The 112180-nt window shown below is 69.1% G+C and carries 113 protein-coding genes, 1 tRNA gene, 1 other RNA gene and 1 pseudogene (1 of these 116 cut by a window edge); 56 read left to right on the top strand and 60 right to left on the bottom strand.

Translation table 11 applies throughout. The annotated features are described in order from the left end of the window. Positions 1–887, top strand: the final stretch of a protein-coding gene (locus BW41_RS06900) for a fatty acyl-AMP ligase (RefSeq protein ID WP_037533261.1). The gene continues 889 nt to the left of window position 1, outside the view; only the last 887 of its 1776 coding nucleotides appear in the window; the start codon falls outside the window, past its left edge; the stop codon is at positions 885–887. Between the two features lie 371 nt (positions 888–1258). Then, complete coding sequence (locus BW41_RS06895; protein ID WP_051583316.1) at positions 1259–3601, top strand: putative bifunctional diguanylate cyclase/phosphodiesterase; 2343 nt, start codon at positions 1259–1261, stop codon at positions 3599–3601. A 4-nt stretch (positions 3602–3605) separates the two neighbouring features. Here the strand turns inward: BW41_RS06895 and BW41_RS06890 are convergent, their stop codons facing one another. The 6 genes from BW41_RS06890 to BW41_RS06865 are packed head-to-tail and all read right to left on the bottom strand — an operon-like array spanning position 3606 to position 8780. Continuing rightward, positions 3606–3950, bottom strand: coding sequence for a DUF3140 domain-containing protein (locus tag BW41_RS06890; RefSeq protein WP_037532830.1), 345 nt, complete (start codon positions 3948–3950; stop codon positions 3606–3608). 59 nt (positions 3951–4009) lie between these two features. Beyond that, positions 4010–5389, bottom strand: a complete 1380-nt coding sequence (locus tag BW41_RS06885; protein WP_037532828.1) for a hypothetical protein — start codon at positions 5387–5389, stop codon at positions 4010–4012. A 7-nt stretch (positions 5390–5396) separates the two neighbouring features. Further along, the gene (gene lpdA / locus BW41_RS06880; protein WP_037532826.1) at positions 5397–6791 is read right to left on the bottom strand and encodes a dihydrolipoyl dehydrogenase; all 1395 of its coding nucleotides are present in this window, start codon (positions 6789–6791) and stop codon (positions 5397–5399) included. 27 nt (positions 6792–6818) lie between these two features. Beyond that, positions 6819–7166 carry an acyl-CoA thioesterase gene (locus BW41_RS06875; RefSeq protein ID WP_051583333.1) on the bottom strand — a complete coding sequence of 116 codons (348 nt, stop codon included), beginning with the start codon at positions 7164–7166 and terminating at the stop codon, positions 6819–6821. Positions 7167–7207: 41 nt separating this feature from the next. Beyond that, positions 7208–7408 (bottom strand): hypothetical protein, encoded by a 201-nt coding sequence (locus BW41_RS06870; protein WP_037532819.1) that lies wholly within the window; start codon positions 7406–7408, stop codon positions 7208–7210. Positions 7409–7415: 7 nt separating this feature from the next. Further along, positions 7416–8780 (bottom strand): pyruvate dehydrogenase complex dihydrolipoamide acetyltransferase, encoded by a 1365-nt coding sequence (locus BW41_RS06865; protein ID WP_037532816.1) that lies wholly within the window; start codon positions 8778–8780, stop codon positions 7416–7418. Between the two features lie 111 nt (positions 8781–8891). On the opposite strand from BW41_RS06865, the gene BW41_RS06860 reads away from it, so the two are divergent. Both BW41_RS06860 and BW41_RS06855 read left to right on the top strand, forming a co-directional pair. After that, positions 8892–9347: a universal stress protein gene (locus BW41_RS06860; protein ID WP_037533255.1), complete on the top strand. Its 456-nt coding sequence runs from the start codon at positions 8892–8894 to the stop codon at positions 9345–9347. 49 nt (positions 9348–9396) lie between these two features. Then, on the top strand, positions 9397–10683 hold the full coding sequence (locus BW41_RS06855) for a M20/M25/M40 family metallo-hydrolase (protein ID WP_037532814.1): 1287 nt from the start codon (positions 9397–9399) through the stop codon (positions 10681–10683). A gap of 281 nt (positions 10684–10964) precedes the next feature. Here BW41_RS06855 and BW41_RS06850 read toward each other — a convergent pair whose 3' ends face one another. The 4 genes from BW41_RS06850 to BW41_RS06830 all read right to left on the bottom strand — a co-directional run bounded on the left by BW41_RS06850 (position 10965) and on the right by BW41_RS06830 (position 15651). Continuing rightward, entirely contained in the window at positions 10965–11846 is an 882-nt protein-coding gene (locus tag BW41_RS06850) for a D-alanyl-D-alanine carboxypeptidase family protein (protein ID WP_081792957.1), read from the bottom strand. A gap of 10 nt (positions 11847–11856) precedes the next feature. Next, a complete protein-coding gene (locus BW41_RS06845; protein ID WP_235199675.1) occupies positions 11857–12228 on the bottom strand; it encodes a hypothetical protein in 372 nt (123 codons plus the stop codon). Between the two features lie 10 nt (positions 12229–12238). Beyond that, positions 12239–13699: a L,D-transpeptidase family protein gene (locus tag BW41_RS06840; protein WP_443027640.1), complete on the bottom strand. Its 1461-nt coding sequence runs from the start codon at positions 13697–13699 to the stop codon at positions 12239–12241. Between the two features lie 458 nt (positions 13700–14157). Further along, positions 14158–15651 carry a replicative DNA helicase gene (locus BW41_RS06830; protein WP_037532809.1) on the bottom strand — a complete coding sequence of 498 codons (1494 nt, stop codon included), beginning with the start codon at positions 15649–15651 and terminating at the stop codon, positions 14158–14160. A 79-nt stretch (positions 15652–15730) separates the two neighbouring features. Between BW41_RS06830 and BW41_RS06825 the strand changes: the two genes are divergently transcribed. From BW41_RS06825 to BW41_RS06815, 3 genes are read left to right on the top strand one after another with little or no spacing between them, the layout of a single operon-like run. Next, positions 15731–16213 (top strand): UPF0262 family protein, encoded by a 483-nt coding sequence (locus BW41_RS06825; protein WP_037533243.1) that lies wholly within the window; start codon positions 15731–15733, stop codon positions 16211–16213. Next, positions 16213–16890 carry a GH25 family lysozyme gene (locus tag BW41_RS06820; RefSeq protein ID WP_037532807.1) on the top strand — a complete coding sequence of 226 codons (678 nt, stop codon included), beginning with the start codon at positions 16213–16215 and terminating at the stop codon, positions 16888–16890. The genes BW41_RS06825 and BW41_RS06820 overlap by 1 nt, the downstream gene beginning before the upstream one ends. After that, positions 16887–17366 carry a cytidine deaminase gene (locus BW41_RS06815; protein ID WP_051583315.1) on the top strand — a complete coding sequence of 160 codons (480 nt, stop codon included), beginning with the start codon at positions 16887–16889 and terminating at the stop codon, positions 17364–17366. The genes BW41_RS06820 and BW41_RS06815 overlap by 4 nt, the downstream gene beginning before the upstream one ends. A gap of 13 nt (positions 17367–17379) precedes the next feature. Here BW41_RS06815 and BW41_RS06810 read toward each other — a convergent pair whose 3' ends face one another. From BW41_RS06810 to BW41_RS06795, 4 genes are all read right to left on the bottom strand, one after another. Further along, a complete protein-coding gene (locus tag BW41_RS06810) occupies positions 17380–18531 on the bottom strand; it encodes an RcnB family protein (RefSeq protein WP_235199674.1) in 1152 nt (383 codons plus the stop codon). A 116-nt stretch (positions 18532–18647) separates the two neighbouring features. Then, on the bottom strand, positions 18648–19130 hold the full coding sequence (locus BW41_RS06805; RefSeq protein WP_037533236.1) for a GAF domain-containing protein: 483 nt from the start codon (positions 19128–19130) through the stop codon (positions 18648–18650). Between the two features lie 65 nt (positions 19131–19195). Beyond that, positions 19196–19621: an alternative ribosome rescue aminoacyl-tRNA hydrolase ArfB gene (gene arfB, locus BW41_RS06800; RefSeq protein WP_037532802.1), complete on the bottom strand. Its 426-nt coding sequence runs from the start codon at positions 19619–19621 to the stop codon at positions 19196–19198. Positions 19622–19632: 11 nt separating this feature from the next. Beyond that, positions 19633–20301 (bottom strand): RluA family pseudouridine synthase, encoded by a 669-nt coding sequence (locus BW41_RS06795; RefSeq protein WP_037533234.1) that lies wholly within the window; start codon positions 20299–20301, stop codon positions 19633–19635. Between the two features lie 46 nt (positions 20302–20347). Between BW41_RS06795 and BW41_RS06790 the strand changes: the two genes are divergently transcribed. Together BW41_RS06790 and BW41_RS06785 are read left to right on the top strand one after the other, a co-directional pair. Beyond that, a complete protein-coding gene (locus BW41_RS06790; RefSeq protein ID WP_037532799.1) occupies positions 20348–21115 on the top strand; it encodes a M15 family metallopeptidase in 768 nt (255 codons plus the stop codon). Between the two features lie 45 nt (positions 21116–21160). Continuing rightward, positions 21161–21346, top strand: coding sequence for a hypothetical protein (locus BW41_RS06785; RefSeq protein ID WP_037532797.1), 186 nt, complete (start codon positions 21161–21163; stop codon positions 21344–21346). Positions 21347–21352: 6 nt separating this feature from the next. On the opposite strand, the gene trmB is transcribed toward BW41_RS06785, so the two are convergent. Then, a complete protein-coding gene (gene trmB, locus BW41_RS06780) occupies positions 21353–22033 on the bottom strand; it encodes a tRNA (guanine(46)-N(7))-methyltransferase TrmB (protein WP_037532795.1) in 681 nt (226 codons plus the stop codon). A gap of 93 nt (positions 22034–22126) precedes the next feature. Between trmB and BW41_RS06775 the strand changes: the two genes are divergently transcribed. From BW41_RS06775 to BW41_RS06765, 3 genes are read left to right on the top strand one after another with little or no spacing between them, the layout of a single operon-like run. Next, positions 22127–22936: a formate/nitrite transporter family protein gene (locus tag BW41_RS06775; RefSeq protein WP_037532792.1), complete on the top strand. Its 810-nt coding sequence runs from the start codon at positions 22127–22129 to the stop codon at positions 22934–22936. Continuing rightward, positions 22933–23532 (top strand): phosphatase PAP2 family protein, encoded by a 600-nt coding sequence (locus BW41_RS06770; protein WP_051583314.1) that lies wholly within the window; start codon positions 22933–22935, stop codon positions 23530–23532. The genes BW41_RS06775 and BW41_RS06770 overlap by 4 nt, the downstream gene beginning before the upstream one ends. A gap of 58 nt (positions 23533–23590) precedes the next feature. Continuing rightward, on the top strand, positions 23591–23935 hold the full coding sequence (locus tag BW41_RS06765) for a PilZ domain-containing protein (RefSeq protein ID WP_037532791.1): 345 nt from the start codon (positions 23591–23593) through the stop codon (positions 23933–23935). 45 nt (positions 23936–23980) lie between these two features. Here the strand turns inward: BW41_RS06765 and metK are convergent, their stop codons facing one another. From metK to BW41_RS06750, 3 genes are read right to left on the bottom strand one after another with little or no spacing between them, the layout of a single operon-like run. Next, a complete protein-coding gene (metK, locus tag BW41_RS06760; RefSeq protein WP_037532789.1) occupies positions 23981–25198 on the bottom strand; it encodes a methionine adenosyltransferase in 1218 nt (405 codons plus the stop codon). 43 nt (positions 25199–25241) lie between these two features. Continuing rightward, positions 25242–26780, bottom strand: a complete 1539-nt coding sequence (gene lnt, locus BW41_RS06755; RefSeq protein ID WP_235199673.1) for an apolipoprotein N-acyltransferase — start codon at positions 26778–26780, stop codon at positions 25242–25244. 49 nt (positions 26781–26829) lie between these two features. Beyond that, entirely contained in the window at positions 26830–28122 is a 1293-nt protein-coding gene (locus tag BW41_RS06750; RefSeq protein WP_037532787.1) for an Hsp70 family protein, read from the bottom strand. 83 nt (positions 28123–28205) lie between these two features. Here BW41_RS06750 and BW41_RS06745 point away from each other — a divergent pair, with 83 nt between their 5' ends. Both BW41_RS06745 and BW41_RS06740 read left to right on the top strand, forming a co-directional pair. Then, positions 28206–28640 carry a VOC family protein gene (locus BW41_RS06745; protein WP_037532784.1) on the top strand — a complete coding sequence of 145 codons (435 nt, stop codon included), beginning with the start codon at positions 28206–28208 and terminating at the stop codon, positions 28638–28640. Then, positions 28637–28939, top strand: a complete 303-nt coding sequence (locus BW41_RS06740) for a polyhydroxyalkanoic acid system family protein (RefSeq protein WP_037532780.1) — start codon at positions 28637–28639, stop codon at positions 28937–28939. The genes BW41_RS06745 and BW41_RS06740 overlap by 4 nt, the downstream gene beginning before the upstream one ends. Positions 28940–28970: 31 nt before the next feature. Here BW41_RS06740 and BW41_RS06735 read toward each other — a convergent pair whose 3' ends face one another. The 4 genes from BW41_RS06735 to BW41_RS06720 form a co-directional block, all read right to left on the bottom strand. Beyond that, positions 28971–29501: a response regulator transcription factor gene (locus tag BW41_RS06735; RefSeq protein WP_037532777.1), complete on the bottom strand. Its 531-nt coding sequence runs from the start codon at positions 29499–29501 to the stop codon at positions 28971–28973. After that, a complete protein-coding gene (locus BW41_RS06730; RefSeq protein WP_037532774.1) occupies positions 29498–30781 on the bottom strand; it encodes an ATP-binding protein in 1284 nt (427 codons plus the stop codon). Before BW41_RS06730 ends, BW41_RS06735 begins: the two co-directional genes overlap by 4 nt. Before the next feature lie 380 nt (positions 30782–31161). Continuing rightward, positions 31162–31761 carry an NAD(P)H:quinone oxidoreductase gene (gene wrbA, locus BW41_RS06725; protein ID WP_037532772.1) on the bottom strand — a complete coding sequence of 200 codons (600 nt, stop codon included), beginning with the start codon at positions 31759–31761 and terminating at the stop codon, positions 31162–31164. Between the two features lie 103 nt (positions 31762–31864). Next, positions 31865–32113: a hypothetical protein gene (locus BW41_RS06720; RefSeq protein ID WP_037532769.1), complete on the bottom strand. Its 249-nt coding sequence runs from the start codon at positions 32111–32113 to the stop codon at positions 31865–31867. A 102-nt stretch (positions 32114–32215) separates the two neighbouring features. On the opposite strand from BW41_RS06720, the gene BW41_RS06715 reads away from it, so the two are divergent. Further along, on the top strand, positions 32216–33121 hold the full coding sequence (locus BW41_RS06715) for a LysR family transcriptional regulator (protein WP_037532767.1): 906 nt from the start codon (positions 32216–32218) through the stop codon (positions 33119–33121). Here the strand turns inward: BW41_RS06715 and BW41_RS06710 are convergent. The 6 genes from BW41_RS06710 to BW41_RS06685 form a co-directional block, all read right to left on the bottom strand. Beyond that, the gene (locus BW41_RS06710) at positions 33118–33867 is read right to left on the bottom strand and encodes an SDR family NAD(P)-dependent oxidoreductase (protein ID WP_037532765.1); all 750 of its coding nucleotides are present in this window, start codon (positions 33865–33867) and stop codon (positions 33118–33120) included. The genes BW41_RS06715 and BW41_RS06710 overlap by 4 nt on opposite strands. Before the next feature lie 43 nt (positions 33868–33910). Then, positions 33911–35737, bottom strand: a complete 1827-nt coding sequence (gene cobT / locus BW41_RS06705) for a cobaltochelatase subunit CobT (RefSeq protein ID WP_037532763.1) — start codon at positions 35735–35737, stop codon at positions 33911–33913. Beyond that, a complete protein-coding gene (locus BW41_RS06700) occupies positions 35738–36079 on the bottom strand; it encodes a HepT-like ribonuclease domain-containing protein (RefSeq protein WP_037532760.1) in 342 nt (113 codons plus the stop codon). Further along, positions 36069–36371 (bottom strand): nucleotidyltransferase family protein, encoded by a 303-nt coding sequence (locus BW41_RS06695; RefSeq protein WP_037532757.1) that lies wholly within the window; start codon positions 36369–36371, stop codon positions 36069–36071. Before BW41_RS06695 ends, BW41_RS06700 begins: the two co-directional genes overlap by 11 nt. Positions 36372–36381: 10 nt before the next feature. Next, positions 36382–37386 carry a cobaltochelatase subunit CobS gene (gene cobS, locus BW41_RS06690; protein ID WP_037532755.1) on the bottom strand — a complete coding sequence of 335 codons (1005 nt, stop codon included), beginning with the start codon at positions 37384–37386 and terminating at the stop codon, positions 36382–36384. A gap of 153 nt (positions 37387–37539) precedes the next feature. Continuing rightward, positions 37540–38094 carry a J domain-containing protein gene (locus BW41_RS06685; protein WP_200870372.1) on the bottom strand — a complete coding sequence of 185 codons (555 nt, stop codon included), beginning with the start codon at positions 38092–38094 and terminating at the stop codon, positions 37540–37542. A 94-nt stretch (positions 38095–38188) separates the two neighbouring features. Here BW41_RS06685 and BW41_RS06680 point away from each other — a divergent pair, with 94 nt between their 5' ends. The 6 genes from BW41_RS06680 to BW41_RS06655 all read left to right on the top strand — a co-directional run bounded on the left by BW41_RS06680 (position 38189) and on the right by BW41_RS06655 (position 42143). After that, complete coding sequence (locus BW41_RS06680; RefSeq protein WP_037532751.1) at positions 38189–38476, top strand: BolA family protein; 288 nt, start codon at positions 38189–38191, stop codon at positions 38474–38476. Positions 38477–38479: 3 nt separating this feature from the next. Further along, entirely contained in the window at positions 38480–39193 is a 714-nt protein-coding gene (locus BW41_RS06675; RefSeq protein WP_037532749.1) for a glutathione S-transferase, read from the top strand. Positions 39194–39268: 75 nt separating this feature from the next. Beyond that, on the top strand, positions 39269–39718 hold the full coding sequence (locus tag BW41_RS06670; RefSeq protein ID WP_037532748.1) for an NUDIX hydrolase: 450 nt from the start codon (positions 39269–39271) through the stop codon (positions 39716–39718). After that, entirely contained in the window at positions 39708–40607 is a 900-nt protein-coding gene (locus BW41_RS06665; RefSeq protein ID WP_037532747.1) for a pirin family protein, read from the top strand. Before BW41_RS06670 ends, BW41_RS06665 begins: the two co-directional genes overlap by 11 nt. A 10-nt stretch (positions 40608–40617) precedes the next feature. Next, on the top strand, positions 40618–41502 hold the full coding sequence (locus BW41_RS06660) for an alpha/beta fold hydrolase (protein WP_037532745.1): 885 nt from the start codon (positions 40618–40620) through the stop codon (positions 41500–41502). Positions 41503–41660: 158 nt separating this feature from the next. Then, the gene (locus BW41_RS06655) at positions 41661–42143 is read left to right on the top strand and encodes an RcnB family protein (protein WP_037532743.1); all 483 of its coding nucleotides are present in this window, start codon (positions 41661–41663) and stop codon (positions 42141–42143) included. A 33-nt stretch (positions 42144–42176) separates the two neighbouring features. Here the strand turns inward: BW41_RS06655 and BW41_RS06650 are convergent, their stop codons facing one another. Further along, entirely contained in the window at positions 42177–43283 is a 1107-nt protein-coding gene (locus BW41_RS06650) for a DUF2332 domain-containing protein (protein WP_037532741.1), read from the bottom strand. 86 nt (positions 43284–43369) lie between these two features. On the opposite strand from BW41_RS06650, the gene hisG reads away from it, so the two are divergent. The 5 genes from hisG (at position 43370) to thiL (ending at position 47452) form a co-directional block, all read left to right on the top strand. After that, positions 43370–44008: an ATP phosphoribosyltransferase gene (gene hisG, locus BW41_RS06645; protein WP_037532739.1), complete on the top strand. Its 639-nt coding sequence runs from the start codon at positions 43370–43372 to the stop codon at positions 44006–44008. Further along, the gene (gene hisD, locus BW41_RS06640) at positions 44005–45300 is read left to right on the top strand and encodes a histidinol dehydrogenase (RefSeq protein WP_037532738.1); all 1296 of its coding nucleotides are present in this window, start codon (positions 44005–44007) and stop codon (positions 45298–45300) included. Before hisG ends, hisD begins: the two co-directional genes overlap by 4 nt. A gap of 138 nt (positions 45301–45438) precedes the next feature. Continuing rightward, positions 45439–45993, top strand: coding sequence for a fasciclin domain-containing protein (locus BW41_RS06635; protein WP_037532736.1), 555 nt, complete (start codon positions 45439–45441; stop codon positions 45991–45993). A gap of 54 nt (positions 45994–46047) precedes the next feature. Next, the gene (gene nusB, locus BW41_RS06630) at positions 46048–46506 is read left to right on the top strand and encodes a transcription antitermination factor NusB (protein ID WP_152542167.1); all 459 of its coding nucleotides are present in this window, start codon (positions 46048–46050) and stop codon (positions 46504–46506) included. Between the two features lie 46 nt (positions 46507–46552). After that, positions 46553–47452, top strand: a complete 900-nt coding sequence (gene thiL / locus BW41_RS06625; RefSeq protein WP_037533225.1) for a thiamine-phosphate kinase — start codon at positions 46553–46555, stop codon at positions 47450–47452. 27 nt (positions 47453–47479) lie between these two features. On the opposite strand, the gene BW41_RS06620 is transcribed toward thiL, so the two are convergent. Continuing rightward, positions 47480–49600, bottom strand: coding sequence for a TonB-dependent siderophore receptor (locus BW41_RS06620; protein ID WP_037532732.1), 2121 nt, complete (start codon positions 49598–49600; stop codon positions 47480–47482). Positions 49601–49768: 168 nt separating this feature from the next. Between BW41_RS06620 and BW41_RS06615 the strand changes: the two genes are divergently transcribed. The 9 genes from BW41_RS06615 (at position 49769) to BW41_RS06580 (ending at position 55971) form a co-directional block, all read left to right on the top strand. Then, positions 49769–51937, top strand: coding sequence for a sodium-translocating pyrophosphatase (locus BW41_RS06615; RefSeq protein ID WP_037532729.1), 2169 nt, complete (start codon positions 49769–49771; stop codon positions 51935–51937). A 51-nt stretch (positions 51938–51988) separates the two neighbouring features. Continuing rightward, the gene (locus tag BW41_RS06610) at positions 51989–52480 is read left to right on the top strand and encodes a hypothetical protein (protein ID WP_037532726.1); all 492 of its coding nucleotides are present in this window, start codon (positions 51989–51991) and stop codon (positions 52478–52480) included. A gap of 72 nt (positions 52481–52552) precedes the next feature. Next, the gene (locus BW41_RS06605) at positions 52553–53212 is read left to right on the top strand and encodes a hypothetical protein (RefSeq protein WP_051583312.1); all 660 of its coding nucleotides are present in this window, start codon (positions 52553–52555) and stop codon (positions 53210–53212) included. 25 nt (positions 53213–53237) lie between these two features. Next, entirely contained in the window at positions 53238–53753 is a 516-nt protein-coding gene (locus tag BW41_RS06600; RefSeq protein WP_037532724.1) for a hypothetical protein, read from the top strand. A 170-nt stretch (positions 53754–53923) separates the two neighbouring features. Further along, entirely contained in the window at positions 53924–54169 is a 246-nt protein-coding gene (gene infA / locus BW41_RS06595) for a translation initiation factor IF-1 (protein ID WP_017977808.1), read from the top strand. A gap of 15 nt (positions 54170–54184) precedes the next feature. Further along, positions 54185–54754: a Maf family protein gene (locus BW41_RS06590; RefSeq protein ID WP_037532720.1), complete on the top strand. Its 570-nt coding sequence runs from the start codon at positions 54185–54187 to the stop codon at positions 54752–54754. Next, positions 54747–55688 carry a ribonuclease gene (locus BW41_RS06585; RefSeq protein WP_037532717.1) on the top strand — a complete coding sequence of 314 codons (942 nt, stop codon included), beginning with the start codon at positions 54747–54749 and terminating at the stop codon, positions 55686–55688. Before BW41_RS06590 ends, BW41_RS06585 begins: the two co-directional genes overlap by 8 nt. Beyond that, entirely contained in the window at positions 55685–55855 is a 171-nt protein-coding gene (locus BW41_RS20460) for a DNA gyrase inhibitor YacG (RefSeq protein WP_081792956.1), read from the top strand. Before BW41_RS06585 ends, BW41_RS20460 begins: the two co-directional genes overlap by 4 nt. A gap of 40 nt (positions 55856–55895) precedes the next feature. Then, positions 55896–55971: transfer RNA gene (locus BW41_RS06580), tRNA-Phe, on the top strand. A 121-nt stretch (positions 55972–56092) separates the two neighbouring features. Here BW41_RS06580 and BW41_RS06575 read toward each other — a convergent pair. The 7 genes from BW41_RS06575 to BW41_RS21740 all read right to left on the bottom strand — a co-directional run bounded on the left by BW41_RS06575 (position 56093) and on the right by BW41_RS21740 (position 64147). Further along, complete coding sequence (locus BW41_RS06575) at positions 56093–57535, bottom strand: L,D-transpeptidase family protein (protein ID WP_051583311.1); 1443 nt, start codon at positions 57533–57535, stop codon at positions 56093–56095. A gap of 114 nt (positions 57536–57649) precedes the next feature. Then, positions 57650–58663, bottom strand: coding sequence for an AI-2E family transporter (locus BW41_RS06570; protein ID WP_037532714.1), 1014 nt, complete (start codon positions 58661–58663; stop codon positions 57650–57652). Continuing rightward, entirely contained in the window at positions 58660–59601 is a 942-nt protein-coding gene (locus BW41_RS06565) for a YihY/virulence factor BrkB family protein (protein WP_037532711.1), read from the bottom strand. The genes BW41_RS06570 and BW41_RS06565 overlap by 4 nt, the downstream gene beginning before the upstream one ends. Then, positions 59582–60790 (bottom strand): hypothetical protein, encoded by a 1209-nt coding sequence (locus BW41_RS21345; RefSeq protein ID WP_037532710.1) that lies wholly within the window; start codon positions 60788–60790, stop codon positions 59582–59584. The genes BW41_RS06565 and BW41_RS21345 overlap by 20 nt, the downstream gene beginning before the upstream one ends. A 511-nt stretch (positions 60791–61301) precedes the next feature. Beyond that, complete coding sequence (locus tag BW41_RS06555; RefSeq protein WP_037532708.1) at positions 61302–62285, bottom strand: mechanosensitive ion channel family protein; 984 nt, start codon at positions 62283–62285, stop codon at positions 61302–61304. 52 nt (positions 62286–62337) lie between these two features. Further along, complete coding sequence (locus BW41_RS21745) at positions 62338–63303, bottom strand: SLC13 family permease (protein WP_235199672.1); 966 nt, start codon at positions 63301–63303, stop codon at positions 62338–62340. A 7-nt stretch (positions 63304–63310) separates the two neighbouring features. Beyond that, complete coding sequence (locus BW41_RS21740; protein ID WP_235199671.1) at positions 63311–64147, bottom strand: SLC13 family permease; 837 nt, start codon at positions 64145–64147, stop codon at positions 63311–63313. 181 nt (positions 64148–64328) lie between these two features. Between BW41_RS21740 and BW41_RS06545 the strand changes: the two genes are divergently transcribed. Then, positions 64329–64553, top strand: a complete 225-nt coding sequence (locus tag BW41_RS06545) for a DUF2171 domain-containing protein (RefSeq protein ID WP_037532707.1) — start codon at positions 64329–64331, stop codon at positions 64551–64553. Positions 64554–64712: 159 nt separating this feature from the next. On the opposite strand, the gene BW41_RS06540 is transcribed toward BW41_RS06545, so the two are convergent. The 8 genes and pseudogenes from BW41_RS06540 to ssrA all read right to left on the bottom strand — a co-directional run bounded on the left by BW41_RS06540 (position 64713) and on the right by ssrA (position 72404). Then, positions 64713–66119: a DUF2254 domain-containing protein gene (locus BW41_RS06540; protein WP_037532705.1), complete on the bottom strand. Its 1407-nt coding sequence runs from the start codon at positions 66117–66119 to the stop codon at positions 64713–64715. Positions 66120–66601: 482 nt separating this feature from the next. Beyond that, entirely contained in the window at positions 66602–67000 is a 399-nt protein-coding gene (locus tag BW41_RS06535; RefSeq protein ID WP_037532703.1) for a response regulator, read from the bottom strand. Positions 67001–67044: 44 nt separating this feature from the next. Next, a complete protein-coding gene (locus BW41_RS06530; protein WP_235199670.1) occupies positions 67045–68814 on the bottom strand; it encodes a PAS domain-containing protein in 1770 nt (589 codons plus the stop codon). A gap of 63 nt (positions 68815–68877) precedes the next feature. Then, a pseudogene (locus tag BW41_RS22035) lies at positions 68878–69288 on the bottom strand (GAF domain-containing protein); the annotation flags it as partial. A gap of 524 nt (positions 69289–69812) precedes the next feature. Next, positions 69813–70166: a hypothetical protein gene (locus tag BW41_RS06525; protein ID WP_152542165.1), complete on the bottom strand. Its 354-nt coding sequence runs from the start codon at positions 70164–70166 to the stop codon at positions 69813–69815. After that, positions 70163–70564, bottom strand: a complete 402-nt coding sequence (locus tag BW41_RS20455; RefSeq protein WP_081792953.1) for a methyltransferase family protein — start codon at positions 70562–70564, stop codon at positions 70163–70165. Before BW41_RS20455 ends, BW41_RS06525 begins: the two co-directional genes overlap by 4 nt. Continuing rightward, on the bottom strand, positions 70531–71733 hold the full coding sequence (locus tag BW41_RS06515; RefSeq protein ID WP_081792952.1) for a YihY/virulence factor BrkB family protein: 1203 nt from the start codon (positions 71731–71733) through the stop codon (positions 70531–70533). The genes BW41_RS20455 and BW41_RS06515 overlap by 34 nt, the downstream gene beginning before the upstream one ends. 327 nt (positions 71734–72060) lie before the next feature. After that, positions 72061–72404, bottom strand: a transfer-messenger RNA (tmRNA) gene (ssrA, locus tag BW41_RS20450). A gap of 42 nt (positions 72405–72446) precedes the next feature. Here ssrA and BW41_RS06510 point away from each other — a divergent pair. Beyond that, the gene (locus BW41_RS06510; protein ID WP_037532698.1) at positions 72447–72878 is read left to right on the top strand and encodes an RrF2 family transcriptional regulator; all 432 of its coding nucleotides are present in this window, start codon (positions 72447–72449) and stop codon (positions 72876–72878) included. A gap of 7 nt (positions 72879–72885) precedes the next feature. On the opposite strand, the gene mscL is transcribed toward BW41_RS06510, so the two are convergent. Then, positions 72886–73320 carry a large conductance mechanosensitive channel protein MscL gene (gene mscL, locus BW41_RS06505; protein ID WP_037532696.1) on the bottom strand — a complete coding sequence of 145 codons (435 nt, stop codon included), beginning with the start codon at positions 73318–73320 and terminating at the stop codon, positions 72886–72888. 110 nt (positions 73321–73430) lie between these two features. On the opposite strand from mscL, the gene BW41_RS06500 reads away from it, so the two are divergent. From BW41_RS06500 to BW41_RS06485, 4 genes are read left to right on the top strand one after another with little or no spacing between them, the layout of a single operon-like run. Continuing rightward, positions 73431–74036 (top strand): LemA family protein, encoded by a 606-nt coding sequence (locus tag BW41_RS06500; protein ID WP_037532693.1) that lies wholly within the window; start codon positions 73431–73433, stop codon positions 74034–74036. A 53-nt stretch (positions 74037–74089) separates the two neighbouring features. Next, positions 74090–74944, top strand: a complete 855-nt coding sequence (locus BW41_RS06495; protein ID WP_051583330.1) for a TPM domain-containing protein — start codon at positions 74090–74092, stop codon at positions 74942–74944. Between the two features lies 1 nt (position 74945). Next, on the top strand, positions 74946–75617 hold the full coding sequence (locus BW41_RS06490) for a TPM domain-containing protein (protein ID WP_037532688.1): 672 nt from the start codon (positions 74946–74948) through the stop codon (positions 75615–75617). Then, complete coding sequence (locus BW41_RS06485) at positions 75614–76144, top strand: NUDIX hydrolase (RefSeq protein WP_037532686.1); 531 nt, start codon at positions 75614–75616, stop codon at positions 76142–76144. Before BW41_RS06490 ends, BW41_RS06485 begins: the two co-directional genes overlap by 4 nt. 374 nt (positions 76145–76518) lie before the next feature. Here BW41_RS06485 and BW41_RS06480 read toward each other — a convergent pair whose 3' ends face one another. Beyond that, positions 76519–76800 carry an ETC complex I subunit gene (locus tag BW41_RS06480; protein WP_037532684.1) on the bottom strand — a complete coding sequence of 94 codons (282 nt, stop codon included), beginning with the start codon at positions 76798–76800 and terminating at the stop codon, positions 76519–76521. A gap of 9 nt (positions 76801–76809) precedes the next feature. After that, the gene (hrpB, locus tag BW41_RS06475) at positions 76810–79248 is read right to left on the bottom strand and encodes an ATP-dependent helicase HrpB (protein WP_037532682.1); all 2439 of its coding nucleotides are present in this window, start codon (positions 79246–79248) and stop codon (positions 76810–76812) included. 85 nt (positions 79249–79333) lie between these two features. On the opposite strand from hrpB, the gene BW41_RS06470 reads away from it, so the two are divergent. Continuing rightward, on the top strand, positions 79334–79654 hold the full coding sequence (locus tag BW41_RS06470) for a hypothetical protein (RefSeq protein ID WP_037532680.1): 321 nt from the start codon (positions 79334–79336) through the stop codon (positions 79652–79654). A gap of 91 nt (positions 79655–79745) precedes the next feature. Further along, on the top strand, positions 79746–80696 hold the full coding sequence (locus BW41_RS06465; RefSeq protein WP_037532678.1) for a cation diffusion facilitator family transporter: 951 nt from the start codon (positions 79746–79748) through the stop codon (positions 80694–80696). Positions 80697–80881: 185 nt separating this feature from the next. Here the strand turns inward: BW41_RS06465 and BW41_RS06460 are convergent, their stop codons facing one another. Then, the gene (locus BW41_RS06460; protein WP_037532676.1) at positions 80882–81892 is read right to left on the bottom strand and encodes a polyprenyl synthetase family protein; all 1011 of its coding nucleotides are present in this window, start codon (positions 81890–81892) and stop codon (positions 80882–80884) included. A gap of 99 nt (positions 81893–81991) precedes the next feature. Between BW41_RS06460 and BW41_RS06455 the strand changes: the two genes are divergently transcribed. Then, positions 81992–82270: a chorismate mutase gene (locus BW41_RS06455; RefSeq protein ID WP_037532673.1), complete on the top strand. Its 279-nt coding sequence runs from the start codon at positions 81992–81994 to the stop codon at positions 82268–82270. Positions 82271–82368: 98 nt separating this feature from the next. After that, a complete protein-coding gene (gene tmk, locus BW41_RS06450) occupies positions 82369–83013 on the top strand; it encodes a dTMP kinase (protein WP_037532670.1) in 645 nt (214 codons plus the stop codon). On the opposite strand, the gene BW41_RS06445 is transcribed toward tmk, so the two are convergent. The 4 genes from BW41_RS06445 to BW41_RS06430 form a co-directional block, all read right to left on the bottom strand. Beyond that, the gene (locus BW41_RS06445; protein WP_037533202.1) at positions 83010–83786 is read right to left on the bottom strand and encodes an enoyl-CoA hydratase; all 777 of its coding nucleotides are present in this window, start codon (positions 83784–83786) and stop codon (positions 83010–83012) included. The two genes, tmk and BW41_RS06445, sit on opposite strands and share 4 nt — an antisense overlap. A gap of 60 nt (positions 83787–83846) precedes the next feature. Beyond that, the gene (locus BW41_RS06440; RefSeq protein ID WP_037532668.1) at positions 83847–85340 is read right to left on the bottom strand and encodes an alginate export family protein; all 1494 of its coding nucleotides are present in this window, start codon (positions 85338–85340) and stop codon (positions 83847–83849) included. 9 nt (positions 85341–85349) lie between these two features. Beyond that, positions 85350–86699 (bottom strand): dicarboxylate/amino acid:cation symporter, encoded by a 1350-nt coding sequence (locus tag BW41_RS06435; protein WP_037532666.1) that lies wholly within the window; start codon positions 86697–86699, stop codon positions 85350–85352. Positions 86700–86914: 215 nt separating this feature from the next. Next, a complete protein-coding gene (locus BW41_RS06430; protein WP_037532665.1) occupies positions 86915–87412 on the bottom strand; it encodes a methylated-DNA--[protein]-cysteine S-methyltransferase in 498 nt (165 codons plus the stop codon). A 373-nt stretch (positions 87413–87785) separates the two neighbouring features. Between BW41_RS06430 and BW41_RS06425 the strand changes: the two genes are divergently transcribed. Both BW41_RS06425 and BW41_RS06420 read left to right on the top strand, forming a co-directional pair. Continuing rightward, positions 87786–89423, top strand: a complete 1638-nt coding sequence (locus tag BW41_RS06425; protein ID WP_235199663.1) for a DUF5597 domain-containing protein — start codon at positions 87786–87788, stop codon at positions 89421–89423. 133 nt (positions 89424–89556) lie between these two features. After that, positions 89557–92415: a TIM-barrel domain-containing protein gene (locus BW41_RS06420; RefSeq protein ID WP_037532663.1), complete on the top strand. Its 2859-nt coding sequence runs from the start codon at positions 89557–89559 to the stop codon at positions 92413–92415. Between the two features lie 331 nt (positions 92416–92746). Here BW41_RS06420 and BW41_RS06415 read toward each other — a convergent pair whose 3' ends face one another. Further along, on the bottom strand, positions 92747–93724 hold the full coding sequence (locus BW41_RS06415) for an alpha/beta hydrolase (RefSeq protein ID WP_081792951.1): 978 nt from the start codon (positions 93722–93724) through the stop codon (positions 92747–92749). Then, on the bottom strand, positions 93721–96183 hold the full coding sequence (locus BW41_RS06410; protein ID WP_037533197.1) for a glycoside hydrolase family 3 protein: 2463 nt from the start codon (positions 96181–96183) through the stop codon (positions 93721–93723). The genes BW41_RS06415 and BW41_RS06410 overlap by 4 nt, the downstream gene beginning before the upstream one ends. 255 nt (positions 96184–96438) lie before the next feature. Between BW41_RS06410 and BW41_RS06405 the strand changes: the two genes are divergently transcribed. The 4 genes from BW41_RS06405 to BW41_RS06390 all read left to right on the top strand — a co-directional run bounded on the left by BW41_RS06405 (position 96439) and on the right by BW41_RS06390 (position 103709). After that, positions 96439–97935: a tryptophan halogenase family protein gene (locus BW41_RS06405; protein ID WP_037532661.1), complete on the top strand. Its 1497-nt coding sequence runs from the start codon at positions 96439–96441 to the stop codon at positions 97933–97935. After that, the gene (locus BW41_RS06400) at positions 97932–99383 is read left to right on the top strand and encodes a tryptophan 7-halogenase (protein ID WP_037532659.1); all 1452 of its coding nucleotides are present in this window, start codon (positions 97932–97934) and stop codon (positions 99381–99383) included. The genes BW41_RS06405 and BW41_RS06400 overlap by 4 nt, the downstream gene beginning before the upstream one ends. Further along, positions 99380–100849 carry a tryptophan halogenase family protein gene (locus BW41_RS06395; RefSeq protein WP_037532658.1) on the top strand — a complete coding sequence of 490 codons (1470 nt, stop codon included), beginning with the start codon at positions 99380–99382 and terminating at the stop codon, positions 100847–100849. Before BW41_RS06400 ends, BW41_RS06395 begins: the two co-directional genes overlap by 4 nt. Before the next feature lie 295 nt (positions 100850–101144). Beyond that, positions 101145–103709, top strand: a complete 2565-nt coding sequence (locus tag BW41_RS06390) for a sensor domain-containing protein (RefSeq protein ID WP_051583309.1) — start codon at positions 101145–101147, stop codon at positions 103707–103709. A gap of 259 nt (positions 103710–103968) precedes the next feature. Here BW41_RS06390 and BW41_RS06385 read toward each other — a convergent pair whose 3' ends face one another. After that, a complete protein-coding gene (locus tag BW41_RS06385; RefSeq protein WP_037532656.1) occupies positions 103969–104385 on the bottom strand; it encodes a DUF3597 domain-containing protein in 417 nt (138 codons plus the stop codon). Between the two features lie 134 nt (positions 104386–104519). Here BW41_RS06385 and BW41_RS06380 point away from each other — a divergent pair, with 134 nt between their 5' ends. Next, on the top strand, positions 104520–105113 hold the full coding sequence (locus BW41_RS06380) for a DUF4142 domain-containing protein (RefSeq protein ID WP_037533190.1): 594 nt from the start codon (positions 104520–104522) through the stop codon (positions 105111–105113). Positions 105114–105234: 121 nt separating this feature from the next. Here the strand turns inward: BW41_RS06380 and BW41_RS06375 are convergent, their stop codons facing one another. Continuing rightward, positions 105235–105528: a CsbD family protein gene (locus BW41_RS06375; RefSeq protein WP_037532655.1), complete on the bottom strand. Its 294-nt coding sequence runs from the start codon at positions 105526–105528 to the stop codon at positions 105235–105237. A 74-nt stretch (positions 105529–105602) separates the two neighbouring features. Continuing rightward, the gene (locus tag BW41_RS06370) at positions 105603–105974 is read right to left on the bottom strand and encodes a reverse transcriptase-like protein (RefSeq protein ID WP_037532654.1); all 372 of its coding nucleotides are present in this window, start codon (positions 105972–105974) and stop codon (positions 105603–105605) included. A gap of 84 nt (positions 105975–106058) precedes the next feature. On the opposite strand from BW41_RS06370, the gene BW41_RS06365 reads away from it, so the two are divergent. Further along, positions 106059–106379: a hypothetical protein gene (locus tag BW41_RS06365; protein ID WP_037532651.1), complete on the top strand. Its 321-nt coding sequence runs from the start codon at positions 106059–106061 to the stop codon at positions 106377–106379. Continuing rightward, the gene (locus BW41_RS06360) at positions 106376–107443 is read left to right on the top strand and encodes a spore photoproduct lyase family protein (protein WP_037532648.1); all 1068 of its coding nucleotides are present in this window, start codon (positions 106376–106378) and stop codon (positions 107441–107443) included. Before BW41_RS06365 ends, BW41_RS06360 begins: the two co-directional genes overlap by 4 nt. Before the next feature lie 198 nt (positions 107444–107641). Here BW41_RS06360 and BW41_RS06355 read toward each other — a convergent pair whose 3' ends face one another. Both BW41_RS06355 and BW41_RS06350 read right to left on the bottom strand, forming a co-directional pair. Continuing rightward, the gene (locus BW41_RS06355) at positions 107642–110140 is read right to left on the bottom strand and encodes an ABC transporter permease (protein WP_037532645.1); all 2499 of its coding nucleotides are present in this window, start codon (positions 110138–110140) and stop codon (positions 107642–107644) included. Continuing rightward, a complete protein-coding gene (locus tag BW41_RS06350; protein ID WP_037532642.1) occupies positions 110137–110799 on the bottom strand; it encodes an ABC transporter ATP-binding protein in 663 nt (220 codons plus the stop codon). Before BW41_RS06350 ends, BW41_RS06355 begins: the two co-directional genes overlap by 4 nt. A 17-nt stretch (positions 110800–110816) precedes the next feature. On the opposite strand from BW41_RS06350, the gene BW41_RS06345 reads away from it, so the two are divergent. Both BW41_RS06345 and BW41_RS06340 read left to right on the top strand, forming a co-directional pair. Then, the gene (locus tag BW41_RS06345; protein ID WP_037532639.1) at positions 110817–111527 is read left to right on the top strand and encodes an arylesterase; all 711 of its coding nucleotides are present in this window, start codon (positions 110817–110819) and stop codon (positions 111525–111527) included. A 59-nt stretch (positions 111528–111586) separates the two neighbouring features. Further along, positions 111587–111832 (top strand): glutaredoxin domain-containing protein, encoded by a 246-nt coding sequence (locus tag BW41_RS06340; protein WP_037532637.1) that lies wholly within the window; start codon positions 111587–111589, stop codon positions 111830–111832. The last annotated feature ends 348 nt before the right edge of the window (positions 111833–112180 follow it).

Raw genomic sequence — 112180 nt, 5'->3', positions numbered from 1 at the left:
GCATGTCGAGCCAGACCAAGGCATCCGACCGGTTCGACCTGTCGCGCTGGCGCGTCGCGGGCAACGGCGCCGACATGATCCGTCCCGACGTGATGCAGGCGTTCGTCGACGCCTTCGCCGACGCCGGCTTCAAGGCGAGCGCCTTCCTGCCGAGCTACGGCCTCGCCGAGGCGACGCTGGCGGTTTCGCTGATGCCGCCGGGCGAGGGCATCCGCGTCGAGCTGGTCGAGGAGACGCAATTGTCCGGCGGCGGCGAATCGCTCGCCGCCAACGATGGCCCGCGCCCGCAGCGGTTCCGCGCCATCGTCAATTGCGGCAAGCCGGTGCGCGACATGACCGTCGAGATCCGCGAGGAGGACGGCACTCCGCTGCCCGATGGGGCGATCGGCAAATTGTGGTGCAAGGGGCCGAGCGTGATGGTCGGCTATTTCCGCGATCCCGAGGCGACCGCGGCGTGCATGAGCGACGGCTGGCTCGATACCGGCGACATGGCCTATATGTCGGACGGCTACATCTACATCGTCGGTCGCGCCAAGGACATGATCATCGTCAACGGCAAGAACCATTGGCCGCAGGACATCGAATGGGCGGTCGAGCAATTGCCCGGCTTCAAGGCGGGTGACATCGCCGCCTTCGCGATCACCACACCGGGCGGCGAGGAGACGCCGGCGGTACTCGTCCAGTGTCGCAGCAGCGACGAGGCCGAGCGCCAGCGGCTGCGCGAGGAAATCCGCGAACGGGTCCGCTCGGTGACGGGGATGAACTGCGTCATCGAACTCATTCCGCCGCGCACGCTGCCGCGCACCAGCTCTGGCAAGCTCAGCCGCGCCAAGGCGCGCAACCTGTATCTGAGCGGCGACATCAAGCCGTACGCAATCGCCGCCTGAGCGCGGCCGCGCTCAGGCGCGGGCAGAGGCCGTCCGTCCGTGTGCCGCGCCGGAGTCGCGCCCTGCCGACCCTCTGCTGGCCGGCGAATCTATGGAGCGCGGCCGAGCAGCCCGCTTAGGGCCGGGGCGGAGCCGGTGCGGATCGTCGGGCTCCAGCCCGCGCGGCGACCGATCACAAATCCGGGCTTCGATGCCGACGCATTCCCCAAGGCGCGTTGCCTATGAGGCTTCGACCGGACGCAGCGCGATCCCTCCCCGCTGCAATGCCCGCGTTACAACCAGAATTCTCCGAAACGGATAGGTCAGAAGCCGATACGGTTCTAACACTCCGTCAACCCTCGCGCGCCTATCACCACGGCGTGACCCGAGAGATGATACCCGCCGCGGATCCGAGCGTGATCCGTTTCGCCCATTTGCTGGGGCTGCGTGACGGCGACGATGCCGCGCATTGGGCGCGGATCCGCTCGGCGCAGCTCGATGCGGGGCGGCAATTGGCGCTGCTGATGCTGGGCGCGAATCTGCTCGGCGCGGCGGCGACGGTGTCGCTGTTCGCGCGCCAGGTGCCGGGCTTGTGGCTCGGCGGCTGGGCGCTGCTCGTCGGCACGGTGGCGGTCGCGGTGGCGATCCGGCGGCTCGGCACGCGTCATCGCGACGGCGGCTATGCGTCGCAATCCGATCTGCGCGCCACCGCCGGCGAAGGCGTCGCGCTTGCCATTGCCTGGGCGATGCCGTGCCTGGTGTTCACCCAGCCGGGGTCGAACAGCGCCTATGTGCTGTGGATGATCCTGTCGGTGCTGATGACCGCGGGCGCGGTGGCGATGGCGCCGCTGGCGCTGGCGACGATCGCCTTCCTCGGCGGACTCGGCCTGTCGGTGACGATCAAGCTGGTCATGAACGGCAGCTTCGCCGCGGCCGGCGCGACGACCGTGTTCACGGTGATGCTGATCGCGATCTGCCTCAATCGCGCGCGCTCGCTGGTGGTGATTCGGGTCGGCCAGATGGCCTTAGCCGAACGCGACGAGACGGTGAGCCTGCTGCTGCGGGAATTCGAGGAGACCAATGCCGACTGGCTGTGGGAGACCGATGCCGCCCGCCGCGTCGTCCGCGCCTCGCCACGGTTCGCCTATGCCTGCGGGCTCGATCCCGTGACGATCGAGGGCATGCCCTTCCTCCAGGTGCTCGCCGGGCCGAGCTGGGAGACGGGCGATTTCGCGCCAGGGCTGCGCCATCTTGCCGACAAGCTGAAGACGCGCGAGAGCTTCCGCGACCTGCGGCTGTCGCTCAACGTCGAAGGGCAGGAACGCTGGTGGGAGCTCGCCGCCAGCCCGCGCTTCGACGAGAATGGATCCTTCTGCGGCTTCCGCGGCGTCGGCTCCGACGTCACCGAACAGCGCGCCTCCGACGACAAGATCAACCGCATGGCGCGGTTCGACACGCTGACCGGGCTTCCCAACCGGCTGATGGTCAACGAAACGCTCGCCCGCGCGATGAGCGAGGCGGACAAATGGGGCGGCCGCTGCGCCTTCATGATGATCGATCTCGACCGGTTCAAGGCGGTCAACGACACGCTCGGCCACCCGGTCGGCGACCGGTTGCTCAGCCGCGTCGCCGAGCGGCTCGGCCAGTTGATGAACGACAACACCAATTGCGGCCGGCTCGGCGGCGACGAATTCGCGGTGGTGATGCGCGACGCGACCGACACGCGCGCGGTCGAGAGCCTCGCCCAGCGGATCATCGAGACGCTGTCGCGCCCCTATGAGGTCGACGCGCATACCCTCTATATCGGCGCCTCGGTCGGGCTCGCGATCGGGCCGCGCGACGGCCGCACCGCCGAGATGCTGATCCGCTCCGCCGATCTCGCGCTCTATCGCGCCAAGGACGCCGGCCGCGGCGTCTACCACGCCTATGAGCCCGAGCTGCACGTCCAGGCGGAGGAGCGGCGCGTGCTCGAAATGGCGCTGCGTCAGGCGCTCGACAAGGGCGAGATGCACCTCCACTATCAGCCGGTGGTCGATGCCGCGACCGGCAGCCTGACCGGTTTCGAGGCGCTGCTGCGCTGGCACAGTCCGCAATTCGGCGACGTCTCGCCCGCCAAGTTCATTCCGCTCGCCGAGGAGGCGCGGCTGATCCAGCCGATCGGCGAATGGGTGCTGCGCACCGCCTGCGCCGAAGCGGCACGCTGGCCGGCGCCGACACGGGTCGCGGTCAACGTCTCCGCCGACCAGTTGCAGAACCCCGGCTTCGTCGCCGTCGTCACCTCGGCGCTTGCCGAATCGGGATTGTCGGTCGAGCGGCTCGAGCTCGAGGTGACCGAGAGCGTGTTCATGCACGAGGGGCTCGGCGCGACCAAGACGCTCGAACGTATCCTCGATCTCGGCGTGCGCCTCAGCCTTGACGATTTCGGCACCGGCTATTCGAGCCTCGGCTATCTGTCGCGGACGCGCTTTTCCTCGATCAAGATCGACCGCAGCTTCGTCCAGGGCGCGTCAAAGGGCGTCAAGGAGGCGATCGCGATCATCCGCGCCGTCGTCGCGCTGGCGCAAAGCCTCGGCATGGCGACCACCGCGGAAGGCGTGGAGACCGAGGCCGAACACCATATGGTCCAGGACCTCGGCTGTACGAAGGTACAGGGCTATTATTTCGGCCGTCCGCTGCCGGTCGAGGAAGCCCGCGCCGTGGCGAGCCGCCGCTGGGACGAGACGGTCGCCGCCTAGGGGGTCACTTCAGCGGGTCGTGGCCCCAGTTCATCAGCGAATAGCGCCAGTCGCTATGCTCGACGTCCTTGGCCGGCCCGCCCTGGGCGAGGTGGCGGTGCACGTAGCTCACCACCTTCTTCATATGCTTGTAGTCGTCGTCGCTGCGATCGGCCTTCTTGGTGCGCTTGATCTCGACGATGCGCCGGCCCGAGGCGTGACCGACGCTCTCGCCCTTGCCGTCCCCATCCTCGCCCTTCCAGCCGACGCGTTTGCTGTCGTCGGTGTCGAGGAACTTCTCCAGCTCGGCGGGCGCCATGTTGACCGCTTCGTTGAACGTCTTCTCGATCTCGGCGTGATCGTCGGCCATGTATCGCTCTCCTTCGCCCGGCCCAACGTCGCGAGGCCCGCGACGGTTGCGCGTCCGCGTCAGCCGAGCATCCCGGTATAGGTCTGCGGCGAGAGCGGCAGGAGCAGCCGCGCGACGCCGCCGATCACGATCACCGCGACGAGCAGCAGCACAAGGGCCCGCGGCCAGCGCCTCGGCCCGAGCAGCACCCAGCCGATCAGCGTCGCCGCCAGCGTCCACAGATGGTAGCGCAGGTCGGAGGCGATGCTGATCACCGCGAAGCTCGCCTCGATCGCCAGCGCCGAGGTGAACAGCGCGCGCGCCAGCGCATCGTCCCGGCGCCGCCAGGCGCAGCGCAGCCCGGCGAGCGCCGCGACCATCCAGACGATCGGCCAGCCGAGCGGCGTCTCCAGCAGCAGCGCGGCGAAGCGCTGCCATCCCGCCGCCGCTTTGCCCGGATTGGCGAAGCCGAGCTGGTTGGGTTCGCTGGCGACGGGCGGGGCGGCGCCCGGCCAGCGATAGGGTACCCACAGCCGCTCGGTCGAATTGAGATGCGCAAGGCGATGACCGGCATAAGCGATCGGATGGCGCAGGATCATCGTCGCGAGCCGCACGTACAGCGTCGCCGGCGGCGTCGCGTGCAGCGGCGCCACCAGAGCCTCGCAACGGCGCGGCTCGCCGAGCGGGTCCCAGAAATAGGGGCGGACACACCCCTTGGCGCGCATCGCGGCGAAGGTCGCAGGCGGCAGACCGACCGCCGCGTCACCGCTCGCGACGCCGATCCCGGACAGATCGTAGAGCGCCTGCGTCCGCTCGACGCCGCTGCGCTCGCCATGAAGCAGCTGGTGGTTGATCGGCGCGGCGAGCGCGATCGCCAGCACGACGCCGAACAGCGCGAGCGCCACCCGGCGCAGCCCGGTCGGCCGCGGCAGCAGCATCACGGCCAGCGGCACCACCGCGAAGGGCGCATTGGCGCGGACGAGCATCGCATACCCGCACAGCAGCGCCACCGCCCCGATCGCCCAGCCCGGCATCGCCCGACCGTGCAGCCGCCACCAGCCGGTCACGCCGACCGCGGCGATCAGCGCCGCGGCCATCTGCAGGTCCTTAAGCACCGCGCTCTGCCAGCCGAGCAACGGCGGCCACAGGCCGATGCCGAGCATCGCCACCGCTGCCGCCCGCCGCCCATGGGCGGCGAGAGCCGCCGCCAGCAGGCCGAGCCCGAGCCAATAGCCGCCGAGCTGCACGATCAGCATCGGCGCCGGTCCGCGCGCACCGAACAGCGACCAGAGCCGCGCCATCACCGGCGGATGCCAGTCGTCGTACCGCCCGCCCGTCGCCTGCGCATATTGCGCGAGGCTGTCATAGGCGAGATAGCCCGGCCAGAAGAGCGCGAGCGACAGCAGACACAGAAGCGCCGCCGCGCCACCGAAGCGACGGGCGGCGCGGCTGTCGATCATGCCGATCCTAGAAGTGGAGCGCGCGACCATAAGCGCCGAGCACGCTTTCATGCATCATCTCGCTGAGCGTCGGGTGCGCGAACACCGTCTCCATCAGCTCATGCTCGGTGGTTTCGAGCTGACGTGCGATGACATAGCCCTGGATCAGCTCGGTGACTTCCGCGCCGATCATGTGCGCGCCGAGCAACTCGCCGGTCTTGGCGTCGAACACCGTCTTGACGAAGCCCTCCGCCTCGCCGAGCGCGATCGCCTTGCCGTTACCGATGAACGGGAATTTGCCGACCTTCACCGCATGCCCCGCCTCCTTGGCCTTGGCCTCGGTCAGGCCGACGCTGGCGACCTGCGGACGGCTGTAGGTGCAGCCGGGGATATTCCACGTCTCGAACGGATGCGGGTCCTGGCCGGCGATCTTCTCGACGCAGACGATGCCCTCGTGGCTCGCCTTGTGCGCGAGCCACGGTGCGCCGGTGACGTCGCCGATCGCATAGATCCCCTCGACGTTGGTGCGGCCGAAGCCGTCGACCTTGATATGGCCGCGCTCGGTCTCGACGCCCAGCGCCTCCAGCCCGATATTCTCGGTATTGGGGACGATGCCGATCGCGACGATCGCATGGCTGAATTCGGTGCTGGTGACCTTGCCGTCGGCGCCCTTGATCGCCGCGGTGACGCCGTTGGCGCCGCCTTCGAGCTTTTCGAGGCCCGATTTGGTGAGGATCTTGATCCCCTGCTTGGTCAGCGCCTTGGTCATGAACTCGCTGACCTCGGCATCCTCGACCGGCAGGATCCGGTCGAGCATTTCGACGATCGTGACGTCCGCGCCCATGTCGTTGTAGAAGCTCGCGAATTCGACACCGATCGCGCCCGATCCGATAACCAGCAGCTTGGTCGGCATCACCTCGGGCACCATCGCATGGCGATAGGTCCAGATTCGCTTGCCGTCGGCCTTGGCGAAGGGCAGGTCGCGGGCGCGCGCGCCGGTCGCGACCATGATGTGCTTGGCGGTCAGCTCGATCGTCTGGTCGCCCTGCTTGACGCTGAGCTTGCCCTTGCCGGTGAGCGCGCCGACGCCCTCGAACACCTGGACCTTGTTCTTCTTCATCAGGCCCTTGACGCCGGCGTTGAGCTGGCCGGCGACCTTGCGGCTGCGATCGACGATCTTGGCCAGGTCGAAGCCGACATTGTCCGCCTTGAGCCCGTAGGTCTCGGCGTGGGTCATGTAATGATAGACTTCCGAGGTGCGCAGCAGCGCCTTGGTCGGGATACAGCCCCAGTTGAGGCAGATGCCGCCGAGCCGCTCGCGCTCGACGATGCCGACCTTGAGGCCGAGCTGGCTCGCCCGGATCGCCGCGACATAGCCGCCGGGACCCGAACCGAGGATGAGAAGGTCGAAGGTATCAGCCACGTATATCGTCCTTACCGGGGAGGGTCATCAGTTGGTCGCGGGCAGCGGCGCGACACGGCGCGGCGCCCGGTTTTCATCGGTGGCGACGAAGACGAAGCGCGCCTGCGTCACCTTGGTGGTGTCTTCGAGATGGCGGGCGCGGCGCCATGCCTCGACCTCGATCGTCATCGACGTATTGCCGACCGCGACGAGCCGCGCATAGACCGACACCTCGTCGCCGACGAGCACCGGCGCGTGGAACTTCATCGCATCGCAGGCGATCGTCACCGCGCGGCCACCGGCATGGCGCGATGCGACCGAGCCGGCGGCCAGATCCATCTGCCCCATCAGCCAGCCGCCGAAGATATCGCCATAGGGATTGGCGTCGGACGGCATCGCGGTGACGCGGATCGTCGGCGACCCTTGCGGAAGTCCGGTCAATTCTGCCTCCTGTCGATCGCCCGGGCACGACGCAGCGGGCCGATGCTCATCAGCACGCTCGCCACCATCGCCCCCGCGCCGCACCACCAGATCGTCTTATAGCCGAGCGGATAGGCCCAGGCGGCGACCCAGGTCAGCGCCGCGGCGGCGACGAGGCCGCCGACGAGGTAGAGCAGCTCGACCGTCGTCCGCGCCACGGCCGCCTCAGGCGAGCATGCCGAGCGGCCGCTCGACCAGCTCCTTGAACACCTTCATCAGTTCGGCGCCGTCGGCACCGTCGATCGCGCGATGATCGAAGCTGCCGGTCGCCGACATTACCGTCGCCACCGCGAGCTGGCCGTCGACGACATAGGGACGCTGCTCGCCCGCGCCGATCGCCATGATCATGCCCTGCGGCGGATTGATCACCGCCTCGAACTGCTTGATGCCGAACATGCCCATGTTGCTGATCGACGCGGTGCCGCCCTGGAATTCCTCGGGCTTCAGCTTGTTGTCGCGCGCGCGGCCGGCAAGGTCTTTCACCTCGGCCGAGATGGTCGACAGGCTCTTCGTATCGGCGCCGACGACGATCGGCGTGATCAGCCCCGACGGGGTCGACACCGCGACCGAGATATCGGCGCGCTTGAAGCTGATCAGCTGGTCGGGGGTGAACATGACGTTGCACTTGGGCACCGCGATCAGCGCCTGCGCCAGCGCCTTGACCAGCATGTCGTTGACCGACAGCTTGACGCCGCGGCTCTCCAGCGCGGTGTTGAGCTCGCCGCGCAGCTTGAGCAGCGCGTCGAGCCGGATGTCCACCGTCAGGTAGATGTGCGGCACGGTCTGCTTCGATTCGGTCAGGCGGCGCGCGATCGTCTTGCGCATGTTGCTGAGCTTGGTCGCCTCGTGCGGGATGTCCGGCACGGCGGCGGGCTTGGCCGGCGCGGCAGCCGCGGGCGCGGCCGACGTGGCGGCCGGAGCGGGCGCAGCGGCAGCGGCGGGCTTGTGACCCTCGACGTCCGCCTTGACGATGCGGCCGTTGGGGCCGGAGCCGGTGACGCCGCTCAATGCGATGCCCTTGTCGGCGGCGATGCGGCGGGCGAGCGGGCTCGCCTTGACGCGGCCGCCATTCCCCTGCGGCGCGGCTGCGGGGGCGGCAGCAGCCGGAGCGGCACCGACGTCGGCGGGCTTGCCGTGATCCTCGGCCTGGGTGATCGTGCGATCGAACGGCTTGGCCTCGCTGCCCGTCTTGTTCGGATCGGTGGGATCGGGGCGACCCTTGAATTCGGGATCGGTCGGTTCGGGCGTCTCCGCCTTGGTCGGTGCCTGCACCGATGCGGCATCCTCACCCTCTTCGGCGAGGATCGCGATCACCGCGCCGACCTTCACATTGTCGGTGCCCTCGGCGATCAGGATCTTGGCGATCGTGCCCTCGTCGACCGCCTCGAACTCCATCGTCGCCTTGTCGGTTTCGATTTCGGCCATGATGTCGCCGGACTTGACGCTATCGCCTTCCTTGACGAGCCACTTGGCGAGCGTGCCCTCTTCCATCGTCGGCGACAGCGCGGGCATCTTGATCTCGATCGACATGCAGGTCCTCTTGCCTGGGGAGCAGGCCGCTCCCTTCGCGCCCTGAGCGCGGGGGGTCAAGTCTTGCGCGTGGATCGCTCCCACGGCACGTAGCGGAAAAGGGGCAAAATGATGCGTATCTACCTGGTCGTGGTCGATGAGAGCCCGGAAGCGGAGATCGCGCTGCGCTTCGCCGCCCGGCGCGCGGTGAAGACGGGCGGCGGCGTCGAGATCCTGACGCTGCTGCCGCCGCAGGAATTCATCGCCTTCGGCGGCGTGCAGGCGACGATCGAGGAGGAAGCGATGCAGCATGCCGAGGGGCTGGTCGCCGCCGCGGCGGGGACGCTGATCGAGGAATCGGGGCTGCGCCCGGCGATCACCGTGCGGCAGGGCGACGGCCCCAAGATCATCCGCGAGATGATCGCCGCCAATGCCAATATCGCCGCGCTGGTGCTCGGCGCCGCGCCGGCGGGGGCACCGGGCAAGCTGGTCAGCCATTTCGCCGGCTCCGATGCCGGCGCGCTGCCGGTGCCGGTGATGATCATTCCCGGCTCGCTCAGCCGCGAGGCGATCGACCGGTTGAGCTGATCCTGCGCTAAGCGCTTGAGCGCGTGCCGTTGTCGCGTCACACTAGGCCATGATCCTTGCCGCTTTGCTCGCCGCCGCCGTTGCCGGCCCCGCCCCCGTCCCTGCGCCCAGCCCGACACGCCTGAAGGCGAGCGTCAGCGCGTTGGTCGGCTTCGGCACCCGCCACACTTTGTCGTCGGCGACCGATCCCAAGCGCGGCATCGGCGCGGCGCGCACCTGGGCCGCCCAGCAATTCGCGGCGATCGGCCGCGACTGCGGCGGCTGCATCACCGTCGAGCGAATCAACCGCCGCTTCGACGGCCCGCGCGCGCCGAACGGCGTGATCGTCGAGGACGTGCTCGGCATCCAGCGCGGGCGCGACCCCAATCGCGTCATCATCATCGGCGGCCATATCGACAGCCGCGTCACCGACGTGATGGACGCGACCAGCGACGCGCCCGGCGCCAATGACGATGCCTCCGGCGTCGCGCTGGTGCTGGAGACCGCGCGGCTCCTGTCCAAGCGGCAATTCGACGCGACGATCATCTATGTCGCCTTCTCCGCCGAGGAACAGGGATTGTGGGGCGCCGAGCTGCTCGCCGACACCGCGGCGACGCGCGGCTGGCAGGTGACCGCGATGCTCAACAACGACATCGTCGGCAACAGCATCGGCCAGGGCGGCGTGCGCGACGCCGGCCGCGTGCGCGTCTTCTCCGAGGGCATCCGCGCATCCGAGGACCTGCCGCAGGCGATGCGCCGGCGCGGCGAAGGCGGCGAGGACGACGGCCCGAGCCGCGCGCTCGCCAAGACGATCGATACGATCGCCGACGGCATTCCCGGCGGCTTCGACGTGGTGATCGATCGCCGTCCCGACCGGTTCGGCCGCGGCGGCGACCACGAACCCTTCCTCAAGCGCGGCTATCCGGCGGTGCGCTTCTCGGTCGGTGCGGAAAACTGGGATGCGCAGCATCAGGATCTGCGCACCGACAAGGGCGTCGTCTATGGCGACACGATCGACCGGATGGACTTCGCCTATCTCGCCAAGGTCACCGCAATCAACGCCGCCACCGTCGCGCGACTCGCCGCCGCGCCGGCCGCACCGGCCAATGTCACCCTGGTCGGCGATCTCTCGCGCGACACGAAGGTGAGCTGGACGCCGGTGCCGGGCGCGTCGGGCTATCGCATCCGCTGGCGCGCCAACGACACCGCCGCCTGGGCGCACGCCCGCGACGTCAGCGGCACCAGCGCGACGATGGTGCAGACGCCGGTCGACGACACCTTCTTCGCGGTCTCGGCCTTGGCGGCGGACGGCAGCGAGAGCCTGCCGACCTTCGGCGGCCGCGCCTCGCGGCGGTAGGAGGCGGGCGGGCGTCGATGCTGTGGCCCGTTGCTGTCGGGACGCAGACTTGTGGCATCGATGCCGAAGCACTCCCCCATCGGCGACACCGCGTCCATGGATCCCGGCCTTCGCCGGGATGACGAATTTGGGGGGCGGCCCTTCCCACTCTCCTCGTCATCCCGGCAGAATCCGGGAGCCATGGTTAGGGAGCCGACGTGGGGCGCACCGCCGCACGACATGGCGTCATCGGCAGACCATGGACGGACGAAAGGCGGTGGCCTCCGCCCCTGCCCCCGCTCCTACTTCCCCCGCCCGAGCCATTCCTCGAGCGTCTCCGGCGGCTCCGCCCGTGCCGATGCGCGCGACGGTGTTGCGAATCCCTCGGTCAGCATCTTCGCCACGCGCCGGTCGCGCAGCGCGACCGAGCGTTCGCCGATCACCACCGCGATCAGCCGCCGGTTGCCGCGCTTGGCGGAGGCGGCAAGCGCGAAGCCGGCTTCGGCGGTATAGCCGGTCTTGATGCCGTCGGCGCCGGGATAGCTGCCGAGCAGATGGTTGTGATTCTGCACCCGTCGCCCCGCCCAGCTGAACGAGCGGGTCGCAAACGCCGCATAGCGCATCGGGTGGTCGCGCAGCAGCGCCATTGAGAGGCGTGCGATGTCCTGCGCGGTGGTGAGGTTGGCGCCGGGCAATCCGGTGGCGTTGGTGAACGACGTGTCCTGCAGGCCGAGCGCGCGCGCCTTCTGGGTCATCATCCGCGCGAAGCGATCCTCGGTCCCGCCGATCCGCTCGGCGAGCGCGACCGCGACGTCATTGGCGGAGATCACCGCCACCGCGCGGATCGCCTGTTCGACGGTCATCGTCGCGCCCGGCCGCATGCCCACCTTGGACGGCTGCATCGCCGCGGCATAGCGCGAGAAGCGCACCGGATCGCCGGGGTGGAGCGTGCCGGCATCGAGCGCGTCGAAGGTAAGGAACAGCGTCATCATCTTGGTCAGCGACGCCGGCCGCCGGACGATGCCGGCATTTTCGGCGAAGAGCACGCTGCCGTCGCGCGCATCGACCAGGATCGCCGAGACCGGCCGGGTCACCGCCGCCGCCGGCACCGCCGCCGCGATCCCGCCGCACAGCATCAGCGCGCCGCACCAGACATGAAGCGTGCGGCGCGTCACCATCGTCATGCCATACGCCTTACTGCGGCTCCTGATCGTTGGACGTCGCCGTATCGTCGCGCGCCGGCGGCGCGTCGCGGCTGACCCGCGCGGTCATGCCGGTCGCATCGGCATCGTCGAGCACCTGCGCGTCGGGCTTGATCGGCGCTTCGGGCGGCGGCGCGATCACCGCGGCGGCATTGGCGTCGGGCAAGGGCTCGGGCGCGACGGTCGGCGTCTCGATCGGCCCGACCTCGGTCGAGGCGTTGGTCATCGGCTGATCGAGACCGAGCGTATTGTCGTCCATCGGCCCTTCGGGATCGGGCTTGGAACAGGCGGCGAGCGCGAGCAGTCCGGCGGCCAGCGCCGTCCCCGTCATCGCCATCCTCATCGTCTTGGTGCGAACGCTCATCATATCCTCGTTATCGTGATGCCAGTGCCTGCCGCGCCGAGCGCGCCTCGATCTTCGCCGCCAGCGTGCCGTCCCAGCCATAGGGATCGTCGCGGAAGTTCATCTGGCCGCTGCCGCTGGCGAAGGCGGTCCAGTAGAGCAGATAGACCGAGACCGGTTTGGTCAGCCGCGCCCGGACGGTATCGCCCTTCGCCACCGCGGCATCGATCGCCTCGGGCGTCCAGGTCGGATCGCCCTTGAGCAGCAATTGCGCAAGATCGGCGGGCTTCTCCAGCCGCACGCAGCCGTGGCTGGCGAGGCGGCTGAAGCTCGCGAACTTGGCGCGCGACGGCGTGTCGTGGAGATAGACCGAGAAGGCGTTGTCAAAGTCGAACTTGAAGCGGCCGAGCGCGCTCTGATCGCCCGCCACCTGTTGCAGGCGGGTGCCGTCGATGACGCGGAAGCCGTTGCGCTTGAAATAGCCGGGATCGCGCTTCTGCTTCGGCCACAATTCCTTGGTGGCGATCGAGGTCGGCACGTTCCACGGCGGATTGATGACGATGCTGTGGATCGTCGACGACAGCATCGGCGTCTCGTCACCGGGGCGGCCGGTCACCGCGCGCATCGACATCACCGGCGCGTCGCCGTCGAACACGGTGAGCACCGCGGCGGCGATGTTCACCTGGATACGGTCCTTGGGCAGGTCCTGCGGCAGCCAGCGCCAGCGCTCCATATTGGCCATGATCTGCCGCACCCGCGCCGCGGTCGGCACGTTGAGCGCGGCGAGCGTCTGGGTCGAGACGGTGCCGGTCGGGTTGAGGCCATAGCGGCGCTGCGCCCGGCGGACCGCCTCGACCAGCGGCGCGTCGAAGGTCGTGCCGGTGGTGGCGACGTCCTTGTCCTCGACCGCGAGCCGCTCGCGCAACGCGACGACGCGCGCGCCGGTCGCACCGAAACCGAGATCCGGTCCGGCCGCCAGCATCGGCCAGCCAGCCGAGGCGGCGATGCCGCGATAGCGATCGAGCCCCTGCTTCAGCCCGTCATAGCCCGCATAAGGCGGCGGCAGCGCCGCGAACCAGGCGGCGATCCGGTCACGCTTGACGGCATCGGCAAAGCCGGGGAGCGGATCGTAGACCGGCGGGCGCAGCCCCCAGTCGCGCTGGAAATCCGATTCGTCGAGCCGGCCGGCATGGACCGCGCGGGCATGGTCGAGCGCCTCGCGGACCAGCGCGTCCCGCGCCTCCGCGGTGGCGGCGGGCGGCGGGGTCAGCGCCAGACCCTGCGCCATCGTGTCCTTGCCGAGCAGCGCGGCAAGCTGCGTCGCCTGCGCCTCGGTCAGCGTCGGCAGCGGCACCGCGGGTGCCATCGGCACCGTCGCGGGCGCCGTCTGCGCCGGCACCGGCACGGCGACCGGCGGCGCGAGCTGCGCTGCGGCCGGCGCCACCGACGCCAGCCAGGTCGCCATCATCACCGTTGCTGTCGTTCGTCTCATCATCATCCCCCGGGCGGACGCCCTGAGTGGCGTCCGTCGCACCGTGCACCTCGCTCTAGGCTGAACGGACGGTCGCTGGCCACCGACAAGCGTCGGATTATTTACCATATGGTTATCCAGCGCTTAACTGTCACCGAGCGGTGGGCGGCATGACGCGATGGCGATCCCGTCGCCGCTCGTCGCTCGACCACGCTGCCTGCCGTCGCAGATCATCGCGACCTCGCGGGTCCCCTCCCCAATTTCACCGAGGCGGTGGCCGGGGTCCGCGCTGGCGGAGCCTTGCTGGTCTTCGCTACTGCTTCCCCACTGGACCCCGGCCTCCGCTGGGGTGGTCGGCATTTGTCGAGAGGTTCCGCAAAGCCAATACCGATCGGCGCCAAGAAGATCACCGGGCTCTGCTTTTCCGACAGTGCCGGAACAGACCTGCCACGCCAGTCGATCGCCCCCGGGACCGCGCCTCAATACCCTGCGTAGTCGCTGAACTTGGTGATCGTCGGATCGAACTTCATCACCACCTTGCCGGTCGAACCGTGGCGCTGCTTGGCGACGATCAGCTCCGCGAGGCCGTAGACGCGTTCCATGTCGCTCGCCCATTTGGCGTGATCCTCGAACACCTTGGCGTCGTCGCCTTCCATCGGCCGCTTCGGCTCGCGTTGCGCGGTGTAATAATCCTCGCGGAACACGAACCAGACCATGTCGGCGTCCTGCTCGATCGATCCCGATTCGCGCAGATCGGACAGCATCGGCCGTTTATCCTCGCGCTGCTCGACCGCACGGCTGAGCTGCGACAGCGCCAGCACCGGCACGTTCATGTCCTTCGCCAAAGTCTTCAGCCCGCGTGAGATCTCCGAAATCTCCTGGACGCGATTCTCCTTGCCGCCCTTGCCGCCGCTGGTCAGCAGCTGGAGGTAATCGACCACGACCAGTCCGATCTCGTTGTTGTGGCGGCGTTGCAGGCGGCGCACGCGGGTGTGGAGCGCGCTGATGCTGAGGCCGCCGGTATCGTCGATGAACAGCGGCAGCGTCTCGAGCTCCGCGGCGGCGGCAGCGAGCTGGCCGAACTCGGCCTTGCTGATCTTGCCCATACGCAGCGATTCGGAACTGATCCCCGATTGCTCGGCAAGGATACGCGTGGCGAGCTGGTCGGCGCTCATTTCGAGGCTGAAGAAGACGACCTTGGCGCCGACCGATTCGCTCGGCGGGATGCCGTCGGCCATGTCGCGCATCCAGCGCCGCGCCGCGTTGAAGGCGATGTTGGTGGCGAGCGAGGTCTTGCCCATGCCCGGTCGGCCGGCGAGGATCATCAGGTCGGAATGATGCATGCCGCCGATCTTGGCATTGACCGTGTCGAGCCCGGTGGTGACGCCCGACAGATGCCCGCCCGAATTGAGCGCGCGTTCGGCCATCTTGACCGCGGCGGTGGTCGCCTGCGCGAAGGTCTTGGTGGCATTCTCGGCACCGCCGTCGCCGGCGACCTTGTAGAGTTCCTCTTCGGCGAGCTCGATCTGCGCGCGTGGATTGACCTCTTCCGACGTGTCCATCGCGCGCTCGACCAGCGTCCGGCCGACGTTGACCAGCGCACGCAGCATGGCGAGATCGTAGATCTGCGTCGCGAACTGGCGCGCGCCGATCAGCCCGGCGCCCGATCCGGTCAGGCTGGCGAGATAGGCGGGGCCGCCCAGCTCGCGCATCCCCTCGTCCGCTTCGAACATCGGCCGCAACGTCACCGGCGTCGCGAGCATGTCGTTGACGCGCAGGGTCTTGATCGCGGCGAAGATGCGACCGTGGACGGGTTCGTAGAAATGCGTCGGTTCGAGCCGGTCGATCAGATCGTCGGCAAGCCGGTTGTCGATCATCATCGCGCCGAGCATCGCCGCTTCGGCTTCGACGTTACGGGGCAATTGCAGCGGCTCGGCGGGAGCCGCCGGAATCGGAAATGCGAGTGTGGCCATGCGCCGATCATACCCATGGCCGCGCCTGGCGGACAAACTCGTAATTGTCGTGACCGGCATCGGCCACTATCGGACGACGATGGCCGACCCGCGGATCATCGCCGTCACGCTCGACGAACGCAGCATCGGCTGGCGTTCGGCCGATATCGAGCAGGAGCGGCGGATCGCGATCTTCGACCTGCTCGAGGGCAACCGATTCGCGCCGCAGCGCGTCCATGCCGACCAATATGCCGGCCCCTACCGGATCACGCTCGAGTCGGCGGAAGGGCGGCTCGGCATCCACATCCACCGCGAGGACGATAGCCATCTGGAAACATTGGTCCTCGCGCTTGGCCGCTTCCGCCGCGCGATCAAGGACTATTTCGCGATTTGCGATAGCTACTATCAGGCGATACGCGCCTCTACCCCGCAACAGATCGAGACCGTCGATATGGCCCGTCGCGCCATCCACAATGAAGCCGCCGAGATGCTGCGCGAGCGGCTCGCCGGCAAGATCGAGGTCGATTTCGACACCGCGCGCCGGCTGTTCACGCTGATCTGCGTGCTGCATCTGCGCGGCTGATGATCGCCTTCTTCCTCAAGGCCGGCGGCGTGCTCGCCGCCGCGGGCGCGATCGGCATCGCCGGGTGGAGCTTCGCGACCAGCTGGCATCCCGCCGCCAGCCAATATCCGTTGCAGGGGCTCGACCTGCCCGAGAATCCCGGCGCGATCGAATGGGGCACGGTGCGCGCCCGCGGGGCCGACTTCGCCTATCTCGTCGCCACGTCGGGCGCGGACCGGCGCGATCCCGGGTTCGAGTCGAACTGGGCCTCGATCCCGGACGCGGGGCTGCGGCGCGGCGCGGTGCACGTCTATTCTTTGTGCCAGCACGGCCGCGATCAGGCCAATGCCTTCAACGCCTTCGTGCCGCGCACCGCCGATGCGCTGCCGGTCGCGGTCGACATCAGCTTCCACGACGATTGCACCGCCCGGCCCGAACGCGCCGCGCTAATCGACGAGCTCGGCGAATTCGTCCGGATGGTCGAAACGCACACGCGCAAGCCGGTGCTGCTGCGGCTGAGCAAGCCGGTCGAATCGGCCTATCAGATCTCCGCGGCGATCGACCGGCCGGTCTGGGCGGTCGCCAATCTCTTCCCCCCTGCCTATGCCGCGCGGCCATGGCGGATGTGGCGCGCGAGCGACATCCGCCGGATCGACGGCATCGAAGGCCCCGTCAATTGGGATGTCGTCGCACCATGACTGAAGTTTCCGGCACCGATATCGTCGACCGCGATGACGCCGTCCGCCTGATCGACGCCGCCCGTGCCGCCGCCCGCCACGCGCATGCGCCCTATTCGCGATTCGCGGTCGGCGCGGCGCTGCTGATGCGCGACGGCAGCCTGATCACCGGCGCCAATGTCGAGAATGCGAGCTACGGCCTGTCGCTCTGCGCCGAGACGGTGGCGGTCGCCACCGCCAGCGCCGCCGGACGGCTGCGCGAGGTGGTCGCGGTCGGCGTGATCGGCGGCGCGATGGACGCCGCGGGACAGGCGACCGGCACCACCCCCGTCTCCCCCTGCGGGCGCTGCCGGCAGGTGCTCAACGAGGCGGCGCAGCTCGGCGGCCGTGACCTCGCCGTCTATTGCGGGGCCGCGGAGGGCGATGCGATCGCGCGCTATCGCCTCTCCGAGCTGCTGCCGGACGCCTTCGGCCCCGCCGACCTCGGCATCCGCTAGGACGCCGCCGCCCTCAGCGGCAGTTGCAGCGCGGCGCGGGCCGCCAGACGCGACGCGTCTTGCTGCGCACCGCCGGCCGGCGCGTGTAGGTGACATGGTCCTCGAACGTCTCGGTGGTCGTCGTCGTCACCACCGGCGCGCTCTGGATCACCACCGTCGTCGAGGATGATGCCGGATAATAATAGCCGTCGCGATAATAGCCGCTGCCGCCGCTCGACGTCGTCACCGTCGTCGTGCCGTCGGACGAGCGCCACGACGATCCGCCCGGCGCATAGGCGACCGGCGGCGGGCCTTCGGGCGCCACCGGCACCTCATAGTCGTGGCGATAGGGTGCGGGCGGCGGCGGCGGCGGCGGCGGCGGCGGCGGCGCGCGGCGATTCCCGGCGCGATCGATCGCATAGCCCGCCGCCGCACCGACGCCGGCGCCGATCACCGTGCCGCCGAGCCGGTTGCCGCGCCCGGCGATGACGTTGCCGGCGACCCCGCCGACCGCCGCACCGGCGACCGCGCCGCCGACGCCGTTGCTGCGCCGGGGTGCGCGATCGTCATAGCGCGCCCGGTCGTCATAGCCGCGGTCGTCATAACCCCGATCGTCATAGCCCCGATCGTCGTAACCGCGATCGTCGTAACCGCGATGGTCGTAGCCGCCGTCGGCATAGACGCGATCGTCCTGGCCATAACCGACGCCGGTCCCATCCCAATCGACGCCGTCGCGCGTATCGAAGACCGAGCCGCGCGCATCGATCAGCACCGCATCGTCGTAATAGCGCACCCAGTTATAGCCGGGCATCGGTCGGCTGAGACCATAAGCCTGCCAGTCGGTGACGTAGAACCGCGGCGCGATCCAATAGCTCGGCAAGGCATAGCCGCGATACGGCCGGCGATAGGCACGCCAGCCGCCGGGGGCGTTGGCACCGCCCCACCAATGGCCGTCGACCTTGCTGCCCCAGCGCATCGTCGCGGGGCGCGCCACCGGGGCCGGGCGCGGGCCGCGCTGTGCCTGCCACGATTGCAGCCGCGTCGCGGGCGCGACGCCCGTCGGCGCAGGGTAGCTCGTGCCCGGCTGCACCATCGGCCCCGGCCCCGGCGTCACCACGCGTTGCGCTTCGGCACCGTGAACTGAGCCCAGCATCAGGCCGGCCGTCGCAATCCACCACGTCCGCATCGTCATCTCCCTGTCGCCGGTGCGCCGCCCCTCGCCCCGAAGCTTACCAAAATCTTAACGCACCGCCTATCATTTCGCCTCCGGACTCACCAGCATAGCCGCCGTCCCGTTTCGGATCAGCGCAGCCGCTCGGCCAGCAACGCCGCCAGCGATTCGCACCCCGCCGCATCCTCGGCATCGAAGCGCGCCGGCACGGGACTGTCGAGATCGATCACGCCGATCAGCATGCCGTCGCGGACGATCGGCACGACCAGCTCCGACCGGCTCGCCGCATCGCAGGCGATATGGCCGGGAAAGGCGTGGACGTCCTCGACCAGCTGCGTCGTATGCGTCGCCGCCGCGGTGCCGCACACCCCCTTGCCGAGCGGGATGCGGATGCACGCCGCCTTGCCCTGGAACGGCCCCAGCACGAGCTCATCCGCGACGAAGCGGTAGAAGCCCGCCCAGTTGAGATCGGGCAGATATTGCCACAGCAGCGCTGCGGCATTGGCCATGTTGGCGATCGCGTCAGGCTCGTCGGCGGTCAGCGCGTCGAGCGCCGCGCGGAGGTCACGGTAGAGATCGGCCTTGGCGCCGGCGGTGATGTCGAACTGGTACATGCCGCCGATGTAGGCGCGCCGATGCGGCGCGTCACCTCCGCTGCGCACGTCGCGCGGTCATCCGGCTAATCGAGCCGCACCCGCCCCCGCCCCGCCTTGATCGAGCTGCGGCCCTTCTTCTCGTCGACGCGGCGGGCCTTGGCGGTCTTGCTCGGCTTGGTCGGGCGGCGTTTCTTGGGGATGATCGTCGCTTCCTGGATCAGCGCGACCAGCCGTTCGCGCACCTCGCGGCGGTTGAGCTCCTGCGAGCGGTTGCTCTCGCCGCGCAGCGTCAGCACGCCCTCCTTGCTGAGCCGCGAACCGGCGAGCACGGTCAGCCGCTGCTTGACCAGATCGGGCAGATTGGGCGAGCCCCAGACGTCGAAGCGGAGCAGCACCGCGCTGTCGGTGGTGTTGACGTGCTGGCCGCCGGGCCCGGAGGCGCGGGTGAAGCTTTCCTCCACCTCGCGCTCGTCGATCGCGATCGATCGCGTCACCTGGATCAGCGGCATCGGCGTCGGGCTCAGGCGGCGGGCGGCGCCGCTGCGAGCTCCGGCCAGACGCCGAACCGCTCGGGCAGCGGCGCTTCGGCGGCGATCGGCTCCTTGCCCTCGCGCGGCACGGTGAGTGCGGCGGCGTGGAGCATCATCCCGCCCGGCTCGCCCGCACCGTAAACCGGATCACCGATCACCGGCAGGCCGAGGCCGGTCGCGGCATGGACGCGGATCTGGTGCGTGCGGCCGGTCGCCGGGCGGAACTCGACGAGCGCGCGGCCGTCGCGTTCGGCGATCAGCCGCCACGCGGTCCGTGCCGCCTTGCCATCGGGATCGGCGACGATCCGCCAGCCGGTCTCGCGCGTGCTCACCTTGCCGAGCGCCAGGTCGATCACCCCCTCGCCCGCCGCCGGCACACCGGCGAGGATGGCGAGATAGCGTTTCTCCACCGCGCCGCGCTCGAACGCCTGCTGGAAGCGCGCCTGCGCCTTGGGGTTGCGCGACAGCAGCAGGCAGCCGCTGGTGTCGCGATCGAGCCGGTGCACCGGCGTCGGCCAGCGCTGAAAGCCGAATTTCAGCGAATCGAGATGATTCTCCAGGCTGAGGGAGCCGTCGCGCGGCTTGTCGACCGGCAAGCCGGCAGGCTTGTCGATGACCAGAGCCTCGCCGTCGATGAACAATACGCGGTCGCCATGCATGAGAAACGCCTTGCCACTCCCTGCCCGTCCGCGCCAGAGGCGCGCGATGCGCCGCGCCGCTCTTCTGCTCGCCACGATGTCGCTCGCCACGCCGGCGACGGCGCAGGTCTGCGCGGGCGCCTCGGCGAGCATGGCGAGCGACGGGCGGGTCTACGGCCATCTGCCCTATGGCGACGCGCCGCCCGACGACCTCGTCGCCGCGCCGCCGGGCTTCGCGCTGCACGACTGCCAGTTGCGCCGCGACATGATCCCCGATCTCGAACGGCTGCTCGCCGCGGCGCGCGGCGATCCGGCGGTGATGGGCCAGTTGCGCGCGCTCTCCTGCCACCGGTCGATCCTGCGCCAGGCGAGCGTCTTCTGCCGCGATCATCCCGAGGCGGGCGGCCTCGGCGATGCGACGCGCGCGATCTCGGTCGCGCCGCCGGGGCATAGCGAACATGCCACCGGCTATGCGCTCGACTTTGCGGTGCGGCCCGCCAACGGCTGTCCCGACGCCGAAGGCTGTATGGCGGCGACGCCGGCCGCGCGCTGGCTGGTCGCCAATGCGCCGCGCTTCGGCTTCGAAATGTCCTTTCCCGGCGGCAACCGGCAGCACGTCAAATGGGAACCGTGGCACTGGCGGTGGGTTGGCACCAGCGCGACCGCGCCCGGTGCGGCCCGCGCGCGCTTCATCTTCGCCAAGGCGCGTGCGCAATTCCCGGCCGATCCGGCAGTCGACGGCGTGCGGACGATCGCACGGCTGTTGCCGTTGGTCGCGGTGTCGGTGCCGCCCTGGCCCGCGCCGACGCCGCGCAAGGGCAAGCGCCGCCGCTGAGCGGCTCTTGGGTAAACGCCGCCGATGGGCGGCACGGAGGGATTGATGTTCGTCGATTTCCGCGAAGTCCCGCCCCCGCCGCGCTGGGAGCCCGAACCTGCCCGCCGCCGCTTTACCCCGCGCCAGCGCAAGACGATGGAGATCGTCGTCGGCGTCAACCTCGTCATGCTGGTCTTCGCCCCGCTTGGCGGCGCCACGCTGGTGCAGGCGATCGTCGCCCTGTGGCGCTAGGCGGAGCTACTGGCGGACGTACCGGAAATACCACACCTCATGCCCCTGCCGGCGTGCCTTGCGCTCGTAGCGCGTCTCGGGCCAGTCGTCGGGGCGGGTGAGGAAATCGTGCGGCGTCGTGGCGGTCCAGACGAAGTCGCGGCGCTGGTTCATGATCATCATCGCCCAGCGGCAATAGGTCGGGTCGTCGGTGCCGAGCCGGAATTCGGCGCCCGGCTTGAGCTTGGCGGCGATCGCGTCGAGGGGGCCGTGGTTGACCATGCGGCGCTTGGCATGCCGCGCCTTGGGCCAGGGATCGGGGTGTAGCAGATAGACGCGCGACAGGCTCGCGTCGGGCAGCCGTTCGACGACGTCGAGCGCGTCGCCCATGTGCAGGCGGACGTTGGTCAGCCCGCCATCGCGGATATGACCGAGCGCCCCGACGACGCCGTTGAGGAACGGCTCGCAGCCGATGAAGCCGATGTCCGGACGCATCGCCGCCTGCCCGGCGAGATGCTCGCCCGCGCCGAAGCCGATCTCGAGTTCCAGCGGCCGGTCGTCCCCGAACAGCGTCGTCGCGTCGAGCGGCCCCGCCTCGGGCACGCTGAGCGGCGCGAGCGTCTCCTCGACGAGCGCCGCCTGGCCGAGGCGTAACTTGTGGCCCTGACGACGGCCGTACAGGCGGCGGATGGTGGCGGGATCGTTCATGGCCGCGCGCCGTAGAACACAACGCCTTGCAGGGAAACGCCACAATCGCGCACGCGGTGGAGCAAAGCCGCCGGACGGAGTGTTGCACCGCTGATGGCCGACGATACACCCGATGACGATACGCTGAAGGCGGCAGACGCCAAGACGCTGCACAAGACGGTGCGCGAATCGGGAGAGGACGAGCTGCGTCGCCCGGCGATGCAATTGTTCTGGTCGGCGCTCGCCGCCGGCATCGCGATCAGCGTCTCGCTGCTGACCGAGGCGGCGCTGCATGCCGCGCTGCCCGATACACCGTGGCGCGAACTGGTCACCGGCTTCGGCTATCCGATCGGCTTCCTCGCGGTGATCCTCGGGCGGATGCAATTGTTTACCGAAAGCACGATCACCGCGATGCTGCCGCTGGTGACGCGGCCGTCGCGCTGGGCGCTGTGGCGGACGGTGCGGCTGTGGGGGATCGTCCTTTTCGCCAATCTCTGCGGCACCGCGATCGCCGGACTCGCCATCGCCCAGGGCGTGATCGGGAACGAGGAGATCCGCGCCGCGGCGCTGACCATCTCGTCGAGCATCACCGAATTGTCGGCGGGGCGGACCTTCGTCAATGCGATCCCGGCCGGCTTCATGATCGCGATCCTCGCCTGGGCGCTGCCCAATGCGCGCAGCCAGAGCGTGCTGGTAATCGTCGCCTTCACCTATCTGCTGGTCATCGCCGGCTTCAGCCATTCGATCGTCGGATCGAGCGAGGCGTTCCTGCTGATGTTCGCCGGCCGGATCGGCGTGGCGCAGACGCTGTTCGCGCTGATCGCGCCGGCGGTCCTCGGCAATCTCGTCGGCGGCGCCGGCATCTTCGCGGTGCTCGCGCACGGCCAAGTCCGCGGCGAAATGCCGCAGGAGGATGAGACGTGAACACGGCGCAGACGGCAGCGAAGCGGGTCGAGCAGGTCGACCGCCGGCTGACTCATGACGCGGCGGCCGGCAAGGACAGCGCGCCGGTGCAATGGGCCAGCTGGGTCGGCGAGATCGCCGATCAGCCGCAACTGATCACCGCCTCGATCGCGACGATCGCGGCAGGGGTGGTCGGCGGGCGGCGCGACCTGATGCGCGGCGGTGCCAGGATGCTCGCCGCGCACCTCGTCGCCACTGCGGCGAAGAGCGCGATCAAACATTCGATCGACCGGGCGCGCCCCAGAAAGGCGATCGACGAGGGCGACGATCGGTTCGAACCCGGCGACAGCAACGATCACCAGCTCAACTCCTTCCCCTCGGGCCATACCGCGGGCGCCGTGGCGGTGGCGCGGGCGGCGGCGCGCGAGATCGACGGTGCCGCCGCGCCGGCGGCGATCGGCGCGATCGCGGTGGCGGCGATCCAGCCGGTGGCGGGCAATCATTATCTCACCGATGTGCTCGTCGGCGGTGCGATCGGCTGGCTGTCGGAGGCGTTGGTCGACGCGGCGTTCAGACGGCTCGCCCCGCACGGCACGGACGAGCGGCTAGGACGTTAGCACAGGACCCATTGGGTTTTAGCTGTCCCTCATGCTAACGCCTCAATACGGAACCGTTATGACCATCCCGACCGAACCTCCCCGCGAAAAGCGCAACAGCGTCATCGTCCGCGCGCTCATCACCCCGCCCGGCGGCGCCAGCAGCGAACGGCGCGTCCGCAACCTGTCACGGTCGGGCGCCTGCGTCGATCATGACGGCGAACTGACCGCCGGGATGCGGATCGGTCTGGTGATGGGGCGGATCACCGATCTGGTCGGCGAAGTCGTCTGGGCGAAGGAGCGGCTCGCCGGCATTCGCTTCGAGGAACCGGTCGATCTCGACGAAGCGCGTCAGCCGCGCGGTACGACAGCCCCGGCCAAGGCCGGGTGGATCGCCTCGATCAACGACGCCTATCGCCGCTGAGCAGACCACCTCCCGCGCCGGGCGCGGGAGGCGGCGTGATGCCAATTAGGCGACGGCGGCCTTGAGCCGGTCGACCAGATCGGTCTTTTCCCAGGTGAACAGGTCGCCTTCGGGCTCGCGACCGAAGTGGCCGTAGGCGGCCGACTTCACATAGATTGGCGCGTTGAGCTTGAGGTGCTGGCGAATGCCCTTGGGCGTCAGCCGGACGAGCTGCGGCAGCACCTGCTCCAGCTTCGCCTCGTCGACCGTGCCGGTGCCGTGCGTGTCGACATAGACCGACAGCGGCTCGGCGATGCCGATCGCATAGCTGAGCTGGATCGTGCAGCGCTTGGCAAGGCCCGCCGCGACGACGTTCTTGGCGAGGTAGCGCGCGACATAGGCGGCCGAGCGATCGACCTTGGTCGGATCCTTGCCGCTGAACGCGCCGCCGCCGTGCGGCGCGGCGCCGCCATAGGTGTCGACGATGATCTTGCGGCCGGTGACGCCCGCGTCGCCATCGGGACCGCCGATCTCGAACGCGCCGGTCGGGTTGATATAGACCTTGGTCTCGTCGGTGACGAAGCCCTCCGGCAGGGTGCTCTTGAGCACGCCGGTGACATACTCCTTCAGCACGTCGTACTTGGCGGCATCGGCATTGTCGCCCTGCAGGCAATAGCCCGCCTTGTGCTGCGTCGAGACGACGAGCGCGACCGCGCGCACCGGCACGCCATTCTCATATTGCAGCGTCACCTGACTCTTGGCGTCGGGCTCAAGGAACGGCGCCTTGCCCGAATGACGGTCGGCCGCCATCGTCTCGAGGATCTTGTGGCTGTAATAGAGCGTCGCCGGCATCAGGCCGGGCGTCTCGTCGGTGGCGTAACCGAACATGATGCCCTGGTCGCCCGCGCCCTCGTCCTTGTTCGACCCCTCGTCGACGCCCATCGCGATCTCCGCCGACTGGCCGTGGAGATTGTTCTGGAAGTCGAAGGTCTCCCAGTGGAAGCCCGACTGTTCGTAGCCGATCCGCTTCACCGTCGCGCGCACCGCGGCCTCGATCTCGGCGAGCGCGCCGTCGGCCCAGGCGCCGTTCTCGTACACGCCCTTGCAGCGGATCTCGCCCGCCAGCACGACGAGGTTGGTGGTGGTCAGCGTCTCGCAGGCGATGCGCGCCTCCGGGTCCTTGGACAGGAACAGATCGACGATCGTGTCGCTGATCTGGTCGGCGACCTTGTCGGGATGGCCTTCGGAAACGGACTCGGACGTGAAGATATAGCTGCTGCGCATCACTGCCTCATAACGATATAAAGATGCCTTTATATGACCGCTCCTAACGCGCGGACCGTCGGATGGCAATCGCCGCCACCGCGAAGCCGAGCGCGACGATCAGTGCCGCCCAATTGCCCAATCGGCTGAACAGCGTGGGCGGCAAGGGCGCCGGCATCGGCAGCTCGATCGCCCCCGCCGTCTCATGCGGAACCGTGGCGAGCAGCCGCCCATCGGCGGCGATCACCGCCGAAATCCCGGTCGGAGTCGAGCGCACGATCGGCAGCCCCTCCTCGATCGCGCGCATCCGCGCCTGGGCGAGATGCTGCGGCGGCCCCCAGCGGCCGAACCAGGCGTCGGTCGACGGATTGAAGATGATCGCCGGTCGATGCGCCTCGTCCACCGTGCGGCCCGAGAAGATGATCTCGTAACAGATCTGGAAGCCGATCGCGCCGAAGCCGGGGATGACGAGCGTGCGCGGCCCTGGGCCGTCGTCAAAGTCGAAATCGCCCGGTACCAGCCGCGCGAGGCCGAGCGGCCTGAGCAGCCACGGTACCGGCAGATATTCGCCGAACGGCACCAGATGCGCCTTGTCGTAGCGGCCGACGATGCGCGCGCGCGCGTCGATGGCGAACACCGAATTGGACGCGCCGGCGACATCGCCCTTGGCGTCGAAGCGCAGCGGCGTGTGGCCGGTCATCAGCACGTCACGCGGGCCGAGCAGCCGCGCCAGCCGCCAGCGGTTGAACAGCGGACTCTGACCGAAATAGATCCAGCGCGGATAGCCGCTCTCCAGATAGTCGCGCATCACGCCTTCGGGCCACAGCACCAGCCGCGGCCGCGGCCCCGGCCGCCCCGACTGGCGGATCAGCGCGGCGAGCATCACCTCCTGGTCGCCCTCGCCGCGTGCGTCCTGCCCGATATTAGGCTGGACGACGCGCAACAATGGCGCGGAGCGCGGGGCCGGCGGCGCGTTGGTCCAGAGCGCCGAGACGGCGGCCAGCGTCAGCATCGCGGCGAGCGCGGCGGGCAGATGCCAGCGCCGCCGGGCGAGCAGCAGCAGCGACACCGCCGCCAGCACCGTCACCCCCGACAGGGCATAGGTGCCGATCCACGCCGACAGCCGCGCGACGCCGATCACCGGCAGCCAGATCACCGCGATCGGATCCCAGGCATAGCCGCTCATCAGCACCGAGCGCAGATATTCGGCGGCGATCCACGCGGCGGCGAAGACCAGCGCATAGCCGGCGTCGGGCGCGCCGCGCCGGCCCACCCGCCAGCTGACCCAGGCCGCCGCCATCGGAAAGACCGCCAGATACAGCGCCAGCGCCACCGCGGCGAAATAGCCGAGCACCGGCGGCATCTTGTCCTGAAAGTCGAAGGCGTGCTGGAACCAGTTGTTGTTGATCGTGAAATGGCCGAGGCCCCAGCACCAGCCGAGCCACAGGGCGCGCCGCCCCGTCTCCGCGCGGTGCACCAGCGCGGCCAGCCCGGCGAGCCCCAGCAACGTCAGCGGCCAGAGCTGCAACGGCGCGAAACCCGTCGCGGCGATCGCACCGAGCGACAGGGCGGCAAGGGCAGGACGGCGGGTCAGGAAGCGCATGATCGCGCCTGTAGCGCGCAGCGGCGGCAAAGTCCTCCCCGCCCGCGTCTCAGCTGGTCCAGGCGGCGATATCGTCCTGCAGGCCGATCAGCGCGAGGCCGTGCGCGATCGACGTCAGCTCGCCGCCGGTGGCGATCCGCGCCGCGCCGAACCGTTCGGCGAACAGGCGGCGGATGCGCGGCGTCAGCGAGGTGCCGCCGGTCAGGAAGACGCGGTCGATCGCCGCCGCCGCTACTCCGGCACGCGACAAGGCCTCGTCGACCGCGGCGTCGATACGCGCGATATCCGGCGCGATCCACGTCTCGAACGCGTCGCGCGTCACCTCCGCGGCGATTCGGAGCCCGGCGCCTTCGAAGGTTAAGCGCGCCTGTTCGGCGCTCGACAACGCCCGCTTCACCGCACCGATCGCGTCGTAGAGGTGGTAGCCCAGTTCCTGTTCGATCACCGCGATCATCCGGCCGATCGCGTCGGGATCGAGCGCGGCGCGGCGCAATTTGTCGAGCTCGGCGAGCGTCCGCCGGTTGCGCATCAAGGCGAGGCGCGACCAGTCGGCGAAGTCGGCGAAATAGCCGGCGGGGATTTCGAGAATCTTGTCGAACGACCGGTAGCTGCCGCCCTTGCCGAGCAACGGCAGCACCAGCCGTTCGAGGATGCGCTGATCGAACCGGTCGCCGGCGATGCCGACCCCGGCGTGACCCAGCGGCACGCAGCGCCGCGCCGCACCCGGCACGTCGACGCGCACCACCGAGAAGTCGCTGGTGCCGCCGCCGAAATCGGCGACGAGGATGGTCGCCTGCTCGCTCAGCCGCGCCGCATAGCTGAACGCCGCGCCGAGCGGTTCGTAGACGTAATGCACCTCTGCACCGAGTGCGCCGAACACCTGATCGTAGCGCTGGCGTGCGAGCGCCTCGTCGGGGCGGCTGCCGGCATAAGCGACCGGCCGGCCGACGACGACGCGGGCGATCGGCCCATTGAGCCGCCCGCGTGCCCGTGCCCGCAATTTGGCGAGGAACAGCGCGCCGAGATCCTCGAAGCGCAGCCGCCGCTCGAAGACATTGGCATGATCGAAGCTCGCGCTGGCGGCGACCGACTTGAACGATTGCAGGAAGCGGCTGCCTTCCGGAAAGTCGAGATATTCGCGGATCGCCCACGGCCCCGCCTCCGACGCGAGGCCGCCGCGCACCTCCGCGTCCTCCCAGAAGCACAGCGCCGAGCGGAACACCGGCTCCTCGCCATCGGGCGCGTCGAGCGGGACGAGGTCGGCGGCGGTGCCGGCCGCAATCGCCGCGACGGTGTTGGTGGTGCCGAAGTCGAGGCCGAGCGCAGGCAAGGGAACAGTCATCCCCGCGCCTCTGTCACGGCCGGCCGGGCCGCGGCAAGGATTAGCGGTGGCCTCCCCCGGCCCGCTCGCCTAATCGTGGCGCCATGACGCTGCGCCCCTTCCACCTCGCCTTTCCGGTCCACGATCTGGCTGCGGCCCGCGCCTTCTACGGCGGCGTGCTCGGCTGTCCGGAGGGGCGATCGAGCGACCAATGGATCGACTTCGATCTCTACGGTCATCAGATCGTCGCGCATCTCGATCCCGCCGCGCGCGCGGTGGCCCATGCCAACGAAGTCGACGGCCACCACGTCCCGGTGCCGCATTTCGGCGTCGTCCTGACCATGGCCGACTGGCGCAGCCTCAGCGAGCGCGTCGCCGCCGCGGGCGTGACCTTCGGCATCGCGCCGCACATCCGCTTTCCCGGCCAGGCGGGCGAGCAGGCGACCATGTTCTTTGCCGATCCGTCGGGCAACGCGCTCGAGTTCAAGGCGTTCGGCGATGATGCGATGCTGTTCGCAACGAGCAAGGACCCGGCATGAGCGCGCCCATCGAAGTCAATATCCCCCACAGCCTCGGCAAGGCCGCGGTCCGCGACCGGCTTGACGGCGGCATCGGCAAGATCGGCCGGCTGATCCCCGGCGGCGCCGGCGTCGAGCATCGCTGGGAGGGGGATACGATGCATTTCACCGTGACCGCCATGGGTCAGGCGATCGGCTGCCGCGCGACCGTGTCGGACAGCAACGTCCATGCGGTGGTCGACCTGCCCGGCTTTCTCGGCCTGTTCGCGGGCAAGATCCGCGACGTGATCCAGGCGGAGGGACCCAAGCTGCTGAAATAGGCTCTTCCCCGTGCCGGGGAGGAATAGGCCTTCACCCCATATGCTTCTTGTCGAGCTTCCGCGCCAACGTCCGCCGGTGCATGCCGAGCCGCCGCGCCGCTTCGGAGATGTTGAAGTCCACATCGGCGAGCGTCTGGTGGATATGCTCCCATTCCAGCGTTTTGATCGATGTCGGCGGCGCTGCGGCGATCGTCGCGCCGGCATCGCCGTCGACGCGCGCGAACGCCGCCTCGATATCGTCGGTATTGGCGGGCTTGGTCAGGTAATTGGTCGCGCCGAGCTTGATCGCCTCGACCGCGGTGGCGATGCTGGCGAAGCCGGTCAGCACGACGATCCGCATCGCGGGATCGAGCGCGTGCAAGGTCGCGACACAGCTCAGCCCCGACGCCCCGCCGAGCCGCAGGTCGACCACCGCATGGTCCGGCGCGAAGGCTGCGACCGTCGCCTCGATCCCCTCCGGACTGGGCAGCATCGTCACCGCATAGCCGCGCCGCTCGAACGACCGGCCGAGCGTACGCGCGAAATTGGCATCGTCCTCGACGATCAACAGCCGTCCGCTCATCGTGCCTCCTCCTCCAGCGCCAGCGCCGCGACCGGCAGCCGCAGCACCAGCTCCGCACCGCCGGCAACGTTCCGTGCGGTGAGCGTGCCGCCGAGCGTGCGCAGGACATTGGTGGCGAGGAACAGCCCCAGCCCCGCCCCGCGCCGGTCCTTGCTGGTGTTATAGGGGCGACCGATCCCGGCGAGCACGGCGGGCGAGAAGCCGCCGCCGTCGTCGCGCACGGTCAGCACGATCGTCGCCGCGTCGATCGCCGCGGTCAGCGTGATCTCGCCCGCGCCCGCCTCCGCGGCATTGTCGAACACATTGGTCAGCGCCTGGCCGAGCGCCTTGTCGGCGACGATCGCGCGATCCTCGCCGAGCCGATCGTCATAGGTCACCCGCCCCGGCCACACCGCGACGAGGCCCGAGAGGAAACGGCGCAGGGTGGTCCGCTCGGGCGCCTCGCCGGTGACCTCGCCGGCGGCGAAGAGGATGCCGGAGACGATCGTCTTGCAGCGCAGCACCTCCGCCTGCATCTCGTCGACCTCGGCGGCGAGCCGCGCGTCGCCGCGGATCGCCGGCTCGCTGCGCCAGTCGCCGAGCAGCACGAGGATCGAGGCGAGCGGCGTGCCGAGCTCGTGCGCCGCACCGCTGGCGAGCAAACCCATGCGGACGATCTGGTCCTGCTCCGCCGCGCGCTGCCGCATCGTCGCGAGATGCGCGTCGCGGCTGCGCAGATTGGCGGCGATGCGCGTCACGAACAGCACCAGCAGCACCGCGGCGAGCACGAAATTCGCCCACAGCCCGACGATATAGACCGGCGACAGATGCGACGCGAACCACGGCGGCAGCGCCAGCGGCGGGCTGAGCCACGCGACCAGCCCGAGCGCGACCGAGGCGAGCCCGACCAGCACCCAGCTCGACCAGGCATGAAGCAGCACCGCGCCCATCACCACCTGAAGGAAGTAGAGCGAGATGAAGGGATTGGCCGGCCCGCCGCTGAGATACAATTGCGCCGACAGCGCGGCGACATCGCAGGCGAGCGAACCGAACAGCTGGAAATTGGTCACCGGCCAATGCGGATGGCCGAGCCAGGTCATGACGTTGAGCATGACCAGCGCGGCGAGCACCACCCCCATCGCCACCACCGGCAGATCGATGCCGAGCCCGTACCGGACGATGAGGATCGCCGCGAGCTGGCCGCCGACCGCCATCCAGCGCAGCAGCACGAGCAGCCGCATGTTGCGCGCCGCGGCATCCTCGGGCGCGGGCGGCGGCAGGCGGGGCGGCTGGGTCGACATGGGAGGAGTGTAGGCGGGTTTACGGCGGTGCGCCAATCGTGGCGACCGGGGCCATATCCGGCGAGACGCGCTGGCTTCGGTCGCTACCATGGCCCGCTCGAGCCTCGCGTTACGCCCCACCGTCATGCCGGGCTTGTTCCGGCATCCACCGTTCCGCGATCAGGCGCCGTCGAGTTCGCAGCACCATGGACTCCGGAACAAATCCGGGGTGACGAGGCGTTCGAGGCGGCGCCGCGTCTTAGGTCAAATCTCAGCGCCGCCGTCCGGCCGCGGGACGAGCCGACGGCGACACGCCGTTCCCGGCCCCAATCGCCCCGGATCACCTCCGGGGCAACGAGGGTTGAAGGGCGGCCCGCGTTTCCGCGCGCCGCGCCCTCATCTCACTTGAGCTTGGCGGCCGTCTCGGCGATGCGCTTGCCCTGATAGCGCGCGCCGTCGAGGTCGATCTGGCTCGGCTGGCGGCTGCCGTCGCCATCGGCGATCGTCGAGGCGCCATAAGGCGTGCCGCCATGGACTTCCTTGACCCCGCCCTGCGCCTGATAGCCGTAGTCGAGGCCGACGATGGTCATGCCATGATGCAGCAGGTTGGTGATGATCGAGAAAAGCGTCGTCTCCTGGCCGCCATGCTGGCTGGCGGTCGAGGTGAAGGCGCCGCCGACCTTGCCGATCAGGCCGCCGCGCATCCACAGCCCACCGGTGGTATCCCAGAAGGCGGCCATCTGCGCCGGCATGCGGCCGTAGCGGGTCGGCGCGCCGACGATGATCGCGTCATAGTCGGCGAGCGCGTCGGGTCCTTCGATCAGCGGATGCGCGGTATCGGTCTTGAAATGCGCGGCCTTGACCACCTCGTCGGGCGCGGTTTCGGCGACGCGGCGGATGTCGACCTCGGCACCGCCGGCGCGGGCGCCTTCGGCGACGGCATCGGCCATCTGCTCGATATGGCCGTAGGACGAATAATAAAGCACCAGAACCTTGGTCATCCAGACATCTCCGCGTTTCGTATCCGACCCTACATGGCCGCGCTGGCCCGATGGGTAAACCGGCGCGCTGGAAACCGTCCGTTTCCGCACCCGGTTCCCCGGCTCACCCGGTCAGCAGCGCGGCCAGCCACGGGTCGCGCGGCACGAGGATGTCGAACAGCCCGAGCGCCACCAAAGCCGGCCGCGCCGCCAGCATCGCCGCTGCCGCCGCGGCGACCTGCTCCGGCGTCGCCTGCGCATCGAGCCACGTCCGCGCATTGGCGAGGAACGCCGCCACCGTACCCTTGCGCAGCATCATGCCGTCGCGTTCGACGAAACTGGCCTCGTCCGGCAGGATGTCTTCGGCACGCATGGCGTCTTCCTCTACTGGATGATCCTATTCTAGCGCGCAAATCGATGGAACGGCACCGCCGGCGCTGATAGCGGTCGGCCACTCGCCAGCGAAGGAGCCGTGATGCGCCTACCCGATCTCGAAGCCTGGGCGATCTTCGCCGCGGTCGCCGAACATAAATCGTTCAGCGCCGCCGCCGAGACGATCGGCCTCAGCAAGGCGACGGTGTCGAAGGCGATCACCCGGCTCGAGGAGCAGATCGGCCAGTCGCTGTTCCACCGCACCTCGCGGCGGCTGGCGCTGACCGAGGCGGGCAAACCGCTCGCCGCGCACGCCGGGCGCATCCTCGCCGAGGCGCAGGCCGCCGAGGAAGCCGCACGCGATGCGCTGAGCGCGCCGACCGGCCGCATCCGGCTCGCCGCGCCGATGAGCTTCGGGGTGCGCAGCGTCGCGCCGCTGCTCGCCGAATTCCTCGCCGAACATCCTGGGGTGGAGATCGACCTGCACCTGTCCGACGCACGCGTCGACATCGTCGCCGAAGGGTTCGATGTCGCCTTGCGCATCGGCGACCTGCCCGACAGCAGCCTGCGCGGCCGTCGGCTCTGCGAGGTGCGGATGCATCTCGTCGCCGCGCCCGCCTATCTCGCCGCGCACGGCACGCCGGAGCAGCCCGGCGACCTGACCCGCCATCGCGTGCTCGGCTATTCGAACGCCTCCGCGCCGTGGCGCTTCCAGCATGCCGACGGCCGCGACGTTGCGATCCGGCCGCAGGGGCCGCTGATCGCCAACAGCGGCGAGGCGCTGCTGCCGACGCTGATCGCCGGACTCGGCATCGCGCGACTGCCCGGCTTCATCGTCGGCCCGCATATCGCGAGCGGTGCGGTGGTGACGATTTTGCCCGACTGGTCGGCGGCGGCGATCGGCCTCCACCTGCTCACCCCGCCGAGCGCGCTGCGCCCGGCGCGGGTCGAGGCGTTGATCGGCTTCCTCTCCAGCCGGCTGCGCGACCCATGCGCCGAAGTCGATTAGCCGGCGCGGGCGACCTGAAAGCCGGCGAACGACTGGCTGACCGGCATCAGTTCGAGCCGGTTGATGTTGAGATGCGGCGGCAGCGTCGCCACCCACAGCATCGTTGCGGCGATATCCGCGGCGGTCATCGGGTCGGCGCCCTTGTAAAGTGCGTCCGACGCCGCCTGGTCGCCGCCGGTGCGGATCGTGGTGAATTCGGTCTCGACCATGCCCGGTTCGATCGAGGTGACGCGGACGCCCTTGCCGTGCAGGTCCGATCGCAGCCCCAGCGAGAATTGCTCGACGAACGCCTTGGTGCCGCCATAGACGTTGCCGCCGGTATAGGGATAGGTCGCGGCGACCGACGACAGGTTGATGATCGCGCCGCGCCGCGCGATCAGCGCGGGGAGCAACCGGTGGGTGAGCGCGACGAGCGCGGTGACGTTGGTCGCGATCATCGTCCGCCAGTCGTCGAGCTTCGCCTCCTGCGCCGGCTTGGTGCCGAGCGCAAGGCCGGCGTTGTTGATCAGCAGGTCGATGTCGCGCCAATCCTCCGGCAGCCCGTCGATCGCCGCGCCGGCGGCCGCCTCGTCGGCGACGTCGAAGGCGAGCGTGTGGACCGCGTCACCCAGCTTCGCGCGCAGGGTGTCGAGCCGCTCGGTGCGGCGCCCGGTCGCGATCACCCGCCATCCCGCCGCGACGAACGCCTCCGCCGCCGCCGCGCCGATCCCGGCGGTGGCGCCGGTGATGAATGCCGTCTTGGTCATGAACTCTCCGATGATCGTGGGAAGGGACGCGCGACGGATGGCGTCACGGCGTGTCGAACAGGGCGGCGAGCTGTTCGATGATCGTGCCGCCGAGCTGCTCGGCATCCATGATCGTCACCGCCCGCGCATAATAGCGCGTCACGTCGTGGCCGATGCCGATCGCGACCAGCTCGACCGGCGACTTGGCCTCGATCCAGCCGATCACCTGGCGCAGATGACGCTCCAGATAGCTGCCCGAATTGACCGACAGCGTCGAATCGTCGACCGGCGCGCCGTCGCTGATCACCATCAGGATACGCCGCTCCTCGGGCCGCGCGAGCAGGCGGCTGTGCGCCCAGAGCAGCGCCTCGCCGTCGATATTCTCCTTGAGCAGCCCTTCGCGCATCATCAGGCCGAGATTGGTGCGTGCGCGCCGCCACGGTTCGTCCGCTTTCTTGTAGACGATATGGCGGATGTCGTTGAGCCGCCCCGGCTGCGGCGGCCGTCCCGCGGCCAGCCACGTCTCACGCGCCTGCCCGCCCTTCCACGCGCGGGTGGTGAAGCCGAGGATCTCGGTCTTCACACCGCACCGTTCCAGCGTCCGCGCGAGGATATCCGCGCTGATCGCGGCGATGCCGATCGGCCGCCCGCGCATCGATCCCGAATTGTCGATCAGCAGGGTCACCACCGTGTCGCGGAAATCGGTCTCGCGCTCGATCTTGTAGCTCAGCGACTGGCCGGGCGTGACGACGACGCGGGCGAGCCGCGCCGCGTCGAGCATGCCTTCGTCCTGATCGAAGTCCCAGGCGCGCGACTGCTGCGCCATCAGCCGCCGCTGCAGCCGGTTGGCGAGCTTCGACACCGCCGATTGCAGATGCGCGAGCTGCTGGTCGAGATAGCCGCGCAACCGCGCCAGCTCCTCGGCGTCGCACAGGTCGGTGGCGGCGACGACCTCGTCGAATTGCGTCGTCCACGGCTTGTATTCGAACTGCGGCATGAAGTCGCTGTTCGGGCGATTGGGGCGGACCGGCTGCATGCCGTCGTCGCCGTCGTCGCCGGGCTCGCCGTCGAGGTCGCTCATCGACTCCTCGCCGGACTCCTCGCCCTCGCCCTCGTCGCTGTCCGCCGGTTGCGATTCGCCGCGGGCATCGACCTCCGCCTCGCCCTCGCCGCCGTCTTGCTGCTCGTCCTCCTCGCCCTCGTCCTGCTGCTGCTCGTCGGTGCCCTCGTCCTCCGAGCCGCCCTCGTCGGCATTCTCGGGCAGCACCTCGCCCTCGACCAGCTCGAGCTCCTCGAGCATCTTCATCGCGAGACTCTGGAAGGCGCGCTGGTCGTCGAGCGCCAGCGCGAGGCTCGACAGGTCGGTGCGTTGATCGATCCAGTCGCGTACCAGCGCGAGCCCCGGCGCCGCCGCGGCAGGTGCTTCCAGCCCGGTCAGCCGTTCGCGGACGAGCAGCGACAGAGCCGTGGCGAGCGGCACCTCCTCACGGCTGCGCGCGCGCGTGATCGGATCGCTGCGCATCCTGACGTCGAGCGCCTGGGCGAGATTGTCGGTTATCCCGGCATAGCCACGGCTGCCGAGCGCCTCGACCCGCGCGCCCTCGACCGCGTCGAACACCGAGCGCGCCACTGCCTCGGCCGGCGCATGGCGCTGATGGAGTGCGCTGTCGTGATGCTTGAGCCGCAGCGCGAAGCCGTCGGAAAAGCCGCGCGCCTCCGCCACCTGATCCGCCGGCAGCGTGCGGGCCGGCATCGGCACCTTGATATGCTTGCCCGATTGCGCGGGCGTGTCGGCGGTGAAGCCGAGATCGAGCTCGGGCTCCTCGGCGATCGCGCGCGCCGTGCCGGTGAGGACCGCCTTGAACCGGTCGAGAGGAGTGTCGGTGGCCATTCAGCTGTCCAATGCGCGTTGCGCGGCGTCTCGCAGCGCGGGAATGTCGCGTCGCGCCGTGTCGTAGATCACGTGGGGGTCGATCCGGCTATAATCGTGCCGCAGCCGATTGCCGAGACTGCGCACGTCGTTGAACGGTACCGGCAGGCCGAGTGCCGCGGCAGGCTCCGCGCCGATCTGCACCACCGCCTCCGCGATGCGCTCGATACATCGCTCGACGGCATCGACCGTCCGCACGTCGGCGCGGTACCGGTCGAAGTCATAGCCATCGAGATATCCGGCGATCCGGTCGGCATAGAGGACGATATGCTCGAGCCGGCTGCGTATCCGATCAAAAGACATGCACGCGATCCTGATCGACCTGTGCCTGCAACGGCGGCTCCAACGAGGCTTCCGTCATGAAATCGACCTTTGCCCCGAGCATCGCCTCGATCTTCCCCTCGATCCCGAAATAGCCGAACGGGCCGAGCGCGCGGATCGCATCGTAATCGACGCTCGCGACCAGATCGACGTCCGAATCGTCGCGCGCCTCGTCACGCGCGGTCGAGCCGAACATCGACAGCCGGGTGATGCCGAGTTGCCGCAACTCACCCTCGCACGACCGCAACCGCCGCAGCGCCTCGGCCCTCGTCATGCCCGCCTCCTTATGCCTTCCCCACCACGCTTTCCGGCAGGTCCTTGCCGAACACGCGCTGATAATATTCCGCCACGAGGGAACGTTCGTTCTCGTCGCACTTGTTGAGGAAGCTCAACCGGAAGGCGAAGCCGACATCGCCGAAGATCAGCGTGTTCTGCGCCCAGGTGATCACCGTGCGCGGACTCATCACCGTCGAGATGTCGCCGTTAATGAAGCCCTTGCGCGTCATGTCGGCGACGCGGACCATCTGGTCGACGGTCTTCTTGCCCTCGGGCTTGTCATATTCGCCGGACTTGGCGAGCACGATCTGCGATTCGACCACGGCGGGCAGATAGTTGAGCGTGACGACGATGTTCCAGCGATCCATCTGACCCTGGTTGATCTGCTGCGTGCCGTGATAGAGGCCGCTGGTGTCGCCGAGGCCGACCGTATTGGCGGTGGCGAACAGGCGGAACCACGGGCTCGGGCGGATGACGCGGTTCTGGTCGAGCAGCGTCAGCTTGCCCTCCGTCTCCAGCACGCGCTGGATGACGAACATCACATCGGGGCGGCCGGCGTCATATTCGTCGAAGACCAAGGCGGTCGGCGTCTGCAAAGCCCAGGGCAGCAGGCCCTCGCGGAATTCGGTGACCTGCTGGCCGTCGCGCAGCACGATCGCGTCGCGCCCGACGAGGTCGATACGGCTGATATGCGCGTCGAGGTTGATGCGGATGCACGGCCAGTTGAGCCGTGCCGCGACCTGCTCGATATGGCTCGACTTGCCGGTGCCGTGATAGCCCTGCACCATCACGCGGCGGTTGTGCGCGAAGCCCGCCAGCACCGCCATCGTCGTGTCGGGATCGAAGACATAGGCGGGATCGAGATCGGGGACGCGTTCGTCCGCCTCGCTGAACGCGGGCACCTGCATGTCGCTGTCGATGCCGAACAGGTCGCGCACGCCGACCATCTTGTCGGGCGCGTCGAGGATCGTCGTCTCGCGGCTGTCAGGCTGGGTATTGGAAATATCGGTCATCGGGTCGGGGCACCGTATCGAAGATGGCAGATCACAGGCGGCCCTCCCCAACGCGCGAAGCGAGCGAATGGCGCAACGGGAAAGCAGTGGAAAGGGATTGTCCCGTCGTCAAGTCGCCGCGGGCGCTGCGCGCTCGGCGTGACGCCGCCGCGCTCACGCGAAGGCCGGCGCCTGTCGCAACTGCTGGTACGCGGCGATCACCGACTGCAGGCGCGCTTCGTGGCTGCGGTCGCCGCCGTTGCGGTCGGGGTGGTAGCGGCGGACGAGCTCCGAATAGCGTTTGCGCAGGGCCTGCCGGTCCGCGTCCGCCGCCAGCCCCAGCACCTTGAGGCTGGCGCGATCCTGCCCGGACAGCGGCTTGCCGTCGCTCCGCTCGGGCGCGACCTCGCGGCGGTAGCGCGCACCGATCGCGTCGAGCGGATCGCTGAAATCGGCCCAGCGCGGCCCGGGATCGCCGGTCCCCGCGCGCGAAAAGGCGCGCGTCTCGCTTTCCCAGCCGGCCATCGGGCGCTGCGCCTGATGGATCTCGTCCGCGGTCATGCCGTCGAAATAATTATAGCCGCGGTTGAAGGCGCGGACGTGGTCGAGGCACATCCAGCGGAAGGCGCCCGGCCCGTTGCCGCTCGCCGCGCCTTCGATCGGCGGCGCGCGGAACTCGCCCGGTTCGGGGCAACCCGGCTCGGCGCAGATCCGCCCCTGTGCTTCCATCCGGCCATGGAACCGCGTCTGCGGCCGGTCCTTCTTGTCACTCGCGCGCGTCACGAACGCTCCCTAATTGGCGCAATGCCGATATATAGGCGCGATGACCGACACCGCCACCGCCGCTCCGCTCGCCGAAATCATCGCCGCCCGGCTCACCGCCGCCCTCGCCCCGAGCCAGCTCGAAGTGCGCAACGACAGCCACCTGCACGCCGGCCACAGCGGCGACGACGGCACCGGCGAATCGCACTTCTCGGTGATCGTCGAGAGCCCCGCCTTCGCCGGACAGAGCCGGGTCGCGCGCCAGCGGGCGGTGAACCAAGCCCTCGCCGATCTGTTGTCGACGCGAATCCATGCCCTCGCCATCAAGGCGAGCGCACCGGGAGAATGAGTCATGCGCTATCGCCTGTGGTACTGGCCGACGATCCAGGGCCGGGGCGAGTTCGTCCGGCTCGCCTTCGAAGCCGCCGGCATCGCCTATGACGATTGCGCGCGGATCGAGGGCGCGGAAGCGATGCTCGCCGATCTCGAGACGCGCGCCGCCACCGGTCGCGGCCCCTATGCACCGCCCTATCTGGCGCTCGACGGCCATGCGATCGCGCAGGTCGCCAACATCCTCCAGTTCCTCGGCCAGCAGCACGATCTCGCGCCGTCCGGACTCGCCGACCGCTCCTGGCTCAACCAAGTGCAGCTGACCATCGCCGACCTCGTCGCCGAGGTGCACAACGTCCACCACCCGGTGGCGATGATGGACTATTATGACCACCAAAAGCCGGAGGCCGCCCGCGCCGCGGCGCAGTTCCGCGAGGAGCGGTTGCCCAAGTTCCTCGATCATTTCGAAGCGGCGGCACGCCAGGGATCGGGCGACTGGCTGTTCGATCATCGCTGGAGCTATGGCGACACCTCGCTGTTCCAGATCGTCGAGGGGCTGCGCTACATGTTTCCGCAGCGGATGGCGACGCTCGAGCCGCGCTATCCGGCGCTGGTGCGGCTGCATGATGCGGTCGCCGATCTGCCGGGAATCCGCGCCTATTGCGCGAGCGAGCGGCGGCTGCCGTTCAACACCGACGGCATCTTCCGCCACTATCCCGAACTCGACGCCGCCTGACCCCCGCGCCGGGAACGGCTGCGTTTCGCAAAACCCGCCTTCGCGCCGCCACCGCAAGCGCGTAGAACGCCGGCCATGGCCCGCATCCCCCGCCCCGCCGCCCGCATCCTGCTCGTCGACGGCGCGAACCGCGTGCTGCTGATGCGCTTCACCCCCGACGACCGGCCACCCCTGTGGTGCACGCCGGGCGGCGCGGTCGACCCGGGCGAAAGCTATGCCGAGGCGGCGCGGCGCGAATTGTGGGAAGAGGTCGGCCTGACCCGCGACTGCGGTCCGGAGGTCGCGCAGCGCACCTGCGAGTTCCTGACCTTCGAAGGCGTCGAGGTGACCGCCGACGAACGCTATTTCCGTGTCGACGTCGACTCGCACGCGGTGCGCGCCGGAGCGCTGACCCCGCTCGAACAGCGCGTGCTGGCGGGATCGCGCTGGTTTGCGCGCGACGAACTGGCCGACTGGCCAGAGATTATCTATCCTGCTGATCTTGAACAGCTTCTCAGCGAAACGGACCCACGCCATGCTGGATGACTTCGTGCTGCAGACGATCACCCCGGTGACGCACGACCTGGGCGGCTTCAAGGTGCACCGCACCCTGCCCAACAAGGAACGCACCATGGTGGGGCCGTTCCTGTTCTTCGACCAGATGGGGCCGGCGCATCTGGAGGTCGGCAACGGCATCGACGTGCGGCCGCATCCGCACATCAACCTCGCGACGGTGACCTATCTGTTCGACGGCGCGATCGATCATCGCGATTCGCTCGGCACGCGCCAGCGGATCGAGCCGGGCGCGGTCAATCTGATGACCGCGGGCCATGGCATCGTCCATTCCGAACGCTCGCCCGGCGACGAGCGTGACGCGGGGCCGGCGCTGTCGGGGATCCAGACCTGGCTGGCGCTGCCCGAGGCGCAGGAGGAAACCGATCCGGCCTTCGAGCACGTCGCCAAGGCGGCGCTGCCGACGCTCGCCGCGCATGGCGTGCGGGCGCGCATCATCATGGGCGAATTATGGGGCCAGCGCGCGCCGACCACCACCTATGCCGGCACGATCTACGCCGACATCGTGCTCGATCCCGGCGCGAGCGTGCCGGTCGACGCGGCGGCGGAGGAACGCGCGGTCTATCTTGCGATCGGCGAGGCGAGCCTGGAGGGCGTGCCGCTCGAACCGATGAAGCTCTACGTGCTGCGGCCGGGCATCGCCGCGACGCTGCGCTCGTCGCAGGGCGGCCGGGTGATGCTCGCCGGCGGCGACGCCTTCCGCACGCCGCGCCACGTCTGGTGGAATTTCGTCTCGTCGAGCCGCGAGCGGATCAACGAGGCGAAGCGCGCGTGGAAGGCGGGCGAGTTTCCGGTCGTGCCGGGGGACGACAAGGAGTGGATCCCGATCCCCGCGGTCCCCAACACGGTCAGCTATCCGTGAGCCGCCGGCCGTGACCCTGCCCGCGCTGCGCCGCATCGCTTTGTCCACCGGCGTCGAGCTCGACGTCGCGATCGCCGGCGACCCGACGCAGCCGCCGGTGATCCTGCTGCACGGCTTTCCCGAATCGCACCGGACGTGGCGCGGCATCCTCCCCGATCTGGCGCGCGACCATTACGTCGTCGCGCCCGACCAGCGCGGCTTCGCGCGCTCGTCCAAACCCGACGGGGTCGAGGCCTATGCGGCAGACGCGATCCTCGCCGATCTGATCGCGCTCGCCGATAGGCTGGCGATCGATCGCTTCACGCTCGTCGGCCACGATTGGGGCGGCGCGATCGCCTGGATGGCGGCGCTCGCCCGGCCCGACCGGGTCGCGCGGCTGGTCATCGTCAATGCGCCGCACCCCTTCCTTTTCCAGCGTGCGCTGTTCGACGATCCTGCGCAGCGCGCGGCGAGCCAATATATCCGCCGCTTCCGCGATACGACGATCGATCAGGGGCTGACCGGCGCCGGCCTCGAGCGCTTCTTCGGCTCGACGTTCGCGCAGCATGTCACGCAGGCGATCGCCGGGCCGGACAAGGCCGCCTATCTCGACGAATGGGCGCAGCCCGGCGCGATGACCGCGATGCTCAACTGGTATCGCGCCTCCGGCGTCATCGTCCCCGCCCCCGACGAGGCCCCGCCGCGCCCGGCCTTCCTCGACCGCCCCTTCCCGCCGGTGACGCAGGACACTTTGGTGATCTGGGGGATACGCGATCGGGCGCTGCTGCCTGCCCTGGTCGACGATCTCGGCCCCTATGTGCCGCGGCTGACCGTCGCCAGGATCGACGCGGGGCATTTCGTGCCGTGGGAGGCGCCGGAAGCGGTCGTCGCGGCGATGCGGGACTGGCGGATCTGACCGGACGCGGTCCGATACGTACCGGATCGAGATCGATATTTGGCTTTCGCTAAGCTGACCAAAACATTCCTCATGCGTTCAGGCGCTTGGGCGGAAAAGGCCGCCATGCCCCTCACCGTTCCGGCGGATGAGGGCGCGCCACAGAGGAGTGTTCACCGATGCGTAAGTTCATCATCGCCGCCGTTGCCGCAGCGACCATCCTGCCCGCCGCCGCGGCGAGCGCGCAGAGTGCGCGTGAGGTCCGGCAGAGCGAACGCGAAGTCCGCCAGAGCGAGCGCGATCTCGCCCGCGCGCGCGCCTATGGCGACCGTGGCGACATCCGCGACGCGCGCCGCGAAGTGCGCGAGGATCGCCGCGAGCTGCGCGAGGATTGGCGCGACTATCGCCGCAGCCATGCCAACGTCTATCGCCGCGGCGCCTATAACGGCCCACGCGGCTATCGCTATCGCCCGGTGACCGCCGGTTATCGCTTCGCGCCGGAATATTACGGCCAGCGGTATTGGATCAACGATTACGGCACCTATCGCCTGCCGCGCCCGGGCTACGGCTATCAGCGCTGGGTGCGCTACGGCAATGACGTCGTGCTGGTCGACACCCGCTCGGGCCGCGCGGTGCAGGTCTACAACCGCTTCTTCTACTGATCCGCTGCGGGGAGGGTCCGCCCTCCCCGCCCGTTAGTCGCCGTCCGCCTCATAGGCGCCGCGGCGCATGACGTAATCGCGCGTCTCGAACGGCGGCGCGAGCCCCTCCACCCAGGCGCCGTGCGCATGGGTGAGCGCGACCAGCTCCATCGGCGTCCCGCCCGGCCAGCCGCGCACCCGCACCTCGTGCCGATGAAGATCGCGATTGGGCTCCATCATCACCCAGCCGAGCGGCCGGTCGGCGGTGGCGCGGGCGCCGGCCGCCGCCATCGCGGCGACGATGCGCGCGCGGCCCGCGGCGGGCAGATATTGCCACACCACCGAATGCATCAGCACCCGCGTCACGCCCGCCGCCTGCGGTTCGGCGAGCCGCGCCTCGACCCAATCGGCCGCGTCGCCCTCGTCCAGCGCGACGCCCTGCATGCGGACCAGAGCGATCGCCGCATCGAGCCGCGCCAGCCGCTCCTGCGCATCGACCCAGACATAGGCGGCGAGCCGCGCCGCCTGCGCCGGGTCGCCGACATCGACCGGGGCGATATCGACACCGCGCGCGCCGGTCACCTCGACCGGCACGGCGGGCGGCGCCCCCCCGCGCCAGTCCGGCACGAGCCGCACCGCCGCCGCCTCCGGCCCGACCGTGACCCCGCCGAGATCGAAGCCATACCGGCCGAGCATCAGGTTGAGCCCGGCGCTCGATCCGATCTCGAGCAGTTCGATCCGTGGTCCATAGCGCTGCGCGAGATGCAGCAGCCCGGTCATCAGCCCTGCCGATCGCGCCGCCTCATTGGTCTGCGGCGGCCCGTCGAGCCACGGCAGCAGCCGCGCGTCATGGTCTCGCACCACCTCAGCGATGATCGCCGCCACCGCGTCCACGTCGGAAACCGCGCCGTCGAACACCGAGGACAGCGCGGCGTCGGCGCCGGCGCGGTGCAGCGCGTGCAGACCGCCGACCAGCCGCAGCACCAGCGCATCGGCGATCGGCTCGCCCGGCCAGTCGAGCACCCGCCGCCCGGTCGCGCTGGTACGGTCGAGCACCTGCCCGAGCGCGGTGCAGACCCGCGCGGTGATCGGCGCGGCCATCGCGGCGCAATAGTCGGCCTGCACCGGGAACGCCTGCCGATTGTCCGACTCACCTGCCATCGCCCGCCTCCTGCCGGCGCGTGTTGCGCGCATCCCGGCCCGTCAGTAAAGCCTGACCCGTGTCGACACCCCCATTAGTCATCGCCGTGCCGAAAGGCCGTATCCTCGCCGAAGCGCTGCCGCTGCTGGCGCGCGCCGGTATCCGGCCCGAACCCGCGTTCGGCGACGAGGCCAGCCGCGCGCTGCGCTTCGCCACCGATGTGCCGCATATCGAGCTGATCCGCGTCCGCGCCTTCGACGTCGCGACCTTCGTCGCGCATGGCGCGGCGCAGCTCGGTATCGTCGGGTCGGACGTGATCGCCGAATTCGGCTATACCGAGCTCTACGCGCCGGTCGACCTCGGCATCGGCCATTGCCGCATCTCGGTCGCCGAACCCGCGGCGATGGCGGCGCATGACGATCCGCGCGGCTGGAGCCACGTCCGCGTCGCCACCAAATATCCGCACATCACCGCCGCGCATTTCGCCGCGCGCGGCGTCCAGGCCGAATGCGTCAAGCTCAACGGCGCGATGGAGCTGGCGCCGACGCTCGGCCTCGCGCCGCGCATCGTCGACCTCGTCTCCTCGGGCAAGACGTTGAAGGAAAACGGCCTGGTCGAGGTCGAGGTGATCGCGGAGGTGACCAGCCGGCTGATCGTCAACCGTGCCGCGATGAAGACCCGCGCCGAGGTCGTGCCGCTGGTCGAGGCGTTCCGCCAGGCGGTCGCGCAGGAGCAGGCGGCATGATCCGCCTCGACACGCGCGATGCCGGCTTCGCCGATGCCTTCACCGCGCTGGTCGACGGCCGCCGCGAAGCCTCCGCCGACGTCACCCGCGACGTCGCCGCGATCATCCGCGCGGTGCGTGACGAGGGCGAGGCGGCGGTGGCCGCCTTCACCCGCAAGCTCGACCGCCACGATCTGTCCGACACCGGCTGGCAGATCGAACCCGCCGCCTGTGCGGCGGCCTATGCCGCGCTCGACCCGGCGCTGCGCGACGCGCTCGACCTCGCCGCCGCGCGCATCCGCGCCTATCACGAGCGGCAGCGGCCCGCCGACAGCGACTATACCGATGCCGCCGGCGTCCGCCTCGGCGCGCGCTGGCGCGCGGTCGATGCCGCCGGGCTGTACGTACCGGGCGGCCGCGCCGCCTACCCCTCGTCGCTGCTGATGAACGCGATCCCCGCCAAGGTCGCCGGGGTCGAGCGGCTGGTGATGGTGACTCCGACACCGGACGGCCAGATCAACGACCTCGTCCTGGCCGCCGCGCATCTCGCCGGCGTCGACGAGGTGTGGCGGATCGGCGGCGCGCAGGCGATCGCCGCGCTCGCCTACGGCGCGGGCCGCATCCGGCCGGTCGACGTCATCACCGGCCCCGGCAATGCCTGGGTCGCCGAGGCGAAGCGGCAGGTCTATGGCGTCGTCGGCATCGACATGGTCGCCGGCCCCAGCGAGATCGTCGTGGTGGCGGATGCGCGCAACGACCCGCAATGGACCGCCGCCGACCTGCTCAGCCAGGCCGAGCATGACGTCACGACGCAATCGATCCTGTTCACCGACGATGCCGATTACGCGACCCGCGTCGCCGCGGTGGTCGAGGACGAGCTGGCGATCCTGCCCACCGCCGCGGTGGCGCGCACCGCCTGGGAGGCGAACGGCGCGATCATCGTCGTCGAATCGCTCGACGCCGCCTGCCCGCTCGTCGACCGGCTCGCGCCCGAACATCTCCAGCTCGCGGTCGACGATCCGCAGGCGCTGTTCGACCGCGTCCGCCACGCCGGCAGCGTCTTCCTCGGCCGCCATACGCCCGAGGCGATCGGCGATTACGTCGCCGGCCCCAACCACGTCCTGCCGACCGGCCGCCGCGCGCGCTTCGCCAGCGGCCTGTCGGTGCTCGACTTCATGAAGCGCACCAGCTTCCTCGGGCTGGACGAAGCCGCACTGGCGACGCTCGGCCCGGCGACGGTGGCGCTCGCGCATGCCGAGGGGCTGCCGGCGCATGCGCGGTCGGTGGCGCTGCGGCTGCGGTTGAATCGGTGATCCGCCGCCGCCCCGCCGGTGGACGTCCGCGGGGCGCGGTCGGGACATTTTCCCGGGCCGGATCGGCATCTTCTCAAGGTTAAGCGACGTACCTTCGCCCGGCATCCGCACAGGGGTGTCGAAGAGAAGGATGTCAGGATGACCAAGCTTCCGTTCCGTGCCGCCATCGCCGCGGCGGCGCTGCTCGCCGCCGGCCCCGCGCTGTCCGCGGCCAAGAACCCGATGGTCGGCGGTGCCGCCATGTATCCGACAAAGACGATCGTCGAGAATGCGGTCAATTCGAAGGACCACACCACGCTGGTCGCCGCGGTCAAGGCAGCGGGCCTCGTCGATACACTGTCCGGCCCCGGCCCGTTCACCGTCTTCGCGCCGACCAACGCCGCCTTCGCCAAGCTGCCCGCCGGCACCGTCGACACGCTGGTCAAGCCGGAGAACAAGGCGACGCTGACCAACATCCTGACCTATCACGTCGTCGCCGGGACGATGACCTCGAAGCAGATCGCCGCGGCGATCAAGTCGGGCGGCGGCAAAGCGACGCTGACCACCGTGCAGGGTGAGCCGCTGACCGCCTCGATGATGGGCGGTCGCCTGACGCTGACCGACGCCAAGGGCGGCATGAGCCATGTCACGATCAAGGACGTGATGCAGTCGAACGGCGTGATCCATGTCGTCGATACGGTGCTGATGCCCTGAGCCGAAACGGCAAAGGGGTGACGGATGCCGCGCGGGCGACTACATGCCCGCGCGATGTCCCGAAGCTCGAACCGCACCCAGGCGCGCGCCGCCGCCCGCCTCGCCGCCGTCCAGGCGCTCTACCAGCGTGAAATGGAGGGGACGGCCGTGCCTGCTCTGCTTCACGAATTCCACCACCACCGGCTCGGGGCGACGATCGAGGACGCGGAATATGCCGATGCCGACGTCGACTTCTTCGACGATCTGGTCACCGGCACCACCGCGCGCAGCGGCGAGATCGATCTGGCGATCGAGAACAAGCTCGCCACCGGCTGGACGCTGGCGCGGCTCGACAAGCCGATGAAGGCGATCCTGCGCGCCGGCACCTACGAGCTGATGGCGCGACGCGACGTCCCGGTCGGCGCGACGATCAGCGAATATGTCGATGTCGCCCATGCCTTCTACGAGCGTCGCGAGGCGGGATTCGTGAACGGCCTGCTCGACGGCATCGCCAAGGACGTGCGGGCGTCCTGAGTCGCGCGTGCCTGCCGCGCCCGGTCGCCGCGCGGACGCTGCGGCGATGACTGAGGCGGAGTTCCTCGCTGCGTTGCGCCTGCTGCCGCTGCATCCCTCGGCACGCGGTCTGCGCGACGACAGCGCGCGTCTGATCCACGCGCCGCTCGTCGTCACCACCGATACGCTGGTCGAGCGCGTCCATTTCCTCAGCGACGATACGCCGCAGGATGTCGCGTGGAAGCTGGTCGCCGCCAATCTGTCCGACATCGCCGGCAAGGGCGCCAAGCCCGACGGCATCCTGCTCAACTATCCCCTGTCGGACGATGCCTGGGACCGCGCTTTCCTTGCCGGGCTCGGCGAGGTGCTCGCCGCCTGCGGCACGTCGCTGCTCGGCGGCGATACGGTGACGCTGCCGGCGGGGGCGCCGCGGGTGCTCACCGTCACCGCCTTCGGCTGCGACACGCCCGCACCGCCGCGCGGTGGCGCCGGCGAGAATGACGCCCTGTGGGTGACCGGGACGATCGGCGATGCCGGCGCCGGGCTGGCGATCGCCCAGGGCGCGGCGGGGCCGGCCGAACTGGCGGCGCGCTACCGCCGGCCGCAGCCGCGCATCGCCGAGGGGCGCGTGCTCAGCCGCATCGCGCATGCGATGATGGACGTCAGCGACGGCCTGCTGATCGACGCGAGCCGGATGGGCGAGGCAAGCGGGCTCGCCGTGCACCTCGACCTTGCCGCGGTGCCGCTGTCGGCCGCCTATCGCGTCTTCGCCGGCGACGATCGCGACGCCCGGCTGACGGCGGCGACCGCGGGCGACGATTACGAGCTGCTGTTCGCGATGCCCGCCAACACCGTCCCGCCGGTGCCGGCGACCCGCATCGGCCGCTTCGCCCGCGGCACCGGCCTGCGGCTGTCCGACGGCGCCGGGACGGTGCCGCTGCCGGCGCGGCTCGGCTTCGAACATTAGCCGGCCGCGCCGCCGGGCGGAACGCGCTCAGAAGCGGTAGCCGAGCGAGAGCATGACGTTACGCGGCGCGGTGTTGAAACAGTCGCCACGCGCCAGACAGATGGCGAAGACCCGTTTGTCGAGCAAATTGGTGGCGTTGAGCGACAGCCGCCAGCGGTCCCGCTCCAGCTCGGCGAGCGCGTCGATCATCGTCCGGCCCGGCGTGACGATCGTCCACACCGGGCTGCTCGACACCTGTTCGCCGAGATAGCGGATGCCGACGCCCAGTCGCAGGTCCGCCACCTGCCCGACGAACGTCTTGCTGCCCCAGACCGAGGCGACATCCTCGGCCGCCCAGCCGGACGCGACGCTGTCGCCGGTGAGATGATTGTGGCCGTAAGCGAGCGTCAGCTCGGTACGTCCGGGCAGGCTGCGCGTCGCCTCCACCTCGAAGCCGCGCGTCGTCAGGGCGCCCGCCTGGATCTGGCCGAGTGGATTGGCCGGGTCGGCGACCGGCCGGTTGCGTTCGCGGATGCGGAAGGCGGTGACCGTCACCAGCGTCGCGGGCTCCGGCTGCCATTTCACGCCCGTCTCATATTGCGTGCCGGTCTGCGGCTTGAACGCTGCACCGCTGCTGGTCTCGCCGGCGATCGGCTGGAAGCTTTCGGTATAGCTGAGGAAGGGCGAGATCCCGGCCGCGAGTTCGCCGATGATGCCGGCGCGATAGGTCGTGGCGGTATCGCGCGTCCGCTCCGTCTCGCCCGAAGCCCGTTGCAGCGTCGCGCCGCGTACCCGGTCGTGGCGCGTGCCGAGCACCACCGAGATGCGGTTCCACAGGCGGATCTGATCCTGGAGATAGAGGCCGAGCTGCGTCTGCTCGCTGCGGCTGAACGGCGCGACGAGCGGCGGTTCGATGATCGCGGCGCGATCGATCGCATAGAGATCGATCACCTGCCGTGCGAGGTTGCTGCTCTTGCCGACCCGGTTCCAGCTGTAATCGACGCCGGCGAGCAACCGATGTTCGATCGCCTCGCCGGTATGGAAGCGGGCCTGAAGCGTGTTGTCGGTGGAGAAGACCGCCATCCGCGCCACCACCGAACTGGCGTACAGGCCGATGCGACGGCCGTTGCTGCCCGGCAGATAGGGATCGGCGGGATTGCTGTAGCTGTTGGTATAATGAGTGAAATAGTCGAGGTGGCTGTCGATGTAGCGTGCCTTGAGGCTCAGCGTGACGGCATCGCTGACATGATGCGTAACCGCGGCCCCGCCTTGCAGCAGCCGGCCGGCGTAGCGGTCGTACCCGGGCTTGCCGAGGAACAGATAGCGCGGCAGCGGCGGATTGTCGCGATTGGCGCGCAGCGTGCCGACGATCGGCAGGAAGTTGCTCGTCGAGCCGCTATCGTCTTTCTGGTACAGGCCGATCAGCGTCACCTCGGTGCGGGACGATGGCCGCCAGGTCAGCGACGGGGCGAGCAGCACCCGGTCGTCGGGCACATGCGCGACATAGGTGCCCGCCTCCCGCACGCGCGCGACGATCCGCCCGGCGACGGTGCTGCCGGCGACGCCGTTGAGATCGGCGAGCACCTCCTTGCGGCCGTAACTGCCATAGGTCACGCCGACCTCGCCGGCGTCGGCGAAGTTGGGGGTCTTCGACACCAGGTTGATGATGCCGCCGATCGCCCCCTGTCCGAACAGGACCGAGGCGGGGCCGCGGACGATCTCCACGCGCGAAAAATTATAGGGATCGGCGGTGATGCTGGCATAGACCGCGGCGATGTCGCGCATGCCGTCGCGGAATTGCAGCGCATCGACGCCGCGGATCTTGAAGCTGTCGACGCGGGTGTCGCGGCCATAGCTGCCCGCACTGACCCCGGCGGCATAGCGGACCGTGTCGGCGATGTTGATCGCACCCTGTGCCCGGTACAGGCCATCGGTGATGACGGTGAGCGGCTGCGGCACCTGCAGGATCGGCGTCGCCGTCTTGGTGCCGGCATAGGTGTCGTCGCGCCGCCCCTCGACGAGGATATCGTCGGACGCTTCCCTTTGGTCGCCCGCCGGCGTCGACTGCTGCGCGGCCGCATCGGCATGATGCTGACCCGTTTCAGCACGGATCGACGACGGGATCAGCGCGGCCAGCGCCGCGCCTGCTGAAAGTAGAGTGGAACGCATATACCCCCCTGTTGATGGGGTGGCAGTTATCGCTATTGCGAATCAGCATCAATGATTCGTTGCGGGGCGAAGCCGCTTGCGCTGGTCCGGCACGCGCCATAGCCTCGCCGGCACGTCACGAGACCGGGGGACATCGGCCGTGCGTCAACAGGAGAAGGAGATGCGAGAATGACCACGGTCACCATCGCCATCCTCTGCGGCGTGCTCGCCGTGGTCTATGGCTTCGTCACCAGCCAACAGGTGCTGCGCGCGCCGCCGGGCGACGCCCGGATGCAGGACATCGCCGCCGCCATCCAGGAAGGCGCCAAGGCCTATCTCGGCCGCCAATATACCACCATCGCCATCGTCGGCATCGTCGTCGCCGTGGTGCTGTTCGTGTCGCTCGGCATCATCTCGACGATCGGTTTCGTCATCGGTGCGGTACTCTCGGGCGTCGCCGGCTATGTCGGCATGAACATCTCGGTGCGCGCCAACGTCCGCACCGCGGAGGCGGCGCGGCATTCGTTGCAGGGCGGCCTGACCATGGCGTTCCGCTCGGGCGCGGTCACCGGCATGCTCGTCGCCGGGCTCGGCCTGCTCGCGATCGCCGGCTTCTTCTGGTATCTCACCGGCCCCGCCGGCCATGCCCCGGGCGACCGGATCATCGTCGAGGCGCTGACCGCGCTCGCCTTCGGCGCGTCGCTCATCTCGATCTTCGCGCGGCTCGGCGGCGGTATCTTCACCAAGGCGGCGGACGTCGGCGCCGACCTCGTCGGCAAGGTCGAGGCCGGCATCCCGGAGGACGATCCGCGCAATCCGGCGGTGATCGCCGACAACGTCGGCGACAATGTCGGCGACTGCGCCGGCATGGCCGCCGACCTGTTCGAAACCTATGTCGTGACGCTCGGCGTGACGATGATCTCGATCGCGCTGCTGATCCGCGCCGATGCCGCCGAACTGATGCGTCTGATGAGCCTGCCGCTGCTCGTCGGCGGGGTGTGCATCGTCACCTCGATCATCGGCACCTATGCGGTACGGCTCGGCAAGGGCAGCATCATGGGCGCGCTCTACAAGGGCTTCTGGACCTCGGCGCTGCTGTCGATCCCGGCGATCTATCTGGCGACGCGCTACGTGCTCGGCGACCTCCATCGCACGATCGGCAGCGCCGGCTTCCTCGATGCGGTGTCGGACGATCTCACCACCGGCTTCGACCGGCCGGCCGCGGCGAGCGCGGCGATCCCCGGCTTCACCGGCATGGACCTGTTCTGGTGCATGGTGATCGGCCTGGCGGTCACCGGGCTGATCGTCTGGATCACCGAATATTACACCGGCACCAATTACCGCCCGGTCAAGTCGATCGCCGCCGCCAGCCAGACCGGCCATGGCACCAACGTCATCCAGGGGCTGGCGATCAGCCTCGAATCGACCGCGCTGCCGACCCTGGTCATCGTCGTCGCGGTGATCGCCACCTATCAGCTCGCCGGGATCATCGGCATCGCCTTCGCCGCGACCGCGATGCTTGCGCTCGCCGGGATGGTGGTGGCGCTCGATGCCTATGGCCCGGTCACCGACAATGCCGGCGGCATCGCCGAGATGGCAGGCCTGCCCGACGACGTGCGCCAACGGACCGATGCGCTCGACGCGGTCGGGAACACGACGAAGGCGGTGACCAAGGGCTATGCGATCGGTTCGGCGGGGCTCGCCGCGCTCGTCCTGTTCGGCGCCTATACCACCGACCTGCAGACCTATTTCCCCGACGTCAGCGTCGATTTCAGCCTGTCCAACCCCTATGTCATCGTCGGCCTGCTACTCGGCGCCTTGCTCCCCTATCTGTTCGGCGCGTTCGGCATGACCGCGGTCGGCCGCGCGGCGGGCGCGGTGGTCGAGGAGGTGCGCGGCCAGTTCCGCGACAATCCCGGCATCATGCAGGGCACCAGCCGCCCCAATTACGGCCGCACCGTCGATCTCGTCACCCGCGCCGCGATCCGCGAGATGATCGTGCCGTCGCTGCTGCCGGTGGCGAGCCCGATCGTCCTCTATTTCGTCATCACCGCGGTGGCGGGGCGGGCGCAGGGCTTCGCGGCGCTCGGCGCGATGCTGCTCGGCGTGATCGTCTCCGGCCTGTTCGTCGCCATCTCGATGACCAGCGGCGGCGGGGCCTGGGACAATGCCAAGAAATATATCGAGGACGGCAATTACGGCGGCAAGGGATCGGAGGCGCACAAGGCCGCGGTGACCGGCGACACCGTCGGCGATCCGTACAAGGACACCGCCGGCCCGGCGGTCAATCCGATGATCAAGATCACCAATATCGTCGCGCTGCTGCTGCTCGCCGCGCTGGCGGCGGGTGGCGGGTAAGCCTCCGCGTCCCTCGCGCTATAAGGAGAAGCGGCGTTCGGGGAGGATGGAATGCGCGGCCAATATCGGATCTTCGCCGATTACCATCAATTCTACCTTTGGGATCAGCGCCACGGCAGCAATACGCTGATCGACTTCACCGAAGAGGATTGCCTGAGGCGGGTCGCGGTGGCCGCGCATGTCATCGCCATCCAGCCGGATCGCAACATGACCGTACCGGTCGAGATCCGCTTGCTCGACCGGCCTTCCGCCGAGCCGTTCGACGCGTGGGACCATGTCGTGGAGGCGAGCCTCGCGGTGCCGTCCGGAATCCTTGAATGCCATGAATGTACCGGCGGCTCGATCGATCGCTGGCGCGTGACGCCCGGCCCCTATCGTGTCAGGGCCTGTTTCGGGGGGCTGGGCACGATCGACGCTTTTGGCATCGAAGGCGGCGATCACTATCGGGTCGACGTATGGCCGGCTCCGCTCGCACCGGTCGTCTTGCTCAAGGATTACGGTCCGCGCCGGGTTTGGATCGAAGCGGGTGACCACCCTCTATAAGGAGTTCAGGCGACGGCGCGCGGTCCGGTCGCCCGCATGCAGCGGCATCCGCGCTCGAAAAGACGATCGCGCATGTCCGAACCGCCGTCCGCCTATCTGAAGGTCACGATCGCCCGCGCCGGGTTCGACCGCTGGCTCGCAGCCAAGCCGCCCGTGGCGCAGCAGTGGGATGACTGGCGGACGATCGGCATGCGCTGGCGCAGCGACGGGGGCACGACGCTGCCGGAGATGCGTGACGAAACGCTCGCCGGCATCCTCGACGAGGCCAGCAAGGATCTCGCCCGCTTTGCGACCAATGCGCGGGCCCTCCTGTGCTTCTTCGCCAACCTCGGGTGCGACGAGGGCCTGCATATCGCGGCCTATGACACGACGGACAGTCATTTCCTCGCGGGGACGCTGACCTGGTCGGAAAACCTCGGCGAGATCATCGCCTGCCTGACGCTGATGCGCGGCGTCGCCGACTATCTCGCGCCGGGCGAGCGCGGCACCGCCGTCATCCACAATTACATCTGGGGCGGAGATGGCCGCGACGCGACCGCCGCCGCGCTCGACATCGGCGCGGCGGGCAAGAGTCGGCTGCTGCCGCCCGACGCCTGGCCCGGAGTCGTCGCCGGCTTCCAGCCGGTGGTCGATGCCATGCTCGATCACCGCCTGCCGGAGACCTATCCGATCCGGCTCGAACCCGCGTTGCAACGCCACCGGATCGGCGGCACCGCGCCGACGGCGAACTGATCCGCTCGTTCCGGGACACGGCATCATGATCGGAGCCGAAGCTGGTTTTCTCAAGGTGTCGATCGCGCGACCGGCGCTGGTCGGCTGGCTGCACGCCGCACCGACGGCTGCCTGTCGCTGGGACGATTGGTCGCGCCGCATCTGGCACGTCGACGGAGCGGCACGCGGCGCGATCTTCGACGATCGGACGCTGGCCGACGCCGCGACGGTCGCCGCGCGCTTCGCGATCAACCACGACCTGCTGCTCCATCTGATCGGCGGCGCGGCGGCACCATCGATCGCGGCGTTCGACAACAATGGCGTCTTCGTGGCTGGGACGATGTGCTGTTCCGTACGGCCCGGCGACATCCTCGCCTTCCTGGCGCTGGCGCGCAGCCTGATGGACCATCTCGACCGCGATGGCCATGCCATCGCCGTCGTCCGCAACCATGGGTGGAGCCACGGCGATGCCGAGGCGACGATCGACGCGCTTCTCGTCCGGCCCTTCGGGGAGCAGCGCGACCAGATCCGCATTCCCGTCATCGCGGACACGCGGCACTGAGTCGCCGGCCTCGGCCTTGCCATTGGCGACCGCGCATCCCACATATTGGTAGCAGACGAACCACGACGCGGCGCGCACAGCGGGCGCCCGCGCGTCATGTGCCGCTTGCTTCCCTTTTTCGGCAGGCTGCGCTAAGGGCGCGCCGACGTTACGCGAACAGAGGTTGATTTTTGGCCAAGGAAGAATTGCTCGAGATGCGCGGCCGCGTGGTGGAGTTGCTCCCCAACGCGATGTTCCGTGTCCAGCTCGAAAACGACCACGAAATCCTCGGGCACACCGCCGGCAAGATGCGCAAGAACCGCATCCGCGTGCTGGTCGGCGACGAGGTGCTGGTCGAACTGACCCCTTATGACCTGACCAAGGGGCGGATCACCTATCGCTTCATGCCCGGTCGCGGCGGCCCCGGCCCGCAATAAGCGGCGGCGGCCTGCGTGTCGCTGGTACTCGCCTCCTCCTCCCCGCGCCGACGCGAATTGCTCGGCCGGCTCGGCCTCGTCGCCGATCGCATCGCCGCGCCCGAGATCGACGAGGCGCCGCTGCCCGCCGAGCGCCCGCGCGATTATGTGCTGCGCATCGCCTGCGCCAAGGCGACGGCCGTGCCGCGCGCACCGAATGAGGTGATCCTCGCCGGCGATACCACGATCGCCGTCGGTCGCCGCATCCTCGGCAAGCCCGCCGACGCCGCCGATCTGCGCGCGATGCTGACCCTGCTGTCGGGGCGGCGCCACCATTGCCTCTCCGCCGTCGCGGTGATCGACGCGGGCGGGACGTTGCGCCACCGCCTGTCCGACACGATCGTCGCCTTCCGGCCGCTCGGTGGCGACGAGATCGACGCCTATGTCGCCAGCGGCGAGGGCGAGGGCAAGGCGGGCGGCTATGCCATCCAGGGCCGCGCCGAGGCGTTCGTCCGCTTCATTCATGGCAGCCATTCCGGTGTCGTCGGGCTGCCGCTGATGGAAACGCGCGCGCTGCTGCGTACCGCCGGCCTGCCGCTTGCCTGAATGGCTGTATGAGGACGGGATCGGCGAGGCGCGCGCCGCGCTGGTCGCCGACGGCCGCATCCTCGAAGCCGCCATCGCCCTGCCCGACCCGCTGCCGCTCGACACCGTCGCCCGCGCCCGGCTGATCGAGCTGACCGGCGGCGGTATGGGCCGGCTCGACATCGGCGGCAGCGAGGCGGTGATCGCCCGCATCCCGCCCGGCGTCACCAAGGGCGCCAGCCTGACCGTGCGGATCAGCCGTGAGGCGATCCCCGAACCCGGCCGCGCCAAGCCGCCACGCGCCGTCGCCAGCGACGACGCCCCTGCCCCCGGCCCCACCCTGCTCGACCGCCTGACCGCCAGCGGATGGCCCGTCCGCATCCTGCGCGCGCACGAACCCGATGCGCTCGAAGCCGCCGGCTGGTCCGAATTGCTCGACGAGGCGATCAGCGGCGCGATCGTCTTCCCGCTCGGCTGCCTGCGGCTGTCGCCGACACCGGCGATGACCCTGTTCGACGTCGACGGACCGCCGCCGCTCGAGCCGCTCGCGCTCGCCGCGGCGCGTGCGGTCGCGCTGGCGATCCGCCGTCACGGCATCGGCGGATCGATCGGCATCGACTTTCCGACGCTCGCCAACAAGGCGGCACGCGCCGCGGTCGCCGAGGCGATCGACGCCGCGCTGCCCCAGCCGTTCGAGCGCACTGCGGTCAACGGCTTCGGCTTCCTCCAGATCGTCCGCCCGCGCCCGCGGGCGTCGCTGCCAGAGCTGCTGCGCGACGATCCGGTCGGCGCGGCGACGCGCGCGCTGCTGCGCCGGCTCGAACGCGAGCCGCCGGGCAGTCCGTTGCGGCACCGGCTGCCCCCGGCGATCCACGCCCGGCTGATGAGCCGCCCCGACTGGCGCGACGCGCTTGCCCGCCGCACCGGCGTTACCCATATTCTGGACAGCGTATGACCCGATCGACCTGCCCCCTCTGCGATACGCCGACCTCTGCCGAGCACGCGCCCTTCTGTTCGCGCGGCTGCCGCGACCGTGATCTGCTGCAATGGCTGGGCGATGGTTATCGTATTCCGGTCAAAGACGATGAGAACGGGCTGGACAGCATCGATTCGGCTGACTAAAGGCCGCGCTTCCGAACGCGAGCATGCTCGCTTCCACCCTGCCCGGGTAGCTCAGTTGGTAGAGCATGCGACTGAAAATCGCAGTGTCGGCGGTTCGAATCCGTCCCCGGGCACCACTTTCCCACATTTGTATTTTGCGTCCTGCCGTTCACGCTCAGGCCATTGCTTTGCAGCAGTCTGGGCACCGAAGGTGCCGGGCCTTGGGTTAAAGCCCTGTCGAGGAATGCGTCGGGCGCCTCACGGCCCGATGTCGATCGCCTCTGCCTTGGCCTGGCGGGACTTCGCATCGGCGAATCCGAGTTGCACGGCAACCGCATCGTTCCAGCCATAGGGATCGGTGCGGAACGCGACCGTGCCATCGTCGGCGACGAAGGCGTTATGGTAGAGGAGCCGCACCGGGATCTCGCGAGGCAGATCGACGATCTCGTACGTGCCGGAGGCCTGTGCCTTGGCCCAGGTGTCGCCGACCCCTTCCTGATCGGCCAGCATCGCCGCAAAGCCCAGGGCATCCGAGACCCGGACGCAGCCATGGCTCAGATGCCGCTGGCTGCGCCCGAACAATTCGGGGGCGGCCGTGTCGTGCAGGTAGATCGCCTGATCGTTCTTCATGTCGAACTTGACCAGACCCAGCGCATTGTCCGGCCCCGAGGGCTGTACCCAATAGCCGTTGATGCGGTGCATGGCCTTGGCCCGGACCGTCGCCCGGGAAACCGGGATCGACTTCGGCACCGTCCACGTCGGGTTGGCGACGAGGCGATAGATCGGCGAACCGAGTGGCGGGGTTTCCCGGTCAGGCTCTCCGACGATGACCTTGCGGCGATCGATCAGCTGCCCATCGCGATAATATTGCAGCTCGGCGGCCGCTGAGTTGACGTCGATGCGCGTGGCCGGCGGCGTTCGCGACAGCCAGCGTCGCCGCTCCAAGGCGACGGCGAGGGTGCGGGCACGGTCGCCAGGCCGGAGCGTCAGGACCCCCAGCGTATCGGGGCCGACGATCCCGTCCGCGCGGATGCCATAATCCCGTTGCAGGGCCTTCACCGCATCCGCGATGTCTTGGGTGTACAGGTCCGCCGGCGCCGCAGACGGTCGAACCGTCAGATAGCCATCGTCCGCCAGCTGGTCGGCGATCTCCGCCACCTGCGGATGGACGTCGCCGACGTGGATGCTCTGCGCCAGCGCGAGACCGGGCGTCGGGACGCCGGTCTGCCGGTTCGCTTCGAGATAGGCCTGGGACAACATCCTGTATTCCGGGTCGGCGGGAGCCAGTCCATCCAGCCATTGGGCAAGGCGGTTCTGACGGAGGGCATCGCGCAATGCTCCGGCCTGGACGGGCATGGGCCGCGCGATCGTGTAGACGTCGTGGAGCGATGACGGATCCACCAAGCCCTGCGCCAAGGCATCGGCGTACCGCATCGCAGCCTTGGTATAGGCCTCGGCCGCCTCGGCTGCTGGCTGATCGTCGATATCGCGCGGCAGGAACGTCAGATGATCGAGACCGTGGCGGGCACGATCCGCCAGCGCCTGTCTCAGGGCGGCACGGTTCGCCCCGCTCCAGAGGCTTTGCCACTCCGATGGTGAAACGAGTGCGGCCTGCTCCCCCGATGGGGTCTGTGCCATCGCCGGGAACACGGGGATAAGCGCGATCGCGCCGAGCCATACGCAAAACATCGGTGTCTTCATGCAAGGCCAACGAACGACGTCCCTCCTGCGCCTCACCGACCCTGGCAAGCGAGCCTCGATCCTTCTCGTGAACGACCTAAAGAGGATCGTTCGCCCACAATCGGCCAGTCTCGGTCAGGCCGACAGAAGCTTGCAGATCCAGCGGCTGCGTTCGAACTGCCCGCAGATGATGACGATCGCGGCGGTCAGCGGCACCGCGATCAGCGCGCCCGCGATACCCCAGACCCAGCTCCAGAAGGTCATGGCGACGATGATCGCCAGCGGCGACAGGCTGAGCTGCTTGCCCTGCAACAGCGGATAGACGACGTTGCTGATGGTCAGTTGCAGGATGACGAAGCCGACGAAGACGAGCGCGGGCATCTGCCATCCCCCGAATTGGACGAAGGCGAAGAGCACCGGCGGCACGATTCCGACGATGTTGCCGATCACCGGGACGAAATTGAGCAGGAAGTTGAGGATGCCCCAGACCAACGCCAGCTCGAGCCCGGTCATCCACGACCACAGGGCCGAGGCGACGCCGGTGAGGATGCTGGTGGCCAGCGTCGTGCCGAGATAGCGACGGACCTGCGCCGAGATGTCCTCGCCGGCGGCCAGCATGTCGCGGCGGTCGCCGCTTTCCGTCATCTCGTACAAGCGACGCTTGAGCCGTGGCACTTCGGGCAGGCCGAGCATCACGATGATGCCGATGAACCCGACATAGGTGACGAACCCATAAACCCCGCCCGCCAGCAGCTGGAGCAGCGCCATGATCCGTTGGCGGTTGATGGTTCCCGCGATCGGCACGCCATGCTCGGCAGCCCATCCGGCAAGCCGGCTATATCCCTGCTCAAGGCTCGCCCAGTTCGTCGTGAGTGCGGCGAGGACCTGGCCGATCGACAGATAGACCGCTGCGGCAAAGGCGCCGAGGATCGCGATCAGCGACAGCAGCGTCAGCGTATAGGCCAGCCATGACGGCATGTGCCGCGCCAGCCTGCGCTTGAGCGGCCACAAGGCCGCGACGATGATCGCGGCGAAAGCGATCGGCATCGCGACCGCAAAGGCCGCCTTCAATGCCCCGATCAACACGACGGCCGCGATGAGCGTCATCAGTCGATTGCGATACCGATGTTCGGCCTGACCGTCGCTCATGCGTCGCGTTCCTCGATAATGATGCCTGCCTGATCCATCGCTTCGGCGTTGAGGCGGCCGCCGAGCAGCAACGCCCAGGCGGACACCATCAGCCAGAGCATCAGGATGACCGCTGCGGACAACGATCCATATGTGTCATCGAACCGCGCGAGATGCGTGACGTAGAGGCGGAACACGAGGGTCGCCCCCACCCACATCGCGACGCCCGCGACCGTTCCGGGCAGGACCGATCGCCACGGTATGGCCGCCTCGCTCGCCGGCGCATAGCGATAGACCAGCATCAGGCCGAGGCCGGCCCCCAGCGTCAGCGATCCGAACAGGATGATGGTCGAGGCGAGCCGTGCGCCGGGCAGCCCGTCCGGAACATAGCTTTGCAGGAAGGCGAGCACCGACAGCGAGATCAGGGCGGTCAGCACCAGCCCCGCACATCCCAGCACCAGCAGCATCGCCGTGATCTGCCGGCGGAGTCCCCGGCGCTCGCGCTCGATGCGGAAGGCGAGGTTGATGCCGTGGAGCAGCGAGCGTCCCGCCCGCCGCGCGCTGAACAGCGCGATGCCCAGCGAGACGATGACCGTCACGCCGGCGGAATGGCCGGACAGCGTATCGCGCAATCCGCCCGCCACGATGTGTTGCGCGTCGCGCGGCAGGATCGCCGTCAGCGTCGCAAGATTGCGGGCCACCGTCGCGCCGGGGACGAACAGGCCATAGGCTCCGGCGATCAGGCCGACGAGCGGGACGAGGGCGAGAAAGGCGGCGAAGGCGATCGAGCTGGCCGCGATGCCGAAATCGTCCCGGAGGCCGCTGCGCACGGCGCGGACCGACAGCGCGACCCACTTGCCGCCGGACCCCAGCCGGCGTTGCAGATGGCGAGGCGATGCGAGCTGCCGCAGCGACGCGCTGATCGCCGCGGCGGCGGCCCTAGCCTTCCGCCGGTGCACCGACGAATACCGCGACCAGACAGAGGATGCCGACGGCGACGAAGCCGATGCGATGCAGCATCGATCCTGCCTTGCTCCGGGCCGAGACCAGCAACGCCAGCACGCATTGCATCGCATAGAAGAGCGCAAAAGCGCGCGAAGACAGCGCCACGACCTGGAACGGGTCGGTCAGCCAGACCACCAGCACCGCGAGCGCCCCGGCCAGGGTGAAGGCGAGCGGCACGCTGATCTTGCGCCGCGACACTTCATTGACCAGCCCGCCCGAGCCGATCGAGTCCGCAACGGCGGCGCTGAGCTGGCTGGAGACGGCGCCGGCCAGAACGAAGATGCCGAGCGCGGGCGCGATGAATTCCATGATGTCGAGGATACCGGCCACCCCCTCGGTCGCCGCGGCGCGCGCGAGGAACGGCGTCAGCAGCGTGATGAAGGCGAGGTAGATGGCGGACGCGATCCACTGCGCGTGATGCATCGTCTTGATCCGCAAGGCGGCGGCATAGTCATGCCCAAGATAGCGGGACGTCTCGAACCCCTGCACGGTGATGATCAGGCCGAGCAGCATCGGGATGCTCGCCCAGGAGATGCGCGCCGGCGGCAGCGGTTCGGTCATGCCGCCCCTGGCCCAGGCGATGCCGAGCGCGACCAGCATGCCGGCGATGATGCCGATCTTGATCGACACCGTCCCATGCGCGAGATGCTCGACCTTGCGCAGGCTCCCGCCCAGCGCCAGCAGCGTCATCAGCACGATGATGACCGTCACGATGCTATTGGCGGCAACCGGCTGCCACGCCGGGTCGATGGCAACCGGCTTGAGCGTGAACTCGGCCAGCAGCTTCAGATAATAAGCGACCGAGACGGCATAGGCGAGCGCGAGGACGGCTTGGGTCAGACGCGCGACCCAGGCGATCGGATCGTTGAAGCGCGCCTCGGCAAGGTGGTTTTCGACATGGACGATGTTGAACCGGATCGCCCAACCCGCCGCATAGGCGATGGCCAACAGAAGGCCCATGGCAAGGATGGCGGCACTGCCGAACTCGCGGGCGAGCAGCGGCCCGCAGATCAGAAAGCCCGACCCGATGATCGAGGCGAGCGGCGTCACCGTCGCACGCCAGCCATCGCTGCGCGCGAACGGGCTGACGGTCAGTGCGAGCGTGACGATCAGGGCAACGCCCAGCGCGACGGCGACGATCATGCGACGCCCTCGGGCAATGCGGTCGTAGTGTCTCGTCCGAGCCGGGCGTCAGAATGCAACGCCCCGCGACCGCCCGCAGCGGCACCCGGTCGGTCGCGGCCGTCCACAGCAGCACGGCGATCGCGCCTGCACGCCACTGCGAACAACCCGGTCGTTCGGCGGTGGCGGCGACCGGCAGGCCGGCCACGCCCACTGCCCTCCCGTTCCCGGCGCTCGGGAATCCGGATCGACGTGGCGCCGGCTGCATGCGCCGGCTGATCCAGCGTTGCCATGGTATCCGCAGCGGCGATGACCGGCCGACAGGCTCGCGGCGGAGCGATGCGCACACCCCCGCCGTTCGCCCATATGCGTCCACGGGGCGCCTTTATCCGGCCGATGGCGAGGGTGGCGTGCGGCACCGGCGAGACCGGGGCGATCATGCGGTCCTGGACTCGGGCGACCGTCACGCCGTCAGCGGCAACGCCGGTGCGGCGTCGGAGCAGGTGGCCGGCAGCGGCGTCATTCATGCCCTTCAGCCATGTTCATCCGCCGTCCGGTCCGCGGTGTCCGCACGTCCGACAGGCCGTGCGCGGGGCGGATTGGCGCCGGCGGGCCAGCCTTCCCGCTGCCGCGTCCGGTCGCCGTCTGTCTCTTCGGTCTGGTCGTGGAAGAGGATCTGCTGCGTCGGGAACGGCAGGTCGATGCCATTGTCCGCCGCGGCCTGCCAGATCGCCAGGATGACGCGCGCGCGCAGGTGGACGAGGTTGGTCCGCTTGGAATCCGACCACCAGCGCGCCCGCAGCGTCACCGAGCTGGCGTCCAGTCCCCATGGCAGTACCTCCGGCGCCGGGTCCGCCTCGACGCCGTCGACCTTGGCGATGGCTTCGGCGAAGACCGTCATCGCGCGATCGGGCTTGTCGCCATAGCCGATGCCGATGTCGAACTGGTCACGGCGCACCGGAAACGCCGTGTTGACCATCACGGGCGAGGTGTAGACGTCCGAATTGGGGATGATGACCCGGCGACCGTCATAGGTCTTGATAAGGGTCGCACGGCTCTGGATATGCTCGACGGTACCTTCGAAATCCTTGACCACGATCTGGTCGCCGCGCCGATAGGGGCGGTTGATGAGCAGCAGGATGCCGGCCAGCAGGTTCTGGAGGATGTCCTTGAACGCAAAGCCGATCGCGACCGAGCCGATACCGAGGCTGGAGATGATCGTCGCAGGCTTCACGCTCGGGAACACGATAACACAGGCGATCAGCACGGCCGCGGCCACGATCAGACCAAAGGTCAGCGAGGCGAGGACCCCGCCGAGGTCGACCAGCCCCTTGTGGTGGAAAGCCCGCCGAACGCCGTTTGCGATCAGCTTGCCGGCGAACCAGGCGATGATGACGAAGACGATGCCGCCGACGATATTGGGCAATTGCAGGAAGAAGTCGTTCGATGCGACGTGCAGCTTCGCCGTAATCAGGTCGATCGGGTTTCTCGCCGGCGGCGGTGTGACGGACTGCATCGTTGCAGAACGGGGTGTCAAAATCGTTGTTCCGCAAGCGATACGGCTGGCCTCACGGAACAAGCCATGCGATCGCGAAACAGGTCGCCGCGCCGACGACGATGTTCATCGGCAGGCCGATCTTGACGAAATCGGCGAAACGATAGTCGGCCGCTGCATAGACCATGGTGTTGGTCTGATAGCCGATCGGCGTCGCGAAACTGGCCGATGCCGCGAACATGACCGTGACGATCAGCGCACGGGGATCATTGCCGCTCGCCTGGGCGAGGCCGATCGCGACCGGCGTCATGATGACGGCGACGGCGTTGTTCGTGACCGTCTCGGTCAACAGCGATGTCAGGAAATACAGGACCACGATCACGAGCAGCGGGGACAGTCCACCGATCCAGGGTGCGATCGTATCGACGACGAGCTTCACCGTGCCGATCGCCTCCAGCCCGCTGCCGATGCCGAGCATCGCAAAGATGAGGACGAGGACGCTGCCGTCGATCGATCGCCACGCCTCTTCGGGATCGATGCAGCCGGTGACAAGCACGATGCCCACGCCGATCAGGGCGAGGAGAACGACCGGCATCGCACCGAGCGCCGCGAGCGCGATCACGCCGGCGAGCGTTCCGATCGCGATCGGGGCACGACGCCGGCGGAAGCGGCGGACGTGGCTGGTATCCTCCGCGATGAGGTTCGTGTTCTCGTGCAATGCCGCAAGAGCGCCGGCATCGGCGGCGACGAGCAGACTGTCGGCCGCGCGCAGGCGCACGCTGCCGAGGTCGGGTCCGGGCAGATGCCGGGCGCGCCCGATCCCGAGCACGCGGGCAGGCAGGTTGGACAGGAAGGGGATGTCGCGTAGCTCACGCCCCAGTGCGGGATGCGACGGCGCGATCGTGAGGCCGATCAGGCGCACGTCGTCGGCCCGCTCATCCTCGGCGAGGCGTATCGGACGACCGACATTCTGGAGGCCGACGATCACGCCCCGGCTGCGGGCGAGCCCGTCCAGTTCGTCGGCCGAACTGGCCACCACCAGGCGATCATCGCGGGTGATCCGCAGGTCGGGGGGGCGGCTCGCGCAGCAATTCGCTGCCGCGCCTGATCGCGACAAGGCGGACGGCATCACGCTTGAGGAAGGACAGGTCCGCAAGGGTCGGGCGCTTCGCCGCTTCCTCCTCCGACAGCGTCAGCTCGGTCAGGTAGCGCAGCTGATGGCGGTCCGCGATGTCATTGTCCGGCCGCGAGGGCAGCCGCTTCGGTCCGAGCACCAGCATGGTGGCGATCCCGGCCGCCATAGCGACGAGGCCGACGCCGGTGATCTCGAAGATGCCGAATGGCGCCTGTCCGTTCGCGTGCGCGACGCCGTCCACCAGCAGGTTGGTCGAGGTGCCGATCAGCGTCAGCGTCCCGCCGAGGATCGAGAGGTAGGACAGAGGAATCAGCAGCCGGGTCGCCGGAATGCCGACGGTCTTCGCCAGTCGGCGCACCAGCGGGATGAGGACGATGACGACCGGCGTGTTGTTGATGAAGGCCGGGGCGGTCGCGGCCCCGGCGAGCATTTCGGCGACGGTCCGCCGCGGTGCTGCTGACGCGCGGCGGACGACGACACTGGCAAGCGCCTCGATCGTGCCGGTGCGGACCAATGCACCCGACAGGACGAAGAAGGCGGCGATCGTGATCGGCGCCGGATTGGCGAAGGCGGCCGTGACCAGGGCGGGGGTCAGCCAACCGCCAACAATCATCGCGCCGGCTCCGACAATTGCGATCGTGACCGGCGGAAAGCGTTCGCTCGCGAAAGCGGCGAACAGCGCAATGACGAATAGCAGACCGATCACCGGCTGATGCGCTTGGAGCGCTGATGCGATGACGTCGAACACATCCCCTCCCATTCTGGTCCGCTACGGCGTCATCAACGTGAGGCGGACCGATCGCCCCCGCCACCCGACGATATCGACGGGCAGCGCCCTGCCCGTCCAATGCTTTGATGCATCCGTTTGTCGAAAAGCATGAACCCAGACACCGTCCGCGACGTTCGTACGGCGTCAACAAGGAGGTACCATGTTCGAGAAGCTGCGGATCAAGGAGCATATGGAGATCGCCGGTTCGGACGGCGAGCACGTCGGCACCGTCGACAAGGTCGAGGGCGAGACGATCAAGCTGACCAAGACCGATTCGTCCGACCATCAGCATCACACGCTGCCGTTCGACATGGTCGACCGGATCGAGGACAATCGCATCTACCTGAAGGTCACCAAGGCAGAGGCGCAGGCAGCGAAGGCCTGACGTCCAGGGGCGCCACGAGCCCCAAGGGCTTGGTGGCGCTACCCTGACCGCGAAGACGAGGGCGGCCGATCATCGGCGACGCCCTCTTTATTTACCTCATCGCGTCCGGCCCGAAAAAGGGACGGACAAACCCCGGCCGATGGCGCCTCCGATCGCTGGTCAGGCTGTACCGGCGAGCCAGGCGGTGCCGTCACGCAAACGCCGCTTGTAATCGGGCTCGGCCAGCGCCGCGCGCAGCTCGTCGGCCCGGTGCCGGACCCGGCGCAGGTTGAAACCCTTCAATCCGTCATTCGCCAGCTCTTCGAGCTTGTCGGCATAAGCGCGGATCGTCGCGAGCCGATCGGGCTCGTCGCAGTCGAGCGACACCTCGCCGAGCGCATTGAGATAGCGCAGCGCCGCGACCATGTCGGCTGCGCAATATTGCGCGAGCGCGCCGAACGAACGATCCATCAGCGAGGCGAAGGTGACCGGATGGGCGATCACTCGCAGCGCACCGTCGTCGTCGACACGCAGGTGCGACGGCAGCGACCGGCCGGCGAGATCGGAAAGCGCCGCGCTCAGCCAGTCGAGGCAGGTCACGGCGGTGAAGGGATCGTTGACGCCGGGCGAGAGGGCGCGCGCGGCGATCTCGACCAGCTCGTCGACCAGAAAGCGCAGATCCTGCAAGGCGGAACGGCGCGATCCGATCGCGACGGCATCGCGGAGCGCGTCGGCGCATTTGTCGTCGCATCGTCCCGGCGGCCACGCTTCCACCAGCGCCCGGCCGATATGGACGAAGTCGCCGGGCTGATATTGCAGCCTCAGCACCAGCCCGTTCTCCCGAGCGACCCGCATCACCGTCTCGTCGTCGAGAAACTGGATATAGCCGGTGTCCTTCGCCGTCACGACGAAGCGATCCGCGCCCACCGCGGCATCGGCAGTATCACGGAAGGTGGCAGGCAGCTTCTCTGCGGTCGAGTCATGATCGCCGGGCGCCTCGCCGATGAAACGGGGGAAGCGATCGTCGATGCCGCGCAGCAGCCGGTCGCCGACATCTTCGATGACGCTGTTGATGTGGATCTTCGACGGGACGTGATGGATGAAGTAGATCAGCACCGCGATCGAGCAGAGTGCCAGCAGGACACCGACGAGCAGCGCCAGATTGGGCACGAAACCATAGCCGCCGGATTCCTCGGCCGAGCGGATCGTGCGCAGCACCAGCAGGCAGTAGAGGAACGTCGCGATGAAGGTGCCGAGCGTCACCTGATTGCCGCGGTCGCGCATGAAATTGGTCAGCAGTCGCGGGCCGTATTGGCCCGAAGCATAGACCACCGCCGCGATCGTCACCGAAAAGACGGTGCCGGCCACGGTGATCATCGATCCGCCGACCGACGACAGCACCTGCCGCGCCCCGTCGGGGTGCGAGGCATAGACCCAGGCATATCCGCCCATCCACGACGATCCGAGCGTCGCATCGAGCGTCACCATGCCGATGGCGAGCAGCACCGCGCCGATCGCCATGATCGTCGGCACGAACCAATAGCTGGAGCCGAGATAGTCGGCGAGACGAAGCAGGCCGGCTTTCATCGGCAGTACCTTTCGGAAAGACCCGGCCTATTCGGTCTGCCGGGTCTGAGGGGCCCAAAGAAGAGCGGCGGCCTGGTCGGCGACGATCGCGTCGCGTCGCTCCTGCCGCATCGTGGCCTCGTCCTTATCTGCCGCCCTGACCGCATCGGCACGGGCCCCGCCCCTGTCACGCACGTTATCGGACCGAGCGTCGTCGGAATTCCTGACGCGATCGGTGCGCCTGCCGGACGGGCCTTTCCCACAATGGCTCAACGGTAGAGCGGCAGGAAGACGCCGACCGCGATACTATCCGTCATGGGTCGACTCCCGAGAATAAGGGCGAGACGCTCGCCCCGGCGCACCGAGCCCGCGATCCGGCCTAGAACAACCAAAGAGCCAATCCCCCGGTTCCGGCGAGCCCCTTCCGGGAAGCGACTGATGATCTTCGAGCGAGACGGTGCGCCCAATGCCGGATCAGCAGCCCACGTAGCGCACGCAACATACTATGGCGTCGACGTCTTGCAGGACAGCCGCTCCGTCGCTTCGATCAACCGGGCAACGGCCATACCGTCGTAAGGCTTGGTGAAAAATACCCCGTCACCCGGCAGCTCTGACCTGTTCGGACGGCCCCTGCCGGACGCGATGATGAGCTGGATGTCAGGCCGACGCTCGTGCACCTTCCTCGCCAATACCAACCCGTCGAATGGGCCAGGCATATGAATGTCTGTGAACAGCACGGTGATCTCCGGATGCTGGTCGAGCGTACACAATGCGTCTTCGCCGCCGTCGGCTTCGATCACCGTGAACCCGACATCTTCGAGAACATCGACGGCATACATGCGGATCAGTGTCTCATCATCGACGACGAGGACGACGGCCGATGGGTGGGGACTATCCATCATGGGCCAACATGCCGCGCGTACGATACGTTCCGGATCGGAGCGACCTAACTCTCGACGATCGCTGCCAGCGATGAGCGCACCGTCCATCGGACACCGCTCGGTTCATAGTCGATGACCGCCTTGCCACCGAGATCGCGGCCGAGGCTCTGCATCAATCGTGTCCCGAAGCCGACCCGCGTCGGCTCCGTGACGACGGGTCCGCCATGCTCCTTCCAGACCAGCTCGAACACCGGTTCGGGCTCCTGGATCACGGTCCACCGCAAATCGACATGACCCTCCGGAACCGACAGGGCGCCATATTTGGTCGCGTTAGTGCCGAGTTCGTGAAGCGCCATCGCCAGGGCAAGAGCGGCGCGTGCACGGAACCGGACCTGCGGGCCGGATACGCGGATACGCCGCGAGCGACCGCCCTGGAGCCGGATCGCACCGTCGACGATCGTATCGATCGGCGCGGCGGACCAGCTCGTCCGCGTGAGCAGATCGTGCGCTTCGCTCAGCACCTGGAGGCGATTGCCGATCGTGTCGCGCGCCTCGGCCGGCGTCGATGCGTTGCGCAGCGACTGGCTGACGATCGCCTGGACGATCGACAAGGTGTTCTTGATGCGATGCTGAAGCTCGTTGTTGAGCAGCGCCCGATGGTCCTCGGCGGCCCGCAGCTCGGTGACGTCTCGCACCGTTCCCAGAAAGCGTTTGGCCATGCCGACGACCACCGCCCCGATGGCATGGACATGGCGTTGACGCCCCGCCGCGTCGATCGTCCGGAACCCGACGTCGAGCATACCGTCCGTCGTCACCGCCTCGCGGACGACCGCGTTGACCCGCTCCCTGTCATCGGGATGGACCTGACGGATGAAGGAGTGCTGGAAATCGAGCGGCTCGTCGGGCGTATGACCGAGCAACTCCCGCGTGCGGGCATCCCATTGCAGGTTGCCGAGCTCGAGCGTCGACTCCCATGTGCCGAGCTCACCCGCCTCCAGCGCCAGGCGCATCCGGGTTTCGCTGTCCGCCAGCGCCAGCTCGGCCAGCTTGCGGTCGGTGGTATCGATCGCGACGCCGGGAAAGTGGGTCGCCTTGCCGCTGCCGTCATACGCGCAGCGCCCCTGCGCCATGACCCAGCGCACCGCCCCATCGTGGCGGAGGACCCGATATTCTTCGGCAAACTCCCCGGTTTCCGCGATACACTGGCGGATCGCCTCGGCCACCCGCTCGCGATCGTCGGGATGGATGCCGGCGACGAAGGTCGCCAGTGGCACCCCGCTTTCGCCGAGCTCCGGATCGACAGAATAGAAGGCGCAGAATTTGCTGTCGGCGCGCAGCGTATCGGTCCGACTGTCCCAGTCCCACGAACCGACGAAGCCCGCCGCTTCGAGGGCGATCTTGAACCGCTCCTCGATCGCCTTCAGCCGCTCATATTCCAGCCGCTGCTCGGTGCGGTCGCGCAGGATCTTGATGAAGCCGATCGGACGATCCGCTTCATCGGTCAGCGGCATCATCTCGCCATTGGCCCAGAAGCGTTCGCCGCCCTTGCGCAGATGCCAGCGCTCGTCCTTGCCGCGCCCCTGCGCCAGGGCGGCGCCCATTTCCTTTTCGGGGATGCCGTCGTCGCAGTCTTCCGGGGTGAAGAAGCGATGGCACGGCAAACCGCACATCTCCTGCTCGGTCCAGCCCATGATCCGCGCCGCGCCCTCGTTCCAGCTCGTCACCGTGCCGTCGAGGCGCATCGACACGATCGCATAATCCACCGCACTGTCGAGGATGAAGCCGTGTCGCTGATCGACCTGCCGGCGCTCGGCCAGCTGCTTGCGTGCGGTCAACAGGGCCATCACCTGGCGCGACAACGCCAACAACGCCTGCCGCTGGTCTGCGTTGAGCTGGCGTGGTTCATAATCGACGACGGCAAGGGCGCCGAGCTTCTCGCCATCGGATGCGACCAGCGGCGCACCGGCATAGGACCGGAAACCGGCCTCTCCGGTGACGAGCGGATCACGGGCAAACCGGTCGTCGTTGTTCAGATCGGGAATCTCGAACACGCCATCCTGTTCGATGGCATGGGAGCTGATCGACCACGCACGGGGGATGTCGGCCAGATCCAAACCGATCGGCGCCTTGAACCACGTCCGCTGGTCATCGACCAGCGATATGAAGGCAATCGGCGTTCCGGCGACCTGCGCCGCGATACGGGTTATGTCATCGAGGCCCTGTTCGGTCTTTCCAGCCAGGACATCATAATCGGTCAGGGTCGCCAGACGGCGTCGTTCACCATCATAGGTGCTGCTGTTTTCGCTCATGGTCCCCCGTGCCAGTGCGAAAGCCCCCGAGGCGATCACCGTCTGATTCCAAGCTTATAAGACGCCTAGCACGATCCATCCGGGTCAGCGAGACATGGCAGGCACCGGTATGACGATGGAGGCGGAACGGCTCCATGGCGTCCCATTCGTCCTGCATCATGGGGCATGACGATCCTCCGGATCGACCGGCGCGCAGGCGACTTCGAGGCATCGACACCGCTCCGAACCCGGTCCGATCGCCGATCGCGCCGTGACGTCTGGCGCTGATCGAGCCTCGAATCCGACATAGGCGATCCGCCGCGCCCATCGAACCGATCGAACGGCATGGATGCTACCACGAGACACCTCCCGCCCCGCTGCCGAAGGGGGTTTCGAACACCCTCTCCACGCCCCGATCCAAGTCCGTGACGCCTGACGGGCAGGTGTTCGACACGGCAATCGCCCTGTCCGTCCAGGCAGCGTGTATCGCGCGGCTCACCAGGGACGCTGCGGAACCGTTGGCGCGGCCGATGACCGCGCGGCCATCAGGCCATCGCCATCATCACCGATGTCGAGGCGAGCGCTCCCGCGAACAGCCGCCGCGCGGCCGGGCAGCCCTTTACCCGGCACGGCGCAAGGCGTGCGAGCTGATCCGGATCGGCGATCAGCTGACACAGCAGGGCCTCGTCGCCGTCAGGGCCGAACGGGCAGCCGCGGCACAGCGGCCGGCCGAGACAGGCTTCGCCCAGCGTCATCACGCTGTCGATCACCGGTGCGAGCATGTCATAGCCCAACGGTGCGAGCAGCGCGTGCAGCCGCTGCTGGACCGGACCACGCTCGTCGCGCGTGCGGCGCCAGCAGCGCGCGGCGCGGGCGATGACGGCGGGCGGCATCGTCATCGCCCCAGCCTCGGCCAGAGCCGACCGACCCGCACGCAGTAGCGCGCATAATGCTCGCCGAACTGGTGACGCATCATCGCCTCCTCCTGCGGCACCCGCAGCCACCACATGGCGGCAAAGGCCGGAACGACGAGCAGCCCGGCGATGAGATTGTGGACCAGCAACGGCTGGCAGAAGGCCGCCAGCCAGATGCTGACGTACATCGGATGCCGCCACAGCGCGTAGACGCCGCCGGTGACGAGCCGATGCCCCTCGCGCAACTCCAGCCCCGGACTCCAGTTGCGCCCGTATCGACCGGTCTCACATGCATCAGCCGCCCTCCAATCTGCTATTGCGAATCTATAGCAGATTGGAGGGTAAGATACTAGCTCCCCGACGCTCGCTCGCGACCGAGCCAAGCGGCGAACGCGGTGGCGCCGAGCACGGCGATACCGGTGCGCGCCTGGCCGCGCTTGCGGATCAGGCGCAGGCCGAGCGTCGCCGCCGCGCTGGTCACCAGCCCCGCCTTGCCGATGCCGGCGACCTGCCCGGCGCGGGCCATCGCCCGGCTCGCGCCGAACTCCTCCGCCGCGCTGACGGGTGCCGCCGCCGCCGCATCCTCGTGGCGTTCGCCCCGCTTGGCACCGTCACCGGCGACATGGTCGGCGACCCAGGAGCCACGCGTACCGAGCGGCTGCGGCGTGCCGGTGGTGGTATCGGCGGCGACCTGATGCTCGAATTCGGCGTTGAGCTCGGCACCGACGATCAGAATGTAGGCGGACAGATACATCCAGGTCAGCATCACGACGACCGCGCTGAGCGAGCCGTAGGTCGCATTATAGTTGCCGAAATTCGCGACGTAGAGGCCGAAGCCGAGGCTGAGCAGCAGCCAGCCCGCCGCGCTGAACAGCGACCCGGGAGTCAGCCAGCGCCAGCGCGCCTGCGTCCGCGACGGCCCGAACCGGTAGAGCGCCGCCGCCGCCGACGAGCCGGCGAGCAGCAGCAGCAGATAGGAAGCGAGCTTGCCACCGACGAGCACCACGCCCGGCGCGCCGGGCAGCAGCGCCTCGAGCTTGGCGAGCGCGGCGATCGCCAGTGCGGCGACCAACGCCACCACCACCGAAGCGGCGGTGATGCCGAGCGCGAGCAGATTGACCTTGATCAGCCCGCGCTTCTCCTCCTCCTCATAAGCGATGTTGAGCGCGGTGATCACCGCCCCCGCGCCATTGCGCGCGCCGAACAGTGCCAGCGCCAGCGCGATCAACAGGCCGAAGCCCTTCTTGCCGTCAGAGGATTGCACGACGCTGAGCAATTGCTCGCCGACCAGCCGGGCGGCATCCGCCGGCATCACCGCGGCGAGCCGGTTGACGTCGTCGATCACCGTCTGCGTATCGGCGATCAGGCCATAGCTCAGCACCGTGACGCCGAGCAGCGGCACCAGCGCAAGGAAGCCGTAGAAGGCGACCCCCGCTGCGATCAATCCGACATTGTCGCGGCCGGTTTCGTCCCAGGTGCGCTTGAGCACCGCCTTCCAGCCCCCAGCCGGCAGGGACCAGGGGCTGAGCGCCCGTTGCTGGCGGTTGTCCATGCTTTATTCCCCCGGTGTCCGATCGGCGCTCAGGCCGTACCAGGGTCGAACCGGCCGCGCCGCGCACGGTTCCGTTACGATGTCCTGCCGAAGCCCGAGGGCCTCCCCCGCGATGATTCGGCTCGACCTGCGACGCCTTGCCGGCCTGACGATCGGATATGGCCGTGATGCTGCTGCACGAGAGGGCGTCCGGCTCGGACGCGCGCGGGATGGCCGGCGCAATCGCCATGAGGTCGCGGATCGCCTACAAAGGCGATCACCCGGCACGGCTGATAGGATGGGAAGATAGGGTGGGGAGCTTCTGTTGCCCGGTGCTCCCCGTACCGCTGGATTCCCCTTCTGTTGCCCGGTGGGGTCCAACCGCGCTATTTTGGAGTAACCTTAGGCCGTGAGGCCCTCAGTTACGCCGCAATCGCGAGTGCTTCGTTATCGTTGGCACTTGTGTAATGGGCCGTTGCGGTGGTCCCATTCCGAGCGAAAGACAGCGCCCTTCAACACACGTCGATCCTAGTTCGGCCCCGTCATCGCGGCTGATCGCTCAACTGCGGTGGTGGAGCCGCCGGGTACTGCCCCCGGGTCCGCTGCGTCTATTCAACGCCACCGTTTATCGCCATAGCCGGCTGGAAGCCGGCAACCGTCATATAGGTGCAACGCGCCGCCGCCGCAATCCGCGCCTTTCACTCGCCACATTATCACGCCATAGGGCGCGCATCATGTTGACCCAGCGTTCCCGCTACGCGTTGCGCGCGATGCTGTTCCTCGCCCAGGCGCCGGTGGCGAGCCCGCCGATTCCGATGGGCCGGATCGCGATCGCCGCCAACGTCCCGCGTAAATTCCTCGAACTGATCCTCGCCGACCTGCGCGATGCCGGGCTGCTCACCAGCACGCGCGGCAAGATGGGCGGCTATGTCCTGTCCCGTCCCGCGCAGTTGATTTCGCTCGGCGAGGTGATCCGCGTCATCGAAGGGCCGCTCGCGCTCGTCCCCTGCGTCAGCCGCACCGCCTATCGGCCGTGCAAGGACTGCGTCAGCGAGGCGGATTGCGCGATCCGCCATGCGATGATGCGCGTCCGTGACGAAACCGCACGCATCCTCGACGGCACCAGCCTCGCCGACGCGACCGCCGAGCACCTCGTCGCGGCCTGACCGCGCGTCAGACGCGCGGCCGTGCCTTCAGCTCGTCGCGGATCTCGCGCAGCAGCGTGACATCGGCGGGCTCGGCCGGCGCCGGCGCGGCAGGCTTGGGGATCAGCCGGTTCACCGCCCGGACGATCAGGAAGATGATGAAGGCGACGATCAGGAAATTGGCCGCCTGGGTGATGAACGCGCCATAGCCGAGCAGCGGCACGCCCGCCTTCTTGAGCGCGGCATAGTCGCTGAGCGATCCGGCGTAATTCGCCGGTACCGGCCCCATGCGAAGGAAATATCCGGAAAAGTCGAGTCCACCGAAAATCTTGCCGATCACCGGCATGATCACGTCCTCGGTCAGCGAGGTGACGATCCGGCCGAACGCCGCGCCGATGATCACCGCCACCGCCAGATCGAGCACGTTGCCGCGCGCGATGAACGTCTTGAACTCCTTGAGCATGATCCCGCGTCCCTCGTCAGCCATCCCAGAGGGAGCGAGACTAGGCGGCGATTTCCCCTTCGCCAAGCCCGTCCGCTGTCCTATATGCCTAGCACAGATACTTGAGGAGGATGTTCATGTCGTCGCTTCGACCCGTTGCCGCTTTCGCCCTGGCCGCCACCGCCTCGGTGTCGCTGGCCGGCTGCGGCATCAACTCGGTGCCGACGGCGGAGGAAAACGCCAAGGCGCGCTGGGCCGATGTCCAGAACCAATATCAGCGCCGCGCCGATCTGATCCCGAACCTCGTCGCCACGGTCAAGGCGGCCGGCGCGCAGGAGAAGGATATCCTGGTCCAGGTGACCCAGGCGCGCGCCAGCGCCAATCAGGTCAAACTGTCGGGCGATCAGCTGACCGATCCCGCCAAGGTGCAGCAGTTCGAACGCGCGCAGAACAACGTGACGATGTCGTTGCAGCGGCTGCAGGAAGCCTATCCCGAGCTCAAGTCGCAGGGCAATTACACCACGCTGATGAGCCAGCTCGAAGGTACCGAGAACCGCATCACCATCGCGCGGCAGGATTACAACAATGCGGTGCAGGCCTATAACACGCGCATCCGCACCTTCCCCGATGCGGTCGGCGCGAAGATCTTCTACGGTGCCAAGCCGCTGACGCCGTTCGCCGCGACCGCGCCGAATGCCCAGAACGCGCCCACCGTCAACTTCGGGAATGCGAGCTGAGGGTGCCCGCCCCCCTCGCCCGGACCGCGACGCTGTGGCGGGCAGCGCTGCTGATGCTGCTGGCGTGGCTGATCGTCACGCCGGCGGCGGCGCAGACCTTCCCCAAGTTCACCGGCCTCGTCGTCGACGCCGCCGACGTGCTGCCGCCCGATCAGGAAGCGGCGCTGACCGCCAAGCTGGAGGCGTTGCAGAAGCAGACGCACCGGCAGCTGGTGGTCGCGACGATCCCGGACCTTCAGGGGTATCCGATAGCGGATTACGGCTATCGACTGGGGCGGAATTGGGGGGTTGGTCTTCGCGACGTCAACAATGGTGCGATTCTGATCGTGGCACCGAACGGCGCCGCCGGGCAACGGGGCGTGCGGGTTGAAGTCGGCCGAGGAATGGAGCCGATCATCACCGACGCTCTAAGCAGTGTCATCATCAACCAGACTATGATCCCCAAACTTCGGGCCGGCGACATTCCCGGAGCGATCAGCGCAGGCGTCGACGAGCTTGCGCGTCAAATGCAGGCAAGTCCCGAAGAGGCCCGGTCGAGACTCGACGCCGCGGCCAAGCAATATGATGCCACGCATCGGCGTAGCCGCACCAGCCAGAGCGGCGGCGGCGTGCCGTTCGGCGTGATCATCTGGGGAATCATTCTGCTGTTCGTGCTGGTGCCACTGTTGCGCGGCCGGAAACGTGCCGGCCCGTGGGGCCGACGCTATGACCATGATGGCGGCAGTGCGCTGCCGATCGTGCTGTGGGGTCTCGCTAATGAGATCGGCCGTTCGTCGCAGGGCGGTGGCTGGAGCAGCGGCGGTGGCGGCGGATCAGGCGGCGACGGCGACGGCAGCTGGGGCGGCGGCGGCTTCACCGGCGGCGGCGGCGGCGATTTCGGCGGCGGCGGCGCGTCTGGGAGTTGGTAGGATGGAACTGACCGACGATGATCGCGCGCGCGTCGCCGCCGCCGTAGCGCTGGCCGAGCGCAGCACCGCCGGCGAGATCGTCACGATCGTCGCGCGACGCAGCGACAAATATCATGACGTCGCCCTGCACTGGGCGGTGCTCGCCATGCTGCTCGTGCTGGCGCTGCTCGCGCTGGTCCCGACCGCGGCGGTGTGGCTGCACGGGCTGGTTGCCGACCCGTGGGAGGGCGCGCCGAGCGCGGGGAGCCTGTTCACCGTCGCGCTGGTGCTGCTCGCCGTCACCTTCCTCGTCGTGCGGCTGGCGCTCGCCTGGATGCCGCTGCGGCTGGCGCTGACGCCGGGCAGCACCGCCGCCCGCCGCGTGCACGAGCGTGCCCGGATGCTGTTCCGCACCGCCGCCGAGGCCCGCACGCTCGAGGCGACGGGCGTGCTCGTCTACCTCTCGCTCGACGAACATCGCGCAGAGATCATCGCCGATCATTCCATTCACAAGCGCGTCGCGCCCGACATCTGGGGCGCGGCGATGGCGGCACTGATCGCGGCGACCCGTGACGGCCGCCCCGGCGACGGCATGGCCGAGGCGGTGCGCCAGATCGGCCTCGTCCTCGCCGAGCAATTCCCGCCGCGTTCCGACGACACCAACGAACTGCCGGATCGATTGATCGAGCTATGACCACCGATTCCACCGTCTGGACGGGCAAATATCTCTCGGTCAAAAAGGCCGGGACCTGGGAATATGCCGAGCGCGTCGGCGCGATCGCCGCGGCGGTGATCGTCGCGATCGACGGCGACGGACAAGTGCTGCTCGTCGAACAGCATCGCGTGCCGCTCGGGCGGACTTGCCTCGAACTGCCCGCCGGACTGGTCGGCGACGAGAGCGCGGGCGAAAGCGTCGCCGACGCGGCCCGGCGCGAGCTCGAGGAGGAGACCGGCTATCACGCCGCCGTCGTCGAGGAACGCGGTGAATTCTACTCGTCGCCGGGGATGACGTCGGAAAGCTTCACCTTGGTGCTGGCGACCGGACTGACCCGCACCGGTGACGGCGGCGGCGATGCGCAGGAGAATATCACCGTTCACCGGGTCGCGCCGGAATCGGTGGCGGGTTTCGTCGCGGCGAGACGGCGCGAGGGCGTCGCGATCGACGCGAAGATGCTGCTGCTGCTCGGCAGCGGGCTGATGGATGAGGTGATCGGGCGGTAGCGCGGGGATGGCGCGCATGGCGCCAGTCTTCATGAATACGGCCGAAAGCGGGAACTCTGCCTAGGTCGTTCTGGCAAGCAACCCGAGATACCCATGCCGGCGAGACCTTTGCGAAGTCTCGGAGTTGGCCGGAGACGCGTCGTCATCCCGGACGCGTTCCGAGGTCCACCGTGCCGCGAAATATCCGGCCTACGCTCGTGCGGGACTGCGGATGCCGGACCACGTCCGGCAGGACGGCGAAGGTTTGCAGAGGTTCCGCAAGAGCGGGGATCACCGGGCAGGCAGAGCAACGGCTCTTTGTTCCTGGAACCCTGGACTCCTGCCTGCGCAGAAGTACGGGAGCGGCCGTTATCCGCCGGCTTGCGCGCCCAACCTTACCGGAAATTGTCCGCGTAGGCCTGCAGCTTCAGCTTGCGCTCCGGCGCCGGGATCAGCTCGTAGTCGAAGCCCTGCGCCTCGCAATAGGCGATCGCCGCCTCCTGCGTCGGGAAGCTCAGCCGTACCTGCTCGCGCGTGTCGCCGCTGCCGGCCCAGCCGGTGAGCGGATCGGGACGCTTGGGTTCGGCGGGCTCGAATTCGAGGCTCCACGTCATCGTCCGGGCTTTGCCGGACTGCATCGCATTCTTGGGGCGCTGGAAGATACGGGCGGTAGGCATGGCGGTTCCTTAGCGTGTCCCGAGGCTGCGTGCATCCGCCTTTTTGGTGCGCAGCGTCGCCGCCGCCGCGGCGGGATCGTCGGGCCAGGGATGTTTGGGGTAGCGACCGCGCATCTCCTTGGCGACGGCGTTCCAGCTGCCCGCCCAGAAGCCGGGCAGATCGCGCGTCGTCTGGATCGGCCGGCCGGCGGGCGAGGTCAGGCTGAGCACCAGCGGCACGCGCTGCGACCCGATGCTCGGATGCTCGGCCAGACCGAACAGCGCCTGGACGCGCAGCTCGACCTTCGGCCCGCCCTCGGCCGCATAGTCGATGGCGTGCGTGCTGCCCGCCGGGCTGGTGAAATCGGCGGGGGCAAGCCGGTCGACCTGCCGCATCCCGTCCCAGCCGATCAGCGCGCGCAGCGCATCGGTCAGCGCGCCGCCCGGGATCGCGTCAAGCCGCCGGCGCCCGGCGAGCAGCGGCGGCAGCCATTCGTCGAGCCGCTCGACGAGCAACGCGTCGATGTCGATGCCGGCATAACGCGCGCGCGCCTTGAGCGCCTCGCCGCCCTCGCGCCACGGCAGCAGGTCGAGCCCATGCGTCCGCACCCCGTCGAGCAGCGCATCGGCGATCGCGGCGGGATCGGCCTGCGAATCGGCTCCGGACGACAGTCGCAGCGCGCCGAGCCGTCGCTCGCGCAGCGTCGTCACGCCGCCGGTCGCGGGATCGAAGTCGACGGTGCGCCGCGTCTCGATCCGCGCGCCGAACAAGCGCTCGATCGTCGCCAGCGTGATCGGCGCCGCCGCGAGGATGCGCGCGCCCGAGGCGGCGCCCTGCGTCTCCGCCACCGCCAGCCATGCGTGTCGCGCCAGCGCGCTGGTCGGATCGAGGCGGAAGCCGCGCCCGCCGGCCGACGCCCAATGTTCGCCGCTCGCGTCGCGGGCGCGGGCAATCCGGTCGGGGAAGGCCAGCGCGATCGGCACCTCGATCGCCTCGTCGCTGCCCTCGCCCCCGCCGACCAGCTTCGCCCAGCGCGTGGCGAGCTGGCGCGCCGCCTGCGCCTTGGTGCCGCGCTCGCCCCGCCAGCGGCGCAGTCGCGATTCGAGATCGGCGTCGCTGCCGCCAAGTCCGCGCTCGCTGAGCAGCACCGCGACCTCGGCGGCAATCCGCCCCTGCCCCATGTCACCGGCGCGCAGCAGCATATGCGCGAGCCGTGGCGGCATCGGCAGCGTGGCGATGCGGCGGCCATGTGCGGTCGGGCGGCCATCGGCGTCGATCGCCTCCAGCGCGGTGAGCCGCTCGCGCGCCTCCGCCACCGCAGCGGCGGGCGGCGGATCGAGGAAGGCGAGATCGCGCGGATCATTGACGCCCCACAAGGCCGCGGCGAGCACCAGCCCCGACAGATCGGCCTCCAGGATCTCCGGCGGATCGAAGCGCGGCAGGCCGCCCGTCCCCGCCTCTTCCCACAGACGATAGGCGACGCCGGGGCCGAGCCGCGCGGCGCGACCGGCACGCTGCGTCACCGCCGCCTGACTGGCACGCTCGGTGACGAGCCGGGTCATCCCCGCCGCGCGGTCGTAACGCGGCCGGCGGGCCAGCCCCGAATCGACGACGATGCGAATCCCGTCAAGCGTCAGGCTGGTCTCGGCGATCGAGGTGGCGAGCACCAGCTTGCGCCGGCCGTCGGGTTCGGGCCGGATCGCGGCCCGCTGCGCGGCGGGATCGAGGCTGCCATGCAACTGATGCAGGACGATGGCGTCGGGCAGGTCGGCGAGTCGCTCGGCGGTGCGCTCGATCTCGGCGACGCCGGGCAGGAAGGCGAGCAGCCCGCCCTCCGCCTCGGCGAGCGCGCGGCGGATCGCCGAGGCCATCACGTCCTCGATCCGTGCGTCGCCGCTGCGGCCGAGATGGCGGAGGGCGAGCGGATGGCTGCGCCCTTCGCTCTCGATCACCGGCGCATCGCCGAGCAACGCCGCGAAGCGGGCGCCGTCGAGCGTCGCCGACATGGCGACGATGCGCAGATCGGGGCGCAGCGCCGCCTGCGCATCGAGCGCGAGCGCGAGGCCGAAGTCGCCGTCGAGGCTGCGCTCGTGCACCTCGTCGAACAGCACCGCGGCGACGCCGGCGAGTTCGGGATCGGCCTGGATGCGCGCGACGAAGATGCCCTCGGTCACCACGGTCACCCGCGTCGCCGTCGAGCGACGGCTGTCCATCCGCGTCGCATAGCCATAGGTGCCGCCGACCGCCTCTCCGCCAAGCGCCGCCATCCGCTCCGCCGCGGCACGCGCGGCGAGCCGGCGCGGCGACAGCAGCAGGATCTCGCCGTCGCACCACGGCTCGGCGAGCAGCGCGGGCGCCACCGCCGTCGTCTTGCCCGCGCCGGGCGGCGCGACCAGCACGGCGTTGGCGCCGGCCCGCAGCGCGGCAAGCAGATCGGGCAGGACGGCGAGGATCGGCAGGTCGGTCACGATCGCGCCGCCATGGCATGGATCGCCCCGCGACGCGACATCCGCCGTCTGCTACGGCCGGGACGCAAGCATGAAGGAGACGGTTATGGGTCTGTTGGACGGCATCCTCGGCCAGGTGGCCGGCAATCCGGAAATCGCCAATCTCGCCGAACGCATCGGCCTGTCGCCCGAACAGGTGACGGCGGCGATCGCGGCGCTCGGCGCGGCGCATACCCAGCCCGGCGACACCGTCGCGGGCGCGGCGGACTCGACCGGTCTATCGCCGGACGTCCTGCAGCAGATCCTGGCGCATCTCGGCGGCGAAGGCGCGCTCGGTCGCCTCGGCGCGTTGCTCGGCGGGGCAGAAGGCGCCGATGGCTCGGGCGGCCTCGGCAGCATGCTCGGCGGGCTGTTCGGCAAGGCCTGATCCCGGCGTCACGCCGGAATGGCGATCGCGCGCGTCCTAGTATCTCCTGCCCGCGCGATGGTAAGCAGCCGCGGGCAGCGAGGCACGATCATTGAGCGGACATGCGCACGACCATTCGCACGGTCATCATCACGGACACGACCATAAGGGCCATAGCCACGGGCATGGCCACGGCCACAGCCACGCGCCGGCATCGTTCGACCGCGCCTTCGCGATCGGCATCGCGCTCAACATCGCCTATGTCGTCGCCGAAAGCGGCGCGGGCCTGTGGACCGGATCGGTCGCGCTGCTCGCCGATGCCGGGCACAATCTGTCCGACGTGCTCGGCCTCGCCGTCGCCTGGGGCGGCGCGGCGCTGGCGCGGAGCGCGCCGACCAAGCGCTTCACCTACGGGCTGAAGGGATCGACGATCCTCGCCGCGCTCGCCAATGCGGTGTTCCTGCTCGTCGCGCTCGGCGCGATCGTCACCGAGGCGGTGCAGCGGCTCGGCAATCCGCCGGCGGTGACCGGGCTCACCGTCTCGCTGGTCGCGGGAATCGGCATTGCGATCAACGCCTTCACCGCGTGGCTGTTCGCGCGCGGGCGCAAGGGCGATATCAATATCCGCGGCGCCTATCTGCATATGCTGAGCGATGCCCTGGTCTCGGCAGGCGTGGTCGTGGCCGGCATCGCGATCTGGGCGACGGGGTTCGGCTGGATCGATCCGCTGGTCAGCCTCGTCATCGCCGCGCTGATCTTCTGGCAGACCTGGGGCCTGTTGCGCGAGACGGTCGAGATGTCGCTCGCCGCGGTGCCGCGCGCGATCGACTATGACGCGGTGACCGAGGCGCTGGAGGCGCTGCCCGGCGTGGCGCGGGTGCACGATCTGCACATTTGGCCGATGTCGACCACCGAACCGGTGCTGACCGCGCATCTGGTGATGCCGGAGGGGCATCCGGGCGACGGCTTCCTCGTCGCGGCGCGCACGATGCTGCGGGAGCGATTCGCGATCGGGCATGCGACGTTGCAGGTGGAGATGGGCGGCGAGTGCGCGGCGTGCTGAGGGGGTGACAGTCGCCTCCGACGTCATAATCCCCGCGCCGGCGAAACCTCTGCAAAAATCTTTGCGCCGCCCTTACCCCGGACCTGTTCCGGGCCACTATACCGCAAAACGAACGGCTTATGCTCCTGCGGAGCCGTGGATGCCGGAGCAAGTCCGGCGTGACGGAAGGGAGAGCGCCCCTCCCTTCAATAGGCCCGCGCCACCGCGAATTCGACCGCTTCGATCATCGCGTCCTTCGCCTTGCTGTTGGCGAAGCTGCCGATCGCGTCGATCGCGCGCTGGCCGTAGTGGCGGGCACGCGCCAGCGTATCGTCGACCGAGCGGGTGCGGCGGACCAGATCGATCGCCCGCGCGAAATCCTCGTCCGACTGGCGCCGGCCCTCGATCGCGTCCTTCCAGAACTTGCGGTCGTCGGCATCGCCGCGGGCATAAGCGAGGATCACCGGCAGCGTCATCTTGCCTTCGCGGAAGTCGTCGCCGGCGTCCTTGCCCATCGTTCCGGCGTCCGACACGTAATCGATCGCGTCGTCGACGAGCTGGAAGGCGATGCCGAGATTGCGGCCGTAGGCGTCGAGCGCCAGTTCCTCGCCTTCGGGTCGTTCGGCGACCACCGCGGCGATGCGGCAGGCCGCGGCGAACAGGGCCGCGGTCTTGGCGTTGATGATGTCGAGATAGCGATCCTCGCCCAGGTCGACGCGCCGCGCCGCGGTGAGCTGGTTGACCTCGCCCTCGGCGATCACCGCGCTGGCGTTCGACAGGATCTTCAGGACCTTGAGGCTGCCGTCCTCGACCATCAGCTCGAAGCTGCGGCTGAACAGGAAGTCGCCGACCAGCACGCTCGCCGGATTGCCCCAGATGATGTTGGCGGTACGCTTGCCACGGCGCAGGTCGGAGCCGTCGACCACGTCGTCGTGCAACAACGTCGCGGTGTGGATGAATTCGACCGAGGCGGCGAGCCGGTGGTGGCGCGTGCCGGTATAACCGATCAGCCGCGCGCTGCTCAGCGTCAGCATCGGTCGCATCCGCTTGCCGCCGCCGGCGATCAGATGGCCGGCAAGTTCCGGTATCAGCGGAATTTGCGACTGCATGCGATCGAGGATCACCGTGTTGACGGCGTTCATGTCCCCGGCGACGAGCTGGAGCAGGGGCTCGAGCGACGGCGTGCGGTTGTCGAGGCGGTGGATGGTGGCGGTCATCTCGCCCCGCGCTCTGCCGGGTGCGCGAGGCGAACGCAAGCCTTGCTCGCAGACGCAACACATACCATGGAGGCGACGGGCCGACCGGAGGAGCCAGGCGTGAGCGACGACGTGTTGCAGGGGTATCGCAAGAGCATCGACAATATCGACGCGGCGCTCGTCCATCTGCTCGCCGAGCGGTTCAAGGTGACGCAGGCGGTCGGCCGCCACAAGGCGACGAGCGGCCTGCCCGCCGCCGATCCCGGCCGTGAGGAGCGGCAGATCGCCCGGCTGCGCCGGCTCGCCGAAGAGGCGGAGCTCGACCCTGAGTTCAGCGAGAAGTTCCTGCGCTTCATCATCGACGAGGTGATCCGCCACCACCAGCAACTGGCCGGCTGAGCGCACCACGATCCCGTGCCAGCCCTGTCCAATCCTCTCCGCCCCTTGCCGGGCCGCGCCCCCTGCCCCCGCCCCGGTCCCGCCGGGAGCCGCGGCTGATGGCGGGCGTGTTCATCGCGGTCGAAGGCGTCGACGGGTCCGGCAAGACCGGCGTCGTCCGCCGGCTCGTCGCCGGATTGCAGGCGCGCGGCCATGACGTGGTCGGCACGCGCGAACCGGGCGGCACGCCGCAGGGGGAGGCGCTGCGCAGCCTGCTGCTCGCCGGCGAGGACGCGACCTGGGACCCGCGCGCGGAGCTGCTGCTGATGACCGCGGCGCGCGTCCAGCATGTCGCGCGCGTCGTGCTGCCCGCGGTCAGCGCCGGACGCGTCGTTGTCTCGGATCGCTACGTCGGCTCGACGCTCGCCTATCAGGGCGCGGGGCGCGGCATGTCGGAGGCGCTGATCCGCGACCTTCATGCCGCGGTCACCGACGATCTCTGGCCCGACCTGACGCTGGTGCTCGACGTCGATCCGACGATCGGCCTGACGCGCAGCCGCAAGCGCCTGAGCGACGGGGCGATCGACGAAGGGCGGTTCGAGAGCCTCGACCTCGCCTTCCATCAGCGCATCCGCGAGGCGTTCCTTACCCAGGCGAACGCCGCGCCCGATCGCCATGCGGTGATCGACGCGAGCGGCGCGCCCGGCGCGGTCCAGGCGCAGGCGCTCGCCGCCGCCGAACGCTTTCTCGCGCGCGCCGGCTAGCGGCCGGTCCAGGCACCCGGACGCTTCTCGACGAAGGCGGCCATGCCTTCCTGCTTGTCGGCGGTGGCGAACAGGGCGTGGAACAGCCGCCGTTCGAACTGGACGCCCTGCGCCAGCGTCGTCTCGAACGCGGCGTTGACCATCTCCTTGTTGGCGAGCACCGCGAGCGGCGCCATCGCCGCGATCGTCGCGGCGGTCTTCACCGCCTCCTCGACCAGATCGGCGGCGGGAACGATGCGGCTGACCAGCCCGGCGCGCTCCGCCTCGGCGGCGTCCATCATCCGGCCGGTCAGGCACATCTCCATCGCCTTGGCCTTGCCGACTGCGCGCGCCAGCCGTTGCGACCCACCCATGCCGGGGCTGACCGCGAGCTTGATCTCGGGCTGGCCGAATTTGGCGGTCTCCGCGGCGAGGATGAAATCGCACATCATCGCCAGCTCGCAGCCGCCGCCGAGCGCATAGCCGGCGACCGCGGCGATGATCGGCTTGCGCGTCGCGGTGAGCCGTTCGTAGCCCGAAAAGTGGTTGCGGCCATAGACGGCGGCGAAGTCGAGCGGCTGCATCTCCTTGATGTCCGCCCCCGCGGCAAAGGCCTTGGCGCTGCCGGTGAGCACCGCGCAGCCCTGCCCGTCGTCGGCGTCGAAGTCGGCGAGCGCGGCGAGCAGATCGTCCAGTACCCGTGCGTTAAGCGCATTGAGCGCCTCCGGCCGGTTGAGCGTGATCAGCGTGACGCGCTCGCGCCGTTCGACGAGGATGGTGGCATAGTCGGACATCGGGCTCTCCTTTTGCCGCGCGTCTTGGCGCGTGACCGCGGCAACGTCCATCCCGAACGGTCAGAAGCGGAAGCTGAGCCAGCCGGCCATGAAGTCGGAGCTCTTGAACCCGGCCTTGCTCAGCGACGGGCCGGCGGCGAGATGCTCGTAGCGGCCGGTGAATGACAGCCGCGGGCTGATCGCCCAGATCGCCTGCAGGCGCATGACGTCGCCGATCTTGGCATCGCCGATGCGCTGCGTCCCCGCGAACGGCTGGCCGTTGGCGCGATAGACCGCGTCGGTGACGCTGTCGCGCCAGGCGAGCTGATATTCGGCGGTGACGCGCACCCGTTTGAGCGGCGAGACGGTGACGTTCGGCGCGACCGCGATCAGGTTCGATGCGGTGAGGAACAGGCCGTAACTGTAATAGATGTTGTTGCCGAAGGGCGCATAGGCGTCGCGCAGCTTGCCGTTGCCATAGCCGCCACCGCCGCTCGCATAATCGAAGTGGATGCCGATGCGCGGCGCGGTCGCCGGCTTGCCGAGGCGATAGGTCTGCGCGAGGAAGACCTGCCAGGCGTCGATATCCTGATCGATATAGCGGCCGGACTGGTGGTTGACCGTCCAGTCGATCGTCAACGGCCCGGCATCGCCATAAAGACGCGTCCCGGCGTAATAACGCGTCGCCGGCCCGATCCGCCCGCCCCACGCGCCGACGCTGTTGCGCCGCCGCCAGAAGAACGGATCGACATAGAGTTTCGAGCCGCCGAACCAGTGCGTCGGCGCGGCAAAGCCGAAGGTCACGCCGGAGAAGCGCCGGGCGGGATCGCTGATGTCGTCCTCGGCACCGAGATCGCCATATTGCGTCGGCTTGAGGTCGAACAGGTCGACGCGCACGCGGCGGCCGCGGGCCCAGGCACGGATGCCGTTGAGCGTGTAGCGGATGGTATTGTTGTCGCGCTGCGAGACGAGCAGATTGGCGCCGTCGGTGAATTCCTGCCGGCCGTAGCGCGCGCCGATCGCGACGCCGGAAACCTCGGCATCCCCCTCGACGAACGCCTGCTGGACGACGAGGTCGTTGCGCAACGTCGCGGCGGGCACGCCGAGTTCGACGCCGGAGATGCCGCCATGTGCGATCTCGGCAAAGGCGCGGAAATGCGGACCGACGTGGAGATCGGCACCTCCCACCAGCCGGTTGATGTCCTGCCGCTGCGCGCGCGAATCGCGCAGATTGGGGTTGGTGGTGTGGTTCACCCGCAGCCGCGCCTCGCCCGACAGCGTCAGATAGACGTCGCCATCGGCATCGATCGGCAGGAATTTGAGCCGGTCGAGGATATCATGGCGCTTGGCCGGATCGCGATAGCTGCTCCAATCCTCCGCCCAGCGCGACAGGTTGAAGCCGTTGGTGGTGGCGCCGTCGCCGGCCGCGGCCGAAGGGTAGCTGGTGACGGTCGGCGTCGCCGGATTGCGCGTCTGCCCCGCTTCGCTCGGCGGGACGTTCGTCTGGGCGATCGCGCCGGTCGCGAGGACGAGCGAGGCGGTGGCGCCGGCGAGGGCGCAGCTGCGGTAGATCATGATCGGTCCTTAGGCGGCGGGAACGGCGTCGGCGGGAAGCTGATCGACGCGCAACGCGCGGCCGTGCAGCGCGGCGTCGAGCTGGGCGTGGTCGAGCCGCCCCTCCCAGCGCGAGACGACCACCGTCGCCACCGCATTGCCGATGAAATTGGTCAGGCTGCGGCATTCGCTCATGAAGCGGTCGACGCCGAGGATCAGCGCCATGCCGGCGACCGGTACGCTCGGCACGATCGACAGGGTCGCGGCGAGCGTGATGAAGCCCGCCCCGGTCACCCCCGCCGCGCCCTTCGACGACAGCATCGCGACGCCGAGCAGCAGCAATTGCTGGCCGAGCGTCAGGTCGACGTTGCAGGCCTGCGCGATGAACAGCGCCGCCAAGGTCATGTAGATGTTGGTGCCGTCGAGGTTGAACGAATAGCCGGTCGGCACGACCAGCCCGACGATCGACTTGGGGCAGCCGGCGCGTTCCATCTTCTCGATCAACGCCGGCAGCGCGCTTTCCGACGAGGAGGTGCCGAGCACCAGCAGCAGCTCCGCCTTGAGGTAGGTGATCAGCCGCAGGATCGAAAAGCCGCACAGCCGGCTCATCGCCCCGAGCACCACCAGCACGAACAGCAGGGAGGTGAAGTAGAAGGTGCCGACCAGCAGCGCGAGATTGGCGAGCGTGCCGACGCCATATTTGCCGATGGTGAAGGCCATCGCGCCGAACGCCCCGATCGGCGCCGCCTTCATGACGATGCTGACCACCTTGAAGAAGGCGAGCGAGATATCCTCCAGCACGTGCAGCACCTTGGTGCCGCGATCACCGATCAGCGCCAGCGCGATGCCGAACAGGATCGAGACGAACAGCGTCTGGAGGATATTGCCCTCGGTCAGCGACGACAGGAAGGTGTCGGGGATGATGCCGGTGAGGAAGCCGGTGATCGTCGATTCATGCGCCTTCTCGGCGAATTCGGCGACCTTGCTCGTGTCGAGGCTGGCGGGATCGATATTGAGCCCCGCGCCGGGCCGGACGACATTGGCGACGATCAGGCCGACGATCAGCGCCAGCGTCGAGAAGAACAGGAAATAGAGGAACGCCTTGCCTGCGACGCGGCCGACCGCGCCGAGATCGCGCATCCCCGCGATGCCGGTGACGATGGTGAGGAAGATCACCGGCGCGATCACCATCTTGACCAGTTTGATGAAGGCATCGCCGATCGGCTTCATCGCCTCGCCGGTCTGCGGCGCGAAATGGCCGAGCAGCACGCCGGCGACGATCGCGATCAGCACCTGCAGGTACAGCTGCTTGTACCACGGCCTGGCGGCGGGCGGTGCGACGGGACCTCCGGACGGCGTCGCGGCGACGGTGATGCTCATGAGATGCCTTTCATCCTCTGTAACGGCGCGTACCGGCTCTTGCTGGCCGTGGAGCGTCGCAGGAGAATGCCGTGTCCCGCCCGCCGCAGGCAATGACCACCGCGAATGATTAAAATCATTGCATTACAGTGACTTAGTGATCACCGCGGCGACAGGTGGCGCGATGGTCGGGGAGCGTCGCGGCGAATGTGTGCCGAAAGTTGCACAGCGCTGCGTTACAGCGGCAACTCGCCCGCCCGGCGCTCCAGCGCGAGCAGCGTCGCCTTCGCCTTCAGCCCGCCGGCGAAGCCGGTAAGCTGGCCGGTGCTGCCGACGACGCGGTGGCAGGGTGCGATGATCGACAGCGGGTTGCGTCCGTTCGCGGCGCCGACCGCCCGTGATGCCGCGGGTCGTCCGATCGCGCGGGCCAGCGCGCCGTAACTGCGCGTCTCGCCATAAGGGATGGTCAGCAGCGCCGCCCACACCTCGCGCTGGAACGCCGTGCCGCGCCAGTCGAGCGGCAGGTCGAACGTCCTGCGGCCGCCATCGAAATAGCTGCGCAACTGCCCCGCCGTGGCGACGAGGATCGGGTGATCCGCTGCCGCCGTCGCCGGCTCGAGCGCGACCCTTCGCGGATCGTCATCGGGCCACAGCACCGCAACCAGCCCGACGTCGCTCGCGACCAGCGTCAGCGTGCCGACGGGCGATTCGAGCGAAGCGGTGGCGAGCGGCATGGCAGCGGTATAGCAGCAGCGGCGGCCGCGCGGGACTGGGGGATTGCAAGGCACGGTAGCGACAGAGCAGCGATCGCGGCACCGGCATGATCGCGGCGGTGCGTTCTTCCTGCCACTTGGCCACATAAAATCACGAAGCAGCAATCGTCCGACATCTGTGCTGGTCCGAGCAACTCGCGCGAGCCGTCGCGACAAACGGCAGCAACACCGCGACCGCAGTCATAAACACGGCATATCAACGCCTTCCGATCCCCTGCCCGCGCATCTACGACCATGACCTTATGTCTTACTTATCGACATTCCGGCCGCGCTTTGGTAGCGCCACCATAACAGACGGACGCCGCGGCGGCCGACGCGAACCGGGAGGATGACGATGATGGGCAGGACTGCGCGGTGGCTCGCTGCGCCTTTGCTGGCGACGATGCTGGCTGGACAACCGGTCGCGGCGCAGACCGCCGCGCCGCTGCCCAAGATCATCGCGCGCGATGGCCGCCACGCGCTGCTCGTCGACGGCGCACCCTTCCTGATGCTCGGCATCCAGGCGAACAACAGCAGCAATTACGCCGGCATGCTGCCCAAGGTCTGGCCGATGGTCGAGCGGATCCACGCCAATACGCTCGAAATCCCGGTCGCCTGGGAACAGGTCGAGCCGGTCGAGGGGCAGTTCGACTTCTCCTATGTCGACGCCCTGCTCGCCGGCGCGCGGACGCATGACACGCGGCTGGTGCTGCTCTGGTTCGGCACCTGGAAGAACACCGGGCCGAGCTATACCCCCGCCTGGGTCAAGAGCGATCCCAGGCGCTTCCCGCGGATGCGCAAGGCGGACGGCTCGACCCACCCGACCTTCACCCCGCATGCGCGCACCACGCTGGAGGCGGACAAGCGCGCTTTCGTGGCGCTGATGCAGCATCTCAAGGCGAACGATCCCGACCACCGCGTCATCATGGTGCAGGTCGAGAACGAGACCGGCGTCTATGGCCAGAACCGCGACCTGTCGCCCACGGCGCAGGCGCTGTTCCGCCAGCCGGTGCCGGCGGCCCTCGCCAAGACGACCGGCAAGCGCGGCGACTGGACGACGGTCTATGGCAAGCTCGCCGAGGCGGCGTTCAACGGCTGGTACGTCGCGCGCTATGTCGACGAGATCGCCGCGGCGGGACGCGCGGTGCTCGACCTGCCGATGTACGCCAATGCCGCGGTCGGCAGCCCGTTCGCGACGCCCGGCGAGGACGGCGGCGCGAGCGGCGGGCCGAACTGGACGATCATCGACGTGTGGAAGGCCGCCGCCCCGCATCTCGATGTCGTCGCGCCCGATCTCTACAATGCCGATCCCAAGACCTATGCCGCCTTCCTCAAGCTCTACGGCCGCCCCGACAATGCGCTGATGATCCCGGAGACGGGCAATGCCGTCGCCTATGCGCGCTATCTGTGGCCGGTGCTCGGCCATGGCGGCATCGGTTTCTCGCCGTTCGGCTTCGACGATACCGGCTATGTCAATTATCCGCTCGGCAGCAAGGTGATCGACGCGGCGACGGTCGCCGCCTTCGGCGACAAGTTCGCGCTGATGGCGCCGAACGCGCGCGGCTGGGCGAAGATGTCGCTGGCGCATCCGACCTGGGGCAGCGCCAAGCCCGCCGACGCGAGCGACGAGACCGGCACGATGGGCCGCTGGACGATCACCGCGCAATATGGCCAGTGGCAGTTCGGCGACCGCGATTCGCAATGGCTCAAGTCCGATCCCAATCCGACCCGCGACCAGCCGGTCGGCGGCGTCGCGGTGGCGCAGCTCGGGCCGGACCAGTTCCTGCTCGCCGGCTCCGACGTCCGCGTCAAATTCGACCGGGCGAGTGCGGTCAAGGGCGAGAACAGCCAGTATCTCAGCGTCGAGGAAGGCAGCCTCGATGCCGCCGGGACGTGGACGACCTTGCGCGTCTGGAACGGCGACCAGACGGATTACGGCCTCAACCTGACCAAGCCTACGCTGCTGCGCGTGACGCTCGGCACCTATCGCTAGCCTCCCCGATGTTCCGTCCGGGCCGAGCCTGTCGAAGCCCCGCCATCCACCGGCGACCCCGCGCCGGTGGCCCTGCCCTTCGACAGGCTCCAGGCGGACGGATTTCTCTTCCCTGCCGATCAGGATCAGACCGATGACCTTCCGTTTCCTCGCCCGCGCCGTCGCGGGTCTTGCCGTCTCCGTCTCCGGAGCGGCGCTCGCCGCCGAGGTGCAGCGCATCGACCAGGGCGTCGTCGTCACGCCCGACAGCGGTCCGGCCAAGCGCGTCCGCGTCGTCGCTTATGGCGATGACAGTTTCCGCGTCACCGCCGTTCCCGGCACCGACCTCGCGCTGCCCGACAGCCTGATGGTCGTCGCCAAGCCGCATGGCGCGCCGCAGATCAGCGAGAGCGCCGGCGCGGTGACGCTGCGCCTCGCCAAGGCGAGCGCCGAGATCCGCCTGTCCGACGGTCACCTCACCGTTCGCGACGCCGCGGGCAAGGTGCTGCTCGACGAGGCGCCCCGCGCCGCGTTCGGCACCAGCGTCGAGGGCAAAACTTATCTGGCGACGCAGCAGCAGTTCAACCGCGCCAGCGACGAAGGCTTCTACGGCCTCGGCCAGCATCAGAACCGGCAGATGAACTACAACGGCGAGGACGTCGAACTCGCCCAGCACAATATGGACATCGCCATCCCGTTCGTCGTCTCGACGCGCAATTACGGGCTGCTGTGGGACAATAATTCGATCACCCGCTTCGGTAATCCCAAGCCTTATGCCTTGGTCGGCGACGGGCTGAAGGTGGCGAGCAACGGCAAGCCGGGCTGGACCGCGCAATATTATCTCGGCGACCGGCTGGCGGCGACGCGGCAGGAAGCGACGATCAACTATCAATATATCAAGGATCAGGCGCGCTGGCCGGCCGAGGCCAAGGCGCAGACCGTCGCCTCCGCCGACAGCGGCCAGAATACCGCCGGCAAGGTGGTCGGCAAGCAGCGCGTCGTGTGGACCGGCACGGTCGATCCGACGATCACCGGCACGCACAAATTCCGCGTCTATGGCTCGAGCTATTTCAAGGTCTATGCCGACGGCAAACTGGTGCTCGACCGCTGGCGGCAGAACTGGAACCCCTGGTACCATAATATCGACCTGCCGATGACCGCCGGCAAGCCGGTGGCGATCCGCATCGAATGGGAGCCCAACGCCGGTTACATGGCGTTCTTCCACAATGATCCGCTGCCCCAGGCGGATCGTCATTCGCTGTGGCTGTCGTCGGAGGCGGGCAAGGCGGTCGACTATTATGTCGTCGCGGGCAAGGATATGGACGATGTCGTCGCCGGCTATCGCGGGCTGACCGGCAAGGCGCCGATGATGCCGCAATGGGCCTATGGCTTCTGGCAGAGCCGCCAGCGCTACGAGACGCAGGAGCAATTGGTCGGCGTCGTGCGCGAATATCGCAAGCGGCAGATCCCGCTCGACAATATCGTCGAGGATTGGTTCTACTGGCCGCAGGATCAATGGGGCAGCCACCAGTTCGACAAGACCCGCTTCCCCGACCCTAAGGGGATGGTCGACGAGGTGCACAAGCTCAACGCGCAGCTGATGATCTCGGTCTGGCCGAAATTCTATCCCAATACCGACAATGCCAAGGAACTCGCCGCCAAGGGCTTCCTGTATCAGGGCAACCTCAAGCTGAAGAACAAGGACTGGGTCGGGCCGGGTTATCTCAACACCGACTATGATCCCTATTACCCGGAGGCGCGCAAGATCTACTACCGCCAGGTGCGCGACAATCTCGTCAAGCTCGGCATCGACGCCTGGTGGATGGACGCGACCGAGCCCGACATCCATTCCAACCTGTCGATCGACGAGCGCAAATACGTCATGGGTCCCAATGCGCTCGGGCCGGGCGGCGCCTATTTCAACAGCTTCCCGCTGGTCCATGCCGCCGGCTTCGCCGAGGGGCTGCGCGAGACCAATCCGGATACGCGGCCGTTCATCCTCACCCGCTCGGGCTTCGCCGGCTTGCAGCGCGCCAGCGCGGCGCTCTGGTCTGGCGATGTCGCCGCACGATGGGACGATCTGCGCGACCAGATCTCGGCGGGCGTCAATCTGTCGATGTCGGGCGTGCCCAACTGGACGCACGACATCGGCGGCTTCGCGGTCGAGGATCGCTATACCAACGCCGAGCCGGCCGCACTGCCCGAATGGCGCGAGCTCAACCTGCGCTGGTTCCAGTTCGGCGCGTTGAGCCCGCTGTTCCGCAGCCATGGCGAGACGCCGAAGCGCGAAATCTACGAACTGAGCGCGAGCGATCCGGCGATGGCGGCATCGATGCTCTGGTACGACCAGCTCCGCTACCGGCTGATGCCCTATATCTACACGACCGCGGCGGATACGTTCTTCAAGGACGGCAGCATCATGCGCGGGCTGGTCATGGACTATGCCGCCGACCGCAAGGCGTGGAACGTCGACGACGAATATCTGTTCGGCCGCGATCTCCTCGTCGCGCCGGTGACCGCGTTCAAGGCGCGCTCGCGTGCGGTGTATCTGCCTGCCGGGGCCGACTGGTACGATTTCGCCACCGGCCAGCATTATGCCGGCGGTCAGGCGATCACCGCGGCGGCACCCTATGAACGGATGCCGCTGTTCGTTCGCGCCGGCGCGATCCTGCCGACCGGGCCGGCGGTGCAATATGCGCGCGAACAGCCGGGCGGGCCGATCGTCCTCCACGTCTTCACCGGCAAGGACGGCGCCTTCTCGCTGTACGAGGACGACGGTGTCTCGCAGGGCTATGCCAAGGGCAAGTACGCGCGCGTGCCGGTGGCGTGGAACGAGGCAAGCCGCACGCTGACGATCGGCGCGCGCACCGGGGACTATCCGGGCATGCCCGCGACCCGCGCGATGTCGGTACGCTTCCACACGCCGGGCAAGGCCGAGCCGGTCGACTTCACCGAGAATGGCACGACGCAGGTGACGTATAGCGGCAAGCCGATGACGATCCGGATGAAGTAAGTCGCCCTGCCCGCTCGGAGGCGAAGAGCGTTTCGCAGGTGATCTGAGCTCCCGCGTAGGCGGGAGCCCAGTGTCTTCCGCCACAAGCGGGCGCTCTGCTTGGCCACTGGATTCCCGCCTTCGCGGGAATACTTAGCGGCTTTTTCGACCATCCCGGCGAAGGCCGGGATCCAGATGGGCAGACCGTCGGATACTGTTGCCGACCTTCATCCAACTGGACCCCGGCCTCCGCCGGGGTGGGCCTGATTTGAGCCGGACGGATTTTCGAAGACGCATCGTGACCGCGGGAATGCTGGACGAGATAACCGACGGCCGACCGACGGCCTGCCCGCTACCCCGCGAACACCCCCTTGCGCCGCGCATAGGCCGCGAACAGCGTCGGCCAGGCCGCGGCGGGCATCGTCTTGGCGAGGCGGGTGCCGAAGCCATGGCCACCTTCGTCGAACACGTGCAACTCGGCCGGCCGCTTCGCGGCGAGCAGCGCGGCATACATGTTGAGGCTGTTGGCGATCGGCACCGTGTCGTCGTCGCTGGCGTGGACGAGGAAGACCGGTGGCGTCTCCGCCGTGATGCGCCGCTCGACCGAGGCGGCCGCGACGGTCGCCGCATCCGGCGTCGGCCCGAGCAGATTGTCGCGCGAGCCGCGGTGGGTGATCGCCGCGTCCATGCTGATCACCGGATAGATCAGCCCGGCGAGATCGGGGCGCGCCGACAGACGGTCGGCGGCATCGATCGGGGCATAGGTCGCCTCGCCATGCCGAGTCGCCAGCGAACCCGCGAGATGACCGCCCGCCGAAAAGCCGAGCACCGCGACGCGCGTGGGATCGACGCCGAAGCTCGCCGCGCGGCTGCGGATTAGCCGCATCGCGCGCTGCGCGTCCTGCAGCGGCACCAGCCGGCGGTCGTTCCAGCCCTCGCCCGGCAGGCGATAGAGCAGGATGAAGCAGGTGACGCCCAGCGCATTGAGCCAGCGTGCCTGCTCGACGCCCTCATTGTCGTAGGAGAGGAAGCCATAGCCGCCGCCCGGCACCAGCAGCACCGCCGCGCCGGTGGCGCGCGCCGGGCGTTTGACGACCAATGCGGGCGCGTCGATCCCGGTCACCCAGCGGTCGTCGAAGCCCGCGGTCTTCGAGCGTTGCTCGATCTTGCGGGTGATCGCGGTGCCGCGCGCGCCCGGAATACGCCCCGGCCACAGCGGCACGACCTCCTCGCCCGCCGCGGTCTGCGCGCCCGCTCCGCTCGCGGCGGCGAGCGTCAGCAGCGTTGCGCCGCCGATCAGCCCGCGCCGCGACCAGTCGGCGCCGCTCACTTGCCACCGCAGGCGATGGCGTTGGTCGCGCTGCCGATGCGGATCGTCGACACGTCGACACCGAGCGCAGCACTGCTGGTCAGCGCGAACGGCTTGGTCACCTTGCCCATCGTCAGCCCCTGATTGGCGAAGCAGCGCAGCGGCACCGCGACGCTGGTCCAGTCGCCGACGCGCATCGCCCCGGTCAGCGGCACGGTCGCCGTCTTGGCGGTATCGGCAACGTCGAGCGTCCCCGTCCCCGCCGGTGCGGCGGTGACGCGATATTCGACGATCAGGCTGAGGTCGCCGTTGGTCTCGCGGGTCAGGTCGATCGGCGTCGCCTGTTCGATCGCGACGCTGCCGGCGCCGCTATAGGCGAGACGCAGACTATCCTCCTGCCCGCGCCGATCGGTGCGCGTCTGGACCACCGCGCCGCTCGGGCCGATGCGCGCACCGCCGACGACACGGCCGCGCACGAACAGCGCGTTCTGATCCGCCGCCGACACCTTGGGCTTGGTCTCGTCGAGCCGGCCGAGCGTGGTGTGATCGGCATAGGTCATGCCGAAGCCGATCGGGAACAGCGGATCATAGCCGGGATCGCGCTTGTTGAGCACGTTCTGGTCGATCCGCTTGGGCCAGCTGAAGCTCAGCTTGCCGTGGAAGTCGGCGACCGGGCGGCCGTTCTTGCCGGCGATCAGCAGGTCGGCGACGCCGCCGCCCTCGGTGCCCGGCAGGAAGGCGGCGACGAAGGCGTCGGCGGCGTTCATCTCGGGATTGACCCACATCGGCCGGCCCGAGAGGAACACCGCGACGGTCGGCACGCCCGCCGCCTTGAGCTTCTTGAGCAGCGCGAGGTCGCTCTTGTCGTCCGGGCTGTATTCCAGGCTCGGACGGTCGCCGGTGAATTCGGCATAGGGCGTCTCGCCGAAGACGACGATCGCGACGTCGGGCTTGGCGGTGAAGGCGCCGTCGACGGCGAGCGTCGCCTTGCCGCCGGCCGCCCGCGCCGCGGCGTCGATCCCCGACCAGATCGACTGGCCGTTGGGGAAATTCTTGTTGGTGACGTCGGTGCCCTGCCAGGTGATCGACCAGCCGCCGGCCTGCTGGCCGATGTCGTCGGCGCCGCGGCCGGCGACGAGGATGTTGGCGCCCGGCTTCACCGGCAGCACGTTGCCGTTGTTCTTGAGCAGCACCAGCGACTCGCGCACCGCCTGCCGCGCGATGGCGCGATGTTCGGGCGCGCCGAGCAGCGCGAACTTGCCCGACATCGGCCGCGCCGAGGGGCGACCATTGTCGAACGTGCCGGCGATCACCTTGACGCGCAGGATGCGACGCACCGCATCGTCGAGCCGCGCGGCCGGAATCGTTCCCGCCTTCGCCTCGCGCAGCGTATTGGCGTAGAGCTCCTTCCACTTCGGGCCGGAGTACATGAACATGTCGAGCCCGGCATTGATCGCGGGGGCGCAATCCTCGTTGGTGCAGCCGGTCACCTGCCCGTGCGCGTTCCAGTCGCCGATGGTAAAGCCCTGGAATCCCCAGCGATCCTTGAGCACGCCGGTGAGCAGGCTCTTGTTGCCGGTCATCTTCTCGCCGTTCCAGCTCGAGAAGCTCGGCATGACGGTGAGCGCACCGGCGGGCAGCGCGGTCATATAGCCGGCGGCGTGGACGTCGCGCAGCACCGTCTCCGACACGCGCGTATCGCCCTGGTCATGACCACCGGTGCCGCCGTCGCCGAGGAAATGCTTGACCGAGGAGATGACGTGGCCGGGCTTCATGAAGTCCTGCCCGATCGTGCCCTGGATGCCCTCGACCATCTGGCCGGCATAAGAGGCGACGATCGCCGGATCCTCCGAATAGCTTTCGTAGGTGCGGCCCCAGCGGTCGTCCTGCACGACCGCGACGGTCGGCGCGAAGCTCCAGTCGATGCCGGTGGCGGCGGTCTCGAGCGCGGTGACCGCGCCGATCTTCTTGATCAGCGCCGGGTCGCGCATCGCGCCGAGGCCGATATTATGCGGGAACAGCGTCGCGCCGACGATATTGTTGGCGCCGTGCACCGCATCGGTGCCCCAGATCACCGGCACCACCGGACGACCGTCGCTGCGCTTGACCGAGGCGTCATAGAAGGCGTCGAACAGCTTGAGCCATTCCGGCGCGGGGGCGAATTCATCGCCGTTGGGCGCCGAATTGCCGCCGTTGAGGATCGAGCCGAGCTTGTAGGTCTCGAGATCCCTGGGCGTGATGCTGGCGATGTCGACCTGGATCAGCTGGCCGACCTTGTCCTCGATGCTCATCTTGGCGAGGATCGCGGCGACGCGCGCCTCGACCTCCGGGTCCTGCTTCAGCTGCATCGGCAGCACCGGCCACTGATCGGGATGCGCGGTCGCGGCGGCGGGCAGCGCGGCCTGTTGCTGCGCCAGCGCCGGCATCGCGCCTGCGATCAGCGCCATCGCCGCACCTGCCGTAGCGAACCTCAAAGCCATCATTCTCTCCCTGCGCGCACGCCTTTTTGACAGCGGAACCAAGACCGTGCCGGGACGCCCTTGTCAACGTTGACAATGTCCGTGGCGGGTGAGCGTGTGGCCGCCTCCCGCCACCCTCGGCCTGTTCTTCGTCCGAACCCTGTCCACCATCTGCCACCAAGCGCGAATTTCCCGATGGAGATCAGGACCCGAACGGGCATAAGGCAGCGGTATCAGACGCGCCGCCGACGGCGCGGGAACGCAAGGGGAGGACAGGTGGCGGGCGAGGAGCGGATCAGGGTGGTGATCGTCGGGGGCGGCACCGCCGGCTGGATGACCGCCGCGGCGCTTGCGACGCTGGCGCCCGGCGCCGCCGAGGTCCACCTGATCGAATCGGCGGAAATCGGCATCGTCGGTGTCGGCGAGGCGACGCTGCCGCACCTGCGCGCCTTCGTCACCCGGCTCGGCATCGACGAGGCGGCGTTCATGGCGGCGACCCATGCGACGTTCAAGCTCGGCATCGAATTCCGCGACTTCGGCGCGATCGGCGATGCCTATATCCACCCGTTCGGCAGCTATGGCCGGGCGCTCGACGGGGTCGGCTTCCACCATTACTGGCTGCGCCGCCATCATGCCGGCACGGTGCCGCCGATCGGCGACTATTCGACCGCGGTGGCCGCGGCGGCGGCGCTGCGCTTCACCCGGCCGGGTGCCGATCCGCACGATCTCGCCAATGCCTATGGCTATGCCTATCAGTTCGACGCGACGCTGTTCGGCCCCTTCCTGCGCAGCCATGCCGAGGCGCGCGGCGCGAAGCGCACCGAGGGCCGCGTCGTCTCGGTCGAACGCGACGGCGAGAGTGGCGACATCGCCGCGGTGACGCTCGCCGACGGCACACGGATCGCGGGCGACCTGTTCATCGACTGTTCGGGCTTTCGCGCATTGCTGATCGGCGGGACGCTCGACGAGGCGTGGGAGGACTGGTCGCACTGGCTGCCGTGCGATCGTGCGGTCGCCGCGCCCTGCGCCTCGCCCGAAGGCGGGATCGAGCCCTATACCCGCGCCACCGCGATGGCGGCGGGATGGCGCTGGCGCATCCCCCTCACCCACCGCATCGGCAACGGCTATGTCTATGCGAGCGAGTATCTGAGCGAAGGCGCGGCGACCGATGCTTTGGTCGCCGCGATGGAGAGCCCGCCGCTCGCCGAGCCGCGCCACCTGCGCTTCCGCGCCGGGCGGCGGCGGCGCAGCTGGGTCGGCAACGTCGTGTCGATCGGGCTCGCCTCGGGCTTTCTCGAACCGCTCGAATCGACCAGCATCTATCTGGTGCAGATGGCGATCACCCAGTTGATCGAGCATTTCCCGGCGGCGCGGGTCTGCGCCGCCGATCGCGACGGCTTCAACACATTGGTCGATGCGGAATACGACCGGCTGCGCGACTTCCTGATCCTTCATTATCACGCGACGACGCGCGACGATTCGCCGTTCTGGGATCATGTCCGCACGATGACGATCCCCGACAGCCTCACCGCCGCCATGACCCTGTGGCGGCAGACCGGGCAGGTCGCGCGCTACACCCACGGCCTGTTCCTCGAACCGAGCTGGATCGCGGTCTATCTCGGTCAGAACATCGTTCCCGAGGGCTGGGACCCGCGCGCCGACCTGCCCGACGGCGCGTCGCTCGACCGGGCGCTAGCCGCGCTACGTGGCGGCATCGCCGGTGCGGTCGCGGCGATGCCCGATCATGCCGCCTATCTCGGAACCGCGGCGTGAATCGGCGCGAAGCGCTGCACGACATCGTCGTCGTCGGCGGCGGGATCGTCGCGCTGACCGCCGCCATCGCCTTCGCCCGCGCCTTGCCGCGCGCGACCGTCAGCCTCGTCGCGACCAAAGCCGATCCGGCGGCGCTCGCCGACCGGTTGCCGGCGGTGACCCCCGCGGTCGCCGAAATGTTCGAGACGCTCGGCCTCGACGAGGCGGCGCTGGTCGCGGGCGGCGTCGCGACGCACCGGCTGGGCGAACGGTTCGCCTGGGGCGAGCCGGCGTTCACGGTCGGCGAAGGCGACGGCGTCGCCAATCTCGCCGGGGCACCGCCGCACCAGCTGTGGCGCGCGCATGGCGAGGGCGCGTTCGAAACGCTGGTGCCGGCGGCGGTGCTCGCGCAGGCGGAGCGGTTCGCGCCACCCGCGGAGGATCGCGCATCGCTGCTGTCGTCGCTCAATTACACGCTGCGGCTCGACCCTGAGGCGCTGACCCCGGCGCTGCTCGCCGCGATGCGCGCAGCCAGGGTGCGACTGATCGCGCCGACCTCGCTGTCGGTCGAGCGGCAGGCGGGGCAGACCGTCGCCCTGCTGGTCGACGGTGGCACGCGGCTGACCGCGGATCTGTTCATCGACGCGAGCGGACCGGCGGCGTTGCTCGCGGCCGAGGATGCGGCCTGGGTCGACTGGCGCGCGACCCTCCCCGTCGACCGGCTGCTGCTCGCCGCCGCCGCGGCCAGGCCCTCGCCGCTCGACCGCTATGAGGCGGGCAGCCATGGCTGGGGCGCGCGCTGGCCGCTGGCGCGGCGGACGCTCGTCGGCTTCGCCTATGCGCGCGAGACGACCAACGACGCGCGCGCCGCCAAGGAACTGCCCGGCCCGGCGGAGCGGATCGCGCTCCATCCGCGACGGCAGGTCGCGCCGTTCGCCGGCACGGTGCTGGCGATCGGCGATGCCGCCGCGGCGCTCGGGCCGCTCGGCTGGCCCGGCTATACGCTGGCGCTCGCGCAGCTCGAACTCGCGCTGTCGCTGATGCCGGCGCGCACGCCCGAACCCTTGCTGATCGCGGAATACAACCGCCGCGCGACATTGCGCGCCGAGCGCCTGCACGCCTATGCCGCCGCTTTCTACCTCGCGGGAACGGCAAGGCGCGGCGGCTTCTGGCATGCCGCACGCAAGGCCGAGCCGCCCGCCGAGCTCGCCACCGCGCTCGCGCAATTCGGCCAGCGCGGCACGCTGCCGCCGGTCGAGGAGGAGATGGTCGCGCCGGCGCAATGGTGGCAGGCGCTGATCGGACTGGGCGTATCGCCGCAGCGGCGCGATCCGGTCGCGCTGTCGGTGCCGCGGGTCAGCGCCATCGCGGCGATGACGCAGCTGCGGACCGCGATCGCCGCGCTGCCCGCGCAACTGCCCCCCTATCCCGCCTGGCTGGCGCAGGCCGGCGGTGCGCGCAGCCGATGAACCCGCCGATCCGCAGCGTCGTGATCGTCGGCGGCGGCACCGCCGGCTGGATGGCCGCCGCGGCGGCGGCCCGCTTCCTCAACGACGGGCAGCGGACGATCACCCTGATCGAATCGGAGGCGATCGGCACGGTCGGCGTCGGCGAGGCGACGATCCCGCCGATCCGCGGCTTCAACGCGCGGATCGGCCTCGACGAGGCGAGCTTCCTGCGCGCGACCGGCGGCACGCCGAAGCTCGGCATCGAGTTCGTCGGCTGGGGCGCTCTGGACGAGCGCTACATGCACCCCTTCGGCACCGTCGGCCATGAGATCGAGGGGCTCAACTTCCATCAATTGTGGCTGCGCCTGCGCGACCGGGCGGAGATCGGCAGCTACGGCGATTATGCGATCGCCGCGGTGGCGGCGCGGGCCGGACGCTTCGCGCCTCCCGCCGGCGATCCGCGTTCGCCGACCGGGCAGCTCGATTACGCCTATCATTTCGACGCCGGCCTCTATGCCGCGCTGCTGCGCGGTCATGCCGAGGCGCAAGGGGTGACGCGGATCGAGGGCCGGATCACCGGCGTCGAGCGCGACGCGCGCGGCCATGTCGCCGCCGTGCGGCTGGAGGGCGACCGCCGCGTCGCGGGCGAGCTGTTCCTCGACTGCACCGGCTTCCGCAGCCTGCTGCTCGGCGAGACGATGGGCGTCGCCTTCGAGGATTGGTCGCACTGGCTGCCCTGCGATCGCGCCATCGCGCTGCCGACCGCGCGGCAGGGGCCGCTCCTCCCCTACACGCGGGCGACAGCGCATGATGCCGGCTGGCAGTGGCGCATCCCCTTGCAGCACCGCACCGGCAACGGCCATGTCTATGCCAGCGCCTTCACCGACGACGAAACCGCCGAGCGGGTGCTGATGGCGAACCTCGACGCCGCGCCGACCGCCGAACCGCGCCGCCTGTCGTTCCGCGCCGGCCGGCGGACAAAATTGTGGGCGGGCAACGTCGTTGCGCTCGGACTGGCCGGCGGGTTCCTCGAGCCGCTCGAATCGACCAGCATCCACCTGATCCAGGACGGAATTTCGAAGCTGTTCGCGCTTTTCCCGGACCAGGGCTTCGGCACGGTCGAGCGGGACGAATATAACCGGCTCATGGGCGATCAATATGCCGCGATCCGCGACTTCATCATCCTCCATTATGCCGCGACGCGCCGCGACGATACGCCGTTCTGGCGGCATGTCGGCACGATGGCGCTGCCCGAGACGCTGATCCGCAAGCTCGCGCTGTTCCGCGAAAAGGGCCGCATCTTCCGCTACGACGACGAATTGTTCACCGTGCCGAGCTGGGTGGCGGTGCTGCTCGGCCAGGGCATCGTGCCGAGCGGCTACGACCCGATCGTCGATGCGCTCGACGCCGATCGCGTCGCCGGCGCACTGCGGCAGATGCGACGCGGCTATGCGGCGGCGGCAGCGGCGATGCCGGCGCTGGGCTGAAGGGCTCCCGTCGTTTCGCATCGACCACGCCGCCCCCGCCAGCCGCTCCTGTCCAGCCTTCGCCGGCAGTCTTGCGGCTTTTCCCAAATGCCTGCGCAGCCAATCAAAGGTTATAGATAGGTCTGCATCGAGGACATAGACCGTATACGAACGGGAAAGTCCCCTTGCATCCGGCGCAATATAGGCGCTGTTGTCGTCAACATTTGGCGTAGCGGCAAATAATCCAAAGCGGTTCAATTACCGTTCGTTAAGCGGTGCGCCCTCACCTCGCCATGATCGACGAAAGGGGACGCAGGTGGAGCGTTGGGAGGACGGCGACTTCGGCCATGACACGGCGGACGTCGACGACACGCCGGAAGAGACGCAGGCGATCCGCAACGCGGTGGCGCAGGCGCTGGCGCTCGATCGCGAATTGCCGCTCGCCGCAGTGCTCAGCCGGGCGCGGATCGGCCTGTTGCATCGCGACCGGCAGCGGCGCGTCGTCGCGGTCAACGATCGCTTCTGCGAACTGGCGGGGCGGGATGCCGCGGCGCTCTCCGGGCTGGCGGTCGAGGCGTTGCTGCATCCCGACGATCTGTCGATGGTCACCGCCCTCTATGCCCGACATCAGATACGATCGACGCCGTTCGAGGTCGAGGCGCGCTTCGTCCGCCCCGACGGCAGCAGCCTGTGGTGCGACATCAACGTCTCGTTCGTCTGCGACGCCGCCGGCGTCGCGGTATCGACGATCACCATCGCGCAGGACATTTCCGCCCGCCGAGCCGCCGAGGAGCGGATGCGCGAAAGCGAGGAGCATTACCGTCATACCGTCGAACTGAACCCGCAGATCACCTGGACCGCCGGTCCGGGGGGCCAGATCGAATCGGTCAGCTCGCGCTGGGAGACGGTGACCGGCGGCAAGCCGAGCGAGGCGCTCGGTGCGCGCTGGTTGGTCGCGCTCCATCCCGAGGATCGCACGCCGACCGAGGCGGCGTGGCGCAAGGCGATCGCCAGCGGCGCGCCGGTCGACATCGAATATCGCCTCCGCTCGCCCGAGGGCGATTTCCGCTGGTTCCGCAGTCGCGCGGCGGCGCGCTGCGATGCCGCAGGCGCGACGATCCGCTGGTACGGGACGCTCGAGGACATTCACGATCGCAAGCTTGCCGAACGCGCGCTGCGCGACAGCGAGAAGCGTTTCCGCCTTGCCGCCCATGCCGCCGGGCTCGGCATATGGGACTATAACGCTCTGACCGGAACGCGCGAATGGTCGGACGAGCTGAAGGCGATGCTCGGCCTGCCCCTGGAGACGCCGGCGGCAGTGGCGCTCGCGCTCGCCCGCGTCGTCCCCGCCGACCGCCACCGCCTGCAGGCCCTGATCGCCGCCGTCGAGGCGGGCGACGGCAATCACCGGTTCGAGACGACGCTGCGCATCCTGCGCGCCGACACCGGCGCCGAACGCTGGATCAAGACCGGCGGCTGGCGGATCGAGGCGCCGTCGGGGCGGCTCAGCCGGGTGCTCGTCACCACCCGCGACGTGACCGAGGAACGCACCGCACAGGAGCGCATCCGCTTCGCCGCGCATCATGATTCGCTCACCGGCCTGCCCAATCGCGCGACCTTCAACGAGCGGCTCGAAACGGCAATCGCCAACAGCCGGCACCATGGCGGCGGCGTCGCGCTGGTGTTGATCGACGTCGATCACCTCAAGGAAACCAACGATACGGTCGGCCATGATGCGGGCGACGCCGTGCTCCGCGCGCTCGGCGAGCGGGTACATGGCGTCCTGGGCGATGGCTGCATGGTCGCGCGGCTCGGCGGTGACGAATTCGCCGCGGTGATCGAGAGTCCGGGCGAGGCGGCGGCGGAGGTCGCACGGGTGCGCGCCGCGCTCGCCGCGGTCCGCGAGCCATTGTCCTATGACGGCCGCATCCTCGATTGCCAGGCGACCGCGGGCGGATCGCTGTTCCCGGCGCATGGCGCGACCGCGACCGAATTGCTCAAGGCGGCGGACATCGCGCTCTATGCCGCCAAGGCGAACAGCCGCGGCGAGTTGCTGATGTTCGAACCGCCGATGCGCGCCGACCTGCAACGCCGCTCGTCGATGCTGAGCATCGCGCGCGACATCATCCGCGACGATCGCATCCTGCCCTATTACCAGCCCAAGATCGCCTTCGCCTCCGGCACCGTCTGCGGGTTCGAGGCGCTGCTACGCTGGCACCATCCCACCTATGGCGCGCAGCTGCCGGCGACGATCGCCGCCGCGTTCGAGGATTACGATCTGGCGCAGGGGCTGAGCGAACGGATGCTCGGCGCGATCGTCGGTGACATGCGGCGCTGGCTCGATGCCGGGCTCGATTTCGGCCGGATCGCCTTCAATTTGTCGCCCGCCGAGTTCCGCCGCGACGACCTGACCGATCGCATCCTCGGCCGGCTGGCCCGCGCCGGCGTGCCCGCCGACCGGCTCGAACTCGAGGTGACCGAGACCGTGTTCGTCGGGCGCGGCGCCGAATGCGTCGCGACGATGCTCGAGACCTTCCACCGGGCCGGAGTGCATATCGCGCTCGACGATTTCGGTACCGGCTATGCCTCGCTCACCCATCTCAAGGCGTTTCCAGTCGATACGATCAAGATCGACCGCAGCTTCATCAACCATCTCGATCGCGATGCCGGCGATGCGGCGATCGTCGATGCGGTGGTCGCGCTCGGCCACCGGCTCGGCATGACCGTCGTCGCCGAAGGGATCGAGACAGAGGCGCAGGCGCATCATCTGCTCGCGCTCGGCTGCGACATCGGCCAGGGTTTCTGGTTCGGGCATAGCGGCCCGTCGGACACCGTGCCGTCGGTGCTGGCGCGCCGCCATCTAGTGCGCGTAGCGGGCTGAACGGTGGCAGGGCTTCGCAGGCATGACCGCTGCGGAGCCTCTTCCGACATGCCGGACCTGCTCCGGCATCCGCGCTCCCGCGAGAGCGTAAGCCGCTGATTCTGCGACACGGTGGACTCCGGGACACGTCCGGTGTGACGGCGCGATCTTGGTGAGGAGACCGCTGGGCTCCCGCTTGTGCGGGAGCAGTTCGGGCCATCACACATGACGTCCCGAACAGCGGCGGACCCGGGTCGGGACCCGTATCCGCCGCCGCGCCTCAGTTGCGCATGCTGTCGGGGACGATGCCGCCGTTCTCTGCCAGCTTCGCCATCACCGCGCGGTGGAGGGCGATGTTCTGCTCCGCGCTGCCGTCCTCGCCGGCATGGACGCCGAGTTCCTGCGCCAGCTCCTTGCGCGCGGCGAGGCTCGAATCGAGGTCGAGCAGCTTGAGCAGATCGACGATCGACGACTGGTAATTGCCGCCGCCATTGCGCATCGACGCCATCTCCGACAGCACCGCGCCGACATCGACCGGCTGGGCGGCGGGCGACGGCGTCGGGACGGGCGCGGGCTGCGCGTCGGGAGCGGCGGCGGGGGCTGGGGCCGGCGTCGGTTCGGCCTGCGTGGTCTGCGGCGCAGGCGCCTCGCTCTTGTGGTGGAAGATCTTGCCCATGATGTTGCCGAAAATGCTCATCGCACGTCTCCTTCAGATGGATTTCTAGACGGATTTCGGGGTGGGAACGCGCCGGCCGCCGCTTCCGCTCCGTGATCGCAAAGGAACGCCGCGGGAGGCCGATACGTTGGCGGCGGGCAACATGGGAGATGACGATGTTCAAACCAGCCTTGATGATCGTGTCGGCGTCGGCACTGGCATTGGCGGCCTGCGGTCAGAAGACCAGCGACACCGCCGTCGCCAATGACAGCGCGACCTTCGACGCGGGCAATGCCGGCGTCGCCGACACCAATAGCACCGCAATGGCGACACCGGCGGCAGTGACCGGCAGCCAGGCGTTCGTCAACATGGCGGCGGCGAGCGACGCGTTCGAGATCACCACCTCGAAGCTCGCGCTCGACAATGGCGCGTCCGCGGCGGTCAAGAAATACGCCAACCAGATGATCTCGGCGCACACCGCCTCGACCGACAAGCTCAAGGCGACGACGGCGTCGCTGAGCCCGGCGCTCACCCCCGATCCCACGCTCAGCGCGGCGCAGCAGGCGACGGTCGACTCGCTTAAGGGCCTGAAGGGCGCGGCGTTCGATACGGCCTATATCCAGGCGCAGCAGGCGGCGCACCAGCAGACGCTCGACACGCTGAAGGGCTATGCGGCGACCGGAGACGTGGCGGCGCTCAAGACCTTCGCGACCGGCCTGGTGCCGACGGTGGCGGCGCACCTCAACATGGCAAAGGGCCTCAAAGCCTGACGACAGAAAGGGGCGCCGACCGAAGCCGGCGCCCCTTGTCTAACGCCAGGACCCAATGACCGGTCCCGCCGACATCCGACCCGACCCCGGACGGAGCCGAAGCGGGGCGGTGTGGCGCGTATCAGGCCGACGTCTTGCCGCGCAGCGTGTTGAGGATCGCCAGACCGACGACACCGGCAAGTGCGGCGGCGGCGAACGGACGCTCGGTGGCGAACTTGCGCGCCTTGTCGGCGAGCGGCGCCGCGGTCTTGGCGACGGTTTCCTTGGCATCGCCGAAGGTCTTCTGCACCGAGCCGGTCAGCTGGTCGGCCACGCCCGAGGCCTGCGTCTCCTGATCGCCCGTCGCCTTGCCGAAGCCTTCCTTGAGCTTGCCGGTCAGGTCGCCTGCGGTGCCTTCGATCTGATCCTGGTTCATCGTCTCACTCCTCGTTGATGATCATGCCCAACGCGTAACGATCGCAGTGTTTCCGCAGGCGCGAACATGGCGGATCAGCGCGGGTGGCGGCGGGCGAGCGCGATCCCGGCGAGGTTCTTGGCGCGGGGGACGTAGCGCAGGTGGACCCGTCCGATCCCGGCGGTGGCGGCGCGGAAGGCGGCGAGATGCGGCTGCATCGCTGCGTTGCGGCATCGCCAGCGGCCGAGCGCCTGTTCGACGACGGTACGCGAATCGCCGAGGAACAGCGCTTCGTCCGCCCCCGCGGCACGGGCGAGATCGGCGGCGGCGAGCAGCGCGAGCCATTCCGCGGTGCAGCTGTCGCCGGGGCCGAGATCGTCGCGGAGATGCACTTCGCCGCCGACCACCACCGCGGTCTCCATGCCGCCGGGGCCGGGGCGCAGCCCGCCGTCGAAATAGAGCGTCATCCGATCCACGCCGCATCGCTTCGCCGAGCCGCGGGGCAAAGGCAAGCGATGCGACGCTTGCCCGATCTGATGCGTTGCACCGCAATGCGCTCCCCTCCCCCGACGACTCCCGATGGCCGCTATATCGTCGTGCGCGGCCGCCTGTGGCGCCGGGCCGACCCGTCGCTGCCGCCCGAACGGCGCGAGGCGCTCGTCCACGCGTTGATGCAGGCGCGGCGCGCGGTCGGCGGCGCGCGCCGCGCCGGTGATGCCGAGGCGGAACAGGCCGCGCATGCCGGGGTCGATGCCGCCAAACATGCACTCGGCGAGCGCGGGCCGGTCTGGTGGCACGACGGGACACCCGATCTCAACCGGCATATGGCGAAGAACACGCCCTATGCCGACTGGTTCGCGGCACTGGCATGAGCGCCGCCCGTCCCGCCCGGCCGTGGCTGCCGCGCCGCGTCATCGTCACCCGCTCGGCATTGGCGTTCGACCATGGCCGCGCCATCGCCGAGCGCGCCGAAGCGCTCGGCATCCCGGTCGAGCGGCTGCCCGCCGACCGGCTCGCGCTCGGCCTGCCCGACGATCCCGCCGCCGCCTATGCCGCGGCGAAGAAGACATTGGCGGTGGTGGTCGCACCGCCGGGCAAGCTCAGGTTCCAGCCGATCGCGCCCTCGGCGGACTGGCGCGTCGACCTCGCCGAAGGCTGCCCGGCGCATTGCAGCTATTGCTATCTCGCGGGGTCGCTCAAGGGGCCGCCGATCACCCGTGCCTATGCCAATCTGCCCGATATCATCGCCGCGCTGCCGCGCTATCTCGGCGAGGGCACGATCACCTCGCGCTCGCGCGCCCGCGCCGACGAGGGCACGACGTATGAGGCGAGCTGCTACACCGATCCGCTCGCGCTCGAACATCTCACCGGCTCGCTGTCGGCGCTGATCGCCGCCTTCGGGCGCTGGCAGGCGCCGGTGCAGCTGCGCTTTACCACCAAGTTCGACGCGGTCGCGCCGCTGCTCGACCTCGATCATCAGGGGCGGACGCGGATGCGCGCCTCGATCAACCCGGCGCCCTATGCGCGGTTCGAAGGCGGCACGAGCCCGGTCGCCGCGCGGCTCGCCGCGCTCGCCGCGATGGCGCGGGCGGGCTATCCGGTCGGGCTGACGATCGCGCCGATCATCGCCGCGGCGGGCTGGGAACAGGCCTATGGCACGTTGCTCGCCGAGGCGGGGGCGGCGCTGGCGGACGTCGAGGATTGCACGATCGAGCTGATCACCCACCGCTATACGCCGGGATCGAAGGCGGTGCTGGAGAGCTGGTATCCCGGATCGAAGCTCGACATGGGCGCCGCCGGGCGGGTCGAGAAGCGGACCAAGTTCGGCTCGGTCAAATATGTCTATGACGCGGCGACGATGGCGGCGCTGCGCAGCTTCTTCACCGCGGAGGTTGCGCGATGGCTGCCTAAGGCGCGGGTGCTGTACTGGACATGAGAGGGCGGGAACGGCGGTCGCAGCGGCTGCGCAAATGCGGTCATCGTAGACTGACGAACGACAGCAGCGCACCTGCGGCAGTCCCGCCCTTCGACAGGCTCAGGGCTGACGGATACGAGGGATTCCGCCCCTCCCCGTTCGTGCTGAGCCTGTCGAAACACGCGCTGCCGCAAGCGCACTGCCCGATCGAGCCCCCGCTCACACCGACCGCAACGCCCGCGCCGGCCGGACGCTGAGGATCGGCCACGCGCCTGCCAGCCCGACACCCAGCGTCACGCCCAGCCCGGCGAGCAACGTCACCGCCACCGCGACCGGATCGGGCGACCAGGCGAAGGTGAAGATCCGCACCACGACATACCATGCCCCGCCGAGACCGAGCGCCAGCGCGACCAAGGTCACCAGCGCGCCGAGCAAAGCATATTCGAGCGCCTGCGCCGCGAGCAATTGCGCCCGCGTCGCGCCGAGCGTGCGCAGGATCACCGCGTCATAGGTGCGCGCCTCGCGCGCGGCGGCGATCGCGCCGATCAGCACCGCGATCCCCGCCGCCACCGCGACTCCCGCCGCCGCCGCGATCGCCGCGGCGACCTGTCCGACGAGGTCGCGCACCTGCCCGAGCACGCCGCGCACCTCGATCACCGACACCGAGGGGAATGGCGCGAGCAGCGCGCGTGTCACCCGTCCCTCGCTGCCGCGCGGCAGGTCGATCGTCGCGGCGAGATTGTGCGGCGCATCGGCGAGCGCATCGGGCGAGAAGACGAGGACGAAATTGAACCCCAACGTGTCCCACTGGATGCGGCGCAGCGAGGCGATGCGCGCGGTGCGCTCGACGCCGAGCAGGCTGACGGTGAGCGGATCGCCGACATGCAGGTCGAGCGCCTGCGCCAGCCGCTCGTCGATCGAGACGAGCGGCGGCCCGGCATAGTCGCGCGGCCACCAGCGGCCGGCGGCGAGCGTGCTGCCTTCGGGGATGGTCTCCGCATAGGTCAGGCCGCGCTCGCCGCGCAGCGCCCAGGCGCCCTCGGGCAGCGTCTTGAGATCGGCGACGCGGATATTGCGATAGCCAGTGATCGTGCCGCGCAGGATCGGCACGGTGCGGATCTGCGCCGCCGGCACCGCGGCGGTGACGATGCGGCGGAACTCGGCCTCGCGCGGGCGGGGCACGTCGAGCGCGAACAAGGCGGGCGCGCGCTGCGGCACGTTGGTGGCGATATTGGCGTCGATGCTCGTGCGGATCGCGGCGAGCAGCACGAACAGCGTCAGGCCGAGCCCGAGCGCGACGACCAGCGCCTCGGTCCGTGCCCCCGGCCGGTGCAGCGCGGCGATGGCGAGGCGGAGCAGCGGACGGCGCGGCCGCGGCAGCCGGATCGCGCCGAAGCGCACCAGACGGCCGAGCCCGAACAAGAGCAGCAACGCCGCCGCCACCGCGGCGAGAAAGCCGGCGGCGATGCCGGGCTGTGCCGCGGTGCCGATCGCCAGTGCGAGCGCCGCTCCACCGGCGGCGAGCGCGACGATCCGCCCCCGCCACGAACTCGCCCGCATCGGCGCGAGCGCTCCGCGCAGCAATCCCGCCGCCGGCGTCGCCCCCGCCGCGGCGAGCGGCGGCGCGGCGAAGGCGAGCGCGATCAGCGCGCCGTACAGCGCCGCGCGGAGCAGCGGCCACGGCTCGGGGCTGAGCGTCGGCAGCACCGGCAGCGCGCCGGCGAGCAGGCGGCCGAGCAGCGGCACCGCGGCGCTACCGATCGCCAGCCCCGCGACGATGCCGGCCAGCGCCGCGGCGCCGACCTCGATGGCATAGACGCGCGCGACATCGGCGCGGGTCGCACCGAGCACCTTGAGCGTCGCGATCGCGCCGCGCCGCGCGGTGAGGAACGAATCGACGCCGTTGCCGACGCCGATCCCGGCGATCGCCAGCGCGGCGAGCCCGACCAGGGTGAGGAACTCGCCCATCCGGTCGACGAACCGCGACGCTCCCGGCGCGGCACGCTCGCGCGTCTTACTCTCCCACCCCGCGGTGGCGAAGCGGCTGGTGAATTGCGTCGCAATCCGCGCCGGATCGTCGCCCGCCGGCAGGCGCAGGCGATAGCGCGTCTCGTACAGGCTGCCCGGCTGGACCAGCCCGGTCCTGCCCAGATCGACGCGCGCGATCAGCACCACCGGGCCGAGCGTGAAGCCCTCGCCGAGCCGATCGGGCTCGTCGGCGATGACACCGCCGACGCGAAACCGTGCCGTACCGATCGTCAGCATCGCGCCGGCACGCAACCGCAAGCGCTCGGCCAGCGCGGGGGCGATCCACGCCTGTCCCGGCGGCGGCGTGGCGACGTGGCGGCCGTCGGCGAGAGAAACGCGGCCGTAGAGCGGATAGGCGGCATCGACCGCCTTGAGCTGGATCGGCGCCGAGGCGTCGCCGGCGATCGCATTGGCCTGCATCCGCACCGTCGTCGAGACGGTGCCCAGCCGCGCCAGCGCGGCACGCTCGGCGGCACTGGCCTCGCGCTGCGACACGGACAATTCGACGTCGCCGCCGAGGATCACCGCGCCGCGCGCGGCGAGCTCGCGCGCCACCGCATCGGCGAGCCCGCCGATCGCGGCGAGCGCGGCGACACCGAGCAGCAGGCAGACGACGAGGAGCCGCAATCCGCGGAACCGCCAGTCGAGCTCGCGCCGCGCCAGCCGCCAGGCGAGCGACCAGCCGCTCACCCGATCCGCCCGTCGGCAAGCGTGACGATCCGGTCGCACCGTTCGGCGAGGCGGCGATCATGGGTGATCACCACCAACGTCGCGCCGAGCACGGCCCGCCGGTCGAACAGCAGGTCCATGATCGCGCTGCCGGTCTGCGTATCGAGGTTGCCGGTCGGTTCGTCGGCGAAGACCAACGGTGGCCGCGGCCCGAGTGCGCGGGCGATGGCGACGCGCTGCTGCTCGCCGCCGGAGAGTTGCGCGGGATAATGGTCGAGCCGGTGGCCGAGGCCGACCGCCTCCAGCTCGGCGGCGGCACGCGGCCAGGCACCGGCGACGCCGGCCAGCTCCATCGGCACCGCGACATTCTCGCGCGCGGTCATCGTCGGCAGCAGGTGGAAGGCCTGCAGGACGATGCCGATCCGGCCGCGGCGCGCCCGCGCCAGCGCATCCTCGTCGAGCGTGCCGAAATCCTGCCCGGCGACACGTACGCTGCCGCCGCTCGCCCGTTCGAGCCCCGCCAGCACCGCCATCAGCGACGACTTGCCGGAGCCCGACGCACCGAGCAGCGCGACGCTCTCGCCGGCGGCGACCGACAGGTCGATGCCGCGCAGGATCGCGGTCTCGCCGAGGCGAAGCGTGACATCGCGCGCCTCGATCACCATAGACGTCATGTTCATATCGGGAGACCAAGGCCTTGCAGGGGCGGACAAAACGCTATGCGGCAGCGACGCTGCTCGGCCAAGCCCTGATCCTTGCCGGCTGCGACCGGCAGGCGGCGGCGCCCGATCCGGCGCCGAGCCCCGCCGCCACACCCGTCGCGGTCGCGCGGCCGGTCGGTCCGGAACGGCTGATCCTCGCCTTCGGTGACAGCCTTTACGCCGGCTACGGGCTCGACCGCGGGCAAAGCCTGCCCGACGCGATCGAGGCGCGGCTGCGGCGGCAGGGGATCAACGCGACGATCGTCAACGCCGGCGTCTCGGGCGACACCACCGCCGCGGGGCGGCAGCGGCTCGGCTTCGTGCTCGACAATCTGCCGCGCCCGCCCGACCTCGTCCTGCTCGGGCTCGGCGGCAATGACGTGCTGCGGCAATTGCCCGCCGCGGAGACTCGCGCCAACATGACCGCGATGCTCGACGCGTTGCACCGCCGCAAGCTGCCGGTGGTGCTGACCGGGATGAAGGCGCCGCCCAATCTCGGCCGCGCCTATGTCACCGCGTTCGACGGCATCTGGCCGGATCTCGCCAAGCGCGACTCCGCCGGCCTCTATCCGTTCGTGCTCGACGGGGTAATCGGCGATCCGGCGCTGATGCAGGCGGACCGCGTCCATCCCAATGCCGCCGGCGTCGCACGCATCGCCGACCGGCTGACCCCGCTGGTCGCCGCCGGCCTCAAACCGGCCGCCTGACGGAACGCCCGCGCCGCTGCCGCGCTGTAGCGGCGAGTTTCTTCTGGAAGGATCGATCGATGGCCGACAGCCGCACCGCCACCTTGTACCGCATGGTCCTGCCCGACCACACCTGCCCGTTCGGCGTCCGCGCCAAGCAGATCCTGCAATCCGAAGGCTTCACCGTCGATGATCGCATCCTGCGTTCGCGCGAGGAGGTCGACGCGTTCAAGGCGGAGCATGACGTCGCGACGACGCCGCAGATCTTCATCGATGACGAGCGGATCGGCGGGAGTGACGATCTCGAGCGGTATCTGGCGAAGTAACGATTGTGTAGCTGCCGGGGCGATGGCGTCCCGGCAGCTTAGATACGCCGACGAATGGCTTCGGCAGCGACAAAGGCGATGATGTTTCGTCCGGCTGGCCTTAAAAGATAGTCGTGACTTTTGCCGGAGGCGCGCCGTCAAAATCGCCAGTATTCCCGCGCAGGCGGGAATCCAGTGGCCAAGCAGATGAACGGCCGTCGCATCAAGAAAACTGGACCCCGCTTTCGCGGGGGTACGGCCCCTGTATGTGAGCGTCCCGAGCGCATTCGAGATCTCGATCTTGAAGGCCGAGAACGCAAGAAGGCGGGCGTGGCCTTGCATGACTACGCCCCCCCCACACCTCCATCC

The organism is Sphingomonas sp. RIT328 (assembly GCF_000632225.1).
Taxonomy (GTDB): domain Bacteria; phylum Pseudomonadota; class Alphaproteobacteria; order Sphingomonadales; family Sphingomonadaceae; genus Sphingomonas; species Sphingomonas kyungheensis.
The sequence above is the reverse complement of the archived record's forward strand: the minus strand, read 5'-3'. Positions and strand labels throughout refer to the sequence as shown.

Coding starts and splice junctions, on each gene's coding strand:
- BW41_RS06715 (WP_037532767.1), top strand. CDS start 32,216: ATGCGCCTACCCGATCTCGAAGCCTGGGCGATCTTCGCCGCGGTCGCC.
- BW41_RS06440 (WP_037532668.1), bottom strand. CDS start 85,340: ATGATCTACCGCAGCTGCGCCCTCGCCGGCGCCACCGCCTCGCTCGTC.
- BW41_RS06350 (WP_037532642.1), bottom strand. CDS start 110,799: ATGAACATGACGTCTATGGTGATCGAGGCGCGCGATGTCACGCTTCGC.
- BW41_RS06380 (WP_037533190.1), top strand. CDS start 104,520: ATGTTCAAACCAGCCTTGATGATCGTGTCGGCGTCGGCACTGGCATTG.
- BW41_RS06515 (WP_081792952.1), bottom strand. CDS start 71,733: ATGGACAACCGCCAGCAACGGGCGCTCAGCCCCTGGTCCCTGCCGGCT.
- BW41_RS06420 (WP_037532663.1), top strand. CDS start 89,557: ATGACCTTCCGTTTCCTCGCCCGCGCCGTCGCGGGTCTTGCCGTCTCC.
- BW41_RS06890 (WP_037532830.1), bottom strand. CDS start 3,950: ATGGCCGACGATCACGCCGAGATCGAGAAGACGTTCAACGAAGCGGTC.
- BW41_RS06885 (WP_037532828.1), bottom strand. CDS start 5,389: ATGATCGACAGCCGCGCCGCCCGTCGCTTCGGTGGCGCGGCGGCGCTT.
- BW41_RS06735 (WP_037532777.1), bottom strand. CDS start 29,501: ATGAGCGGACGGCTGTTGATCGTCGAGGACGATGCCAATTTCGCGCGT.
- BW41_RS06830 (WP_037532809.1), bottom strand. CDS start 15,651: ATGGCCACACTCGCATTTCCGATTCCGGCGGCTCCCGCCGAGCCGCTG.
- BW41_RS06860 (WP_037533255.1), top strand. CDS start 8,892: ATGCGTATCTACCTGGTCGTGGTCGATGAGAGCCCGGAAGCGGAGATC.
- BW41_RS06655 (WP_037532743.1), top strand. CDS start 41,661: ATGCGTAAGTTCATCATCGCCGCCGTTGCCGCAGCGACCATCCTGCCC.
- BW41_RS06500 (WP_037532693.1), top strand. CDS start 73,431: ATGTTCATGTCGTCGCTTCGACCCGTTGCCGCTTTCGCCCTGGCCGCC.
- BW41_RS06485 (WP_037532686.1), top strand. CDS start 75,614: ATGACCACCGATTCCACCGTCTGGACGGGCAAATATCTCTCGGTCAAA.
- arfB (WP_037532802.1), bottom strand. CDS start 19,621: ATGCCGCTGATCCAGGTGACGCGATCGATCGCGATCGACGAGCGCGAG.
- BW41_RS06815 (WP_051583315.1), top strand. CDS start 16,887: ATGACTGAAGTTTCCGGCACCGATATCGTCGACCGCGATGACGCCGTC.
- BW41_RS06575 (WP_051583311.1), bottom strand. CDS start 57,535: ATGAAGACACCGATGTTTTGCGTATGGCTCGGCGCGATCGCGCTTATC.
- BW41_RS06840 (WP_443027640.1), bottom strand. CDS start 13,699: ATGAGACGAACGACAGCAACGGTGATGATGGCGACCTGGCTGGCGTCG.
- BW41_RS06750 (WP_037532787.1), bottom strand. CDS start 28,122: ATGACTGTTCCCTTGCCTGCGCTCGGCCTCGACTTCGGCACCACCAAC.
- wrbA (WP_037532772.1), bottom strand. CDS start 31,761: ATGACCAAGGTTCTGGTGCTTTATTATTCGTCCTACGGCCATATCGAG.
- BW41_RS06710 (WP_037532765.1), bottom strand. CDS start 33,867: ATGACCAAGACGGCATTCATCACCGGCGCCACCGCCGGGATCGGCGCG.
- nusB (WP_152542167.1), top strand. CDS start 46,048: ATGTCCCGAAGCTCGAACCGCACCCAGGCGCGCGCCGCCGCCCGCCTC.
- BW41_RS06495 (WP_051583330.1), top strand. CDS start 74,090: ATGCTGCTGGCGTGGCTGATCGTCACGCCGGCGGCGGCGCAGACCTTC.
- BW41_RS06855 (WP_037532814.1), top strand. CDS start 9,397: ATGATCCTTGCCGCTTTGCTCGCCGCCGCCGTTGCCGGCCCCGCCCCC.
- BW41_RS06700 (WP_037532760.1), bottom strand. CDS start 36,079: ATGTCTTTTGATCGGATACGCAGCCGGCTCGAGCATATCGTCCTCTAT.
- BW41_RS06680 (WP_037532751.1), top strand. CDS start 38,189: ATGACCGACACCGCCACCGCCGCTCCGCTCGCCGAAATCATCGCCGCC.
- BW41_RS06720 (WP_037532769.1), bottom strand. CDS start 32,113: ATGCGTGCCGAAGACATCCTGCCGGACGAGGCCAGTTTCGTCGAACGC.
- BW41_RS06620 (WP_037532732.1), bottom strand. CDS start 49,600: ATGCGTTCCACTCTACTTTCAGCAGGCGCGGCGCTGGCCGCGCTGATC.
- hisD (WP_037532738.1), top strand. CDS start 44,005: ATGATCCGCCTCGACACGCGCGATGCCGGCTTCGCCGATGCCTTCACC.
- BW41_RS20460 (WP_081792956.1), top strand. CDS start 55,685: ATGACCCGATCGACCTGCCCCCTCTGCGATACGCCGACCTCTGCCGAG.
- mscL (WP_037532696.1), bottom strand. CDS start 73,320: ATGCTCAAGGAGTTCAAGACGTTCATCGCGCGCGGCAACGTGCTCGAT.
- BW41_RS06525 (WP_152542165.1), bottom strand. CDS start 70,166: ATGACGATGCCGCCCGCCGTCATCGCCCGCGCCGCGCGCTGCTGGCGC.
- BW41_RS06665 (WP_037532747.1), top strand. CDS start 39,708: ATGCTGGATGACTTCGTGCTGCAGACGATCACCCCGGTGACGCACGAC.
- cobS (WP_037532755.1), bottom strand. CDS start 37,386: ATGACCGATATTTCCAATACCCAGCCTGACAGCCGCGAGACGACGATC.
- BW41_RS06790 (WP_037532799.1), top strand. CDS start 20,348: ATGCGCCGCGCCGCTCTTCTGCTCGCCACGATGTCGCTCGCCACGCCG.
- BW41_RS06610 (WP_037532726.1), top strand. CDS start 51,989: ATGCGCGGCCAATATCGGATCTTCGCCGATTACCATCAATTCTACCTT.
- BW41_RS06510 (WP_037532698.1), top strand. CDS start 72,447: ATGTTGACCCAGCGTTCCCGCTACGCGTTGCGCGCGATGCTGTTCCTC.
- BW41_RS06435 (WP_037532666.1), bottom strand. CDS start 86,699: ATGAGCATCACCGTCGCCGCGACGCCGTCCGGAGGTCCCGTCGCACCG.
- BW41_RS06570 (WP_037532714.1), bottom strand. CDS start 58,663: ATGAGCGACGGTCAGGCCGAACATCGGTATCGCAATCGACTGATGACG.
- BW41_RS06385 (WP_037532656.1), bottom strand. CDS start 104,385: ATGAGCATTTTCGGCAACATCATGGGCAAGATCTTCCACCACAAGAGC.
- BW41_RS06875 (WP_051583333.1), bottom strand. CDS start 7,166: ATGCCGTCCGACGCCAATCCCTATGGCGATATCTTCGGCGGCTGGCTG.
- BW41_RS06430 (WP_037532665.1), bottom strand. CDS start 87,412: ATGCCGCTCGCCACCGCTTCGCTCGAATCGCCCGTCGGCACGCTGACG.
- BW41_RS06785 (WP_037532797.1), top strand. CDS start 21,161: ATGTTCGTCGATTTCCGCGAAGTCCCGCCCCCGCCGCGCTGGGAGCCC.
- BW41_RS06895 (WP_051583316.1), top strand. CDS start 1,259: ATGATACCCGCCGCGGATCCGAGCGTGATCCGTTTCGCCCATTTGCTG.
- BW41_RS06370 (WP_037532654.1), bottom strand. CDS start 105,974: ATGACGCTCTATTTCGACGGCGGGCTGCGCCCCGGCCCCGGCGGCATG.
- tmk (WP_037532670.1), top strand. CDS start 82,369: ATGGCGGGCGTGTTCATCGCGGTCGAAGGCGTCGACGGGTCCGGCAAG.
- BW41_RS06775 (WP_037532792.1), top strand. CDS start 22,127: ATGGCCGACGATACACCCGATGACGATACGCTGAAGGCGGCAGACGCC.
- BW41_RS06340 (WP_037532637.1), top strand. CDS start 111,587: ATGGCCGACAGCCGCACCGCCACCTTGTACCGCATGGTCCTGCCCGAC.
- BW41_RS06615 (WP_037532729.1), top strand. CDS start 49,769: ATGACCACGGTCACCATCGCCATCCTCTGCGGCGTGCTCGCCGTGGTC.
- BW41_RS06850 (WP_081792957.1), bottom strand. CDS start 11,846: ATGACGATGGTGACGCGCCGCACGCTTCATGTCTGGTGCGGCGCGCTG.
- BW41_RS06470 (WP_037532680.1), top strand. CDS start 79,334: ATGGGTCTGTTGGACGGCATCCTCGGCCAGGTGGCCGGCAATCCGGAA.
- BW41_RS06410 (WP_037533197.1), bottom strand. CDS start 96,183: ATGGCTTTGAGGTTCGCTACGGCAGGTGCGGCGATGGCGCTGATCGCA.
- BW41_RS06745 (WP_037532784.1), top strand. CDS start 28,206: ATGACGCTGCGCCCCTTCCACCTCGCCTTTCCGGTCCACGATCTGGCT.
- BW41_RS06540 (WP_037532705.1), bottom strand. CDS start 66,119: ATGAAAGCCGGCCTGCTTCGTCTCGCCGACTATCTCGGCTCCAGCTAT.
- BW41_RS06535 (WP_037532703.1), bottom strand. CDS start 67,000: ATGATGGATAGTCCCCACCCATCGGCCGTCGTCCTCGTCGTCGATGAT.
- BW41_RS06865 (WP_037532816.1), bottom strand. CDS start 8,780: ATGTCGATCGAGATCAAGATGCCCGCGCTGTCGCCGACGATGGAAGAG.
- BW41_RS06605 (WP_051583312.1), top strand. CDS start 52,553: ATGTCCGAACCGCCGTCCGCCTATCTGAAGGTCACGATCGCCCGCGCC.
- BW41_RS06675 (WP_037532749.1), top strand. CDS start 38,480: ATGCGCTATCGCCTGTGGTACTGGCCGACGATCCAGGGCCGGGGCGAG.
- BW41_RS06555 (WP_037532708.1), bottom strand. CDS start 62,285: ATGCAGTCCGTCACACCGCCGCCGGCGAGAAACCCGATCGACCTGATT.
- BW41_RS06490 (WP_037532688.1), top strand. CDS start 74,946: ATGGAACTGACCGACGATGATCGCGCGCGCGTCGCCGCCGCCGTAGCG.
- BW41_RS06670 (WP_037532748.1), top strand. CDS start 39,269: ATGGCCCGCATCCCCCGCCCCGCCGCCCGCATCCTGCTCGTCGACGGC.
- metK (WP_037532789.1), bottom strand. CDS start 25,198: ATGCGCAGCAGCTATATCTTCACGTCCGAGTCCGTTTCCGAAGGCCAT.
- BW41_RS06425 (WP_235199663.1), top strand. CDS start 87,786: ATGATGGGCAGGACTGCGCGGTGGCTCGCTGCGCCTTTGCTGGCGACG.
- BW41_RS06600 (WP_037532724.1), top strand. CDS start 53,238: ATGATCGGAGCCGAAGCTGGTTTTCTCAAGGTGTCGATCGCGCGACCG.
- cobT (WP_037532763.1), bottom strand. CDS start 35,737: ATGGCCACCGACACTCCTCTCGACCGGTTCAAGGCGGTCCTCACCGGC.
- BW41_RS06375 (WP_037532655.1), bottom strand. CDS start 105,528: ATGAACCAGGATCAGATCGAAGGCACCGCAGGCGACCTGACCGGCAAG.
- BW41_RS06805 (WP_037533236.1), bottom strand. CDS start 19,130: ATGTACCAGTTCGACATCACCGCCGGCGCCAAGGCCGATCTCTACCGT.
- lnt (WP_235199673.1), bottom strand. CDS start 26,780: ATGCGCTTCCTGACCCGCCGTCCTGCCCTTGCCGCCCTGTCGCTCGGT.
- BW41_RS06365 (WP_037532651.1), top strand. CDS start 106,059: ATGCGCTCCCCTCCCCCGACGACTCCCGATGGCCGCTATATCGTCGTG.
- BW41_RS06650 (WP_037532741.1), bottom strand. CDS start 43,283: ATGGCAGGTGAGTCGGACAATCGGCAGGCGTTCCCGGTGCAGGCCGAC.
- BW41_RS06395 (WP_037532658.1), top strand. CDS start 99,380: ATGAACCCGCCGATCCGCAGCGTCGTGATCGTCGGCGGCGGCACCGCC.
- BW41_RS06820 (WP_037532807.1), top strand. CDS start 16,213: ATGATCGCCTTCTTCCTCAAGGCCGGCGGCGTGCTCGCCGCCGCGGGC.
- BW41_RS06765 (WP_037532791.1), top strand. CDS start 23,591: ATGACCATCCCGACCGAACCTCCCCGCGAAAAGCGCAACAGCGTCATC.
- BW41_RS06845 (WP_235199675.1), bottom strand. CDS start 12,228: ATGAGCGTTCGCACCAAGACGATGAGGATGGCGATGACGGGGACGGCG.
- BW41_RS06635 (WP_037532736.1), top strand. CDS start 45,439: ATGACCAAGCTTCCGTTCCGTGCCGCCATCGCCGCGGCGGCGCTGCTC.
- BW41_RS06810 (WP_235199674.1), bottom strand. CDS start 18,531: ATGCGGACGTGGTGGATTGCGACGGCCGGCCTGATGCTGGGCTCAGTT.
- BW41_RS06480 (WP_037532684.1), bottom strand. CDS start 76,800: ATGCCTACCGCCCGTATCTTCCAGCGCCCCAAGAATGCGATGCAGTCC.
- BW41_RS06695 (WP_037532757.1), bottom strand. CDS start 36,371: ATGACGAGGGCCGAGGCGCTGCGGCGGTTGCGGTCGTGCGAGGGTGAG.
- BW41_RS06545 (WP_037532707.1), top strand. CDS start 64,329: ATGTTCGAGAAGCTGCGGATCAAGGAGCATATGGAGATCGCCGGTTCG.
- BW41_RS06460 (WP_037532676.1), bottom strand. CDS start 81,892: ATGACCGCCACCATCCACCGCCTCGACAACCGCACGCCGTCGCTCGAG.
- BW41_RS06445 (WP_037533202.1), bottom strand. CDS start 83,786: ATGTCCGACTATGCCACCATCCTCGTCGAACGGCGCGAGCGCGTCACG.
- BW41_RS21345 (WP_037532710.1), bottom strand. CDS start 60,790: ATGATCGTCGCCGTCGCGCTGGGCGTTGCCCTGATCGTCACGCTCGCA.
- BW41_RS06730 (WP_037532774.1), bottom strand. CDS start 30,781: ATGTCGACCCAGCCGCCCCGCCTGCCGCCGCCCGCGCCCGAGGATGCC.
- BW41_RS06685 (WP_200870372.1), bottom strand. CDS start 38,094: ATGGAAGCACAGGGGCGGATCTGCGCCGAGCCGGGTTGCCCCGAACCG.
- thiL (WP_037533225.1), top strand. CDS start 46,553: ATGACTGAGGCGGAGTTCCTCGCTGCGTTGCGCCTGCTGCCGCTGCAT.
- BW41_RS06740 (WP_037532780.1), top strand. CDS start 28,637: ATGAGCGCGCCCATCGAAGTCAATATCCCCCACAGCCTCGGCAAGGCC.
- BW41_RS06825 (WP_037533243.1), top strand. CDS start 15,731: ATGGCCGACCCGCGGATCATCGCCGTCACGCTCGACGAACGCAGCATC.
- trmB (WP_037532795.1), bottom strand. CDS start 22,033: ATGAACGATCCCGCCACCATCCGCCGCCTGTACGGCCGTCGTCAGGGC.
- BW41_RS06360 (WP_037532648.1), top strand. CDS start 106,376: ATGAGCGCCGCCCGTCCCGCCCGGCCGTGGCTGCCGCGCCGCGTCATC.
- BW41_RS06795 (WP_037533234.1), bottom strand. CDS start 20,301: ATGCATGGCGACCGCGTATTGTTCATCGACGGCGAGGCTCTGGTCATC.